Annotated in this window: 84 protein-coding genes, 8 tRNA genes, 1 pseudogene and 1 riboswitch; of the genes and pseudogenes, 75 read left to right on the top strand and 18 right to left on the bottom strand. The window is 39.6% G+C overall.

The window, feature by feature from the left end; genetic code table 11:
- Positions 1–127 precede the first annotated feature (127 nt).
- On the bottom strand, positions 128–1,765 hold the full coding sequence (locus LKD20_RS05015) for an L-lactate permease (protein ID WP_227721066.1): 1,638 nt from the start codon (positions 1,763–1,765) through the stop codon (positions 128–130).
- Positions 1,766–2,071: 306 nt separating this feature from the next.
- Complete coding sequence (locus LKD20_RS05020) at positions 2,072–3,211, bottom strand: Ldh family oxidoreductase (RefSeq protein WP_005385319.1); 1,140 nt, start codon at positions 3,209–3,211, stop codon at positions 2,072–2,074.
- A 580-nt stretch (positions 3,212–3,791) separates the two neighbouring features.
- Between LKD20_RS05020 and LKD20_RS05025 the strand changes: the two genes are divergently transcribed.
- From LKD20_RS05025 to cysK, 14 genes are all read left to right on the top strand, one after another.
- The gene (locus tag LKD20_RS05025) at positions 3,792–5,798 is read left to right on the top strand and encodes a molybdopterin-containing oxidoreductase family protein (protein ID WP_227721067.1); all 2,007 of its coding nucleotides are present in this window, start codon (positions 3,792–3,794) and stop codon (positions 5,796–5,798) included.
- A 129-nt stretch (positions 5,799–5,927) separates the two neighbouring features.
- Positions 5,928–7,259 carry a branched-chain amino acid transport system II carrier protein gene (gene brnQ, locus LKD20_RS05030; RefSeq protein WP_119207057.1) on the top strand — a complete coding sequence of 444 codons (1,332 nt, stop codon included), beginning with the start codon at positions 5,928–5,930 and terminating at the stop codon, positions 7,257–7,259.
- A gap of 144 nt (positions 7,260–7,403) precedes the next feature.
- Entirely contained in the window at positions 7,404–8,477 is a 1,074-nt protein-coding gene (locus LKD20_RS05035; protein ID WP_060924408.1) for an iron-containing alcohol dehydrogenase family protein, read from the top strand.
- Between the two features lie 44 nt (positions 8,478–8,521).
- The gene (locus tag LKD20_RS05040; protein WP_005385326.1) at positions 8,522–8,758 is read left to right on the top strand and encodes a DUF1653 domain-containing protein; all 237 of its coding nucleotides are present in this window, start codon (positions 8,522–8,524) and stop codon (positions 8,756–8,758) included.
- An 8-nt stretch (positions 8,759–8,766) separates the two neighbouring features.
- Positions 8,767–9,543 (top strand): HAD family hydrolase, encoded by a 777-nt coding sequence (locus LKD20_RS05045; RefSeq protein ID WP_227721068.1) that lies wholly within the window; start codon positions 8,767–8,769, stop codon positions 9,541–9,543.
- A 226-nt stretch (positions 9,544–9,769) separates the two neighbouring features.
- Complete coding sequence (locus LKD20_RS05050) at positions 9,770–10,411, top strand: peptidylprolyl isomerase (RefSeq protein ID WP_105089769.1); 642 nt, start codon at positions 9,770–9,772, stop codon at positions 10,409–10,411.
- Positions 10,401–10,682, top strand: coding sequence for a GIY-YIG nuclease family protein (locus tag LKD20_RS05055; protein ID WP_227721069.1), 282 nt, complete (start codon positions 10,401–10,403; stop codon positions 10,680–10,682). The genes LKD20_RS05050 and LKD20_RS05055 overlap by 11 nt, the downstream gene beginning before the upstream one ends.
- A 52-nt stretch (positions 10,683–10,734) precedes the next feature.
- Positions 10,735–11,193: a YwiB family protein gene (locus tag LKD20_RS05060; protein ID WP_227721070.1), complete on the top strand. Its 459-nt coding sequence runs from the start codon at positions 10,735–10,737 to the stop codon at positions 11,191–11,193.
- Positions 11,159–12,892 (top strand): arginine--tRNA ligase, encoded by a 1,734-nt coding sequence (argS, locus tag LKD20_RS05065; protein WP_227721071.1) that lies wholly within the window; start codon positions 11,159–11,161, stop codon positions 12,890–12,892. The genes LKD20_RS05060 and argS overlap by 35 nt, the downstream gene beginning before the upstream one ends.
- A 15-nt stretch (positions 12,893–12,907) precedes the next feature.
- Positions 12,908–14,518 (top strand): CTP synthase, encoded by a 1,611-nt coding sequence (gene pyrG / locus LKD20_RS05070; RefSeq protein ID WP_227721072.1) that lies wholly within the window; start codon positions 12,908–12,910, stop codon positions 14,516–14,518.
- A 9-nt stretch (positions 14,519–14,527) separates the two neighbouring features.
- The gene (locus LKD20_RS05075) at positions 14,528–14,740 is read left to right on the top strand and encodes a hypothetical protein (RefSeq protein WP_227721073.1); all 213 of its coding nucleotides are present in this window, start codon (positions 14,528–14,530) and stop codon (positions 14,738–14,740) included.
- A gap of 187 nt (positions 14,741–14,927) precedes the next feature.
- Complete coding sequence (gene ahpC, locus LKD20_RS05080) at positions 14,928–15,491, top strand: alkyl hydroperoxide reductase subunit C (RefSeq protein WP_105089763.1); 564 nt, start codon at positions 14,928–14,930, stop codon at positions 15,489–15,491.
- A gap of 487 nt (positions 15,492–15,978) precedes the next feature.
- Entirely contained in the window at positions 15,979–16,428 is a 450-nt protein-coding gene (locus LKD20_RS05085; RefSeq protein ID WP_004698292.1) for an RrF2 family transcriptional regulator, read from the top strand.
- 15 nt (positions 16,429–16,443) lie between these two features.
- Positions 16,444–17,379: a cysteine synthase A gene (gene cysK / locus LKD20_RS05090; RefSeq protein WP_227721074.1), complete on the top strand. Its 936-nt coding sequence runs from the start codon at positions 16,444–16,446 to the stop codon at positions 17,377–17,379.
- 151 nt (positions 17,380–17,530) lie between these two features.
- Here the strand turns inward: cysK and LKD20_RS05095 are convergent, their stop codons facing one another.
- Positions 17,531–21,208 carry a subtype B tannase gene (locus LKD20_RS05095; RefSeq protein ID WP_227721075.1) on the bottom strand — a complete coding sequence of 1,226 codons (3,678 nt, stop codon included), beginning with the start codon at positions 21,206–21,208 and terminating at the stop codon, positions 17,531–17,533.
- Between the two features lie 291 nt (positions 21,209–21,499).
- On the opposite strand from LKD20_RS05095, the gene LKD20_RS05100 reads away from it, so the two are divergent.
- Together LKD20_RS05100 and LKD20_RS05105 are read left to right on the top strand one after the other, a co-directional pair.
- Positions 21,500–22,084 (top strand): hypothetical protein, encoded by a 585-nt coding sequence (locus tag LKD20_RS05100; RefSeq protein WP_227721076.1) that lies wholly within the window; start codon positions 21,500–21,502, stop codon positions 22,082–22,084.
- An 8-nt stretch (positions 22,085–22,092) separates the two neighbouring features.
- Complete coding sequence (locus LKD20_RS05105; RefSeq protein WP_227721077.1) at positions 22,093–22,671, top strand: hypothetical protein; 579 nt, start codon at positions 22,093–22,095, stop codon at positions 22,669–22,671.
- Positions 22,672–22,830: 159 nt separating this feature from the next.
- On the opposite strand, the gene LKD20_RS05110 is transcribed toward LKD20_RS05105, so the two are convergent.
- The 4 genes from LKD20_RS05110 to dapF form a co-directional block, all read right to left on the bottom strand.
- Complete coding sequence (locus LKD20_RS05110; protein WP_227721078.1) at positions 22,831–24,813, bottom strand: PTS fructose transporter subunit IIABC; 1,983 nt, start codon at positions 24,811–24,813, stop codon at positions 22,831–22,833.
- A 33-nt stretch (positions 24,814–24,846) separates the two neighbouring features.
- Complete coding sequence (gene pfkB, locus LKD20_RS05115; RefSeq protein WP_227721079.1) at positions 24,847–25,761, bottom strand: 1-phosphofructokinase; 915 nt, start codon at positions 25,759–25,761, stop codon at positions 24,847–24,849.
- 108 nt (positions 25,762–25,869) lie between these two features.
- The gene (locus LKD20_RS05120) at positions 25,870–27,207 is read right to left on the bottom strand and encodes a Na+/H+ antiporter NhaC family protein (protein ID WP_227721080.1); all 1,338 of its coding nucleotides are present in this window, start codon (positions 27,205–27,207) and stop codon (positions 25,870–25,872) included.
- 61 nt (positions 27,208–27,268) lie between these two features.
- Positions 27,269–28,102, bottom strand: a complete 834-nt coding sequence (gene dapF, locus LKD20_RS05125) for a diaminopimelate epimerase (RefSeq protein ID WP_105089757.1) — start codon at positions 28,100–28,102, stop codon at positions 27,269–27,271.
- A 338-nt stretch (positions 28,103–28,440) separates the two neighbouring features.
- On the opposite strand from dapF, the gene ptsP reads away from it, so the two are divergent.
- Together ptsP and LKD20_RS05135 are read left to right on the top strand one after the other, a co-directional pair.
- Positions 28,441–30,168 carry a phosphoenolpyruvate--protein phosphotransferase gene (gene ptsP / locus LKD20_RS05130; protein WP_227721081.1) on the top strand — a complete coding sequence of 576 codons (1,728 nt, stop codon included), beginning with the start codon at positions 28,441–28,443 and terminating at the stop codon, positions 30,166–30,168.
- Between the two features lie 118 nt (positions 30,169–30,286).
- On the top strand, positions 30,287–30,547 hold the full coding sequence (locus tag LKD20_RS05135) for an HPr family phosphocarrier protein (protein ID WP_005385362.1): 261 nt from the start codon (positions 30,287–30,289) through the stop codon (positions 30,545–30,547).
- A gap of 200 nt (positions 30,548–30,747) precedes the next feature.
- On the opposite strand, the gene LKD20_RS05140 is transcribed toward LKD20_RS05135, so the two are convergent.
- Positions 30,748–31,026, bottom strand: coding sequence for a metal-sensing transcriptional repressor (locus LKD20_RS05140; protein ID WP_004695033.1), 279 nt, complete (start codon positions 31,024–31,026; stop codon positions 30,748–30,750).
- A gap of 372 nt (positions 31,027–31,398) precedes the next feature.
- Between LKD20_RS05140 and LKD20_RS05145 the strand changes: the two genes are divergently transcribed.
- From LKD20_RS05145 to LKD20_RS05190, 10 genes are all read left to right on the top strand, one after another.
- Positions 31,399–32,205 carry a transglycosylase domain-containing protein gene (locus tag LKD20_RS05145; RefSeq protein ID WP_105089754.1) on the top strand — a complete coding sequence of 269 codons (807 nt, stop codon included), beginning with the start codon at positions 31,399–31,401 and terminating at the stop codon, positions 32,203–32,205.
- A gap of 264 nt (positions 32,206–32,469) precedes the next feature.
- Complete coding sequence (locus LKD20_RS05150; protein WP_005381291.1) at positions 32,470–33,681, top strand: argininosuccinate synthase; 1,212 nt, start codon at positions 32,470–32,472, stop codon at positions 33,679–33,681.
- Positions 33,681–35,108 (top strand): argininosuccinate lyase, encoded by a 1,428-nt coding sequence (gene argH / locus LKD20_RS05155; protein WP_227721082.1) that lies wholly within the window; start codon positions 33,681–33,683, stop codon positions 35,106–35,108. Before LKD20_RS05150 ends, argH begins: the two co-directional genes overlap by 1 nt.
- 617 nt (positions 35,109–35,725) lie before the next feature.
- A complete protein-coding gene (gene potE / locus LKD20_RS05160) occupies positions 35,726–37,057 on the top strand; it encodes a putrescine-ornithine antiporter (protein ID WP_227721083.1) in 1,332 nt (443 codons plus the stop codon).
- Between the two features lie 447 nt (positions 37,058–37,504).
- Positions 37,505–37,691: riboswitch (cobalamin riboswitch) on the top strand.
- A gap of 148 nt (positions 37,692–37,839) precedes the next feature.
- Positions 37,840–38,778, top strand: coding sequence for a nickel ABC transporter permease (gene nikB / locus LKD20_RS05165; protein ID WP_105089751.1), 939 nt, complete (start codon positions 37,840–37,842; stop codon positions 38,776–38,778).
- Entirely contained in the window at positions 38,778–39,599 is an 822-nt protein-coding gene (nikC, locus tag LKD20_RS05170) for a nickel transporter permease (protein WP_227721084.1), read from the top strand. The genes nikB and nikC overlap by 1 nt, the downstream gene beginning before the upstream one ends.
- A 149-nt stretch (positions 39,600–39,748) precedes the next feature.
- The gene (locus tag LKD20_RS05175; protein WP_227721085.1) at positions 39,749–41,317 is read left to right on the top strand and encodes an ABC transporter substrate-binding protein; all 1,569 of its coding nucleotides are present in this window, start codon (positions 39,749–39,751) and stop codon (positions 41,315–41,317) included.
- A gap of 12 nt (positions 41,318–41,329) precedes the next feature.
- Complete coding sequence (locus tag LKD20_RS05180; protein ID WP_227721086.1) at positions 41,330–42,127, top strand: ABC transporter ATP-binding protein; 798 nt, start codon at positions 41,330–41,332, stop codon at positions 42,125–42,127.
- Positions 42,120–42,932 carry an ABC transporter ATP-binding protein gene (locus LKD20_RS05185; RefSeq protein ID WP_156719994.1) on the top strand — a complete coding sequence of 271 codons (813 nt, stop codon included), beginning with the start codon at positions 42,120–42,122 and terminating at the stop codon, positions 42,930–42,932. Before LKD20_RS05180 ends, LKD20_RS05185 begins: the two co-directional genes overlap by 8 nt.
- A 244-nt stretch (positions 42,933–43,176) precedes the next feature.
- Positions 43,177–44,730, top strand: a complete 1,554-nt coding sequence (locus LKD20_RS05190) for an ABC transporter substrate-binding protein (RefSeq protein WP_227721087.1) — start codon at positions 43,177–43,179, stop codon at positions 44,728–44,730.
- Between the two features lie 156 nt (positions 44,731–44,886).
- Here the strand turns inward: LKD20_RS05190 and LKD20_RS05195 are convergent, their stop codons facing one another.
- Positions 44,887–45,822, bottom strand: coding sequence for a YiiG family protein (locus LKD20_RS05195; RefSeq protein WP_129823431.1), 936 nt, complete (start codon positions 45,820–45,822; stop codon positions 44,887–44,889).
- A gap of 277 nt (positions 45,823–46,099) precedes the next feature.
- Between LKD20_RS05195 and LKD20_RS05200 the strand changes: the two genes are divergently transcribed.
- The 9 genes from LKD20_RS05200 (at position 46,100) to LKD20_RS05240 (ending at position 55,100) form a co-directional block, all read left to right on the top strand.
- The gene (locus LKD20_RS05200) at positions 46,100–47,482 is read left to right on the top strand and encodes a Sau3AI family type II restriction endonuclease (protein WP_227721088.1); all 1,383 of its coding nucleotides are present in this window, start codon (positions 46,100–46,102) and stop codon (positions 47,480–47,482) included.
- An 84-nt stretch (positions 47,483–47,566) separates the two neighbouring features.
- Entirely contained in the window at positions 47,567–48,862 is a 1,296-nt protein-coding gene (dcm, locus tag LKD20_RS05205; protein ID WP_227721089.1) for a DNA (cytosine-5-)-methyltransferase, read from the top strand.
- A gap of 134 nt (positions 48,863–48,996) precedes the next feature.
- Positions 48,997–50,805: a DUF262 domain-containing protein gene (locus LKD20_RS05210; RefSeq protein WP_227721090.1), complete on the top strand. Its 1,809-nt coding sequence runs from the start codon at positions 48,997–48,999 to the stop codon at positions 50,803–50,805.
- A gap of 41 nt (positions 50,806–50,846) precedes the next feature.
- Positions 50,847–51,392, top strand: a complete 546-nt coding sequence (locus tag LKD20_RS05215; RefSeq protein ID WP_227721091.1) for a hypothetical protein — start codon at positions 50,847–50,849, stop codon at positions 51,390–51,392.
- A gap of 211 nt (positions 51,393–51,603) precedes the next feature.
- A complete protein-coding gene (locus LKD20_RS05220) occupies positions 51,604–52,422 on the top strand; it encodes a sulfurtransferase (RefSeq protein WP_227721092.1) in 819 nt (272 codons plus the stop codon).
- A gap of 13 nt (positions 52,423–52,435) precedes the next feature.
- The gene (locus tag LKD20_RS05225) at positions 52,436–52,660 is read left to right on the top strand and encodes a DUF5379 domain-containing protein (RefSeq protein ID WP_227721093.1); all 225 of its coding nucleotides are present in this window, start codon (positions 52,436–52,438) and stop codon (positions 52,658–52,660) included.
- 149 nt (positions 52,661–52,809) lie between these two features.
- Entirely contained in the window at positions 52,810–53,565 is a 756-nt protein-coding gene (locus LKD20_RS05230; RefSeq protein WP_227721094.1) for an exodeoxyribonuclease III, read from the top strand.
- Positions 53,566–53,633: 68 nt separating this feature from the next.
- Positions 53,634–54,323: a 7-cyano-7-deazaguanine synthase QueC gene (gene queC, locus LKD20_RS05235; RefSeq protein WP_227721095.1), complete on the top strand. Its 690-nt coding sequence runs from the start codon at positions 53,634–53,636 to the stop codon at positions 54,321–54,323.
- A gap of 285 nt (positions 54,324–54,608) precedes the next feature.
- The gene (locus LKD20_RS05240; protein WP_105094215.1) at positions 54,609–55,100 is read left to right on the top strand and encodes a QueT transporter family protein; all 492 of its coding nucleotides are present in this window, start codon (positions 54,609–54,611) and stop codon (positions 55,098–55,100) included.
- Positions 55,101–55,185: 85 nt separating this feature from the next.
- Here LKD20_RS05240 and LKD20_RS05245 read toward each other — a convergent pair whose 3' ends face one another.
- From LKD20_RS05245 to ispE, 4 genes are all read right to left on the bottom strand, one after another.
- A complete protein-coding gene (locus LKD20_RS05245; RefSeq protein ID WP_105084953.1) occupies positions 55,186–56,442 on the bottom strand; it encodes a Glu/Leu/Phe/Val family dehydrogenase in 1,257 nt (418 codons plus the stop codon).
- Between the two features lie 274 nt (positions 56,443–56,716).
- Complete coding sequence (locus tag LKD20_RS05250) at positions 56,717–58,177, bottom strand: alanine/glycine:cation symporter family protein (RefSeq protein WP_227721096.1); 1,461 nt, start codon at positions 58,175–58,177, stop codon at positions 56,717–56,719.
- Positions 58,178–58,343: 166 nt separating this feature from the next.
- Positions 58,344–59,036, bottom strand: coding sequence for a GntR family transcriptional regulator (locus tag LKD20_RS05255; RefSeq protein ID WP_105084951.1), 693 nt, complete (start codon positions 59,034–59,036; stop codon positions 58,344–58,346).
- Positions 59,033–59,929 (bottom strand): 4-(cytidine 5'-diphospho)-2-C-methyl-D-erythritol kinase, encoded by an 897-nt coding sequence (gene ispE / locus LKD20_RS05260; RefSeq protein ID WP_227721097.1) that lies wholly within the window; start codon positions 59,927–59,929, stop codon positions 59,033–59,035. Before ispE ends, LKD20_RS05255 begins: the two co-directional genes overlap by 4 nt.
- 205 nt (positions 59,930–60,134) lie before the next feature.
- Between ispE and LKD20_RS05265 the strand changes: the two genes are divergently transcribed.
- The 17 genes from LKD20_RS05265 to LKD20_RS05345 all read left to right on the top strand — a co-directional run bounded on the left by LKD20_RS05265 (position 60,135) and on the right by LKD20_RS05345 (position 74,527).
- Positions 60,135–61,064 carry a YitT family protein gene (locus LKD20_RS05265; protein ID WP_227721098.1) on the top strand — a complete coding sequence of 310 codons (930 nt, stop codon included), beginning with the start codon at positions 60,135–60,137 and terminating at the stop codon, positions 61,062–61,064.
- A gap of 123 nt (positions 61,065–61,187) precedes the next feature.
- On the top strand, positions 61,188–62,825 hold the full coding sequence (locus tag LKD20_RS05270; protein ID WP_227721099.1) for a phosphoglucomutase: 1,638 nt from the start codon (positions 61,188–61,190) through the stop codon (positions 62,823–62,825).
- A gap of 134 nt (positions 62,826–62,959) precedes the next feature.
- Positions 62,960–63,235, top strand: a complete 276-nt coding sequence (locus LKD20_RS05275; RefSeq protein WP_039968964.1) for an ACT domain-containing protein — start codon at positions 62,960–62,962, stop codon at positions 63,233–63,235.
- An 8-nt stretch (positions 63,236–63,243) separates the two neighbouring features.
- On the top strand, positions 63,244–64,602 hold the full coding sequence (locus LKD20_RS05280) for a PFL family protein (protein WP_227721100.1): 1,359 nt from the start codon (positions 63,244–63,246) through the stop codon (positions 64,600–64,602).
- Between the two features lie 32 nt (positions 64,603–64,634).
- Positions 64,635–65,786 carry a glycosyltransferase family 4 protein gene (locus tag LKD20_RS05285; protein ID WP_227721101.1) on the top strand — a complete coding sequence of 384 codons (1,152 nt, stop codon included), beginning with the start codon at positions 64,635–64,637 and terminating at the stop codon, positions 65,784–65,786.
- A 55-nt stretch (positions 65,787–65,841) separates the two neighbouring features.
- Complete coding sequence (gene wecB / locus LKD20_RS05290) at positions 65,842–66,984, top strand: non-hydrolyzing UDP-N-acetylglucosamine 2-epimerase (RefSeq protein ID WP_227721102.1); 1,143 nt, start codon at positions 65,842–65,844, stop codon at positions 66,982–66,984.
- 1 nt (position 66,985) lies between these two features.
- Positions 66,986–67,180, top strand: coding sequence for an AtpZ/AtpI family protein (locus tag LKD20_RS05295; protein WP_227721103.1), 195 nt, complete (start codon positions 66,986–66,988; stop codon positions 67,178–67,180).
- Between the two features lie 10 nt (positions 67,181–67,190).
- Positions 67,191–67,559 (top strand): hypothetical protein, encoded by a 369-nt coding sequence (locus tag LKD20_RS05300; protein WP_005385424.1) that lies wholly within the window; start codon positions 67,191–67,193, stop codon positions 67,557–67,559.
- A 174-nt stretch (positions 67,560–67,733) separates the two neighbouring features.
- Positions 67,734–68,432 carry a F0F1 ATP synthase subunit A gene (atpB, locus tag LKD20_RS05305; RefSeq protein WP_005385425.1) on the top strand — a complete coding sequence of 233 codons (699 nt, stop codon included), beginning with the start codon at positions 67,734–67,736 and terminating at the stop codon, positions 68,430–68,432.
- A gap of 23 nt (positions 68,433–68,455) precedes the next feature.
- Positions 68,456–68,683: a F0F1 ATP synthase subunit C gene (gene atpE / locus LKD20_RS05310; protein WP_004695064.1), complete on the top strand. Its 228-nt coding sequence runs from the start codon at positions 68,456–68,458 to the stop codon at positions 68,681–68,683.
- 18 nt (positions 68,684–68,701) lie between these two features.
- Complete coding sequence (atpF, locus tag LKD20_RS05315) at positions 68,702–69,199, top strand: F0F1 ATP synthase subunit B (RefSeq protein ID WP_105089726.1); 498 nt, start codon at positions 68,702–68,704, stop codon at positions 69,197–69,199.
- 4 nt (positions 69,200–69,203) lie between these two features.
- A complete protein-coding gene (gene atpH / locus LKD20_RS05320; RefSeq protein ID WP_105089725.1) occupies positions 69,204–69,755 on the top strand; it encodes an ATP synthase F1 subunit delta in 552 nt (183 codons plus the stop codon).
- Between the two features lie 16 nt (positions 69,756–69,771).
- Positions 69,772–71,310, top strand: a complete 1,539-nt coding sequence (gene atpA, locus LKD20_RS05325) for a F0F1 ATP synthase subunit alpha (RefSeq protein ID WP_105089724.1) — start codon at positions 69,772–69,774, stop codon at positions 71,308–71,310.
- Between the two features lie 3 nt (positions 71,311–71,313).
- Complete coding sequence (gene atpG, locus LKD20_RS05330; RefSeq protein WP_060924366.1) at positions 71,314–72,168, top strand: ATP synthase F1 subunit gamma; 855 nt, start codon at positions 71,314–71,316, stop codon at positions 72,166–72,168.
- An 18-nt stretch (positions 72,169–72,186) separates the two neighbouring features.
- A complete protein-coding gene (atpD, locus tag LKD20_RS05335) occupies positions 72,187–73,611 on the top strand; it encodes a F0F1 ATP synthase subunit beta (RefSeq protein ID WP_227721105.1) in 1,425 nt (474 codons plus the stop codon).
- A 3-nt stretch (positions 73,612–73,614) separates the two neighbouring features.
- Positions 73,615–74,022, top strand: a complete 408-nt coding sequence (gene atpC / locus LKD20_RS05340) for an ATP synthase F1 subunit epsilon (RefSeq protein WP_105089723.1) — start codon at positions 73,615–73,617, stop codon at positions 74,020–74,022.
- A 148-nt stretch (positions 74,023–74,170) separates the two neighbouring features.
- Entirely contained in the window at positions 74,171–74,527 is a 357-nt protein-coding gene (locus tag LKD20_RS05345) for a hypothetical protein (RefSeq protein WP_227721106.1), read from the top strand.
- 70 nt (positions 74,528–74,597) lie between these two features.
- Here LKD20_RS05345 and LKD20_RS05350 read toward each other — a convergent pair whose 3' ends face one another.
- From LKD20_RS05350 to LKD20_RS05365, 4 genes are all read right to left on the bottom strand, one after another.
- On the bottom strand, positions 74,598–75,506 hold the full coding sequence (locus LKD20_RS05350; RefSeq protein WP_156720012.1) for a hypothetical protein: 909 nt from the start codon (positions 75,504–75,506) through the stop codon (positions 74,598–74,600).
- 107 nt (positions 75,507–75,613) lie between these two features.
- Positions 75,614–75,689: transfer RNA gene (locus LKD20_RS05355), tRNA-Val, on the bottom strand.
- 3 nt (positions 75,690–75,692) lie between these two features.
- Positions 75,693–75,767, bottom strand: a tRNA-Glu gene (locus LKD20_RS05360).
- 4 nt (positions 75,768–75,771) lie between these two features.
- Positions 75,772–75,847: transfer RNA gene (locus tag LKD20_RS05365), tRNA-Asn, on the bottom strand.
- Positions 75,848–76,589: 742 nt separating this feature from the next.
- On the opposite strand from LKD20_RS05365, the gene LKD20_RS05370 reads away from it, so the two are divergent.
- The 4 genes from LKD20_RS05370 to LKD20_RS05385 all read left to right on the top strand — a co-directional run bounded on the left by LKD20_RS05370 (position 76,590) and on the right by LKD20_RS05385 (position 80,695).
- On the top strand, positions 76,590–77,432 hold the full coding sequence (locus LKD20_RS05370; protein WP_009660830.1) for a fumarate hydratase: 843 nt from the start codon (positions 76,590–76,592) through the stop codon (positions 77,430–77,432).
- A gap of 19 nt (positions 77,433–77,451) precedes the next feature.
- Complete coding sequence (locus LKD20_RS05375) at positions 77,452–78,012, top strand: Fe-S-containing hydro-lyase (protein ID WP_005385442.1); 561 nt, start codon at positions 77,452–77,454, stop codon at positions 78,010–78,012.
- A gap of 265 nt (positions 78,013–78,277) precedes the next feature.
- The gene (locus LKD20_RS05380; protein WP_227721107.1) at positions 78,278–78,829 is read left to right on the top strand and encodes a TIGR01440 family protein; all 552 of its coding nucleotides are present in this window, start codon (positions 78,278–78,280) and stop codon (positions 78,827–78,829) included.
- Positions 78,830–78,838: 9 nt separating this feature from the next.
- The gene (locus LKD20_RS05385; protein WP_227721108.1) at positions 78,839–80,695 is read left to right on the top strand and encodes an LPO_1073/Vpar_1526 family protein; all 1,857 of its coding nucleotides are present in this window, start codon (positions 78,839–78,841) and stop codon (positions 80,693–80,695) included.
- A 148-nt stretch (positions 80,696–80,843) separates the two neighbouring features.
- Here the strand turns inward: LKD20_RS05385 and LKD20_RS05390 are convergent, their stop codons facing one another.
- Positions 80,844–81,569: a Crp/Fnr family transcriptional regulator gene (locus LKD20_RS05390; protein ID WP_024066937.1), complete on the bottom strand. Its 726-nt coding sequence runs from the start codon at positions 81,567–81,569 to the stop codon at positions 80,844–80,846.
- 274 nt (positions 81,570–81,843) lie between these two features.
- Between LKD20_RS05390 and hcp the strand changes: the two genes are divergently transcribed.
- From hcp to LKD20_RS05480, 17 genes and pseudogenes are all read left to right on the top strand, one after another.
- Positions 81,844–83,409, top strand: coding sequence for a hydroxylamine reductase (gene hcp / locus LKD20_RS05395; RefSeq protein WP_005377073.1), 1,566 nt, complete (start codon positions 81,844–81,846; stop codon positions 83,407–83,409).
- Positions 83,410–83,989: 580 nt separating this feature from the next.
- A complete protein-coding gene (sdaAB, locus tag LKD20_RS05400) occupies positions 83,990–84,652 on the top strand; it encodes an L-serine ammonia-lyase, iron-sulfur-dependent subunit beta (protein WP_005385446.1) in 663 nt (220 codons plus the stop codon).
- Positions 84,653–84,663: 11 nt separating this feature from the next.
- Positions 84,664–85,536: an L-serine ammonia-lyase, iron-sulfur-dependent, subunit alpha gene (gene sdaAA, locus LKD20_RS05405; protein WP_005385447.1), complete on the top strand. Its 873-nt coding sequence runs from the start codon at positions 84,664–84,666 to the stop codon at positions 85,534–85,536.
- Positions 85,537–85,604: 68 nt separating this feature from the next.
- A complete protein-coding gene (locus LKD20_RS05410) occupies positions 85,605–87,023 on the top strand; it encodes a CCA tRNA nucleotidyltransferase (RefSeq protein WP_005385449.1) in 1,419 nt (472 codons plus the stop codon).
- Complete coding sequence (locus LKD20_RS05415; RefSeq protein WP_227721109.1) at positions 87,023–88,990, top strand: penicillin-binding transpeptidase domain-containing protein; 1,968 nt, start codon at positions 87,023–87,025, stop codon at positions 88,988–88,990. Before LKD20_RS05410 ends, LKD20_RS05415 begins: the two co-directional genes overlap by 1 nt.
- A 118-nt stretch (positions 88,991–89,108) precedes the next feature.
- The gene (locus LKD20_RS05420) at positions 89,109–89,936 is read left to right on the top strand and encodes a bifunctional 5,10-methylenetetrahydrofolate dehydrogenase/5,10-methenyltetrahydrofolate cyclohydrolase (RefSeq protein WP_009350992.1); all 828 of its coding nucleotides are present in this window, start codon (positions 89,109–89,111) and stop codon (positions 89,934–89,936) included.
- Positions 89,929–90,270, top strand: coding sequence for a hydrogenase maturation nickel metallochaperone HypA (hypA, locus tag LKD20_RS05425; protein ID WP_005385455.1), 342 nt, complete (start codon positions 89,929–89,931; stop codon positions 90,268–90,270). Before LKD20_RS05420 ends, hypA begins: the two co-directional genes overlap by 8 nt.
- Before the next feature lie 15 nt (positions 90,271–90,285).
- Positions 90,286–90,939, top strand: a complete 654-nt coding sequence (hypB, locus tag LKD20_RS05430; protein ID WP_227721110.1) for a hydrogenase nickel incorporation protein HypB — start codon at positions 90,286–90,288, stop codon at positions 90,937–90,939.
- Positions 90,936–92,351: a hypothetical protein gene (locus tag LKD20_RS05435; protein WP_227721111.1), complete on the top strand. Its 1,416-nt coding sequence runs from the start codon at positions 90,936–90,938 to the stop codon at positions 92,349–92,351. The genes hypB and LKD20_RS05435 overlap by 4 nt, the downstream gene beginning before the upstream one ends.
- Before the next feature lie 28 nt (positions 92,352–92,379).
- Complete coding sequence (gene brxF, locus LKD20_RS05440; protein ID WP_005385460.1) at positions 92,380–92,844, top strand: BREX-3 system P-loop-containing protein BrxF; 465 nt, start codon at positions 92,380–92,382, stop codon at positions 92,842–92,844.
- A 74-nt stretch (positions 92,845–92,918) separates the two neighbouring features.
- Positions 92,919–93,568 (top strand): annotated as a pseudogene (locus LKD20_RS09645) (undecaprenyl-diphosphate phosphatase).
- Between the two features lie 185 nt (positions 93,569–93,753).
- Positions 93,754–93,829 (top strand) — tRNA-Thr (locus LKD20_RS05455).
- 10 nt (positions 93,830–93,839) lie between these two features.
- Positions 93,840–93,924, top strand: a tRNA-Tyr gene (locus LKD20_RS05460).
- A gap of 5 nt (positions 93,925–93,929) precedes the next feature.
- Positions 93,930–94,005 (top strand) — tRNA-Met (locus LKD20_RS05465).
- A 32-nt stretch (positions 94,006–94,037) separates the two neighbouring features.
- Positions 94,038–94,113 (top strand) — tRNA-Thr (locus tag LKD20_RS05470).
- 5 nt (positions 94,114–94,118) lie between these two features.
- Positions 94,119–94,195: transfer RNA gene (locus LKD20_RS05475), tRNA-Met, on the top strand.
- 242 nt (positions 94,196–94,437) lie between these two features.
- Positions 94,438–94,733 (top strand): GTP-binding protein (locus LKD20_RS05480; RefSeq protein ID WP_205095615.1); only part of this gene is annotated, 296 nt, incomplete at its 3' end.

Below are 94,733 nucleotides of genomic sequence, written 5' to 3' on the forward strand. Positions count from 1 at the left end.
GGGTGATTTGCATAACTATGACAAATTATCTTTCAATGATTGGGATTAAAGTACCAACACGTTTTGTCCTATAACCCAATAAAAAAGAACAGCTCATTAAGAGCTGTTCTTTTTATGTTACCAAATCTTAGAAGAAGAAGTGGTGAATTTCATGGATGAAATGTTGACCGAAGAAGGAGATACAACCATGCATAATGATGAAGATCAAGAAGTATTTGAATGCGCTGTTCATGATAACGCTTGCTTCGATTTCATGTTCTAAGTTGTGAGCTTCTTCAGAACCAATTTCTTTGTGGTTTTCTAGGTATGCTTTCAAAGCAGGACCTACGGCACCAATAGAAATCGCGATGGATTGAGGGGACAACATTTTGCCGATACCAGCTGCACCGGAGTTAACTGCTGCCAACCAGAAGCCAAGGTCTTCGAAGTTTGTAGGATCTAAACCTTGAGCTGCAGCGATTTGAAGTGGGCCAAACAATACGTTGGAGTTTGTACCGGAACCAGTTAAGAAGGCACCCAACGCACCTACGATAGGAGCGAATAGAGGATACAAGGAACCTGTACCAGCAACCATTGCTTTCGCAATATCTGCAGTCATACCAGAGTAAGTCATCAATTTAGCTGTCATAACAACTGTGATGATTGTAAGGTATGTGAATTTCAAGTTTTTAACTGTGGAACCCAATGTACCGAAGATTTCGCCAGCTTTTGCTTTTTGGATGAAACCACCAACAATACCAGCGATGAAGATCATGATACCAGGAGTTGCAATCCATACGAATGTGTAAGGTTTTGCACCAGGACCTTGGTAAATAGGTACAGATGTTTTAATGGACGCAAGAGGACCGTTAATTGCAGGGAACAATTTGGAAGTTAATAACAATAATACGAAGATCAAGATGAATGGCATTGCAGCTACAAGGCCTTCGCCACCGGAAACTTTAGGAACTTCGCCAGTTTGTTTAACTGCGTATTCAGGATCATTAGGAGGCATAATTTTTGCACAGATAATGATAACTGCCATGATAACGATGGATGCAGAGATTACGGATAATTCTGGACCCATTACAGCGTTGATTACAGTTTCAGGAACAGCTAATGCTAAACCGGAAAGTAATGTAACAAGGAATACGCCTTTTAACGCTTTAACACCGCCACCAATAATCATAACAACGAAGAATGGTGCGATAAGGTTAAGTAAGAATAATTGTACGGAAATGAATGTACCTAAATGGCTTGGATCAAGGCTTGTTAAGGATGCCAATGTAGTTGTTGGAATACCGATGGAGCCGAATGTTGTAGGTACGGAGTTAGCAACGAGACATGCGATGATAGATTTTAGTGGGTCAAAACCTACTGCAACCATCATAGCAGCTGGAATTGCAACGGCAGTACCAAAGCCAGCCATACCTTCCATGAAGGCACCAAAGCCCCATGCAAGTAACAATGCAAGTACACGAGTATCAGATGTTACAGAGGAAAGCATTGTTTTAATAGTTTCCATTGCTTTCGTATGTACTACCAAGTTATAAACGAAGATAGCAGCTGTAATAACTAATAGGATTGGCCAGATTGCCAAAGCGGCACCTTCAAGGGCACCAGTGACCATAATGAATGGGTCAGATTGGAATGCTGTAATAGCGATGATGAAAGAACCGATTGCAGCAACACTTGTTGCTTGCCATGCAGGTAATTTCAAGATGGATAACGCTACGATCAACCAAATGATTGGAGATAGCGCTAATAGAACGGTGATAGCACTCATTTCTAAAATCATCCTTTCAAGAAAAATAAAAATATATGCTTAACAGGACGATGTAGCTTAATCAATTTAATTGATGAGTAAATCGCTATTGTATTAAGTTGTAAAAGTTCAGTTAAAATAAAAGCTTACAATAAAATAACAGATAAACTTATCATAAAAATTAATATATCTCTTAAAATTTTTTAACCTCATGGTTTTGAGGTTAATGAGATTAAAAAAATATAAGAGAGGGGACATAAACAGTGTTTATGTCCCCTTCTTTACTGACTACATGTCCACGTTAGGGCCTTTGTAAGGTCTTAGGTATTAGTAGTTACCTTTGAACATTGTAGCAGGAGCTTCTGGTACATAATCGCCGAAGTAGGATTTGAAGTCTAAACCTAATTCATTGCAAAGGTCTTGAACTTCAAGCATTGTACCGTTAAGTACAGGGATGCCTTCAGCTTTAACTTTAGCAACAGATTCATGTTCTTTTTCGCCATGAGTGTAGATACGGTCTTGACCTTGAGCTTTAGGAGCTTCACGTAATTCTTGTAAGAATTGGGAGAAGTGTTTTTTGATTTCAGCTGGGTCACCGAAGAATTCAGGGTTGATAGCCATGAAGCCGTGGCAGATGTTGGATTTACCGCCAACCATACATTTGTTGGAAGTACCGCCTTGAGACAAGATGGAGGAGAATAATTCAGCAATCATGCCGTTACCATAACCTTTGTGGCCGCCAAGAACTTCTGTAGCACCACCTAAAGGAAGGATACCGCCGCCTTCATGACGGGAGATGTTGCCCAATACTTCAGCTGCATCAGTGGAAGGAACGCCGTCTTTGTTAACAGCCCAACCATCTGGAGTAGCTTTGCCCATTTTGTTGTACATTTCAAGTTTACCACGAGTTACTACTGTAGTGGAGCAATCGAAGAAGAAGTCAACAGGATCAGCAGGTACAGTCCAAGCGATAGGGTTGGAACCAAGCATAGCTTTACGAGCATATACAGGAACCATGATTGCTTCGGAGTTTGTACAAGAGAAACCGATTAAGCCTTGGTCGGAAGCCATTTTAGCATAGTAACCAGCGATACCATAGTGGTTGGAGTTACGTACGGATACGATACCAACACCGGATTTTTTAGCTTTTTCGATAGCCATTTCCATAGCCATGTGACCCAACAATTGGCCCATGCCGTCATGACCGTCGATAACTGCGGAAATTGGAGTTTCTTTTACGATTTCAGGTTTTGCGTCGATTTTGATCAAGCCATTAGTGATACCTTTGTGGTAACGAACCATACGTTGCATACCATGGCTTTGAATACCGAACAAGTCGGAAGTCAAAAGTACGTCTTGGATGATGTCAGCTTCTTTTTCGGAGAAACCGAATTTTTGGAAAGCGTCCATGCTTAATTTTTTCAATGTTTCATAAGGGAATAACACAGTGTTTTTTGCGTCTGCCATCGTTAAAACCTCTTTTCAGAAAATATGTACCTGATATAGCAACTCCAAATTTAGATATCATGAAATTAAGATGATTTCTTATGAGCTCTATATCCTCTCAAATGACAATGTCAGTATAGCACAGAAAGATGTGAGATTGAATAGTCTTACAGTCTGAAACACATTACTAAATACGCATACGTACCGGTGATGTTTGTCACATATTCCTAGGGCAGTTACTGAAACAACTGATTATACCTAAAACTATATGGTTATGACTTTTAGTTATGATTGCATAATTTTTTTATAGATTTGCAGTATTTTTATAGAGCTTATTAGTATATCTGTTTAGGCTTTGAGTAAGAATGAGAATGGATAAATATCGATAAAACTTGAAATGTTCAGTATTATATATAAAAAATATTGATGAGTATATTAACGTATTGTGATAACTGAATGTATTGTTATGCAATATATGCAGTATTCTTAATCTTTACAAAGTTAGAAAATGTATTAAAGGTTACACTTATACAAAGGATGCTGTAATATAATATAAATATACATCATATAGTTTATATAATTGATAAGCGAGGTGCTTATTTTGAAAGAATACAAATCAGTATGTCCGTATGACTGTCCAGATGCATGTGGTCTAATCGTATCGGTAGAGAATAATAGAGTAGTATCTGTTCGTGGTAACAAAGATCATGCTTTTACAAGAGGTACATTATGCCCTAAGATGGCGCATTATGAACGAGTAGTTCATTCTCCGTTGCGTTTACAGTACCCAATGAAACGGGTTGGCAAGAAAGGTATTGGAGAAGATCAATATGTGCGTATCAGCTGGGATGAGGCATTAGATATCATTGTTAATAATTTTAAAGATACCATTAGTACTTATGGTAGTGAAAGTATTTTACGCTACTCCTATGCCGGCACTATGGGAGTTATTCAAAGCCCAGCAGCAGATTACTTTTTCCGCTGTATTGGGGCGACAGATCAAGACCGTGGGATTTGCTCTCCCGCTAAGCAGGCAGGTTTCCGCGCTGTTTACGGTGATACATTAGCCATTAAACCGCAAGAGGCACAACATAGCGATTTAATTGTTTTATGGGGCATTAATGCGACTGCTACCGATGTTCATATCTTACATGATGTAAATATAGCCAAAAAGAATGGCGCTCGAGTTTGGATTATAGATACTCATAAAACATATACCTTTAATCAAGCTCATGAACATATTTACGTAAAACCTGGTAGTGATGTCGCCTTAGCGTTAGGTATGCTTCATATTATTCATCGAGATGGATTAGCAGATATAGATTTTATTAAGAAACATGTACAAGGTTATGATGAGCTTGTAAACGATGTGTTGCTTGATTTTACACCGGAAAAAGCATCTGAGCTTTGTGGCGTTTCCGTAGAGCGTATGACCGAGTTTGCTCATGCATACGCTAACGCTAAGGCTCCATTTATACGTCTTGGCAGTGGGTTGTCACGCTATGGGAATGGTGCTATGAACTGTCGTGCTATTAATGCATTACCTGCTGTAGTTGGAGCTTGGCAACATTTAGGCGGTGGCTTATTATCGAGTGCTAGTGGTAGTAAGTTTGTGGGCAAAGAAGTGATGCAACAGGCTCATGTGGATGCACCAGCAAAGCGATTGATGCCTATGATTAAACTAGGTGAAATGCTTACAAACCCATCAGGTACAGCTGTGCATAGTCTCTATGTATTCTCTAGTAATCCGGCTATAACAGCACCTGATCAAAATGTAGTGCGAAAAGGCTTGATGAGAGATGATTTATTTACGGTTGTTCATGAACGATTCTTTACCGACACATGTAAATATGCGGATATTATTTTACCGGCCACTACATCTGTAGAACATGATGATATATATAACTCTTATGGGCACTATACCATCGGAACTGGCTATAAATTAATCGATCCTGTTGGTGAATCTCGATCCAATTGGCAAGTGATTTCTGAGCTAGCTAAACGAATGGGGCTTCAAGATGAATTCTTTAACCTTAGTGAACGGGAGTTAATAGAACAAATTGTTCGTACATCTAGTCGTATATCTGAGGTCGATCAAGATGTAATCTTACAAGGTGAACCTGTAGAGATGACATTGCCTGAAAATTATAAATTAGATTTTAAAACGCCATCTGGAAAAATAGAGCTATATAATGCAAATAATGTGGAACCATTAATTCGTTATTTGCCGCCATATGGAGATAATGCACCATTCTGGCTCATCATAGGGAACGATATTCGTATTTTAGATTCTAGCTTCTGTGAACTCGAGTTTGATGATCCTGAGCTTATGAAACTTCGTATCAACCCTGAAGATGCAAAGGTATATAACATTAATGATAGGGATGAAGTGGAAATCTATAATAATCATGGTAGTGTAAAAATTAGAGCTTACTATGATGAAGAGGTACAACGAGGTACATTAGTAACACTTGGTGTGTGGTGGCAATCACAATCTAGTGATCCAAATGTAGCTATCAATGCGCTTACAGCAGATAGACCTACGGATCAAGGTTGGGGTAGCACATTCTATGATGTGCAAGTTCACATTAAAAAGGCGGATGTTTAATTTCCTTTACTTATAGGAATAATATTATGCTGATATATCATAACAAGGATATTTTTATTGCATACATATCCTCATTAGGATTATAATAGTAATATTATTTTTATATATAACCTGAAGGGGGTTACGTTTATGAATGGTAATGATAAATTATCTGCCCGTGCCTATTGGGCTATAGGCATGATGTTATTCGCCCTATTCTTTGGGGCAGGGAACTTGATCTTCCCAGCGGCCTTAGGTCAACATTCTGGTGATAACGTAGGTTGGGCTTTGCTCGGCTTCGTATTAACAGGTGTAGGCCTTCCACTATTAGGTGTTGCAGCGATGGGGTACTCCTCCTGTAAAGATGTTGAAGAGTTAGCGAGCCGTGTTCATCCGATTTATGGCTTGTTGTACACAATTTCTCTTTACTTGAGTATCGGTCCAATGTTTGCGACGCCACGTACTGGTACTGTAGCTTATGAAATTGCAATTAAACCTTTCACAGAAGGTTTAAGCATGAATATGGAACCAATTTTCTTGGCATTATTCTTTGGTGTTTCTTTGTGGTTATCCATTAGTCCACAAAAGCTTGTTAATCGTATCGGTAATATTTTGACACCAGCATTACTACTTGTAATTCTGTTGTTAATTATTAAATCCTTTATGACTCCGCTAGGCGGCTATGCAGTGCCACAACCAGCTTATGGTGATGCACCTACAGCTGTGTTGCAAGGTTTCTTGGACGGCTATAATACGATGGATGCGTTGGCTTCCGTAGTATTTGCTATTCTTGTAATCGACTTTGTACGTCTTAGCGGCGCTACATCTCGTGCGGTTATTACAAAAACAGTAATGGAAGTAGGCGCTATTGCTGTAGGTCTTCTCGGTATTGTTTATGTATTTATCGCTAACATTGGTGCTACTAGTGTTGAACGCTTTGGTTTGTTTGATACAGGTGCTCCTGTGTTGTCCGTAAGTGCTAACTACTTGTTCGGTGAATTCGGTCAAATTATCTTGGCTATCATCGTTCTTCTAGCTTGCTTGTCTACAAGTATCGGTCTTATCACTTCTTGTGGTACGTACTTCCACAAGTTGACACCGAAGATTAGCTATAAATTATATGTAGTAATCTTCTCCGTAGCAGCATTTGGTCTTAGCATGTTCGGTTTGAAAACAATCATCAGTGCAGCGATTCCAGTGTTGATGCTCTTGTATCCGTTAACGATTGTAATCATCTTGTTGGCACTTCTTCACAATGTGTTCGGTGGTCGTCGTTGCGTATACGCATGGACAATGGCTTTCACAATGATCTCTGCTCTTATGACTGGTCTTGAAACGGCAGGTATTGCACCTGCTGCATTGGAACAGCTCTTTACTCAATACATTCCATTCCAGGCTGCTGGGATGGGCTGGGTGAGCTTTGCGGTATTAGGCTTCGTTGTAGGTCTTATCCATAAAGGTCTTGTGTCCGAAAATAAATAATATCATTAATGGTTCTATACTTTCGTTTTGGGTGAAAGTATAGAACCTTTTTAGTGTCTTAAGGGTTGTCATATAAAATTGATTTTGTGAGTAGAAGTTTCTATAATAAGAAATATAGATAATGAAAGAAGGAAGGAAGATTTTATGCGTAGTACTCATTGTTTACCTAGTTATAGTTTTGGCGGTCATGAGGTGTTTGACGCTATTCCCAAATTTACAAAATTATATGGTAAGTCTGTAGCTATCATCGGTGGTGAGACAGCTCTTTCTAAAGCTTTGCCACACATTCGTCCAGTGCTTGATAAAGCAGGGATTAAAGTGCTAGATATTATTCACTTTGGTGGAGAGTGTACTTTCGCTCGAGGTAAGGAAATTGCACAAATGGCTTCTGTAAAAGATGCGGACTTTATGTTTGCTGTTGGTGGCGGTAAGGCCATGGATACGGTAAAAGTAGTAGCTCTAGAGTTAGATGATAAACCATTCTTTACAATTCCGACCATTGCCTCTACTTGTGCTGCAACGTCAGAAGTAGCAGCTGTATACACTGCAGAGCATACTTTTGATGACGTAGCCTTTGTAAATCATCCTCCTGTGCACTGCTTTATTGATGCTGATATTCTCGTAGAAGCACCAAGCCGTTACTTGTGGGCGGGAATGGGAGATACTATTGCAAAACACTATGAAACTCATCTTTCTGCTCGCAATCGTGAGCAAGATTATAATACTCAGTTAGGCCTTACTCTAGCTTCTATGTGTAGTGAACCAATTTTAGCACATGGTATACAAGCCTATAAAGACAGTCAAGCTAAAAAACGTAGTGATGCATTTGATACCATTGCTATGACTGTTATCTTTACTACCGGTATTGTATCGGGTTGTGTTCCTATGGCATATAATAGTAATATGGCTCATGCTGTATGTTATGGCTGTGTTACTAATAAAGAAACAGAAGAAAACCATTTGCATGGTGAAATGGTAGCATATGGCTTACTTATTTTGTTAACCGTTGACCAACAAATGGATGAATTACAACGGTGGTTGCCAATATACCGCGAATTAGGTTGGCCTACTAAACTTTCACAGTTAGGTCTTACTGCATCGCATATTCCTCAAATTGTTGAAAAGGCTACATCTGTTCATGATATTGATGTATCTCCGTACAAAATTACTGCAGATATGTTGACTAAGGCTATTCAATATATGGAATCTCTTGATTAATATAATTTGTAACCGTTTGTGTATGTTATGTGATGAGGTTATAAATGCGAAAAATTGTAAAGGGTGGCTTATATCGTCATTTTAAAGGCATGTACTATTATGTGTTAGATGTTGCAACTCATTCGGAAACGAGTGAACAGTTCGTAGTGTATCAAAAATTATATGATCAACGTGACTTATATGTACGACCACTAGATATGTTTTTGAGTGATGTGGATCAAGAAAAATATCCTGATGTAGAACAAAAAGAACGGTTTAAGCTAATGAGCGGACGTGATTAGGAGGGCCTGTGGAACAGAAGTTTTTCTTTTTCGATATCGATAATACATTAGCTGTATGGCCAGAAGGTAAAATCCCTGACAGTGCTCAATATAGCTTAGATGAATTAAAACGCCGTGGCCATCGGGTAGCACTAGCGACAGGCCGTATCCAAGTAGATGCAAAGCGCTTTGCGGAACAAGCGGGGCTTACAGATTTTGTAGCAGATGGCGGTCATAGTGTGACCGTTAATAATGAATTAGTATCCATGATAGGTATGGATCGTGATGCGTGTATAAAGTATTTGGAGTACCTAGAATCCCACAATATTCCTTGGGCTGTAACAGATCGGAATAAATTAGGACGAATTACGCCGTATAAAGAAATTTTAGATTGGCATCCGAATTGGGATGTATTTAAAACGACAGTAGACCCTAATTTTGACTTTCATAGTGTAGAAGAATTTTACAAGATTTATGTGTTCTTCAAAGAAGGGGAAGAAGAGGAGAAAGAAATTGAGCATATGACACACAAGCTCATCCGTTATGGCGATGGCTGTGTTTTATATGAACCAATGGAAAAAGCCTTAGGCATTCGCAATATGCTGGATTATTTTGGCATGAAGCCTAATCAAGCTGTTGTCTTTGGCGATGGGTATAACGACTTATCTATGTTTAGACCGGAATGGCTTAACATTGCTATGGGGAATGCACGACCTGAATTAAAAGAAAAAGCTGATTATATCACTACTGCCTGTGATAAGGACGGCATCTATAATGCGTGTAAGCATTTCAAGTGGATTGATTGAGTTCTAATGTCCTCATTGTAGACTAAAAAATTGAACAATTTGATGGTAAATAATAACTAATATATAACTGAAAGTATAAGGTTATATAAATTGGTAAATTTAATAATTATTTAAACCAAATTTTCTCTAAAACATGATATACTAAAAAAGAGCCGCTCACGGGTTGAGCGGCTTTTCTATGTGAATTTTACATACATGTTAGTATAAACAATATATTGGGGGAACTATGAACTGGAAACGCTTGGCTTTATGCGCAATGTTGGGGATTACAATGCTTGGTACAGCAGCTTGTGGCACAAAAAGTGGGGAGCAACCACAAGGTAATACTGTAAAGGCAGAATCTGTAACCATGCCTAATTTCTCTAATGCGCCAATTGCTGATGAGTATGCTATTTTTGATACAAATTATGGTCAATTCAAAGTTCGTTTGCTAGGCTCTAAAGCGCCTATTACTGTAAAAAACTTTGATTACCTAGTGAAAAAAGGTTTCTATAATGGTGTTACATTCCATCGCGTTATCGAAGGCTTTATGATTCAAGGCGGAGATCCAGATGGTACAGGTGCTGGCGGTCCAGGCTATACAATTCCTGATGAGTTCTCCAATGATTTACACTTCAATAAAATGGGCGTTCTTGCCATGGCAAACCGTGGCCCTAATACAGGTGGCTCTCAGTTCTTTATTACATTGGGACCTACAGATTGGTTAGATAACAAACACACTATCTTTGGTACCGTAGTACAAGGTATGGATGTAGTTGAAAAAATTGGCAAAGTAAAAACTGGTCGCAATGATAAACCAGTAGAGCCAGTAATCATCAATACTATTACGTTGGAACCGATTACTGATGATGCAAAAAATGGCAAATAAGGAGGCCAAGTCTGAAGAGCGACACTATGTGTATTTAGTGCGTTGTGCAGATGATTCTTTGTATTGTGGGTGGACTACCGATCTTAAGCGCCGTATGGAGGCTCATAATGGACATGTTCCAGGCGGTGCGAAATATACTCGCGGGCGACGTCCTGTTACGTTGGTATATTCTGAAAGCTTTCACAATAAACAGGATGCACAACGTAGAGAATATGCCATAAAACAGATGACAAAGACTAAGAAATTGCAACTCATTGAGGGTGCAAAATAGTCCTTGATTATGGTATAATATGATGATTAATTACTGCCATGGAGGTTACGAAATGAAGCGGGTTCTAGTGTCCGTAAAAAGTGTACAACGAGATATGGACGGCAAGGATACCGTAGTGGAGCTGATTTCCCCTGGTACGTCACATAAAAAGGGTAATACACAGTATGTGCGTTACGAAGAATCTAGTGTGACGGGCATGGATGGGGTTAAGACGACCATTAAAATCCATGATGACTCTATTGTATTGCTTCGAACAGGGGCTGTGAATATGCGTCATCAATATGTCCGTGGTGAAGAGCGCGAATCCGTGTATGAAACACCGTATGGTGATTTACACATGGCCGTGAACACTCATGAATTAACAGTAGACTTTCACGAAGGCGTAGGTCATGTTCATTTAGGATATGACATTTCCGTCGAAGGTGAATGGCAATTTTATAATCAGTTAGATATAGACGTGCGGGAGGATACAGAGCATGGAAATGAAGGAAATCCTGAAATCGGGGATTGAACAGGCATTACAAGATACGATTAACAGCGGTGGCTTACCAGCTGGGGAATATCCAGAAATCGTTCTCGAAGTGCCACCTCAAAAAGAATTCGGTGATTTTTCTACAAATATCGCTATGCAATCCGCTCGTGTAGCTCGTCAAAACCCTCGTGCTATTGCAGAGGCTTTGATTAGCCATATGAATTTTGATTGGCTCGAACGCGCTGAGGTTGCTGGTGCAGGTTTCATCAACTTCTTCTTGAAATCTGATATGGTATACGATACGTTGAAAGCTATTTTAAATGCTGGCGATCAGTATGGTGTTCAACCATTGCGTGCACGCGATACGATTCAAGTAGAGTACGTAAGTGCGAACCCAACAGGTCCGTTACATGTCGGCCATGGTCGTGGTGCTGCGTATGGTAGTGCACTTGTAAACTTGTTGCGTGCAGCAGGTTACAATGTACAATCCGAGTACTACATCAATGATGCGGGTAACCAAATCGATAATATGGCTATCTCCATTGAATACCGTTTCCAAGAGTTGCAAGGTGCTACATTAGTGTTCCCACCTAAACGCAACGAAGATGGTTCCATGCCTGAATTCGATATTCCAGAAGGGGCTCTCGTATTCCCTGAAAATGGTTACCGTGGTCCTGATATCATTGAGACTGCAAAAGCTATTGCAGAACGAGAAGGCTTCGATAAATTAAATGCAATGAACGAAGCTGATCGTGTAGCATTGTTTAAAGAAGAGGGCTTAAAAGAAAAATTAGCTCGCTTAGAGGAAACATTAAGCAATTTCCGTGTTACTTTCGATAATTGGTTCTCTGAACGTACTGTTCATGAAGCTGATGAAATTCATCACTCCGTAGAGGCCTTAAAGGCTCTTGGTAAAGTGTATGAAAAAGACGGTGCTTTGTGGTTGAAATCCACTGACTATGGCGACGATAAAGACCGCGTAGTTATCCGTGATAATGGAGTTCCTACATATTTGGCGGCGGATATCGCATATCACCGCAATAAATATGATCGTGGCTTCAAAGAAATGATCGATATTTGGGGCGCTGACCATCATGGTTATGTATGCCGTGTAAAAGCTGCTATGGCTGCTTTTGGTTATGACCCAGATAAATTAACAGTATTGTTATTACAAATGGTAGCATTGTTCCGTGATGGACAACTCGTTAAATTATCCAAACGTAGCGGCGACAGCGTTACATTAGATGAATTGATTGAAGAGGTTGGCGTAGATGCATCTCGTTACTTCTTCTTGATGCGTTCTCTAGATAGCCAACTTGATTTCGATATTAACTTGGCTAAATCTCGCAGCAATGATAACCCAGTGTATTATATCCAATATGCTCATGCTCGTATTCACAGCATTTACAACCAAGTGCGTGAAGCTGGCATCGCATTTGGCGATTATAGTGAAACTGATTTCACAACGCTTACAAGCGAAATGGAATTAGAATTAATTAAGAAATTAGCTGAATATCCAGAAGAGGTAGTTCAATCTGCCGAACATCGTGCACCACATCGTATTGCTCGTTACTTATACGATTTGGCAAGCATGTTCCATTCCTTCTACCGTCAAGGTCGTATCATTGGCGTAGATCCAGCGTTGCAACAAGCTCGTCTAGGATTAATCACAGCGATTGCCCTTGTACTTCGTCAAGGCTTGGGTATTTTAGGTATTTCCGCTCCGGAAAAAATGTAATAGGTGGGAGGCATCATGGCAACTAAGTATATTTTCGTAACTGGCGGCGTTGTTTCTTCTCTTGGTAAAGGGATTACAGCAGCATCCTTGGGTCGCTTGCTCAAAAACCGCGGTTTCAATGTAACGATTCAAAAATTTGACCCATACATTAATATCGACCCTGGTACGATGAGCCCTTACCAACATGGTGAAGTATTCGTAACAGATGACGGTGCTGAAACTGACCTTGATTTGGGCCACTATGAACGCTTCATCGATATTAACCTTAGCAAACGTTCCAACATTACAGCTGGTAAAGTGTACTGGTCTGTAATTAATAAAGAACGTAAAGGTGATTACTTGGGCAGCACTGTACAAGTAATTCCACACATTACAAACGAAATCAAACAAAACGTATACCGCGTAGGTAAAGAGGATAATGCTGATGTAGTTATCACTGAAATCGGCGGTACTGTAGGTGATATTGAAAGCTTGCCATTTATGGAAGCTATCCGCCAAGTGAAAAAAGAAGTAGGCCGTAACGATGTACTTTATATTCACGTAACATTGGTTCCTTACATCAATGCTGCAGGGGAATTAAAAACTAAACCTACACAACATAGTGTAAAAGAATTGCGCAGCATTGGTATTCAACCAGATATCTTGGTATGCCGTAGCGAAAAACACATTTCTGATGAAATGAAAGAAAAACTTGCTTTGTTCTGCGACGTAGAACCAGAAGCAGTTATTGAAAACCAAACTTGCAGCTCTATCTATGAAGTGCCATTGATGATGCAAGACCAAGGTCTTGATGACATTGTTATCAAAAAATTGGGTCTTGAAGAACGCCCTTGCGATATGACTGAATGGAAAGAAATGGTTCATAAAATCTTGAATCCAAGCAAAGACATTACAGTTGCCATCGTTGGTAAATATGTAGCATTGCATGATGCGTATTTATCCGTAGTGGAAGCATTAGATCATGCAGGTATCGCTACAGGTACTAAAGTTAACCTTCGCTGGATTGACTCTGAAGAACTTGATGATACATCTGTAGACCCTAAAGAAGTATATGAAGGTGTTGATGGTATCGTTGTACCTGGTGGTTTCGGTTCTCGTGGTGTAGAAGGTAAAATCCGTACAATCCAATACGCTCGTGAAAACAATGTTCCATTCCTCGGTTTATGCCTTGGTATGCAATCTGCTGTAATGGAATTTGCTCGTAACGTATGCGGTATGGAAGGTGCTACATCTAGCGAATTCGACGAAAACGCTAAATATAAAGTAATCGACTTGATGAGTGATCAAGTTGATGTAGATAAAAAAGGCGGTACAATGCGTCTTGGTATCTATCCATGTAAAGTGGAAGCCGGTACAAAAACTCATGAAGCTTATGGTAAAGATTTGATTTATGAACGTCATCGTCATCGTTATGAGTTCAACAATGAATATCGTCAACAATTGACTGATGCTGGCCTTGTTATCTCCGGTACATCTCCAGATGGTCGTTTAGTGGAAAGTATCGAAGTGAAGAACCATCCATTCTTTATTGGTACACAAGCTCACCCAGAACTTAAATCCCGTCCAAATAATGCGCATCCATTATTCCGTGGCTTCGTGGACGCAATTTTGGAACTTAAAAAATAGAGAACAAAAATGGGATCCATTTTATCTATTATAGGTATCTTTATATTAGCTGCTCTCAAACTAGAGCAGTTTGTATATGGTAAATCAGGTAAAGAACAATCTACGACGGGGCATATAGCACGCCGAGGTGTTGCTAATCTAGCAGGACTAATAGCCTTTGATCATGCTATAAGTAGTAAATCTGTTGTAGTACGTAAAAAGAAGAAAGATGCTCAGAAATGAGCATCTTTCTTCTTTTTTTATTTATATCGAAAAAAGCTGGAAAAATATATCGATAAATCTAAAAATAACACTTGCAATATTGAATGATATTTGTTATTATATAGACAAAGATAGATATAGATTTGGTGATAAGTACACCGATAATAATATAACTGTTACATTTGAACTCAATGAAGGAGGACATAACATGTCTATTATTGGTAAAAAACTTCCTGAATTTACTCTAGATGCTTTCAAAAAACCTGAATTAGTAAAAGTTAGTACTGCAGATGTATTGGGCAAATGGTCCATCTTCGTATTCTATCCAGCAGACTTCACATTCGTTTGCCCTACAGAATTAGAAGACGTACAAAACTCTTATGCAGAGTTGAAAGAACTAGGTTGCGAAGTTTACTCCGTATCTTGTGACTCTGAATTCGTTCACAAAGCATGGTCCGATGCTTCTCCAAGCATTAATAAAATCGAGTACTACATGTTAGCGGATAAAAAACATGAATTAGCTGACTTCTTCGATGTATTCCAAGAAGAATCCGCTATGGCTTACCGTGGTACATTCGTAGTAGATCCTGAAGGTTTCGTTCGCACAGCTGAAATCCATGACATGGGTATCGGCCGTTCTGCTGAAGAATTGGTTCGTAAAGTACAAGCGGCTCAATTCGTAGCAAAACACGGTGACCAAGTGTGCCCTGCACGTTGGAAACCAGGTAAAGACACATTGAAACCAGGTCTTGATCTCGTAGGTAAAATCTAATTTAGAAATAACCTAAAACGCTAGAATAATCTAGACAACTCCTCAAATGACAAAACGGGCGCGCATCGTTTTCCTGACGATACGGTAAGTCCCAATACCAGATGAACCCTCTCCAATTCATCATGGTAAACCTCATATAACAAACTACAAACTATACGCAAAAGGACTGGCCTTCGGGCTGGTCCTTTTGTGTTATATACCTATTTTTATATACTTAGAATTGTGTATTGATTTTAATCTATTTAGAGGTAATAGATTAGAAAAAGCTTTTCTAGAAATAAAATAAAATATTGTATAAAGCTTGTATTTTAAAGGTTTTTCAATATCCCTTTATGAAAGTAGGAAATAAGTTCTTGCATTTTTGAATTTAGTAGTCTATAATGAAATTAATTCCTAGTGATACACAAGGTTTTATAAATAAAGTAGGATAAGTGCTTTATAACATGGGGTGTGTTAGCACTAACTTTTACAAAGAGAGGCAAGATATATGAGGATTTCCACAAAAGGTCGCTATGCATTGATGGTTCTCATCGATTTAGCAGAGCAGGGTCAAGATAAACCGGTTTCCTTGCGATCCGTTGCAGAACGACAAGGTATATCTGAGAAATACCTTGAGGGGATTGTGGCTCGTTTGGGTGCCGCTAACCTAGTGGATAGTATTCGTGGCAAATACGGAGGCTATCGCTTATCTAAAAGCCCTAAAGAGTACACTATTATTGAAATTTTGCTTGCCACGGAAGAGTCCATGGCTATCATCTCTACTCTTGATGAAGGGGTGAGTACTGATACAGTAATTAACGAACGTACTGTTGGTTTCTGGGCAGGATTACAAAACTATATTCATGATTATTTAGAGAACGTAACTCTTCAAGATGTAATTGATGGAACTTACGCTAAGCTTGATACAAAATATGATAATTGGGATGGTTCTATTTAATAAGGAGTAACTATTATGTCTAATATTGCAAAATCTTTCGTCGAATTAATTGGTAAAACACCTTTATTGGCAGCTACACGTTTTGGTAAAAAATACGGTGCAGATGCTAATATCTTCGCTAAATTGGAATACTTCAACCCAGGTGGTTCTGTAAAAGACCGTATCGCTGCTGCTATCATTCAAGCGGCTGTTGAATCTGGTGAATTACAACCAGGTGGTACAATCGTAGAAGCAACATCTGGTAACACTGGTATCGGTTTGTCCGCTGTTGGTGCTGCTCTTGGTTATAAAGTAGTTATCGTAATGCCAGAAACAATGTCCATCGAACGTCGCAAATTGATGCTCGGTTATGGTGCTCAACTTGTATTGACTGATGGTTCTCTTGGTATGAAAGGTGCCATTGCAAAAGCTAAAGAAATCGTAACAGCTACTGCTGGTGCCATCGAAGCAGGCCAATTCGTAAACCAAGCAAACCCAGCAATTCACTACAAAACAACTGGTCCTGAAATCTGGCAAGATACTGATGGTACAGTAGACATCTATGTAGCTGGTGTTGGTACAGGTGGTACTTTGACTGGTGCAGGTCGTTATTTAAAAGAACAAAACCCTGGCGTAAAAGTTGTAGCTGTTGAACCAACTGATTCCCCAGTATTGTCCAATGGTAAACCAGGCCCTCATAAAATCCAAGGCTTAGGTGCTGGCTTTATTCCAGATACTTTAGATACTTCTATCTATGATGAAGTAATCCAAGTAACTAATGATGATGCATTTGCTACATCTCAAGCATTTGGTCATACAGAAGGTATCCTAGTTGGTATCTCCTCTGGTGCTGCTCTTTGGGCTGCTCAAGAATTGGCTAAACGCCCTGAAAATAAAGGTAAAAACATTGTAGTAATTCTTCCTGATACAGGTGAACGCTACTTGTCTACAGCTTTATTCCCTGAAGTGTAATAGCATATGATTGGTGAAAGTAGATAAATTGCTTTCCTCATATAAGGAAGCCCCTCGTTAGAGGGGTTTTTCTTGTTTACTTATAATTTTCTATAAGAAAAAGGAGCTACTAGGTAGCTCCTTTCTTGTTATGGTATGTATTTAATTTTGATTATCTACCGTTTTTAACGATATTGTCCATCCAGTTGAATAATTCATCTAAATCGTAATCGCCAGAATGATCTACACCAAATGGTGTTGACATATCTACGTTGTACCCAAGATTTTGAGCACGTGCACCTACGATCAATGGAATAGCAACGGATGTATTGCTGTCAGCTGTACCATAGCGGATACGATAGTAGTGTGCATTTGTCGCTGCTGGAGAACCGAGATAGTTCATTGGGTTCATCATAGTAACGATTTTCGCATTTTCTACGTATACATCTTGGTTAGGTGTTGTATCGTGTAATGAAGCAGTAATTGTAAAGTGATTATTATCTGTAGTACTTGTACCGAATAGACTATTTTCGCCAGAGTCATTAGAACGAGAGTCGAATGCACCTGGTGCTTTAGAACGGCTTACAAATTGGTTGTAAGCTTCCCAGTTAATGTCTTTGATTGCACCTGTTTTGCCATCTCGCACAAGGTATGTATGTTTAGATAAATCAGTACCTTTAGCTTGTGCTTTATTAGCCGCATCAATGATGAACGCTTTCACATAATTTTTGAAAGTACCATTGCCATTCTTATCTAGTTTCAACACACGACCCATAGCATCACGCAATTGTAAATTGTTTACGTATTCAGGGAAGTGTTCACTAAGTAAGTTGGAGTATGCTACATCATCAGCATTCAAGTTCACACGTTGCATTGTGCGTTGTGGAGGTGCTGTGTTACCACCTACATTGGCTTGAGGCAATTCACCTTGGCCCATTGTTACTTTATTGAAAGATGTAATACCTTTATAGCTCCATTCATACGCCATATCAGCCGCATCAAGGTTTGTAATAGGTGCATAGGCAGAAACTGCATATACATTGGTAGCTGCTGTAGCAGCACCTAATGCTTGTAAATATGGTTGGAAGTCGGAGTTATTACCAGTAGCACCTTGTAACAAGGATACGGCACCACCAGCACTTGTACCATTTGTGATAATGCGGTTTGCATTACCTGGCATTGTGGAGTCGTTAGCATGTAAGTATGCTGTGGCAGCTTGTAAGTCAACGATTACAGCTGGAGCTTTACCGATGAAGTTGCCATCGGATGCTTTGTTTGTACGACCACGTGTAGCTGGGGAAGCTACTACATAACCACGAGATAATGCGTAAAGAACACTGTTAGGTTTGCCATTCTCAACTTTAGGTGTCATAGCTTGGCTTGGCATGTAACCACCTACTGCATTTGGCATGAAGATAGGGGCTGTTTGTGTATTGTAACCATTTACAGTGCCATTATTAAAGTATTCTTCTGGTACATAGATATTCATGTACTGTTGATCGATATCGATAGGATTAGCCACGTAAGGGATATATTCGAAGGCACGATATTTGATTTCCTTATTATCTACAGTAGTAGACATGGACTCATAATTTTTCGCATCGAATGCAAGGCTAATTTTTGCAGAAGAATCAGCTTGTAATGGTGGTTCCATTGGTTGAGATAAAATATTTTTCTCTTCTGTTACAGCAGAACCCTTTGTGGAAGCTTCATTTCGAGCATCTACATAGGATTGAGGTAACTTGCTTTCTTGAGCCTTGGCAGTAGCCTCTGCTTCGGCTTTAGCTTTTGCCGTAGCCTCAGCTTCAGCCTTAGCTTTTGCTTCAGCCTCGGCTTGAGCTTTAGCAGCAGCTTCGGCTTTAGCTTTTGCTTCTGCTTCTGCCTCAGCTTGAGCCTTAGCAGCAGCTTCAGCTTCTTCTTTTGCTAATTGTTCGGCAGCTAAACGTTCTTGCTCTTCTTTGATAGCAGCTTGTCTTGCCATTTCTGCTTGTTGAGCAGCAATACGATCTTGTTCAGCCTTTAAAGCAGCTTGGCGTTGAGCTTCAGCTTGCTCAGCAGCGATACGATCTTGCTCAGCCTTTAAAGCAGCTTGGCGTTGAGCCTCAGCTTGTTCAGCAGCGATACGCTCTTGTTCCGCTTTTAGAGCCGCTTGGCGCTCAGCTTCAGCTTTAGCAGCAGCTTCTGCACGTTGACGAGCAGCTTCTTCCGCAGCGATACGTTCTTGTTCCGCTTTTAAAGCTGCTTGACGTTGGGCTTCAGCCTGTTGAGCAGCGATACGTTCTTGCTCAGCCTTTAGAGCCGCTTGACGTTGAGCTTCGGCTTGCTCCGCAGCAATACGTTCTTGCTCAGCTTGTAAAGCAGCTTGACGTTGAGCTTCAGCTTGCTCAGCAGCAATACGATCTTGTTCCGCTTTTAAAGCAGCTTGACGTTGAGCTTCAGCTTGCTCAGCAGCGATACGATCTTGTTCCGCTTTTAAAGCTGCTTGACGTTGAGCCTCAGCTTGCTCAGCAGCGATACGATCTTGCTCAGCTTTTAAAGCAGCTTGACGTTGAGCCTCAGCTTGTTGAGCTGCTAAGCGTTGCTGTTCAGCTTGGATAGCCGCTTGGCGTTGAGCTTCAGCTTGCTCAGCAGCGATACGCTCTTGCTCAGCTTTTAAAGCAGCCTGGCGTTGAGCTTCAGCCTGTTGAGCCGCTAACCGTTGTTGTTCCGCTTGTTGTTGCGCTGCAATACGGCGTTGTTCTTCTTGGATACGAAGACGTTCTTGTTCTGCTGCTTGACGTTGAGCTTCTGCGATACGAGCTTGTTCAGCTTGCTCAGCAGCAATACGTTCTTGCTCAGCTCTTAGAGCTGCTTGGCGTTGAGCCTCAGCTTGTTGAGCAGCCAAACGTTGTTGTTCCGCTTGCATAGCAGCTTGACGTTGAGCTTCAGCTTGTTGAGCTGCTAAACGTTGTTGTTCGGCTTGTTGTTGTGCTAAGCGTTGCTGTTCTGTCTGCATAGCCATTTGACGTTGTTGCTCTGCTAGAATAGCCGCTTGGCGTTGAGCTTCAGCTTGCTTTTGCGCAACCATTTGCTGATCAACTTGATTTGCACCTGATTGTTGTGCTGCTTCTTCGGCTGCTAGTTGAGCTAATCGTTCACGCTCTGCACGTTGAATATCTCGAATAGTTAATCTTTGTTTGGCTACAACGGCTTTAGTTTGAGTTGTATTAGCAATCACTAAAGGTGTTGTAGATTCTTGTTGGACCATTACAGGCGTACGTACCACTTGCGTCGTTTGTACTTGTTGTTTGCCATCAACTTGTTTTTGTACTGTAACAGGTTCTGTTTTACGTTGTACATTCATCAAGCTGTGCATAGCCAATGTTGGTTCCATTACAGAATTAGTTTGTTTATTAACAACATATTGTGGCTGTGAAACGGCTCTTTGTTGATCTGATAAAGCTTTTGCTATATCGTTTACCGGTACTGGACGTACACGGGGAATTAAAGGTGTTACCTTTGGAGCCGCTTGTGTGGTAGCACTTGGTTGCATAACTTGTTGTGCTTGTGTAGGAACCATTTGAGGTGGTGCTACGCGAACCGGAGCCATTGGTTGTGCCTGTACAGGTCTTACGGCTGCTTGTTGTGGTGCAACAACTATTGGTTGTGTAGTTGAAGGGGTAGGCTGAGTAGCCATAGGTCGCACGACTGGGGTTGCTACATTTGTAGTACCTTGCGTCGTTGATTCAGTGGTAGTGTTCGAACCTACCAAATCATTCATGTTGAGGGTAGGGGCTGCGTGGGCAACACCACCCAACGCTGCAGCTGCAAAAAATGCAGCGGTAACCTTACGTTTCCTAGATGATTTCATGAATTACTCTCCGAACTAGATTTCAAATAATAATTTATAATTTTAAAATTTATTTATATTTATATAGTTTAACATAAATCGATATATTTGTACAATTTATGAAAATATAGATGAATACTGGATGGGTGTAAAGAAGATGAGATTAGGAAAATATAAATAAATTTAAAGTGCATAGAATATTACATATTGCTTCTAATGATTTGAAGTAGTTTTTTATTATATGTACATATTTCCATAAAATATGATATGCTTTTGGTAATTTAATTGACTTTTAATTATAAAGGAGAGAGTATGTTTAGAAAATTTTTGCTAGCCTGTACGGTATTAGCTACTTTCACTATACAGACACAAGCCATATCGATTAATGAGTTAAATAGTTCACCTCAGTTTAAAAAGGTATATCAAAAAACCGATTCCTATCAAGGTACTTATCCAAAGGATAGGCTAATAAACTATTTAAACACTTACTCTGTAGAATCACTAGAATACGCAGCACCACATTATAAAATAAAAGGTACTTTTTATACAGTTTATACATATACTCGTGGTACATTTATTACTGAATATGAAGTAACGGCCACATATAATACTAATTATTCACTAGGTTCTTTAATACACGCTAGTCAAGTGGTACAGCCATCCCCATCTATGTATGCGGTTATAAAGGCAGCACAAGATGATTCTGGCATACAGATTGATTTACGAGAGGTGAAGCGATTTAATGGGGATGGTACTGAGGTTAGTAGTACAGTTCCTTTAGTGCACCAATTACGACCTTTGGATCGTAGTCGTTCCGATCGAGATCTTTTTGCTATAGCAGATGCCATGTTTGTCGTTGCATATCAGCAGCATTTTGATGATATTGTCGTGAAATGAGGTGCCATATGAAACGTTTCTTATTTTTTATGGCCATCTTATGCGTATGGTGTGTGTTTTTTAATTCTGTGAAAGCCGTTTCTAATGTGGAATTACAAGATACGAGTCGTTTTGAACATATTATATCTAAAGGTGATACTGGTGGTGGAGATGGTAAATACATTGAGTTGAGTACAGTCAAAGATGTGTCCACAAGTACCAGTACCAAAAGTATAGAGACTAAGATTTATGTTGTATTGCCTTCGTCTAATTTGATTCGAGAATACACAATTCATTATGACTATAACTTAAATTATTCTTTTGCGAATTTAGTCGTAAGAATGCCAGAGTTTAAACAACAATTTCCGGATTTCTATTTAGGTGAAATATGGAATATAAAAATGGATGATTCTGGAATTGTTGGTACTGTTAAGGCTCAACAGGAATACACGTTGCATGGTGAAAGAAAACCTACACAACCAGGTTATAAAGGATATGAGCATGTAACCTTCTTAACACCTACAGACTTTGATTTTGAAAGCTATCACGTTGCAAATCGTGTTTTCAAGAAAGTATTTGGCGTATTTTATGATGATGTAATCCAATAATTTATAGTGCTTAATCTTATAAGTTATAATGATGTAATCCGATAGTGTTACATAAGAAAAGGACTAGAACTCTAGGAGTTCTAGTCCTTTTACTATATGTACTTATTTAGCCTATGTACGTTTTTGCTATATGTACTAGTATTATACTAGCTTTCACCATTATTTTTTTAGGCTCGGTTTTAATAGTGCCAAGATGATACAAGCCACAACGGAGCCAATTGCAATGGATGCAAGGTAAAGAAGTGGGTTACCGATTGTTGAAACTACGAAGATACCGCCGTGTGGAGCGCGGAGTGTGCATTCGAAGAACATGGACAACGCACCAGCTGTACCAGCACCGATGATGCAAGCTGGCAATACGCGAACTGGATCGGCAGCTGCAAATGGGATAGCGCCTTCTGTGATGAAGGAAAGACCCATGATGTAGTTTGTGATACCAGATTTACGTTCAGCCTCTGTGAATCGGCTAGGGAAGAATGTAGTACAAAGAGCGATTGCCAATGGTGGAACCATACCGCCTGCCATTACAGCCGCCATAATACCATATTCACCAGTCGCAAGAGCACCTGTACCGATAACGTAAGCAGCCTTATTTACAGGACCACCCATATCAACGGACATCATAGCACCAAAGATGAGGCCTAACAATACGCGGCTAGTAGTGCCCATAGATTGTAAGGAGTCCATTAACCAGTGGTTAAGTGCAGATACAGGAGGGTTGATTACGAAGGTAATAGCGAGACCGATGAACAATACACCGAGTACAGGATAGAAGAGAACTGGTTTTGTACCTTCTAATGCTTGAGGCAAACCAGATACTAATTTCTTAACTAATAATACTAAATAACCTGCTGCAAAGCCGGCAATCAATGCACCAAGGAAACCAGAGCCACCTTGGTTAGCTAATAAGCCACCAACGAAACCAGCTACAAGACCTGGGCGGTCAGCAATACTCATAGCGATGTAACCAGCTAATACTGGTAACATGAAGCCGAAGGATGCACCGCCAATTTGCATTAAGAAGCCAGATAAAGGTGTACCGGAACCGAAGTTTTTAGGGTTTGCAGGATCAAATGTATCGAATAAGAATGCAAGGGCAATCAAGATACCGCCACCGATAACGAATGGCAACATGTGAGATACACCGTTCATCAAGTGTTTGTAGATTTGACGGCCTACACTGTCAGATGCGCTAGCAGCGATTTCAGCGGATTCACGGTCAGCAGCAGATGCGTGGTATACAGGTGCTGTACCAGCTGTAGCTTCACGCAATAATTCCTCTGCTTTGTTGATGCCGTTAGCTACCTTTGTTTGAATCATAGGCTTGCCATCAAAGCGAGCCATTTCTACTTGGCGGTCAGAAGCGACGATGATACATTTTGCATGTTCAATTTCTTCTGCTGTAAGCGCATCTTTTACGCCAGATGCACCGTTCTTTTCTACTTTTAAGGAAATGCCCATTTCTTTAGCTTTGCGCTCTAAGGACTCAGCAGCCATGTAGGTGTGCGCGATGCCTGTAGGACACCCCGTAACGGCTAATACTTCATAGTGAGGGTTATCTACAGAAATCTTAGGAGCCACCTTTTCGATAGCTTCTGTAGCTTTTTCTTCAATAGTATCAGTGATGCTTGGTGCTTCTTGAGTTTCAGGTTGTTTAATAAAGCCTTCTACAGATGGATCAAAGTTGCCGTCTTCTTTAGCCGTGATAAGCTCTAAGAAGCGGTCTACAGTACCTGCTTGAATTAAAGCGTTTTTGAAGTCTGGGTCAATGACCATAGTTGCTAGTTTACTCAATACCTCTACATGGGTATCGGCAGCGCCTTCTGGAGCAGCAATCATGAAGAATAAGCGAGATGGCTGACCGTCGAGTGCTTCGAAATCAACACCATTAGGCACGACCATAGCGGCAAGGCCGGCTTCTTTTACACCTGTAGATTTAGCATGTGGTGTAGCAATACCATCGCCAAGGCCTGTAGAACCAGATTCTTCACGAGCGAAAACAGCTTTTAAGTATTCTGCTTTATCAGATAAGTTGCCGCCTTTTTCCATTAATTCACCTAAGGTGTAAATGGCATCGGCCTTACTTACTGGATCTGCATTCAGCAGAATGGATTGAGGTTTTAATAAATCAGTGATTTTCATATGTGTACTCCTTGATGCACATAAAATAGAAAACTAGTTAACTCGTACTTGTGAAAGTAGTGCTTCTACTTCTGCTAGCGTAGCGAGATTTTCAGAGTAAGCGGAGGCAGAGCCACTGGAGATACCCCAGTAGAGCGCCTCTTGTAGGTCGCCTGTCTTTTCAAAGCCTGTAATAAAGCCAGCTACCATGGAATCGCCGGCGCCTACGGAGTTTACGAGTGTACCCTTAGGGGCAGGACCTGTATATACAGTGCCGTCAGCAGCTACTAAGATAGCTCCATCACCAGCCATGGAGATGAGCACATGTTGTGCGCCTTTCTCTTGTAATGCCTTAGCTGCCTCTACTAGGTCATCCTTTGTGGAAAGGGTACGACCAAAGATTTCGCTAAGCTCGTGATTGTTAGGTTTAATTAAGAACGGTTTATAAGGTAAGACCCGTGTAAGCAAATCTTTTGTAGCATCTACTACAATGCGAATATTTTTATGTTGTAAGCGCTCCATAATGAGTTCGTACATATCGCTTGGTAAGCTAGAAGGAATACTGCCTGCAAGGATCAATGTATCCTGCTCAGTTAATGCATCGAGCTGTGTATAGAGGGCTTCTAGTTCGTCGTCTGTGATGATAGGGCCACGGCCGTTAATTTCTGTTTCTTCGTCAGAGGCTTTCACCTTAACATTGATGCGCGTTAAACCTTCGCGGAGACGGATGAAATCCTCTTTCACACCGAATTGGTTCAGTTGTGTTACGATTTCTTCCCCTGTGAAACCGGCGATGAAACCGAGTGCCGTTGTATCCATGCCTAGGTTGTTGAGCACGATGGATACATTGATACCCTTGCCGCCACCGAGAACGTACTCTTGGGTGGTGCGATTAATGGTGCCCGTCTTGAGTTGATCAAGACGAACAATATAATCTAGGGCTGGATTAAAGGTAATGGTGTAAATCATACAAATTCCCCTTTAAGATAAATTTAATTAGCCTATGATTGGTTAATCTTGTAATTAGTGTAAATTTGATTGATTTTGTAATTAGCGTAAATTCGATTGATTTTATAATTAACGTATAATTGGTTGATCTTGATTCCGTAGTCGTAACCAGTATAGGAGCGGTACGAGGTATAGGAAGAAGGCGAATGGTACATAGCCAGCTGTACTAGTACCCATCATAACTACAGGTACATAAGCAGCGATGTTCCATGGTTGTAATGGAGCAATGAGAATGCCGCTGTTTTCAAAGTCGAGCATCACATCTTCATCTTGAATGCCTCGTTGTGCGTAGGTAATGCGCATAATAGAGTGGGTCATCACTACTGCAATAGCTTGACTACAACCTACAGCACCTGTTAAAAAGGCAAGACCTACGTTTGCAGCAAATACATCGCTTCGTGTTTTTGCTCGCTCTAATAGTTGTCGAATATCGTTCCAGAAGCCAACCCCTTCGAGCATGCCAGAAATGGCAGTTGCCATAAAAATAGAAAGGGTAGGGATGAACATCGTTTGTAAGCCACCGCCGTGAATGATATCTGCTAGTGGATTATAATGTGGTAGTTCAAAGCCTGTTAAGGTATACCAGCCTAAATCAGAAAGGGTAGCGCCCTGATTGGTATAAGCCAAAATTGCCGCTGCTAATGCACTAAGGCCGATAGGCCAACGGATAGATACTTTCAAAGGTAACAGACCAATGACGATGATCACAGGAATCCACAAGGTCCAATCGATGTTGAACACAAAGTGGATCGTATCAGACAGTAAGCTATTTGCATAGTTGAGCGGGAACCACTGCGATAGTATTAGGTAGAGCACTGTAGAAATAACAAGTGCTGGTAGACCATCCTTAAACATAATAGGAATGTTGGTCGATACCTTTGTATGCGTTAAGGCTGCTACGAGAGAGGCGCTAGATGATAAAGGACCGTTCCGATCACCAAAGTACGCACCAGCAATGATGGCACCTGCTACGATGTTTTCTGGAATATTACCAGCTTTTGCCATCGTAATGAGTACAATACCTATGGTACCTACAGTGCCAAGGGCAGTTCCTAACAGCATGCTCACTAGTGCTGTTAATAAAAAAGCACAAGCGATAAAGATAGAAGGATCAATCAAGTCGATGCCTGTGGCAATAATCATAGGGATAATACCTGCCGCTTGCCACATGGCGATGAGCCAACCGATGAGCAGGAATATTTGCATTACCACAATGGATGTTTTAGCACCTGTCCATGATAGGTTTAGTAGTTCTTTTGGTTGGTACCCTTTGCGGTAGAACACATAAGCCATAATGCACCATACTACAATCAAGGCGTAACCGATGGCAATGCTATTGGCTACGGCGATGATGATAACGAGTATGGATAGGAGTAAGCCTAAGAGGGGCTCTGTATTTTTCGGCATCAGTGAACGGCCTTGTTGATACTTTAGAAACGCATTTAATATGAGTTGTAACCACTTCATCTTAATCGATAGGAAGTTCTGTTTCGAAGACTTCCTCAGCAGGGCCTGTCATGAGCACCGTGCCATCCTCCAAGTATGAAATATGCAATGTTCCTAAGTAAAGTTCTACGTCTACTTCGCGACCTGTTAAGCCTTTTTCGAAGGACATAACGGCAGAGGCACAAGAGCCTGTACCACATGCTAGTGTAGCGCCAGCACCGCGTTCCCATGTGCGAACCTTGATGTGTTTGTCGTTTACTACTTCAATGTAGTTAACATTTGTATTGGATGGGAATGCATCGTGTTTTTCAAGGATTGGACCTTGTGTCGTAACAGGGGCGTTTGTAATATCTTCTACGTAAACCTCTGTATGCGGTACACCGAGCAATACAGAGCTCACTGTTACAGTTTCGCCATTTACATCAATGTCTACGTCGATGACCTTATCCATGTCTACATTCATAGGTACATCTTTACTGTTAAAGAATGGCTTGCCCATGTCTACTGTTACTAGTGTAACCACACCATTTTCGATGGTTAAGGTTGGCTTCATAACACCTGCTAATGTTTCGATGGTGAAAGTTTCTTTTGTAATTTCTCCGTGTTCGTAAGCGTATTTGGCAAAGCATCGAATACCATTGCCGCACATTTCAGCTTCACTGCCATCGGAGTTGATGATGCGCATGCGCACATCACATGTGTCAGATGGTACAACAATGACTAAACCATCAGCACCAATGCCTGTACGGCGATCGCAAAGGCGAATGGCTAAATCAGTATAGTCCTTGTTAGCACCTTGAGGGTCGGCAAAGAGGATAAAATCATTGCCAAGACCATGCATTTTTGTTAATTTCATAAAGTCTCCTATCAATAAGTAAGACTTTCACCATGAAGCCCGTGAAAGTCTCATATGTATATTATTATATATTCTATATTATTATATCATAAATGGCTTTCAATTATGGGGTGTAACTTTATAAAATTAAAGTAAAAATAAGCAAAAAATGACCTCCTTTTAAAGTACTTGTTATAGTACGTATTAAGACGGTTGAGAAATATGAACATGAGGTAAAAATTAACCCACGTGGGACAACCTGAAAGGCGGATATATAGGGCTCTATTACTTTATTGTTTACCGTAGAAATGATAAAATAAAGAGTAATGTAGTTTATCGTAATAGAAAGAGGAACACACATGCGAATTCAAGGGATTTCTGGATCTCGTGGCGTTGCAGTAGGCAATGTATATAGATATATTCAAGAGGAAATTGTCATTCCTGATTACACTGTAGCAGAGGATCAGGTAGAAGCGGAAATTGGTAAGTTTGCTGCTGCTATGGCATCTACCTTAAAGCAATTGGATACAATCCGTCAAAAGGCTTTGAAAGAAATGGGCCCTGAAGAGGCGGCTATTTTTGAAGCACATATGCAAATTGCTCAAGACCCATCTTTATCTGATGGTATTAAATCCCTCGTTGAGTCTAGCCATACTAACGTTGTAGCGGCTACAGCTCAAACCATTGAAACCTTTGCCAATATCTTCCTCGGTATGGAAGATCCATACATGCGCGAACGGGGTGCAGATATCAAAGATATCGGTGATCGTTTGATGCGCAATATGTTAGGTATGAACCCTCGTGGCTTATCCCATATTTCTGGGGAGGTTATATTGGTGGCTCATGATTTGGCGCCATCCGATACGGCATCTCTAGATAAAAATGTTGTAAAAGGCATTGTAACAGCTGCTGGTGGCCCTACATCTCATGCGGCTATCATGGCACGTACATTGGAAATTCCTGCCGTTATGGGCGTTGGTGATATTGAAGGCTTTGTTGATGGCGAGAAAGCCGTTGTACTTGGTACAGATGGTATTGTCGAAACAAATCCATCTGATGCGGATTGGGCTGAATATACAAATCAAGCTACTGCTTACCAAGAGGAATTAAAACGCCTACGCGAATCTGCCAATCTTGAAGCTAAGACTACAGATGGTCATCATGTAGAATTATTTGGCAATATCGGTAAGTCTAAAGATGCTAAACATGCTCTTACAATGGGCGCACAAGGTATCGGCTTATACCGTACAGAATTCTTGTACATGGAAAACGATGAATTGCCAGCAGAAGATGTACAGTTCGAAGAATATAAAAAGGTTGCAGAAGATATGCAGGGACAGCCTGTTATCATTCGTACCATGGATATCGGTGGTGACAAGGAGTTGAAATGCCTTGATTTGCCAACGGAAATGAATCCATTCCTTGGTTACCGTGCCATTCGTATTTCCTTGAACCGCCCAGATATCTTCAAAGTACAATTGCGTGCGTTATTGCGCGCTAGTGCCTTTGGTGATATTCATATCATGTACCCTATGATCGCTTCCGTAGAAGAAGTGAAACAAGCGAATGCTATGCTTGAAGAATGTAAGGCAGAACTTACAGCTGAAGGCAAAGAATTCAATAAGGATATTAAGGTTGGTATTATGATTGAAGTACCAGCAGCTGCTGTTATTTCTCCGATCTTGGCAAAATACGTAGACTTCTTCAGTATTGGTACCAACGATTTGTGTCAATATACATTGGCAGTAGATCGTATGAACGAATCTATTGGCGCTCTATATCAACCATTGCATCCAGGCGTATTACGTCTTATCAAACATGTTATCGATGCGAGCCATGAACAAGGTAAATTTACAGGCATGTGTGGTGAACTCGCTAGTGATCCTGTGGCTACCATGATCTTATTAGGCTTGGGTCTTGATGAATTCTCCATGACAGCATCTTCTATACCACTTATTAAGAAAATCTTGCGCTCTGTTTCTAAAGCAGAATGTGAAGATGTGGCTAATAAAGCACTTTCCATGGATACAGCAGAAGAAATTACAGACTATGCTAAATCTGTACTAGCTGAAAAAGGCTTACTATAATTCTGTTGTATAGCAAATAACTTTCAATATACTTGAATTGAAAGGCTTGAAATTGATACAATATATCTATTAGAACGTATGGGATAGGCACAGCCTATCAAGATAGAAAGAGGTTATCATGAAAGAATTAACAGTAGAAATTACTAACGAATCTGGTTTACATGCTCGTCCTGCTACAGCTTTCACACAATTGGCTGCTAAATATGCTTCCAAATTGACAATCGCTGCTAACGGCAAAACAGCTGATGCTAAATCCATCTTAACTGTATTGACTTTGGGCGCTACAAAAGGTACATCCGTTACATTGACAGCTGACGGTGCTGACGAAGACGATGCACTTGCTGCATTAAGCGAATTCTTAACAACTAACCACGACTAATACAATGTGGTAATACAAAGGACTCTACGAATGTAGAGTCCTTTTTTGTTGATCTATATGTTTTATGTATATGATTTTTGTATATGTTTTATGTTTTGGTTGATTTGATTAAATGTTACCTTTAATTTAATATGGCGAATTTACAAAACTATTAGCGTGTAGTTTCAAGTAAAAAAAGAAGAGGCGGTTTAGCCTCTTCTTTATTTTCCCATGTTTGCAAAGCGCTCTACAGCCTTTGTAAAGTCGCTAATGGTTTTTTCTACGTCACCGTGTTCGATACCATCTCGTACGCAGTGGTTGATATGCCCTTCAAGGACTACTTGACCTACTTTATGTAGTGCAGACTTAGCTGCATTAATTTGGCTCAACACATCTTCGCATGGAATGTCTTCTTCAATCATTCGATCAATAGCTTGCACTTGACCAAGGATTTTACGCAATCGACGATGTAGATTTTCTGAATCCATACATTGTTTCATAATACTCCTCCAATGGGCATGTTTTTTATCATCCTTATTATTATACTCCATGTAAAGTTTGTAATACAACTTAATAAGTATACCTAATATGCATTAAATCTACATATATAGATTTATATTGTATATGGATGTATGTGAATATCTGTATTCAAAGGTACATTTAAATATATACTTTTAAAATAGCATGGCATGTATTTTATATTATACACATCTATTTAGACCTTGTAATATATATCTTCTTCTTAATTGATGTGATACAATACATTTAATACACAATGTGTTTGTATATGTATATAAGGTACTGTAATGCATATAGAATTTAAATTTGTCTATAGGTATATACTACGGGCCTTTATGAAATAGGTGAAAGCAATGAAAGTGTTTCGCTACCTTCGGAACCTAGTGGTATTTGTGTTAGTTATGATACTGGCCGTGTTTATATATGATGGATACCATAGGGTTCAAGGTACAGATCGTGAAAGTAACGCGCATACAACTGTTGAAAAACGCATAGAACAAGGTGAAGATACCCTTAGTCGCACAGATCGTATTATACGATTATTTACCTTTAAAGAAAAGGTAGAGACGGCACTGAACCAACGTGTTTCTAAAGAACATTGGGTAAAGGGAGATGTCATTCCAGAATATACAAAGAATGCACTCATCGCCATAGAGGATAAGCGATATTATAAGCATGGTGCTATAGATGTACTTGGTATCATTCGCGCCTTTTATACGAATACCATCGCTGGTGAAACTGTAGAGGGCGGCAGCACCATAACACAACAAGTCGTAAAAAATCTTTTCCTTTCATCAAAACGCATCATGAGCCGTAAGATAGAAGAAGCGATCTTGGCGAGTGAAATGGAACATTACTACACGAAGGAAGAAATTCTCACCATGTATTTAAATACCGTATATTATGGTCATAATTACTACGGTATCTACGAAGCAGCACATGGCTACTTTGGGACAAGCCCGAGCCGATTGACATTAGGTCAAAGCGCTATGCTCGCAGCCTTGCCTAACGCACCATCTTACTTAGATCCTTATACGAATTATAAAGGAGCTAAGGCACGACAAAAACTGGTGCTCGAACAAATGGTAGACCAAGGTATGATTACACAAGCTGAAGCTGATTATGCATACAAACAAGACTTGGGCCTTGTGGACGAATAATTAAATAAGTATAGTAACATCTCTGTTAGTTGATTGGTAATTGGCTAACAGAGATTTTTTTATGATAAATAGTTACGTTCCGAAATATATTATTAAATTGAATAAAAATAATACTTGCATTTATAATTATACAGGTGTATACTATTTTTTGTCAGAAAGAGGGAATGACCATTGAGCTAGATGCCACGGTGCTTTCACAATTATCTGATATAATATTGATTATATGAGTTAAAATACATAGTAAGTTTTTTATGAGGTGTTATCATGGGTAAAGCAAATAAAGTAGTACTCGCATATTCTGGTGGTTTAGACACATCCGTTATCATTCCTTGGTTAAAAGAAAATTATGGCGCAGAAGTTATCGCCGTATGCGTAGACTTGGGTCAACCTGAGGATTATGATGCAGTTGAGAAAAAAGCAATCAAATCTGGTGCTTCTAAAGCGTACATTGTGGACGCTAAAGAAGAGTTCGTAAAAGATTATGTGTGGCCAACAGTAAAAGCTGGTGCGGTTTATGAAGGTAAATATTTATTAGGTACATCTTTCGCTAGACCTTTGATTGGTAAAATCCTTGTAGATATTGCTAAAAAAGAAGGCGCTGATGCAATTGCTCACGGTGCGACTGGTAAAGGTAATGACCAAGTTCGTTTCGAACTCGCTATCAAAGCGTTGGCTCCTAACATGAAAATCATTGCTCCTTGGAGAGAATGGGATTTAAAATCTAGAACAGACTGCATGGAATATGCTGCTAAACACGATATCCCAGTTGTAGCTACAAAATCCCATCCATATTCTATGGACCAAAACGTATGGCATTTGTCCCATGAAGGCGGCGATCTTGAAAATCCAGCAAATGCTCCTAAAGATGATGTGTACTTGGTAACACATACTCCTGAACAAGCTCCAGATGAAGCTGGTTATGTAACTGTATCCTTCAAAGATGGCGTACCTGTAGCAGTAGATGGTCAAGAAGGTACTCCATTACAATTGTTAGAAAAACTCAACGAAATTGGCGCACATTATGGTGTAGGCGTTGTAGATATCGTTGAAAATAGATTGGTAGGTATGAAATCTCGTGGTGTTTATGAAAACCCAGGCGGTTCCATCATCATGTATGCTCACAGAGAACTTGAATACCTTTGCCTCGATAGAGCTACATACCACTACAAAGAACTCATTGCTAATAAGTACGCTGAACTCGTATACGATGGCATGTGGTTCGCACCATTGATGAACGCTTTACAAGCATTCGTTGATGAAACTCAAAAAACTGTAACTGGTGAAGTAAAACTTAAATTGTACAAAGGCAACATTATCTCTGCTGGTGCAACTTCTCCATATTCCTTGTACAGCGAAGATTTCGTAACATTCGAAGAAGACGATGTATATAACCAAGCTGATGCGGCTGGTTTCATCAACTTGTTCGGTTTACCTCTTAAAATTAATGCATTGATGAAAGAAAAGGCAGGTAAATAATGGCTAAATTGTGGGGCGGGCGTTTCACAAAAGGCACTGATAAAGCGGTAGAGGATTTTACATCCTCTATCGCTTTTGATGCGCGGATGTACGCCGAAGATATTGCAGGCAGTAAAGCACATGCTACAATGCTGGCAAAACAAAATATTATCTCCGACGCAGATCGGGACGCTATTGTTGAGGGCTTAACAAAGATAAAAGGCCAAATCGATAAAGGGGAGTTCCCATTCTCCGTGGCTCTTGAAGATATTCATATGAATATTGAAAAACGCTTAACTGATGACATTGGCGAAGCAGGTGGTCGTTTACATACAGGCCGTAGCCGTAATGACCAATGCGCAGTTGATTTACATATGTACGTTCGTAAAGCCGTAGTAGAAATGGGCGAGCTTATCGTAGATATGCAAAAAGCTCTCATAGAAACGGCTGAAAAATACAGCGATGTTATCATGCCTGGCTATACGCATTTACAACGGGCTCAACCTGTATTGTTTGGTCATCATATGATGGCATACTTCTCTATGCTAGAGCGCGACTTTGACCGTTTGTTGATGGTCTTCAAACACGCAGACATCATGCCACTTGGTGCAGGGGCCTTAGCTGGTTCTACGTACGGTATTGATCAAACCTATACGCAAAAGCTACTCGGCTTCTCTCGTATTTACGAAAATAGTATGGATGCCGTATCTGACCGTGACTATGTAGTTGAATTCTTGTCCTTTGCATCTCTTGTGATGATGCATTTGAGCCGTCTTAGCGAAGAATTGATTTTGTGGTCTACCAATGAGTTTAACTTCATTGAACTTGATGATGCTCATTGCACAGGCTCTAGCATTATGCCACAAAAGAAAAATCCTGACGTATGTGAACTCGTTCGTGGTAAAACAGGTCGTACCTATGGCCACTTGTTAGGTTTATTAACTACATTAAAAGGCTTGCCACTTACATATAATAAAGATATGCAAGAGGATAAAGAGGGCATTTTTGATGCTATCGATACAGTACACTTTGCATTGTCCATTAATGCGGCTATGGTCCGTGGTATGAAGGTCAATGGGGCGCATATGAAAGCTGTCCTCGATGATGACTTCTCTAATGCTACAGATATGGCCGATTACCTTGCGAAAAAAGGCGTTCCATTCCGTGAAGCTCATGAAATCGTAGGTAATGCTGTACATCATTGCATTGAAAAAGGTTGTGTATTGCTTGATTTATCCGTTGAGGACTTCAAAGCTATCTCACATCATTTTGATGCAGATATCCTTGATGCCATTTCCATCGAAGCTTGCGTAGCTGGTCGTAATAACTATTCTGGTACTGCTCCAGAATGTGTGGAAAGACAACGTAGCAATGGTAAAGCTGTTATCGCTGGAGAAGAAAAACAAATTGCTCAGTGGAAAGCAATTGTAGAATCTGTGCAAGCATAATTGCTTTAGTAAGCCTAATGTTTTGATTTAGGGCTACATCCTGTACAAGAGTAACATTCAAAGTAATAGTTACTCTTGTGACATTGAAAATTTAAGATCGATATACATATAAGTCTTATGTTAAAGTGCTTTATATTAACCTTTAAGCTTATGTGTATATCGATTTTTTATTTGAATGATAGATAATTTCTAGAAAAGAGTTATTCTAATTGATAAATTACTATTAAAATGGTGTAAATTTATGTACGCATACAGTGGACTGCGCAAAAACAATAGTCTTGTACTAGGACACTATAACCATGATAGATAGTAAAAATCACATATATACACAGAATAAAATGGGGTAAAAATACACCCTGTCATTGTTAAAATGAGTTCTGTTCGTTTTAGATGATAAATTAACTATAATTTATTCAATTCGTGTAATAATGCTTGTCCGCCAATAAAGTACTTTCATTTTGGGTTCATAGGTGTTATTATTTAATTCGTAATAAGAATAACAACGGTAAATTCACATTCAAGCCCATCACAGCACGAACTGAATTTACTTAGCGGTATATTATATTTAAGTGAATTATGGACGAGAAAAAATTCACCTTTTGAAAGGGGATTGATACATGAAAACCACCGCTAAAAAAATGTCTGTATTCCAGCTAACCACAATGGTAGCAGCCAATATGCTAGGAGCTGGGATCATTATGTTACCAACTAATTTGGCTCAAGTTGGTACTATTTCAGTTTTATCTTGGCTCGTAACAGCTGTGGGTGCGCTTCTGTTAGCGTATATTTTTGCTCAAGCGGGTATGTTCTCTCAGATTAGAGGGGGCATGGGCGGTTATGCAGAACACCGCTTCGGTAAAACTGGACATTTTATGGCGAGCTATGCTTACAGCATATCTCTCATCATTGCTAATATCGCCATCGCGGTATCTGCCGTAGGTTATGGCGCAGCTTTCTTTGGTGTTGACCTTAATGCAACACAAACAAGCCAAGTAACAATTGTGCTTTTGTGGTTTGCAGCGATTTTGAACTTCCGTGGTAATCGCTTCACAGGTCGACTCAGCAACATGACTATTTGGGGCTCTATTGTGCCGGTTTTATTAATTGGTACAATCGGCTGGTATTGGTTTGATCCGTCTATTTATTGGGCGGCTTGGAACCCAAATGATCTTCCGTTTTACGATGCAGTAAAACAATCCATTTCCCTCACTTTGTGGGGCTTCCTAGGATTTGAGTCCGCAGCGGCTAATGCAGATGCTGTTGAGAATCCAAAGAAAAACGTACCTATCGCTACTGTGGCAGGTACATTAGCAGTGGCAGTGGTTTACATCTTGTCCACGAATGTTATGGCAGGTATCGTGCCTAACATTGACTTGTTAAATTCTAATGCACCATTTGGTTTGACATTTGTATACATGTTTAATGATACAATTGCAGACATCGTTATGGCTGCAATGGTTATTTCTTGCTTTGGCGCTTTGCTTTGCTGGCAATTCACATTGTCTCGCGTATTCAAAAGCGCAGCGGAAAATGGTTACTTCCCTAAAGTATTTGCTCGTGTAAATAGCAAAGATGCTCCTGTTCGTGGCGTATTCATTTTACTCGCTGTTGAAACATTACTTACATTGTTCACTGCTAGCGACTCCTTACGTGAGCAATTTGAAATCTTAGTAAACTTAGCGGTTGTAACTAACGTAGTACCGTATGTATTGTGCATCTTGGCAGTACCTACAATGATGCGTATGGCTGGTGTAGCTGAAAGCCGTATTAAACGTTCCAACTACGTGTTCGGCGCAGGCGTTATCTACTGTTTATATGCAATTTACGCATGTGGCTTTGATGCTATGGTAGGTAGTGCAGTAGCGGTAAGCATCGGTTTCGTGATCTATGTTTTGCGTAAAGCGTGGACTACACGCAAAGCGCACCGCTTACAACAAAGTATCGATTAACTGAATATCTCTCGTCTTATTAGAGGCTGTTACTAGGTAATAGCCTCTTTTTTGTATGTAATTTAAATCGTTACATGTATTTTAAACCGTTGTATGTATTTTAACCGTATATGGGGTTCAGCTTTTTGGGTAGACTTATCCTTTGATCGTTGAGTTACTGGATACGTATTAGGAGGAGATTAATAAATGCTTATTTTATATAAAGAAATATTATATGGCCCTTTATTATCACATTTTTTAATATATATACATCTATATACAGTCTATGCTTGAAAAATTATATATATAAAGGTATTTTTAGGGGTTTATACATAAAATTGACAATTATCACTAATCGATATTTTTTATTAGTATAAAAATTATATTGATTTTATTGAATATAATGATACCCCTAAGGGGTATGCGTATTGTAAACATAATATTAATATAGTATATTTATAATCGATAAAAATGAATAAACTAATGAGTGTCGGTATTACCGAGCGTAAAAGAGGAAAATGGGTGGAAATCCCATACTATGCAAATAGCTGTAATGAGGAGCAAGGTTTCATTATAGGGTCACTAGGAGACTGGGAAGGCCGAAATGTTGCGATGAATCATGAGTCAGAAAGCCTGCTCTAGATGGCATGGCATGTATATGCCGTGTTTAATTTAGGTTAGTCAGGTGGACTAACCTTTTTTGTTGTTTTCCTATATGCACCTCTGCTATATCGGGTGAAATAAGCATATTAGTTGTTCATTTAGATTATTGTAGTATTTAGAGAGTATAGGAGGAGGCGCCTATGGGCAAACGCTTTGCTAAACAGCTAGGTCAATTCATTGTTACACTGTTTGGCATTACTTTTTTAACATTTTGTCTCACTTATTTAGCACCAGGCGATCCAGTAACGATGTTACTAGAAACGGCAGATACAATTGTATCTCAGGAGCTTATCGATGAAACTCGAGCTCAGCTTGGGTTAGATAAACCGTTTATAGTGCAATATGCAAACTGGGTTGTGAATGCTGCACAAGGTGACTTAGGGATGAGTTACTCTGCTAAAAAGCCTGTTGTAGATCGTATGTTGGAGGCTTTGCCAGGGACAGTTATGTTGGCAGGTACATCATTAGTATTTACATTGCTCTATGCATTGCCGGCAGGGATTATAAGCGCCTTAAATCGAAACAAATGGATCGACTATCTGTTGCGCGTTGCTTCCTTTGTAGGCGTGTCTATGCCATCATTCTGGTTAGGCCTTGTACTGATTTATATCTTTGGCCTTAAATTAGGACTTGTTCCTATTGCATCTTCTCGTGTAACTCCTATCGGTGTAATTCTACCAGCCGTTACATTAGCTGTTGTAGTCGGGTCCAAGTACATGCGCCAAGTTCGTCTCGTTATTCTTGAAGAAATGCAAAAGGATTATGTTATCGGCGCACGTGCTCGTGGTGTGAGTGAGATGAAAATTTTATTCGGTCATATTTTGCCTAATGCAGTATTACCACTCATCACTATACTAGGCGTTGTTATCGGTTGGTTATTAGGCGGTGTTGCAGTTATTGAAATGGTATTCTCCTGGCCTGGCCTTGGAAATATGGCAGTATATGCCATTACTATGCGCGACTATCCATTGATCGAAGGTTTTGTGTTGTGGGTTGCCTTAGCATATATGTGTATTAACGCATTAGTTGATGCGTCATATATCCTATTAGACCCTAGATTGAAAAGGGAGAGAGCATAATGGCAGAATTTATTCAAAAACATAAATTGTTCTCTTTCTATAGCGCCTTGATGATTGCGGTAGTTCTCATAGCTATATTTGCACCATGGCTTGCTCCGGGTGATGCTTTTAGCTCAAATCTGAGTCAAGCATTACAAGCGCCAAGTAGTCAACATTGGTTTGGTACAGATAAGCTTGGTCGTGATGTATTGTCTCGCATCATTTATGGTACACAGTTATCCTTGTTTATGGGTGTCAGTATCGTTGTTATCATGGTAAGCATTGGTACTATTATCGGTGCCGTAGCTGGTTATTTCGGTGGTAAAATCGAAATGGTCCTCATGCGTTTTGCAGATATTATGTTATCCTTCCCAGGCGTTGTGTTAGCCATTGCTATTGCTGGTATTTTGGGTGGTAGCATTGTGAATACGATTATAGCGCTATCTGTAGTTGGTTGGGCAAAATATGCTCGTCTTGTACGGTCTATGACGTTGAAAGTTCGCGGTGAAGAGTATGTAACGGCGGCTGTCATGATGGGGGCCTCTACAACGACTATTCTAAGACGTCATATCATTCCCAATATCCTTCCTCTTGTTGTTACAACAGGGGCACTTGATATTGGGGCTATCATGATTGAAGTAGCAGGTCTTTCCTTCCTTGGCTTTGGTGCTCAACCACCAACACCAGAATGGGGTCTTATGCTTAATGAAGGACGCCAATATTTGCAAACGAGCCCTTGGCTCATGGCATTCCCTGGTATGTCCATCCTTATCGTAGTTGCTATCTTTAACCTTTGGTCTGATTCCTTACGGGACGTAGTGGATCCTAAGAACCAAGGTTAGTTACGTGTGATGCTTATTTATAGCTTGTGTTGTGAAAGTTGTTATATAAATAGGCGGTAATAAGGTTTTTCCATTATGACTATTGTAGATTGTAGTGGTCATGATGTGTATGTTTTATGTTTATATGTAATGGTACAAGGAGATTTTACATGAAAAAATCTTGGAAAAAAGCCCTCTTAGCAGGTCTTAGCATTGTAATGATGGGTTCCTTCATTGCTGGTTGCGGCTCTGATAATAATGGTGCTGCTAATAAGGATGTTTTAAAAGTTGGTGTAACTAACTTCGCATCCACATTAGAACCTACAGAAAACTTCTTCGCATGGGTTGTCATGCGCTATGGTGTAGGCGAAACATTGGCTAAGTTTGACGAACAAATGAAACCTCAACCATGGATTGCATCTAAATGGGAAGTATCCCCAGACCATAAAACGTGGACTTTCACAATCAATGATAAGGTGAAATTCTCTAATGGTAAAAAAGTTGATGCTGCAGCAGTTAAAGCATCTATCGAACGGGCTTTTGAAAAATCCAATCGTGCAAAAACATTCTTCGAATATGACTCTATGGAAGCTAATGGTCAACAATTAGTTATTCATACAACAAAAGAATATCCTAATATGCCTGGCCTTTTAGCGGATCCGTTATTCCTAATCGTTGATGTACAATCTGAAAAAGATGGCCGTAACTTTGCGAAGGAAGGTCCTATTGGTACAGGTCCATACGTAGTTAAATCTTTCACAAAAGAACGTGCTGAGATGGCTGCTAACGAAAACTATTGGGATGGTACAGTACCATTTAAAACTGTAGAAATTCCTTCCATCGACGATCCTAATACGCGTGCTATGAGCTTGCAATCTGGTGATGTTGATATGGCGGTTAACATCGGTGCTGGTGAAATGGGCTTATTCCAAAATAACGATAAGTTCAAGGTTGATGAAATCGCATCTCTTCGCGTAGTATTGGCTCGTATCAACCAAAAAGGTGTTCTTGGTGATGACAAAGTTCGTGCAGCTGTAATTTCCGCAACAGATCGCAAAAACTATGCCGATGTATTGCTAAAAGGCACATTCATTCCTGGTTCCGCACCAATTCCACCATCCATGGACTATGGCTTCAAAGATTTGAAAGATCCTAATGCGTATAATCCTGAACGTTCTAAACAATTATTAGCAGAAGATGGCTGGAAAGATACTGATGGGGACGGCATCCTTGATAAAGATGGCAAACCATTAACATTCAACTTCGTAGTATATAACTCTCGTGCAGAATTACCACTTTATGCAGAAGCTGTTCAAGCAGACCTTAAAAAAGTGGGTATCGACATGAAAATCAAAACAGTTGACTATAACTTGATTGATAAAATGGGTCAAGATGGCGACTATGATATGCTTATCTCCAACATCGTAACTGCTAATACAGGCGATCCAATCTGGTTCTTAGCTAACTACTGGCATACTAATGTGGATGGTTCCAACCCTCAAAACGGTTCTGGTTACTCCAATCCACAAGTTGACCAATTATTAGATGCTGCTGAAACTGAATTTGATCCTGCAAAACGTCGTGACTATGCAATTCAAATTCAACAATTATTGATGAATGATGGTGCTGCATTATTCTTAGGTTACCCTAAAACTAATATCGTTACTGGTTCTTACTTGAAAGGTGCTGTTATGTACCCAAGTGACTACTACTGGATTACTAATAAAATTACAAAATAATAAGGAGCTATAATGGCAGAAAACATACTAACTGTAGAGAACCTTAACATCGCGTACCAAGGTGTGCCTGCTGTTATGGATGTAAACTTTACCTTGGAACGCGGTAAGGTATTGACCATTGTAGGGGAATCTGGATCCGGTAAAACTACCGTGATCCGGGCCCTCATGGGTTTATTGCCTATAGGTGGTGAGGTCACAGATGGTACAATGCTCTTTAATGGTCAAGACCTTCGCACCCTATCTAAGTCAGAGTGGAGAGCTATCCGTGGTAAAGACATGGCCATGATTTTCCAAGATAGTGGTAGTGCTTTAGACCCAATAGTTCGCATAGGTAAACAGTTTAGAGAATTATTCAAATCTCATATAGAAATTACCAATGATGAATGTGATCGACGAGCAATTGAGTTATTAGAATCTGTGTCTCTTCCTAATGGAGCAGATATATTGCGCCGTTATCCTCATGAGTTATCCGGTGGTCAACGCCAACGTGTGGGTATTGCTATGGCATTAGCAATGGATCCTGCGTTATTAATTGGTGATGAACCTACATCTGCTTTAGATGTAACAACACAATCACAAGTTGTTATGCAAATGCTAGAACTTGCTAAAGAGCATAATTCTGCTATCGTAATGGTTACGCATAACCTTGGTGTAGCGGCCTATATGTCCGACTATATTATTGTTATGAAAAAGGGTCGTGTTGTTGATGCTGGCACACCGCAAGATATTTTGGAAAACCCATCTAACGAATATACGAAGCAATTAAAAGATGCTGTACCAACATTGGAAGGAGGTCGTTACATTGACTAACTACGCTGTAGAATTAAAAAATGTATGTAAACGATTCCCACTTCCTACTGGTGGTGAGCTCGAAGCATGTAAGAGTATTAATATCACCTTAGAAAAAGGCGAGTCCCTTGGGATTGTAGGGGAATCTGGCTCTGGTAAAACGACTTTGGTTCGTATGATTATGAAGATGCTGCCTATTACGGAAGGCGAGATTTATGTAGATGGTGTAGAGATTCAACATATGAACTCTGAGCAAACGAAAGAATACCGCAAGAAAATTCAAATGGTATTCCAAGATCCATCTGCGGCCTTCAATCCTCGTATGAAGGTAAAGGATATTATCCTTGAACCGTTATACAATTTTGGGCTTCTAGAAAAAGGAAAAGAAGAACAAATCGCAGGTGACTATCTTGAAATGGTAGACCTACCTCGCGAGTTCATGCATCGTTATCCTCATGAAATGTCTGGCGGCCAACGTCAACGTGTGGCCATTGCTCGTGCCATTGTACTTGAACCAGAAATTCTTGTTCTAGATGAGGCAACAAGTGCTCTAGACGTGTCTGTACAAGACTCCATCGCCTATTTACTAGCGCGTTTACAAAAGAAGAAAAATTTAACATATCTATTTATCGCTCATGATATTGCGTTCATTCGTACTATGTGTCATAAGGTAGTGGTTATGTATAAAGGTGCTATCGTTGAAGAGCTAGATGCATTCCATTTAGCAGATGCAAAACATCCTTATACAAAGGTTCTATTGAGCTCTATCTTTGAAATTGGCAAAGATCATAAGCCACTTACCTTAGAAGAAGCTGGGAAAGCGTAAATTTTGATTATATAAAATAGCAGTTAGCCATTTGGTTAACTGCTATTTTTATATTATCTATTATTTATTATGCGGATAATTTTTTCCTCTACATAAATATATCGAAAATTATCTCAAAAATGATTGTGTTAACACTAGATATATAGTATAGTTGACTAAGTATTATACCCCTATGGGTATAATTAAAATATGCTCATATGAAGTGGTATACATATAGATATATAGGGAAAGGATAGGTATGTGAATGAAAGGATTACGTAAGGCATTACTGATTGGTATGACCCTTGGTGTGACAGTACTTGGCACTGTAGGCTGTATGAATCAATTATCCAATTCATCTAATGATATATTAAAAGTAGGGGCCATTAGCTTTGCTGGTACCTTAGAACCAACAGAAAACTATTTTAGTTGGGCTGTTGTACGATATGGTGTTGGTGAAACACTCATAAAATTTGATGACCATATGAATGCTACACCATGGTTGGCAACATCATGGAAACAAAGTGATGATAAGCTGACTTGGACTTTCACCATCAACGATAAGGTTAAGTTCTCTAACGGTAATGCTCTTACTGCTGAGGCCGTAAAGGCATCTTTGGAACGAACCTTTGCGAAGAGTAAACGGGCAAAATCATTCTTTAATTACACTGAAATGACGGCTAATGGTCAAGAGCTCACAATTAAGACCGATAAGCCTTATTATAATTTGCCAAACTTGTTGGGAGATCCATTATTCCTTGTTATGGATGTAACTGCTGAGGCAAATGGTCGTGATATTGCGAAGGAAGGTCCTATTGGTACTGGTCCTTATGTAGTGACATCATTTACAAAAGAGCGTGCTGAGCTCGCAAGGAATGATAACTATTGGGATGGCAAGCCAGGCTTTGCTAAGGTTGAAATTCCATCTATTAACGATGCCAATACACGAGCTATGGCATTGCAAGCGGGTGATGTAGATATGGCCGTTAGCATTGGACCTGGCGAATATGGTATCTTCCAAAACGATAAGAAATTTACTATTTATGAAGAATCATCCTTACGTGATGTATTCGTTCGGATGAGCCAAAAAGGCAAGCTTAAGAATGCTAATCTTCGAGCGGCCCTCATTGCCGGAGCGGATCGTGAGTCCTATGCAAAGAACCTTATGAAGGATACCTTTATTGCCGGTAAGGCTCCATTGCCACCGTCCATTGATTATGGATTCAATCAATTGCGGGATCCTAATAAATATAATGTAGAGCGCGCTAAAGAATTACTTAAACGTGAAGGTTATATTGATACAAATGGTGATGGGATTGTAGATAAAGATGGTGAAAACCTAGTGCTTGATTTCTATGCCTATACATCTCGTCCTGAATTGCCATTATATGCAGAGGCATTACAAGCGGACTACAAAAAAATCGGTGTAGATTTACAAATTAAAATCATAGACTATGCTGTGATTGATACATTGGCGCAATCTGGGGATTACGATATGCTCATCTCTAGTGTAGTTACTGCTAATACGGGCCAACCTGTATGGTTCTTGAAACAATACTGGGGGACCGGTGCTGAGGCAAATGGTTCTGGATTCTCCAATCCACGTTTCGATGAATTGTTAGCTCTTGGTGAAAGTGCCAACGATCCATTAGTGCGTCGTAATGCGTTGATCAATGCACAACAATTGATGCTAGATGATTCGATAGCACTCTTCCTTGGATATCCTAAGATTAATATTGTAGGGAATAACAATATCGATGGTATTAAGATATCTCCATCTGAATACTATATCATTACGAAAGACTTAAAACGGAAATAATTTTATTATATAAACCTATAGTAATGAAACTTGTTTATATAATTTAAAGTAGTTGTAGACATATCAAAAGAGGACTAGCCATGTGATCTGCACCCCAAAAATTGTGTCCAATTTTGGGGGTGCAGTTCAATGAACTAGTCCTCTTTGTGTAGTTAGTTATTTTTTCTTTTGCTCTGTTGCATCAAGTTCTGCCATATTTACGACATTTGCTTTACCAACCATTTTGTTATATTTTATAAAAAGTTGTGTATATGCTTCGCCGTAGGAAGAATTGATGATGATATAGTTGCGAGCCTCTGCGACAAATTCTTTTACGGAGTCTTGATACTCGCGAACCGCATTTTGTGTTTCTGATGTTGTACCAGGTTGTAATTTGTTGATGCGTTGCGTGATTTGTTGTAAGTTTGCTTCAACCTTTTGGGTATCTGTATTTCCATCTGGATCGATAAGATCGATTGTTTGGGCAGTCATGAGATTTAACTCGATGAAGTTAACTGCATTTTCACGTTTTTCACCTTGATATTCAGTCATGCGTTCTGTATAGAGCTCATTATTACGATTATCTAAGGCTAAATCTAAAGCGTTGTATGTAGCGTAGAATTGTTCAGCTAGAGGTACATACTGTGCCGCTAACTCATCGCTACCTTTGAAATTATCTTTTTCAAAACGACGTTCTACATAGTAGGCTTGCAATTGATCCGCAACAGGAATCAATTGATCTAGCACTGCTAATACATCATTAGTTGATTGGTTTACATCTTCGTATGGAGTAGGGCTATCTTGCTTTGCAGCCTCTAATGCTGTTTTAAGATCTTTGTATTTAGGTAATGTAATCGTCGTGTTATGGGACCCATTACGTAACTCTTCAAGAGTTGGTTGTAATTGATTTGCATAGGCTACACTGTACGCGTTATATGAGTCTAATGCGACGATATAAGGTCGGATAGCGTTGATCTTGTCGTCAACGGTTGATCGATATAAAATTGTCGTTGTATTGGATGACAAGAGTGTATACACCCCGTAGATCCCACCACCGATAATAGCGACGCCAAGTATAACGGCTGCTATTAACTTGATGTACCCCTTTTTCAACTGCGCACGCTCCTTGAAAATACACTAACTCTTTTTGGATCCATTTGGGCGGACTACGCCCCTAAGAGTAATTAGTTATATTATATCATAAACTTAGGTCCCAAAAAAGACGTATAGAGCGGAGAATCATAAGGAATAGATGAAATTATGTTATGTGAACATGTATTAATATTTGTAATTCGCTATTTATAGATGAATATACTCTGTGAAAGTTAAATTAGTATATTTCTTAATACCTTTGATATAATTTATGTATATATGACGGGAGGAGATTCTAATGGGCACTGATAAGGTTTATAACTCTATTGAAGAAGTATTAGATGTAGCTGAATCTGCAGAGGGTAAAACGGTTGGTGAGTTTGATATAAATAATCGCCTGGATAGTAGGGGAAACAAGGGCGGTATAGGTCAGGTTTTAGAAGAAGGCTTATTTAAAATGGCCGTTAATAGCAGAGCAGAAGCAGACTTTGTTGATTTAGGTTTAGAGCTAAAAGTTACTGCTATAAAAGAAAATAAAAAGAATGACTTCTCTGCAAAAGAACGGTTAGTTTTAAATATTATTAACTATGAAGAGGATTACAAAGACTCTTTTGAAGAATCATCATTTTGGCAAAAAAATAAGAATTTATTGGTTATATTTTACTTATATAAAGACGAATTAGATAAAAAGGATTTTCCTATCATAAAGTCTGTTTTACATAATTTTGATCCTGTAGATTTAGAAATTATAAAGCAAGATTGGCAGACTATTATAGATAAGATTAAAGCTGGTGAGGCCCATAATATTTCGGAAGGCGATACGATGTATTTGGCTGCGTGTACTAAAGGGGCTAATGCTAAGTCTATAAGAAAACAACCATTTTCTAATATACCAGCTAAACAACGTGCATTTTCTCTTAAAAGTTCTTACATGTCTGCCTTTGCTCGCCGTGTTATTGATAGACAATTAATACCATCACTATTTAATGTTGATGAACTTAAAAGTAAGACTACATTACAATTATTACAAGAACGATTCGCTCCATATATTGGTAAACGAGTATCTGAAATTGCAAAACTCGTAGATATTCCCGTAACTAAAAATAAGGCTTTTAATGCCAATCTTATTAGTGCGGTTTTGGGTGTAAAAGGGACTAAGTTAGAATCACTTAGAGAGTTTAGTAAAGCAAATATTAAGTTTAAAACTATACGGCTTGAGCCTACTGGAATCCCTAAGGAACACATGTCCTTTGAACAAATAGACTTTCATCGTTGGGTTAACGATGCATGGGAAGACTCTCAGCTTTATGAAAAATTTGAGTATACAAAATATCTATTTGTAGTATTTCAATATGATGAGACTGAGAAGGAAAATAAAAATAGAGAACCTTATTTAAAAGGAATTATGCTGTGGAATATGCCAGAGGTTGTAATTGAGCATGAGCTCAAAGATTTTTGGAAAGCAACAAAAGCTATTTTGGAAGAAGGTGTCCAACTTACCCCTGTACGTAATGGTGTGTCAAATAACTTGCCAGGTGCTAGCTTTAATGGTGTTTGTCATATTCGTCCTAAGGCCAGAGATGGCAAAGATCAAGTAGAGCTACCAGATGGACAACATATAACAAAGCAATGCTATTGGTTAAATAGAGAATACATAGCAGAGATTGTGAAAGATATATAGTAGAAAATCAATTTGATCTTGATCTTTTATGGAAATTCTGCTATAATAGTGATCTATGAAGGTGTTTGATTAAGGGGTAAAGTAATGAAAATATTCTCCATGTTTGATGGTGTAGGTGGGTTTATAGTAGGGTTAGAGAATTCTTCTAAAGATGCTTTCCAAACGTTGTACTCTAACCAATATGAGCCATCTCGTAAGACTCAAGATGCCTATGAAGTAGGTTTATATAGATTTCCTGATATGGAACATATTCCAACCGATGTAGCTTTAATTCCTAATGAAAAGTTTGAGGAAATGAAAGCTAATGGCGTAGATATGATTGTTGGGGGCTTTCCTTGCCAAGATTATTCGGTTGCACGTAGTAAGAAGAATGAACTTGGTATCGAAGGGAAAAAAGGGGTTTTATTCTGGGAAATTATCCGTGCTACAGAGGTCATTAAACCTAAGTATTTAGTGTTAGAAAATGTTGACCGCTTGTTGAAAGCTCCGTCTAACCAACGTGGCCGTGATTTTGCAATTATGTTAGCCGCTTTTAACCAATTAGGTTATTCTGTGGAATGGCGTGTTATCAATGCTGCTGATTATGGTCGCGCACAACGAAGACGTCGTGTGTTCTTCTTTGTATTTAGAAATGACACAAAGTGGGGAAAACGACTACATACTAAATACGAAGCCACATTACCTACTGATGCCGATTTAGATACTCGTTTAGCTTGTTATACACCTTATATCTTTGAAGATGGGCTTTTTGCTCGTCAATTCCCTGTTAAAGGTGAAGCAGTTAAGAAACGTATTAATACAAATAAGCTTGATGAAGATATTGCTGAAGTTTCTGCAAACTTTTCAGATGGTAAAATGTGGAACTCTGGCCTCATGACAAATGGATACTATTATACGATTGAAACTGAACCAAAAGGTGATGAAGAACCAATACCTATGAAAGATATTGTGGTTCCACCTGAATTGGTGCCAGAAGAGTATTATATTGATGGTGAAAAATTAGAGAAGTTTAAATATCTTCGTGGTCCTAAGAAAATTACACGGACTGCAGCTAATGGACATACTTATACTTTCTCTGAAGGCGGTATGAGTGAATATGACTCTCTTGATTTACCAGGTCGTACAATGCTTACATCTGAAGGTAGTGTTAATCGATCTACACATCTTTTGAAAATTGATGGTAAATATCGACTTATTACACCAATTGAAGCTGAGCGTTTACAAGATTTCCCTGATGACTGGACTCGTTATAAACGTAATGCAAAAGGTGAAGTAGTAGAGGTGTCTGATCGTATGCGTATGTTCTTCATGGGGAATGCACTTGTGACGGGCATCGTTAAACGTATAGGTGATGAGCTTCAAAAGATTGATGCAATATAAATCCATTTATACTTATAAAAAAGGCTCATTAGAGCCTTTTTTTATTTTCGAAGAAGTAATCATAAAAATCTGATATAATTATATGAGAAGAAGATGAAATCTAGTGATTGTAGTTTACTTAAAGGAGTTATATCATGCAGTTTCTAAGCATCAATCATATTTTATATCAACACTATTATTATGCAGTTCCTGATTATCAACGTGATTATGAATGGACAAATGCACAAAACTCTACATTGATAGAAGATATTTTTACTATTTTAGAAAATCCGACTAATAATTCTGATCATTTTTTTGGTGCTTTAGTAACTGTTCCCTATGATGAAAATAACGCGATTAATTCGAGTGTGAACTTTAAAGATTTTAATATACCTATTACTCAAATAAAACATGTTGTTGATGGGCAACAGCGTCTAACGTCATTTTCTATACTATTAAATGTTTTAAAAGATTTAATAGAGTCTGATCCTACTGTAGCAGACCAAGCAAAGAATTTTTATTGTCAACATCAATTGCATAATTTTTTGTTTGGACGAAATACTTCGGTTAGTAGCCCTACATTATGTGCACCAAAATTGGTTTTAAATGCTAATACTGGATGTTGTTATAACCATTTAATTGATAATAGATATTCTGATGGAAATAAAATATACCGTGGGGCAAAAAGGTTAATTACTGCCTTTAAAACTTATAAAGATGAAATAATAAAAAAACGTGATGAGTTAGTTCAATGTAATGCCTTTCAGAATAATGAAAGCTTTTATGCCAAATTATTTGATATAATTACTAATCGTTTGACGTTTGTGGAGATAAACTGTAGTGCTGCTGCAGATGCGTTTCAAGTATTTGATTCATTAAATGGTAAAGGTTTGGATTTAACTGCTGCAGATAGAATCAAAAATATTTTTATTTCCTGGGCTCCGGTTGGGGAAGGTGCTCAAAAATGGGACGCTTTAGTAAGTGCAGTTGGTGAAGATTTTTTATCTGCCTTTTTTGTAAGTTCATTTTTCTATACATCAGGTAAGCGTGTTTCAAAGAATAAATTGCCAGATGAATTTAGAAAAGCATATCAAGCTTCTGCTACAAATAATTTCCTGTATTTTTATAATGATATTCTTACTTTAGCAGATTTATACTCAAATTTGCGAACGATGAAAACATCTAATGCTATAGTTAATGATGTATTAAAAGACTTTAAATCATTAAAGGTTGAACAAGTTTATGTTCTTTTATTTGCTACAGTTAGAACGTATGGCGCAGCTATTATTGAATCACCAATTTATCTAGAATTTATTAAAACTCTATTAACCTTAATTGTAAGGATGCAGGTTTGTGATAAAAGTATGAATAAGTTGGACCATTTATTTTCTCAATGTATCGATTCTATGAAAAATAGATCTGAAGGCTTAACTTTCACTATAGATAAATTGAAAGAGTATATTAGAAATAATGCTCCAGACAATCTGTTTGTCACAGCTTTTGAGGGGTTCTCACCAAGTGATAATAAAGTCTCTGAAGTTTATTTGCGACATATCGAGAATCATTTAAGGAAACAGGCAGGGCGCCGTGAGTCTTTAAGTCGAGATTTGACTGTTGAACATATTATCCCTCAAAAATTGACTGATATTGCTGCTTGGTACGCACCTATGGATATACCGCCAAGAGAGATTCTAGATAGTTTTACTGAAAGTGTTGTAGAAAATATTGGGAATAAGCTCTTACTCTATGCAGATGATAATACTTCGGCAAGTAACAATTTTTATCAAGAAAAGGTAAATGTTTATAATAATGGTAAAAATGGACAGACTCAAGGTACACCTATTAAGACTTTTGAACTAGTCAAAATTTTGTTACAAGAATACCCAAATAACTTTAATCATTTAGAAGTACAAAAAAGAGCTAAGGAACTTGCAAAAATTGCTAAAGAAATATGGAAAGTTTAAGACTAAAATAGTAAATAAGGTTTTATTGGGGACTGATTGAAATGTACAAAATTATTGTTAAAATGATTCTTCTAGTATGTCCATTAATATTTTTTTCTAATTACAGTTTTGCTATTTCACTTTCTGAATTACAAACAGTCTCTCAATTCGTAAATGTTGGTTCAAAAAATGATGGTGATGCTTATTTAAATGTAGATTCTATTCAAAGTATAAGGTATAATCCTCCTTATTACTCTTTGAAGTACACGACATACTATGTTAACTATAATCAAGGCTATATTTTAGAAACTGAAGAGATTTCCAATTATGATTATAATTACTCATATGAAATGCTGTTTAAAAATAATAAGTTTGGTAGTATTAAAACTTTTGACGCCTTTAAGACTGAAGTTGTTAGGCTAAAATATCAAAACTCTGGAATTGAAGGTGGACATAGAATAAAGAAAGTATATAATTTAGATGGAATTCTAATAGAAGATTTAAGCAGTAGTTTTTATGGCTATGAATCAAAACAAATTAAGTTTTTAACTATAGGTTATGATCTTGCAGCTGAAGCTTTTTATAAGGCTTATCAGCTAAGATTTTAGTATAATTTTAGTTTTCATTACTAATTTGAAATAGTGGAACCTATTTTATAGGTTTCACTATTTTTGTATATCTAGCTGATGCAAGAACAGTAATTTATTAAAACGTAGCATTAGAATTATATAATATAGACTGTCCATAGAACTATAAACGTTATATAATAATATTATCAGATTTGTATTTTTCGATATAATTATATGAAAGGAGTACAACATGTCAAATTTTATCACTCCTAAAGAATTATTAGCTTGTCTCGATGAGGTCATCATTTTAGATGCTCGTGGTTATCAAGATTATAAACAAGGCCATATTAAGGGGGCTTTTCCTGTAGATTTAAATAAGGATTTAACAGGTCCTGTAGGTGAGCATGGCGGTCGTCATCCATTACCAGATATGGAGCAGTTGGCTCATACGTTCGAGTCTTATGGTATTACTCGCAATTCCAAGGTCGTTGTGTATGATTCTTGGCTCTTTTTGGCGGGCCGCCTGTGGTGGACTTTGCGCTATATGGGGGTATCTGATGTACGCGTATTGTCCGGTGGCATTGAACGTTGGGTCAAGGAAGGTCATCTTTTAACTAAAGAGCCGACTCCATTACCTACAGAACCTTCCGTTTTTAACTATGAATTGCAAACTCACATGGTTATGAGTCGTGATGAGGTTCTCAAGGCTAGTGAAAGCGGCGATCATGTTATCATCGATGCTCGTGCACCATTCCGATATGATGGATCTCAAGTGGATACGATGGATGGTATGACAGGACATATTCCTGGTGCTGTTAATCATTTTTATGAAAGTGGTTATACCGTAGATGGCCCTAAATCTGTAAAAGATTTAGAAGCCGAGTACTATAATGAAATCTACCAAAATAGACCTGTTGTGACTTACTGTGGCTCAGGGGTAACCGCTTGTAATGCGCTGTTAACTATGAGCGAAGTAGGGCTTGAATCGGCTTTATATGTTGGTAGCTCTAGTGATTGGGTAACCTATGACGGTTTCCCACTTAAGACTGGTGTAGAAACATTACGATAATACAGGAGGGCAAATGAAAATTTTAAAACATCTACTAACCCTTGTTGCATTTGGTTATTTGTGTTATCACATCTATACCTTCGGGCCCGGTATGTTTAATGTTGCGGTGTTGGTAATTCTTGTTTTATCTTCCATAGCTAATTATTTCCGTGAAAAACGTGAAAGTGATCTTAAAGCAAACGAAAACGCTCGAAAGGCTCGTGCGGAAGCAAGACATGCAAAGAAACACAAACAATAGTAATGTACAACTTTCTGGCTGAACTGTATAACATACTATAATTGCTAGTATAAATAAGAATATTTTTGAAATATAAGGAAAATGTTGAAATAGAGGCTTTCACAAACTATATTAGTATGTAAAAGCACTATTAGAATAAGGAGTAAGCATTGAAATTAATTTCTTGGAATGTAAACGGCCTTCGTGCCGCTGTAACAAAAGGATTTATGGAATCCTTTAACGAACTAGATGCGGATATTTTCTGTTTACAAGAAACAAAATTGCAACCTGATCAAATCTCTTTGGAATTGCCAGGCTATGAGCAATATTGGAATAGCGCTGTGAAAAAAGGCTACAGTGGTACCGCTGTATTTACGCGCATTAAACCGTTGTCTGTAACTAATGGTATCGGCATTGAAGAACACGATCAAGAAGGTCGCGTTATTACTGCTGAATATGAAAACTTCTATTTAGTATGCTGCTATACGCCAAATAGCCAACGTGAATTGGCTCGTCTTGAGTATCGTATGGCTTGGGAAGACGCATTCCGCAATTATTTGCTTGAATTAGATAAGAAAAAACCAGTCATTCTCTGTGGTGATCTCAACGTAGCGCATCAAGAAATTGACCTTAAAAATCCTAAGACGAACCGTAAAAATGCTGGTTTCTCCGATGAAGAACGGGCTAAAATGACAGAACTCTTAGGTGCTGGTTTCACAGATACATTCCGTCATCTTTATCCAGATGCTATTGAAGAATACAGCTGGTGGTCTTATATGGGTAAGGCTCGTGAACGAAATACGGGATGGAGAATTGACTATTTCATCACCTCTAAACGTCTTGACGACAAAATTCAAGAAGCTAAAATTCACCAACAAATCTTTGGCTCTGATCACTGCCCAGTAGAATTAGATATCGATTTATAATATATTGAAAGTATAATCTACAGCCTCATCTTAGGATGGGGCTGTTATAATAGGTGAAAGGAGACCTTATGGCTCAAAAACAAAAGGCTGTTGTCTTATTCAGCGGTGGGGTAGATAGTACTACATGTTTAGCGCTAGCTATTGAAAGATTTGGCAAAGACAATGTAGTGCCTTTATCTATTCAATACGGTCAAAAACATAGTAAAGAACTAGAGGCTGCTGCATCTATTCTCGCTTATTATGGAATTGAAGGTAAAACGATGGATGTCACTAAATTGTTTGCCTTCAGCAATTGCTCTTTATTGACCCAATCCACAGAGGCAATACCTCAAGGTTCATACAAGGAACAACAAGAAACAGAAGGGGAAGGTACGGTTAGCACCTATGTGCCATTTAGAAATGGTCTATTCCTATCTGCGGCGGCTTCCTTAGCCTTATCTCTAGACTGCGGCTATATTTACTACGGCGCCCATAGCGATGATGCGGCGGGCAATGCATACCCAGACTGTACAGAACACTTCTACAAATCCATGGGCGACGCCATCTTCGAAGGATCCGGCAAAGAATGCTCCTTAGAAGCTCCATTCATCAACCATAATAAAGCAGACGTCGTAAAAGAAGGCCTACGACTCGGCGTACCATACCACCTAACATGGTCCTGCTACGAAGGTGGCGACAAACCATGTGGACACTGCGGTACCTGCATCGACAGACAAGCTGCCTTTCGCGCCAACGGCGTCGAAGACCCAGCTCTGTAGGCAGGTCGAGGCCCTCGGCCGATGATCGGTTCGCCAGTGGAGCGATGAGGAAAGGTATCTCCTGCCACCCCGTCCTTGCCAATATTACACCGATAGTAGTTACTGTAATAGGCCGCTTTCAACGTTCCTCGACTTGAAAATATTGAAAATATATGATATTATAAGCGCACAACTAAATAAGACAGTTTGAAACCATCCTGTCTCTAAACAAAACTACGGAAATTCATAAGCATTTATAGCATGGTAGTTTTGCCATGCTTTTTTTATTTTGAGGAGGTGAGTGTTATGATTACTACACGTAAATTGACTATTTCTGCCATGGTTGTGGCATTGTACATCGTTGTACTATATTTAACGCAAAGCATTTCTTTCGGAGCGTACCAAATTCGTATAGCAACATCATTATATGCACTTGCTTATGCCTTTCCGTTTTTGGTAATTCCAATGGGGATTGGTAACCTCATTTCTAACTTCCTATTCGGTGGTCTTGGTATCCTCGATATGATGGGAGGCTTTGGCGTTGGTATTTTAACAACAGGTATAATCGTAGGTATGCGTAAGCTTGGCCTTAGCGCTTGGTGGGCGATTCTACCAATTATCTTTGTTCCAGCATTATGTGTACCGTTATGGCTCAGCCCATTACTTGGCCTTCCATACTGGCCATTGGTATTGAACCTCATCGTAGGTCAAACAATTCCAGCAGTGCTTGGCTCTGTTTTGGTGAAAGCATTGATCAGCCGTCCTAGCATGGCTGCTTTATTAGGTGCTTTCAAATAAAAAAGTACATAGGTAAATAAAAAGGCGTAAGCTCGATGTGAGCTTACGCCTTTTTTATGGCTAAATGTTATGGAGGTTGAAAGTATTAGCAGTTGTAGCCGCGCCATTTAGTTTCTACTACGAGACGTTCAAGGGCAACCATGTACGCTGCTTGACGAGGAGGTACATTGTATTTATGTTGCATTTCCCAAACTGCTTCAAAGCTATTTTGCATATTTTTAGTTAAGCGTTCATTAACTTCTTCCTCAGTCCAGTAGAAGCTAGCTTTATTTTGGACCCATTCATAGTAGGATACAACTACGCCGCCGCCGTTAGCAAGAACGTCAGGGATGATGTCGATACCTTTTTCATAGAAGTATTTATCTGCATCATTAGTGGTAGGGCCATTAGCACCTTCCAAGATGATTTTAGCTTGGATGTTTTCCATGTTATCTTTGTTCAATTGGTTTTCAAGAGCTGCCATGTACAATACATCAACTGGTTGAGCCAATAAATCTTGAGCGCCAATTGTAGTCATACCTGGTTCGCTGTAACCTTCAAGGGAACGACCATGGGAGTTAGCATATTCGTATGCTTTTTCCACATCAATACCGTTAGGGTTGTAGATGTTAACGCTTACGTCGCCGATAGCAACAACTTTAGCGCCTGCTTGAGCCATAAGGCGAGCACCTACGGAACCTACGTTACCGAAGCCTTGAACTGCTACAGTAAGGTTTTTGATGTCTAAGTTTTTCTTAGCGAGGTAACTTTGTAAAGCGATGAGACAGCCGCGACCAGTTGCTTCATTACGACCTAAGGAGCCGCCTACTTCGATAGGTTTACCAGTAACGATACCAGGGCTCCATTCGCCTTTTAATGTGCTGTATTCGTCAGCAATCCAGCTCATGATTTGCGCATTAGTATTTACGTCTGGTGCAGGAACGTCAGTATTAACGCCAATGATTGGAGCAATACGACGTACAAAGTTACGAGTTAAGCGTTCTAATTCGCGAGGATTCAAAGTTTTAGGATCAACTTTGATACCGCCTTTACCGCCACCGTAAGGAATGTTAGCGATAGCGTTTTTGATAGTCATCCAAGCTGCCAGTGCACGAACTTCGTTTTCATCGGAGTCCGGATGGAAGCGAAGACCGCCTTTAGCACTGCCACGTAATGTGGAGTGTTGACAACGATAGCCTTCGTATACACGAACTTCACCATTGTCTAGTTGAAGAGGTACTGCTACCTTTAATTCGCGTTCTGGATGACGCAATACTTCGTATTCGCTACGAGTATAGCCAAGTTTTTCTGCGGCTACGTCTAATGTGTTTAACATGTTTTCATATGGGTTATATGTGCTCATAATTACCTCCTGAATATCAGAGTACATAAAATGTTGTTAGTTTTACACATATTGTATTCGACGTTGTATACAGAATACCCTCTATGATTTTACAACTATATTCTATAGTTTTTAATGCTTGAAAAGTGTATAGAATATAGATGTTTACTGTGATAATAGTCACTCCTGGAGTTGGAGGTAAATTGTAGTTTTTACAGTATAAATGGATACTTTTACAAAAAATAAAAAGAGACCGATGAAAGATACTTTCACCGATCTCATAAGAGAATATATTTTATTTTTCCATTGTATCTTCCACTGGAGTAGGAGGTACAGAAGAGTCTGTAGTTTGACCGTCACCCCACCATACGATACCGTATGTATGATTAAGAACAGAACGATTAAATACAGGGCTTTCGATGCCTGCCTTGCGTTGTTTGATATAGTCATCAAGAGCAAGACCTGCAGTACGTCCCATACGTACGATGGAACTAATATTAGTTAATACTAAGAAGGCCATGAATAAATCGGCTAAATTCCATACTAGATCAAGAGAGGCGATGGAGCCTACAAATGTCATGATGATTACACCGATACGGAATAAATGAAGATAGAATCTCTTTTCTGTTAAGTGGCTAATATTAATTTCACCATAGTAATAGTTACCGATTAAGGAACTGAAGGAGAACATTACGATAAAGATTGCTACCGCTGTTGGAGCCCAAGAACCAAGTTGTTGTTCTAGATTATGTTGTACTAGCGCAACACCAGTTAAACCTGTTGTGCTATAGTCGCCAACCATGAGTACAATGAATGCTGAAGCTGTACAAATGATGAAAGTATCAAGGAATACACCAAATGCTTGTACAAGACCTTGTTCAACAGGATGGTTAACAGCCGCAGTAGCCGCTGCATTAGGCACAGAACCTTCACCGGCTTCGTTGGAGAATAGACCACGCTTAATACCATTCATTACAGTGGCACCTAATAAGCCACCACCTGCTGCTACTGGTTCAAAGGCTGAGCTAATAATAGTATAAATAACATGTGGGAATTGGGTGATGTTCATAATGACCACGAATAATGCAGTAGCAATATATAGTACAGCCATGATAGGAACGATGATTTCAGATGCTTTTGCAACGCGATGAATACCACCAAAAATAATGAGGCCAAGAAGTATTGCTACAACGGCACCGGTGTAGGATACATCAAAGTTAAATACTTGAAGAGAGGCAGCTAATGTGTTCGCTTGTACTGAGTTATAAATCCAACCGTATGTAATACTGATTAGAATAGCAAATAAAACAGATAATGCTTTGTTGTTTAAACCATAGCGAATGTAGTATGCTGGGCCGCCGTAAAAGCCACCTTTAGCAACAGGTTCTTTGTAGATTTGTGCCAATGTAGATTCGATGAAACCTGTAGCAGCACCAATAAGAGCGATAACCCACATCCAGAAAATAGCACCAGGACCACCAAGTACAACGGCAATGGCGATACCTGCGATATTACCAACACCTACACGAGATGCGGTGCTAACACAGAACGCTTGGAATGAGGATACATGATTTTTTTCAGTAGAACTACCTGCACCATTGACTACGAGACGAATCATTTCTTTAATCATACGAATTTGTACAAAATTCGTTGTCATAGTAAAGAATAGACCTGCGCCGATGAGGATAAAAATGATGAAATAACTCCATAAATAACCATTAATGGTAGAAATAGCATCATTGAGCATTGCTTCCATAAAAACGCTCCTTTCTTATAAAAAGAATTCATATAATTATTAATGATATTGTATCAATTTCTATAGACTCTGTAAAACAAAAATCCCTCACAAGCGTGAAGGATTTTATTAATAATTTATAATTTATAATTGTATAGCCACCAAGATGAGCAACTAGCATGTTTCTTTAAGATTTAGTGAAATCCTGAGATTCTTCCATACCTTGTAGTAAGGTTTGTTCAGAATGTTCCATATGAATTCTAGCAAGTTTTCGAGCTTGTGTAGCGTTATGTGAAGCGATAGCTTCTACTAATTGGCGATGTTCTTCCCAAGTTTTTCTAAGGCGGCCTGGTTGGTTCATAGAAAAGCTGCGGAAACGATAGGTTTGCTCGCGCAAGTTGTGAACGATGTCCGCTAGTCGTTCATTGCGAGAGGCTCGGTATAGAACTTCGTGAAATTCCACGTCCGCTGCTACGACGGATTCCATATCTTTGTTTTCCATATGGTCGCCAATTTCTACAAGCATTCGTTCTAAGGTTTCGATTTCTTCTTCCGTAATGCGCTCCGCTGCAAGGCCTGCAGCAAGCTCTTCGAGAGCAGATCGAATTTCAAATACTTGAGTAATATCCTTTAACGATATATTGGCCACGTATGTGCCACGGCGAGGAACCATGACAACAAAACCTTCGAGCTCAAGCTTACGAATGGCTTCGCGAATTGGTGTACGGCTCACACCGAGTTCTTCAGCTAGAGGAATTTCCATAAGGCGTTCGCCTGGTTTTAACACGCCGTCTTGAATGGCTTGACGTAATGTTTCACTTACGACTTCGCGTAGAGGTTTATACGCATCTAAGCGTATTGGTTGTAACCGTTTTGTCATGGTAAGTCCTCCTGTGTACATGTTTTTGTAATGAGCGATAGCCAATCATGGCCTGCTGCTTTGATTTCTTCTTGTAGTTGTAATGCTTCCATTGGTTTATCCAGCAATACCACCATTGTAGGACCACTACCAGTCATGATGGTTGGATAGCCGCGGCTAGCGAAGAATTCTTTACAAATGACAAGTTCTTCGTGGTCAGGGAAGAGTAGTTCTTCAAATGTATTAGCACTAGCAAGGAATGCTGATTTTAAGTCATTGTTTTCTAGGTGTCGTTGGACTGTATCGATAGTTTGTTTTGTTGCTACGGACTTGCCTGTGAAGCGACCATAAGCAGCTGCAGTTGATACAGAAACCTTTGGTTTTACTAGCAATAGCCAATGTGGATCTGGAGATTTTCCGTACGTTAATAATTCACCACGCCCCGTGCCCCGTGCTGTACCACCTTGCAATAGGAATGGCACATCGGATCCAAGAGTAGCACCGATTTGTAAAAGTTCCTCTTGGGTGAGTCGTAAGTCCCAGAATCGATTGAGACCTACTAACATAGCAGCCGCATCAGCACTACCACCGCCAAGACCGGCTTGAATAGGTACCCGTTTTAATAGGTGAATGGCAGCTCCCGCTTTGCAGCCTGTATAGGCTTGGATTGCCCGTAATGCTTTAAGGGCAAGATTCTCTTCGCCGTAAGTAACTAATTTTTGCATATACTCAGGCAATTCTGGAGCGCCGCCGGAGAATACTACGGAATGATGCTTAGCAAAATAAATGGAATCGCTAAGGCGAATAGATTGGAAGATGGAGTCGATATCGTGGTAGCCATCTTCACGCTTGCCTGTAATAGCAAGACCAATATTAATTTTACTGCAACCGAGTTGCTCAAAACTTTTACTCATAATAGCCTCGTTTATAACGTACATAATATATGCAGTATATATGTTTATTTTATACTCTTATAAAGTGATTGAAAATAACCATTAAGTGGTTTATGATGAATTTGTATACGCATATTGTTTTATTACTAAATGTATTGTAAATAGCGTATGTTTTAGTTAGTTCATTATAGAATATTTATAGTGAAATGGCAATTTGGAGGAAGCTATGTTCGCTAAGTATAGAAGTGTTATCTATGAAAGCCTTATGGTCATTCTTGGATGTGCCATATTTGGTGCCGGCCTTGATGCCTTTGTATTGCCACACAAATTGGTGAGTACTGGTATTAGTGGGGTAGGCTTGATTTTGTATTATTTAACGGGCTTATCTGTTGGTTCTTGGAATATGATTTTAAATATTCCTATATTCTGGGCTGCTTGGAAGTGGCTGGGCACCCGTGTTGTTATCAAAACCTTGTATGGCACATTGATGCTGTCTTGGATGGTTGATTTATTTAACTTCTTGCAATATGACATGATTATTAAGGATCCTTTGTTGAGTTCCATGATGGCTGGTATTACTACTGGTGTAGGTCTTGGCATTGTATACCGCGTAGGCGGTAACACAGGTGGGCTTGATCCTATTGCACTCATTGTACGCAAATATTATGGACTTCAAATGGGGTCCATTAATAGTGCCATAAACTGTGCTATCCTTGTTGCTGCAATTGGTGTTGTTGGCCTTGAAGCCGTAGCGGTCACACTTATTAGTGTCTATGTGTATACCATCATTACGAATAAGGTGGTTATCGGCTTTAATCAGCGGAAGGTTGCTTTCATCATTACCTATCGTACTGATGAGGTCTGTGAATGCATCATCAATAAGGTTGGTCGTGGCGCAACTATCATTAATGGCATTGGTGCTTATACGCGGACGCCGAAGCAAATCGTTATGGTAGCCGTTAATCTCTTGCAAGTAAATAAATTAAAAGAGGTTATTCAAGAGGCGGATCCAAATGTGTTTATCTTAATAACTGATGCGCAAGAGGTCATTGGGCAAGGCTTTACACAACCGATTATCCCTACTGAAGTGTGTGAACAGTTAAAAGATAAGAGTACCACACAAGAGGATAATACACAGACTATACATAATCGCTAAGTAAAGCAAAATGTAAAATCAGAAAAGTAAAATTCAAAATGTAAGCATTAGTCATCTCATATTAATTATGTGTAAATATAATATTTTATGAATGACATATACATTTGAGATTAGGAGGTTCCTATGGCTCATAAATTAGCAGGTACGCCTGTACAAGAACAAGATATTATAGATGTACAAACTCTGGTAGATGCCTATTTTGACAATGCACCAGATGTAACTGATCCGACACAACTCGTATCCTTCGGTACATCAGGCCACCGTGGTACCTCTTTAAATGGTACCTTTACGGATTTACACGTAGCGGCTATTACACAGGCAATCTGTGATGGTCGTGGTCAATTTGGTGCGACAGGGCCCATTTTTGTGGGCCAAGATACACATGCCTTATCTCAGCCTGCATTAGTAACAGTGCTTGAGGTACTTGCTGGTAATGGTGTGACTGCCATGGTTGATGCGGATATGGACTTTGTTCCAACACCATCTGTGTCTCGTGCAATCATTCGATATAATGAAAGTCACGATAAAAAAGCAGATGGTATCGTTATTACACCATCTCACAATCCTCCAGATAATGGGGGCATTAAGTATAATGCTACCAACGGTGGCCCTGCAGATACGTTGATTACAAAATGGATTGAAACCCGCGCCAATGAGTACGTTCGTGCTTATTGTGAATTAGAAGGGTTTAAACGCATTAGCATAGATAATATTGAACCAGATCAACAAGTGCCTTATGACTATAAGGGCTTATATGTGGAAGAGTTATCTTCCATCATCAATATGGAAGCAATTCAAAGTGCGAAGCCTAAAGTTCTTGTCAATGCATTAGGTGGTAGTGGCCTTGGTTATTGGCGTGCTATTAAAGAACGATATAATCTCAATATGGATATTATCAATGATGAATACGATCCAACCTTTAGCTTTATGACCTATGACCATGATGGCAAGGTGCGTATGGATTGTTCTTCTGAATATGCGATGGCGGATGTAACTAAACAAATTGGCAATTATGATCTCGCTGTTGGTAATGACCCTGATTATGATCGCTACGGTATCGTTACTGCAGAGGGACTTGCTTCTCCTAATGCGTTCCTTACGGTTGCTGCAGATTATTTGTTTACAACCCGTGGTTGGACAGATAAAGGGGTAGGTAAAACCGTTGTTTGTACCACTATGATTGATAAATGGGCGGCTGTTAAAGACATTCCGGTTTATGAGGTTCCGGTAGGCTTTAAATATTTTAGCTCTTTATTATTTGATGGTGAGATTGGTATCGGCGGTGAAGAATCTGCAGGCGCATCGTTCCTTAAAAAGGACGGCACCGTATGGACTACCGATAAAGACGGCATGGTAATGGCGCTTCTAGCAATGGAAATGTATGCCGTTATGGGCGCAACTGTTGATCGCCTCTACAATAATATTGTTGAAGGTTGTGGTGACCCACGATTTGGTCGCATTGATGCGGCTTGTACAAAGGCAGCAAAGGCTAAGTTGAAACAGTTGAATGCAAGTTCCATTACAGCTACAGAGGTAGATGGAGACGCTATTACTAATATACGCACTACATCCTTATACAAGGATATGCCCATCGATGGGGTTCGCGTAGAAACTGAAACAGGTTGGTTTGTAGCGCGTCCGTCCGGTACAGAGGATTTGTATAAAATTTATGGTGAAAGCTATAAAGGGGATAAAGGTTTAGTCGCGTTATTGACAGCAGGAGAGGCTATCGTAACGGCTGCATTATCCGACGAAGTGTAAAATACTATTTTTACATGAAAACTCATGAAGATTTCACCGTAGAAAAGTAATAAATGTGATATAATATATTAATATAGTTTATTGAATACCCTATATGGGGCAAATAGTTTGTAGTGCTCAGAAAAGGTGATGTTATGAAATTAGTTGTTACCGTTGTCGGCGTTGACCGCGTTGGTATCATTGCAGGGGTTAGTACTGTACTTGCTAACCACGGCGTAAACATTATGTCTATAAATCAAACCATTCTTGATGGCGTTTTCAATATGATTATGATGTGTGAAACAAAGTCTGAAGATGTGAAAGATTTGACATCTATTCAAGATGCTTTGAATGCACTCGGTAAAGAACTTGGTGTTGAAATCCGTGCACAACATGCTGATATTTTCTTAAGCATGCACCGTGTAGGATAGGAGGCACTATGTTATCTATCGACAATATTTTAGAAACGAATCAGATGATTCATGATAACAAGCTTGACGTACGTACCATTACAATGGGTATTAGCTTGCTTGAATGTGCATCTAGCTCTGGTAAAGAGTTGTGTGATCGCATTTATGATCGCATTACGAAAGAAGCAGAGCACCTTGTGTCTACTGGTGAGGATATTGAGCGCGAGTTTGGTATTCCTATCATTAACAAACGTATTTCTGTAACACCGATCTCATTAGTGGCTGGTGGTAGTGATTTAACATCCTATGTTCCAATTGCAGAAGCGATGGATCGCGCTGCAAAAACAGTAGGTGTAAACTTTATCGGCGGTTTCTCTGCTCTTGTAACAAAAGGTGCTACACGGGCTGACCGCATTTTGATTGATTCCATCCCAGAAGCGCTGGCAACTACAGATATCGTATGTAGCTCTGTAGGTGTGGGCTCTACTAAAACGGGTATCAACATGGACGCAGTTCGCGACATGGGTATCATCGTTAAGAAAACGGCAGAACTTACAAAGGATAATGATGCTCTTGGTTGTGCTAAGCTTGTTATTTTCTGTAATCCTGTAGAGGATAATCCATTCATGGCCGGTGCCTTCTTCGGTGTAACTGAAGGGGATAGCGCTATTTCTGTAGGCGTATCTGGTCCAGGCGTTGTAAAACACGCACTAGAATCTGTACGTGGTCAATCCTTTGACGTTGTAGCAGAAACGATTAAACGCACTGCTTTTAAAATTACTCGTGTAGGCCAATTGGTAGCACAAGAGGCATCTCGCCGTCTTGGCAAACCATTCGGTATCATTGACTTGTCCTTGGCACCAACACCAGCTGTAGGTGACTCGGTAGCTCACGTTCTTGAAGAAATGGGCTTATCCTCTTGTGGTTGTCACGGTACTACAGCAGCACTTGCATTGCTTAATGATGCAGTGAAAAAAGGTGGCCTTATGGCATCTTCTCACGTAGGCGGTCTCAGTGGTGCATTTATTCCAGTATCTGAAGATGCGGGTATGATTGATGCTGTATCTTGTGGCAGTTTATCCCTCGATAAATTAGAGGCTATGACATGCGTATGTTCTGTGGGCCTTGACATGATTGCTATTCCTGGTGACACAACAGCAGATACAATTTCTGCAATCATTGCTGATGAATCTGCTATTGGTATGATTAATAATAAGACAACTGCGGTTCGTGTAATTCCTGTACCTGGTAAAACAGTAGGTGAGGTTGTTGAGTTTGGTGGCTTGTTAGGCTATGCTCCAATCATTGAAGTAAGCCCATATAGTGCAGCTGAGTTCATCGCACGTGGTGGTCGTATTCCTGCACCTATTCGTAGCTTAACGAACTAATATTGTTTTAACCCAGTTGTTGGAGGTGTCTTATGAGTGATTATGTGCTCGATTATGTATGGGCCTTTGCTCTGGCGCTCGTCATAACCTTTGCACTTACCCCTTTGGTGAAACGCTTTGCCGTTGCTGTTGGGGCAATAGATAAACCTGATGCCCGCAAGGTACATCATGGTGCTATTCCACGACTTGGTGGGTTAGCAATCTTCCTCGGTTATATAGGATCGGTCCTCTTTAATGGATCTATCCCACATGACCATAAACTATTTGGCTTTGTGCTTGGTACCGTTATCCTTGTGCTTGTCGGCATATGGGATGATATTAAACAAATTGAGCCAAAGACTAAGTTGATGGGCCAAATCATAGCGGCAGCTATTTTGGTAGCTTACGATATTCGCGTAGACTTCATCAACCTTCCTTGGGGTGGTGTGGTATACCTTAAATATTGGTCTGCTCCATTGACTATTTTCTGGATTGTAGGCTTTACGAATATCGTAAACCTTATCGATGGACTTGATGGCTTGGCAGCAGGCATTTCCTTTATTGCTTGTATTGCTGTTTGTGCTATGACATTACAACTTGGTCAAACAGACCTTGCCTGTATTTCATTGGCACTAGCAGGTGCAACAGTAGGGTTCTTGCGGTATAACTTTAACCCAGCGAAAATCTTCATGGGTGATACGGGCTCTATGCTCCTTGGTTATACATTAGCCGCTATTTCTGTAATGGGGGCTGTTAAAACGGCGGCTACTATTGCATTAGTGGTACCAGCTATCGTGCTAGGCTTACCAATTCTCGATACATTGTTTGCTATCGTGCGCCGTAAAATCAGCGGTCGTCCGATTTTCAAGCCTGATAAAGGCCATGTGCATCATCGTTTGTTAGCACAGGGCTTATCTCAAAAACAAGCGGTGCTAATGATGTATGCTGTAACGGCTCTCTTTGGTGGCGTATCCGTCATCGTAGCAGAGGTCAATGCTTGGATTGGTATCGCATTAGTACTCGTTATCTTCTTAGGTAGTATTTATGTGGCTCGTCGCCTTGGTGTTATTACTCACAGTGATGCGGCAGGTCATCCACTACCACGTCCTACAATTGAACGCAGCGACTCAGATGAAACTATTTCCTTTGATCGTGAAGAATTGGCAAAAGCTTTAGAGGAATCTGAAGATTCCCATAAGAAATAACCATGTGGGGCGCTTGGCGCCCCATTTTTTCTATCCTACTATGTTGGAGGCAACTATGTTAAAAGTTATGACAATCTTTGGTACAAGACCTGAGGCTATCAAGATGGCTCCTCTTGTAAAAGCATTAGAAGCAGCACCGGATATGGAACCGATTGTAACCGTTACGGCACAACATCGCGATATGCTCGATCAAGTACTAAACTTGTTTAATATTACCCCTGATTACGACTTGAATATTATGAGCCAAGGTCAAACATTGTACGATGTAACAAACCGTGCGTTGATGGGCCTTAAAGATGTATTAGAAGAAGCTAAACCTGATGTGGTTCTTGTACATGGTGATACTACAACTACCTTTGCAGGTGCTTTGGCGTCCTTCTATCAAGAAATTCCTGTAGGCCATGTAGAAGCAGGCCTTCGCACTGGTGATATTTACTCTCCATTCCCAGAAGAGATGAACCGCAAGTTGACTGGTTCTATTGCGACATATCATTTTGCACCAACAGCTAGTTCTGAAAGTAATCTAAAAAAAGAAAATATAAATGCAGACCATTTGTATGTAACAGGCAATACGGTTATTGATGCCCTTGATACAACAGTACAAGAAAACTATGTGTTTGATGATGCTGCTATCAATGCATTAGATCCTGAAAAACGTACAGTGCTTGTTACGACACATCGCCGTGAAAACTTGGGTGAGCCTATGCGCCATGTATACCAAGCTATTCGTAATTTGCTTGATGAATTTAAAGATATTCAAGTGGTCTTCCCTGTACATAAGAATCCTAAGGTTCGCCAAGTTGTACAAGAAGAACTCGGTTCTGTAGAACGTGTTACATTGATTGACCCGCTTGATTACGAACCATTTGCTAATTTGATGGCTAAATCCTATTTGATTCTTACTGATTCTGGTGGGATTCAAGAGGAAGCACCAGCTCTTGGTAAACCAGTTCTCGTATTGCGTGATACTACAGAACGCCCAGAAGCTGTTGAAGCTGGTACTGTGCGCCTTGTAGGTACTGACAAAGACGCTGTACATGCAGCAGCTCATGAATTGTTGAGCAATGCAGAGGCTTATAAATTGATGTCTAATTCCGTTAACCCATATGGTGACGGCAAAGCATCTGAACGCATCATCCAAGCGTTGCGCCATGAATTTTTAGGCGATCCTAATCGTCCTGAACGTTTTGGTAAATAATATGGATAAGGACCTTGTGAAAGCCCTCGCCATGGCAACATCGGCGGGGCTCACACTCGTTTTCTGTATAGGTGGCTTTATTGGGATTGGATATATACTAGATGGTTGGTTTAGAACTGAACCATTATGTATGGTTATATTTGGTCTTATTGGAGCTATAATAGGCTTTTATATGTTATATAAACAAGTTAAGTAGTGAGGTATATATGAATCAATATATTAAATTCATAGTGCGTGTGCTACTAACTTGTTTTTTTATTGCCTTTTTAGGCGGTATAATACAAGTTTTATGTGGCTTAGAAGTGTATCTATGGGGATGGCTTTGGGGCATTTTTATAATGGTACTCTACTTGCTTAGCTTGGCTTTGCATGGACAATCTATTGTGTCAGGAGACCCTTATAAAGCCGTACGTAAAGCTCGCAGGCAGATGATATGGCGTCTTATGTTAGTAGGCTCTTTGGTCGTCTTAGGATTAAAAATACCTGGTGTTGAAGCTGTTAGCATGTTTATAGGTATTGCACTCATACAACCGGCATTATATGTGGTGTATTGGTGGCTTAGTCGGCATTTCTGACCCCGTAAGTAGCAGTAAGAATGATAAGTGTATACCGATAATGCATTATACACAATGTGATTATGAGTAATTGGAATTGTTTACCTTGTAAGTGTTGATTATATATCTATAACGATGTATGATGATACATATATAATATATTTATATTAATTGTAAATATATAAGGTTTTTATTATGACTATGGAAGGGGTTGAGAACGTGGAATTACATGCGGGACACCATGAGGTCGTGCAGTGGTTGGGGTTAACATTTAATATTGATACCTTGATTGCTACATGGGTTACTATGGCTATTGTAATACTGGTAACAGTATTGGCCACCCGAGGACGTAAATTGGTGCCTGTAGGCTTGCAAAATATAGTGGAAGCTATATTAGAAGGCTTAGAGGGGCAGCTAGCTCCGAACTTGGGTCGTCATTGGCCGATGGTAAGTTCCTTGTTATTTACGTTTTTCTTATTTATTTTTGTAGGGAACGAACTGGGTTTAATGCCAACGTTTAAGGCTTTAACATCACCAACATCCGATATTAATACTACAATTGCATTAGCTCTATGTAGCACATTAGTGGTATGGGTTATGGGGATTAAAGTTAAAGGCTTATCCTATTTCAATCATTTTGTACAACCTTATAAGGCTTTGCTAATCCTTAATATTTTTGAGGAAATTGCAAAACCAGTTACACTTGCTTTCCGTCTATTCGGCAATATCGTAGCTGGTGAAATTTTGTTAGAAGTATTGTATAACTTGCCTTGGTTTGTACCTGTACCATGGGTTTGGATTGCTTTTAGTTTATTTATCGGTATTATTCAAGCCTTTATTTTCACAGTTCTTACTGCCTCCTACTTGGGGATGGCTCTTAGTGAGGAACATTAATTATTTTATATGGAGGATATATTATGGAAGCTCAAGGTTTATTCGCATTAGCAGCAGCAATCGCAGTAGGTTGTGGTGCCATTGGTGCAGGTATCGGTGATGGTCTTGTATCTAGCAAAGTAATCGAAGGTATTACACGCCAACCAGAATTACGTGGTCAATTGATGTCTACAATGTTCGTAGCGATTGGTTTGATCGAAGCGATGCCTATCATCGGTGTAGTAGTAGCATTTATTTTGTTATTCAGATAATAACGAGGAGGAATAACCTTGGTTGACTTAAGCCTTGGAACGATTCTTGCTCAAATGTTGAACTTTTTTATATTAGTTTGGCTATTGGCTCGTTTTGCATATAAACCATTATTGGCTATGATGACAGAACGTAAAGAACGAATTGCTAAAGACTTAGAAGCTGCAGAAAAAGCTCGTGCAGAAGCAGAGGAATTTAAAGCTGATTATGCAGCTCAAATTTCTAATGCTCGTGTAGAGGCACAAAAAATTGTTGAAAAAGCAATTCAAGAAGCAGAAAATACAACACGTGAACAATTAGCAACAGCTCGCGAGCAAATTGAACAAGAAAAAAATCGTGCTCGTCAAGATATTGCCATTGAACGTGATCGTGCTATGAACAGCTTGCGCAATGAAGTTGTTTCCTTATCTGTAGCTATGGCTGGTAAAGTTGTTGCTAAAGATATGAACAGCGAAACTAATACGAAATTGATCGAAGACGCTATTCGTCAACTTGATAGTAAAACGATAGGGTTGTGATACGATGAGCATAGAAATTGTAGCAGATAAATACAGTTCAGCTATGTTTGAATTAGCTCAAGAACAAAATAAGTTGGATCTCATGGAGGAGCAATTAGGCTATGTAGCATCTGTAATGGATGAGCAACCTGAATTAAGCTCATTCCTTGAAAATCCAACTGTTACAGAAGATGCAAAGATTAAGCTGATTGGTAAAATTTTTGAATCTAGTCTCGATAAGGTTGCTTTGCATTTTATTTATGTGATGATTAAACGTGGTCGTGATCGCTATATAAAGCAGACTATTGCGGCATTTATTAAGAAATCACGCGAAGCTCGTGGTATTCTAGAAGCAACTGTCACTGTAGCAGAACCAATCACAGCTGATATAGAAGCATCTGTACAAGCTAAATTACGAGAGGTAACGGGCAAAGATGTTATTCTATCCGTGCGTCAAGATCCTTCCATTATGGGTGGTATTATCATTCAAGTAGGGGATAAACGCATTGATGGCTCTGTATCTCGTCGCTTGCAAGAATTAGAAAAATCTTTATTAAGAACGAACTCTATTAGATAGGGGTGAATGGGTATATATGAAAATGAAGCCTGAAGAAATCACTGCTATAATTAAACAGCAGATTCAGGACTATGATGTTGACCTCAATGTCGATGACGTGGGTACTGTTCTCGACGTAGGGGATGGCATCGCCCATATTTATGGTCTTGAAAGAGCCATGGCCGGTGAGTTGTTAGAGTTACCACACGGCGTATATGGCTTGGTTTTGAACTTAGAATTAGATAATGTTGGTGCCGTACTATTGGGTGATGACTTCTTGATTAAAGAAGGTGACCAAGTACGCCGTACTGGCAAAATTATGGACGTACCAGTAGGTGATGCACTTATTGGTCGTGTAGTAAATCCGTTGGGTCAGCCTATCGATGGTAAGGGTGCTATTCAAGCGACAGAACGTCGTCCTGTAGAACATCCAGCTCCTGGTATTGCAGATCGTCAATCTGTAAATGAACCTTTGCAAACTGGTTTAAAAGCCATTGATGCGATGGTACCAATCGGTCGTGGCCAACGTGAGCTTATCATTGGTGACCGTGGTACTGGTAAAACTGCAATCGCTCTTGATACAATCATCAACCAAAAAGGTAAAGATGTTATTTGTATCTATGTAGCTATTGGTCAAAAAGAATCTACCGTAGCTCGTGTAGTACAAAAATTAGAAGAAACAGGTGCGTTGGATTATACAATCGTCGTTTCTGCTAGTGCTTCTACAGGTGCTCCATTACAATACATTGCTCCGTATGCAGGTGTTGCTATGGGTGAATACTTCATGTACAAAGGCAAACATGTACTTTGCGTATATGATGACTTAACTAAGCAAGCAGCTGCTTACCGTGCTATGTCTCTATTATTACGCCGTCCACCAGGGCGTGAAGCGTATCCAGGCGACGTATTCTACTTACACAGTCGTTTATTAGAACGTGCTGCTAAACTTTCACCAGAACTTGGCGGTGGTTCTATTACAGCGTTGCCAATCATTGAAACACAAGCCGGTGACGTATCTGCATACATCCCAACAAACGTAATTTCCATTACTGATGGTCAAATTTTCTTAGGGACAGATATGTTCTACTCTGGTATCCGTCCAGCTGTTGACGTAGGTTTGTCCGTATCCCGTGTAGGTGGTAGCGCTCAAACTAAAGCGATGAAACAAGTAGCAGGCCAATTGCGTTTGGACCTTGCTCAATATCGTGAATTGGCAGCCTTCGCACAGTTCGGTTCCGATCTTGATGCGGCTACTAAAGCACAATTAGACCGCGGTGAACGTTTGACTGAAATGTTAAAGCAAGGTCAATATGAACCTATGAGCGTAGCAGAAATGGTTATCAACCTTTACGCTGGTACAAAAGGTTATTTAGCTAATATTCAAGTAGATGATGTATTATCATTTGAAGCTGAACTTTTACGTTTTATAAAAGCTAACTATCCTGAAATTATCACGAATATTGAAACGTCTAAGAAAATTGATGAAGATACTGAAAATCTATTGAAGCAAGCAATCCCAGAATGTGTAGAAGCATTTGGTTCTACGCATACATTAGTGTCTCATAAGGAGGCGTAATGTATGGCTAGTGCACAAGATTTGCGGAAACGCATAAAAAGTGTTACCAATACGCAACAAATTACAAAAGCGATGAAGATGGTTGCTTCAGCTCGTCTTCGTAGGGCACAAACAAAAGCGGAATCTACACGTCCTTACGCAGAAAAAATTGGGCAAATCTTGCGTCATATGTCTAATAGTGATTTAGAAGGCTTTAGCAGTCCTTTACTAGAGGTACGTCCTATAAAGCGTACGTGCTATATAGTAATAGGTGCTGATAAGGGCCTTGCAGGGGCATTCTCGTCTAATGTATTGAAATTTGCTATGGAGCAATTGCATGGCAAATCTTCCGATACATATCGTGTTATCACGGCTGGTAAAAAGCCAAGAGACAGCATGAAATCCAGAGGAATTCATATCGATAAGTCCTATGCGGGCTTCTCTGATAAACCTTCCTATGAACATGCGCGTGCCATTATGCATGAAGCACTTTCACTATACGAACGTCATGAAGTTGACGAAGTCATCATGATCTATACACGTTTTGTAAATTCTATGACGCAAATTGCACAGGCTGAGCGCTTGTTGCCAATAGAGCAACCACAAGATGAGGTAAAAGGGGAAGAATATGACTTTATGCCTTCCGCTGTATCTGTCTTGGAGGCGTTGCTACCAAAATATTTAGAAATTACTGTTTATAATGGATTGTTGCAATCTGCAGCAAGTGAACTTGGTGCTCGCATGACAGCCATGACATCTGCTACAGACAATGCAGGGGAACTCATTGATTCCTTGGGGCTTGAATATAACAAGTTACGTCAATCTAGCATTACAAACGAAATTTCTGAAATCGTTGGTGGCGCTAATGCCTTGCAATAAATAAGGAGACATCTGTCGATGAGTAATAATATTGGTAAAGTTGTGCAGGTTATCGGCCCAGTTGTAGACGTGCGCTTCGATGCTGGTCATTTGCCAAGCATCTACAACGCCATCAACATCTACCATGACCATAAGGCACATGATAGACAAAAAATTGTAGTAGAGGTTATGCAACACTTAGGTGATGATACTGTACGTTGCGTTGCAATGAGCTCTACTGACGGTATGACCCGTAATATGGATGCTGAAGATACTGGTGCTGCAATTGCCGTTCCTGTAGGTGAAGGTGTATTGGGTCGTATCTTTAACGTATTAGGTGAAACGGTAGACCATGATCCAGCTCCAGTTGTAGCTGACGAAAAATGGCCTATTCATCGTCCTGCACCTAAATTTGATGACCTTTCTCCAGATACACAAATCTTGGAAACAGGTATTAAGGTTGTTGACCTTATCGCTCCATACGTAAAAGGTGGTAAAATTGGCCTCTTCGGTGGTGCCGGCGTAGGTAAAACCGTATTAATCATGGAATTGATTCACAATGTTGCTACAGAGCACGGTGGTTACTCCGTATTCTCCGGCGTAGGCGAACGTACTCGTGAAGGTAACGACTTGTGGAATGAAATGAAAGAATCCGGCGTTATCAATAAAACAGCCCTCGTATATGGCCAAATGAATGAGCCACCTGGGGCTCGTATGCGCGTAGGTCTTACAGGCCTTACAATGGCTGAGTATTTCCGTGATGTGAAAAAACAAGACGTGCTCTTGTTTATCGATAATATCTTCCGCTTTATTCAAGCGGGTTCCGAAGTATCTGCCCTCTTAGGTCGTATGCCATCTGCCGTAGGTTACCAACCTACATTGGCTAACGACGTAGGTGCATTACAAGAACGTATTACATCTACAAAAGAAGGTTCCATTACTTCTGTACAAGCTGTATATGTACCAGCCGATGACTTGACTGACCCTGCTCCAGCAGCGACATTCGCTCACTTGGATGCAACAACAGTATTGTCTCGTTCCATTGCGGAACTCGGTATTTATCCAGCGGTAGATCCACTCGATTCTACAAGCCGTATCTTGGACCCACATGTACTTGGTGAAGAACACTATGCGGTAGCTCGTGGCGTACAAGAAGTATTGCAAAAATATCGCGATCTTCAAGATATTATCGCAATCCTCGGCATGGAAGAATTGTCTGACGAAGATAAATTGACTGTATCTCGCGCTCGTAAGATTCAACGTTTCTTGAGTCAACCATTCTTCGTAGCCGAAGTATTTACAGGTTCTCCTGGTAAATACGTACCATTGTCCGAAACATTGAGAGGCTTTAAAGAAATCCTTGATGGTAAACATGATGATTTACCTGAAGGTGCATTCTATATGGTTGGTACCATTGATGAAGCCGTTCAAAAAGCAAAGGAAATGCAAGAGAAGGGGGAATAATCCATGGCGGAACCTATGTCCCTACAGATCATCACACCTGATGCGATTGTCTTTGAAGGCAAGTCTACATTCTTTGTAGGCAAAGCCATCGATGGTCAATTTGGTGTTTTGCCAAATCATGCACCTATGATTATCGCATTAGATTTAGCGCCATTACGCATAGATCAACCAGATGGAACATCTCGTGAACTTGCCGTATTTGGTGGCTTCTGTGAAATTGAACATAATAAGGTGAGTATTGTAACCCCAGATTGCCAAGATCCATCATCTATTGATGTGGAACGTGCTCGTCGAGCTAAAGAGCGTGCAGAAGGTCGGTTATCCAATCCTACACCAGATATCGATGTAGAACGTGCAGAAGCTGCATTGCAACGTGCATTATTGCGCTTGCATGTAACTAAACAACTATAAAGTAAAAGGCTAGCCATAGGGCTAGCCTTTTTCTATAGAATTTCATTTTGTTTATAGGAAACACTCATCTAATATTAAGGTCATCTACTTATACTAAAATTTGTCATTTAAATTTAATGACTTATTGTGTTAATTTGGAGGTTTTCTAATGAACGTATCAAAAAAATCTTTCATTGCTTTTGCTGTATTAGCATGCTGTTTTGGTGCATCTACACTAGGAACACATGTAGACGCATCTTATGGTTATAAATATACTGACTCGGTTCGCCCACCAGTAGAAACTCCTACAAATGATGCTTTTAGAGCTAACATGGTTAAACAAAATGAAGCTAATAATGCTAAATATGCTGCGGCTACTAATACAAGTACAGCAAGTCCAAAAGATGATGATTCAATTTATTACGTAAGCGATTTATCTGATTCCTTCCGTAGTTCATTTACTGCACTTTTAAGAAATGCTGGTTTTACAGAGCATCAACTTAGATTAATCGGCTTGATTCACTAAGTTATGTATCATTAATAGGTGAATACAAAAAGACCGTTAAGCAATTGCTTAACGGTCTTTTTATTGTCTCTTATAATACGCTAACACCTTTTAAGGAGTAAGCAGTATTTCTAGGTTGTTCTACTTGGAAGTCAAGTACAACAGGAGATTCAGAGTTGATGCCAGGTGCTTGATAGCGGTCACGGTCTGTTGGAATGCGTTTGTATGGTAATTTATCAAGTAATACAGTCATAACTTTGTTCCATACAGCCTTATGTGTTGGCATTGTTAAGGAATCATCAGTTTGATTGAATCCACTGCGTACAGTGTGAATTACTTGATCATTCACATCGTAATAATATAAAAGTGCATTTACCTTTGCGGCGATATACATTTCACGATCATCATTATTATATGCATATGGGCTATTAACACCATTGATTTGTACATATACGTCTTGTAATGGTACAGGCATAATAACGATTTCAGAATTTTGTGCAGCTGCAATTTGTGCAAGGTCAACAGCTCTAATTTCAGCTGTTGGCGTATTAGTACTTACGATTGCTGTATCATAGTATGGATACTTAAGCGTATTAGATAGACGGTCTGTCATGTAACGACCTAATTGGGCTGTGTTTTCGTTGCGCAATTTTGCAGGTACAACAATTGTAACTTTGCGACTAGGGAAATTATCTAAGTGACCATCATAATTAGAATTAGAAGTATTGATAGTCGCTTTTTCAGGTGTTCCAACAATTGGTGTTGAAACAGGTGTGTTTGCAACCTTCAAAATAGGTTGACCATTATTATCGGCTTGTAATGTAGGGGTAGTCGTATCTACATTGGATGGCATAGAGTTAATGACTACCGGTTGAGCGGTATTTGATGTTAACTGGCTCATATTAATAGTGGCAGCACTTGCTGTAGCGAGTGTAGATGCCAATAGTACACCTAGTACTGTAAGTAGCGAACGTTTATAGCGTCCGAATGTATAAAACATAGTTCCTCCTCTAAATAAGACTCTTTAAAATTCACAAACAAAACAACTGGTACTATTATATCACATATACAAAAAAAAGAAGCAAGCTTTATGCTTGCTTCTATGTTTGGTGGACGATGACAGGATCGAACTGCCGACATCCTGCTTGTAAGGCAGGCGCTCTCCCAGCTGAGCTAATCGTCCATATGGTGACCCGTCCGGGAATCGAACCCGGGATACCGCCGTGAAAGGGCGGTGTCTTAACCGCTTGACCAACGGGCCAGAATGGCTCCTCGAGTAGGACTCGAACCTACGACCGATCGGTTAACAGCCGATTGCTCTACCAACTGAGCTATCGAGGAATGGTACGATTGTTATTATATGTTAGATTAATTATAAAAGCAAGCGTTTTTTTTAAAATTACTATAAATCAAAAGACGTTAACTATGACTAAAACACATAACGTTATACAAAAAATCAATTATTAAAAATTTTGATAAGTAAGTCATTAAAATTAATATAATCTATATAAATGAATAAACACAGATAAATACTGTGTTTATAGAGATATCTTGAGGGATATTTTACTAAGAGTTAGCAATATAAGTATATTGAATATAATCGGTATACATATGCATTACAAAAAAGTTTAAACCTTTTATTTGAAAAATAATATCAAGTAGTCTGAAAGTGTATTTATCATCTTAGATATACTCTGCATTTATACGGTGATTTCAACCTAATTTTGGCCTCTAAAAGTGGATTAATATATAGGGTATAAAAATTCTTTCAACCTATGATTAACTATGACTTTTATCACATTGGGAATATAGTTTTTATAGTCGAAAATATGATGAAAAAGAACTATTGAAATACCGAAATATATACAGCAATATTCATGAAAATAATTCTCAAAACATGAAAAAGCATTGAGAAAACTGTATAGTTAAGCCGTTGAAAGCATGTATGTTGTGTGTTACGATTGATGCATAGAGTTAATCTCGATGTGTATGAGAAACATATGTCTTATACACTTGAGAGTTAAAAGTTATCTCACGGTAATTTAGAATTAATATTCAACTATGTTCCTGAGGAGGGATTATCTTGCGCGAGATTCAAGTATCTGAAATCACAAAAACAGTCCGTCAAATGTGTATGGACGCAGCTTACCACTTGCCAAAAGACATCTATGAAGGCTTGAAAAAAGGCCGTGAAACAGAAGAGTCTCCAGTTGGTTGCATCGTTCTCGATCAAATCATCAAAAATGCAGAAATTGCTGATGCTGAAGATCGTCCATACTGCCAAGATACTGGTATGACATTGGTATTCGTAGAAGTAGGTCAAGATGTTCATTTCGTTGGTGGCGATCTTAAAGAAGCTATCAATGAAGGTGTTGCTCAAGGTTATGTAGAAGGTTACCTTCGTAAATCCGTTGTAGCAGAACCATTGTTCAACCGTAAAAACACTCAAAACAACACACCTGCAATCATCTACATCGATATCGTTCCTGGCGATAAAGTAGAAATCAACGTAGAACTTAAAGGCTTCGGTTCTGAAAATAAATCTGACGTAGCTATGTTGGTACCTGCAGATGGCGTTGAAGGCGTTAAAAATGCAGTTCTTGAAATCGTAAAACATGCTGGCCCTAACCCATGCCCTCCAATCGTACTTGGCGTTGGTATTGGTGGTACTATGGACCAAGCAGCTGTTATGTCCAAAAAAGCTTTGCTTCGCGATATTAGCACTCCTCACAAAGATCCTGAGTATGCAAAATTGGAAGAAGAAATTTTGGAAATGGTTAACAAAACTGGTATCGGTCCACAATTGGGCGGCACAACAACTTGTATCGGTGTAAACATCGAATGGGGTGCAACTCATATCGCCGGCCTTCCTGTTGCTGTTACTATTATGTGTCATGCTGCTCGTCATAAACACGTAGTACTTTAATCGGTAGGAGGTAATTACAATGGCTGAAACAATTCGCATTAATACTGAAGAATATAATGAAGAGTTTTCCCGTAAATTAAAAGTTGGTGATAGCGTTCTTATCACTGGCAAAATTTACTCCGCTCGTGACGCTGCTCATAAAGTTATGACTGAAGCTTTAGCACGTGGCGAAAAATTACCAATCGATTGGACTAACAAATTCGTTTACTACCTTGGCCCAACACCTGCAAAACCTGGTGACCCAATTGGTTCCGCTGGTCCTACAACTTCTGGTCGTATGGATGCTTATACACCAACAATGCTTGATCAAGGTATCAAAGGCATGATCGGTAAAGGTTCCCGTAAACCAGCAGTAGTTGAATCCATGAAGAAAAATGGTTGCACATACTTCGCAGCAGTTGGTGGCGCTGCAGCATTGATTGCAAAATCCATCAAAAAATACGAAGTACTTGCTTATGGTGAACTTGGTCCAGAAGCTTTGGCTGAATTGACAGTTGAAGATTTCCCTTGCATCGTAGTTGGCGATACTGAAGGTAACAACTTCTACGAACAAGGCCAAAAACCTTATAGAAAAATCTAATATCACCGTTGAGTGATTGAAAGAGGCTTGCTAATGCAAGCCTCTTTTTTTCTATAGATATTCAATAACTATCACTGTACATGTATATATTTAATGATTATTACATTGTTTATTAGTATGATAGTAATATATGAAATTACTTTTATAGTTTATATATTATTATGTTAGATTCACCTTTGCTTAGTAGAGTAAAGTCTACCGATTCTGTCCATTTTGTGATAATATACATATAGATTTATACATTCAAAGTGAGTGAGGCGATATCATGACTTCTGTAGAAACTATTCGTCAGTCAGTGCGTACAGCGATGGCTGAATTACTAGATTTGGCAAAGGTTCGAGAAGGTCAATTATTCGTGGTGGGTTGTTCCACTAGCGAAGTTATGGGTAAGAAAATTGGCACTGATTCCCACATTGATGTGGCTCAGATCCTATTTGATGAAATATATAAAGCTGTTAAAGCTAAAGGTCTTAATTTGGCCGTTCAATGCTGTGAACATATTAATCGAGCTCTTGTTATGGAACGTAGTGCAGTAACATGGGAGGAAGAGGTTAATGTAGTACCTCAACGTCATGCAGGTGGAGCCATGGCTGTTACTGCCTATGAACGTTTTGACGATCCAGTGATGGTTGAATTTATTAAAGCTGATGCAGGTATCGACATCGGGGACACTTTCATAGGTATGCATATGAAACATGTTACTGTACCAGTGCGCCTCAGTATTAAAGAAATTGGGGATGCCCATGTAACTGCTTGTCGTGTTCGACCTAAGAGCATTGGTGGTGAACGTGCTGCATATAATGAAGCGTTGATGTAGGGGGATAGTATGTCAAACGTAATACCATATTTTGTATTAGCTGTTGTAGCGCTTGGATTTTTTGCCATTTGTTACGCCGTTTTTAATCGTAATGATAGTGAAAGCCAAGCTAAAGATGAGCATCGTGATAGATCTGTTACTAAGTTTGATGGCGAACATCATAGAGAAAAGTCCGCTAATGAATCTAGGGTAGGCGATGTAACTGTTACACATGAAGGTGGAACCAATGTGTATACGGCCTCTGTGTTAGAGGATAATGAAGATTATAATGCTTCTGAATCTATGGTAACTCATGAAGATACATCTTATAACCGACGAGATGGCAATCAATTACATGTGGAAGACTCCGGAACAGGATATTCCTTGGCCTTAGGTCACCATGCAGGCGAGACTGAGACTAAATCAAGTCAAGCTGATTTAAAAGGACAAGAACCTATTCAAGATACATCTGTTTCTGCTGAATCTATTCCGCATGAAACTGTTCCAGAGAATTCTGATTCTCTAGAGAATCCAGAATATAATTCGACAGAACATGGTATGGATGAAACTATTGTAATGCCTGCAGTTTCTGATGTGGGCCTCTCCAATGGTGAGCATCATGCCACTCCATTGATGGATAAGACTATTGTTCTTGATGCTGTTACAGATGAACTACGCAATCGAGCTAATTCTGTAGAGGATACGATTGCTATGGGCGAATCTGTAGAGGCTCTTGAAGCTGATGAAGCAGAAAATATTGAGGCTACACAAATGATTGGTGGTGTCGATGAGATTAAAACAGCAGAAGGCCCATCTGTATTGGATGAAACGCGCTTGTTTGATGCTTCAGAAATAGAGGCTCAATTGTCAGCCGCTAGTATGGTTGAAGAAGAGGTACCAACAGGGCAATGGGCTAAAGCGGCACATGAAGATAAATGTATTGAATTGGCAATCGCGCCATTTATTCATGCCTTCGGCGTGTTGCATGGAGATACACAACATTATGTGGAATCTATTACAAGAGATGCATTAACAGCTCTTAATATTACAAAGTTAGCTGAAGTCAACGCACTTCTTGATAATATTGTTATTCAAGAAGCATTGATGAGTATGCAAAAGGCTTATGCTGCGACGAATACAGAGTGGATGAAATCCGCCGCCTTAGGTGCGTTCTTAGATGTAGTACAATCACCTAAGTCTAGTACTCCGTACCTTGTAGCCTTTGATGCGTTACGTGTATTGCCACACTTGACATTAGGTCATTTTCAAGTCATGGCATTGACACTATTGCTACAATACTCTAGAAACTCTAATAATTATGGATTAATTCATTTCCAACATTATGTAGAGAAATATATTGAGCCATTTATTTCTGATTTACCTCAAAATAATTCTTTCTACCGTCAATTAGATTACTTACGCTGTACACAAGAGGAACGTGAACCGATTACATTAGCCCAAGTATTATCCAATTCTTATCCATTCGTGTTCAATTATCGTGGTTTCTCCAAGGAGGAACTCTTCCGTGCTACCGATGGTCATGGTGTGGATCCGCGCTATGTAGTGCGTAGCTTGAATTCCAATCTATATAAATTGGCTTTGGTTGATGAGTCTTTAGCACCACGATTCTTTAGACAAACTCGCATTTCCGATTCTATGGTACAACGAGATCTCATCGCTCTTATGAAGAGTAAACCGACTGCTTTCAGAGGTCAAGAAGCACGTGATATTATGGATGATATTTCTCCAGTTCTCTTAGATTTAGCAGATGTATTTGATCATACGCCTATGTCTAAAATCAGTTTAACATTACTTGGCCTATATTTAGGTCGTGCTCATGTGAAAGCTACGATTGGTGAAGAATTCGATTTATCTCATTGGTTCTAATGTGTAAAATTAATTGCTAAGAACTAATATTAAAGAATTAATACTAAAGAAATAATAACTGTATACTAAAAGGTCTCCCTAGATTATATAGGGAGACCTTTTTACGTTTATTGTATATTATTAGTTTTATTATAGGTTAAAAGATATGCTAGAAGCTATTAAAACCGAATTCTTCGATTCCTTCCACGTCTTTTAGTGTTACTGTACGGCCTGTAATATCGATAATGCCTTCATCTCTTAGGCGCCCGAGTTCGCGGCTAAGTGCTGTGCGAGATACATTGAGTACCTCTGCCATTTGCTCACGGTTATGTGGCAAATGGATTGTTGTAGACTGCTGACGTTTATAAATGTCTGTTAAGTACGCGAAAATCTTCTCGCGCATACCTTTCAAGGTAAGATAATGAACCTTTCTTGTAAGGAGAATAGCTTTTTCAGACAAGTCCTCCAATAGGTTGGACAAGATTTTTGTTTGGCATTGTTGGCAATCAGGCAATGTATCAATAAATGTTTCAAGAGGAATGAACATAATTTTACTAACCTTTGTAGCTTTAATCGTAGCAGGCCATAATGGTTGTTTACTAAATAGTAATGCTTCACCAAAAATATCAGACTGTTCAAGGTTAGCCATAATAACGCGTTGGCCCATAACATTTTCACGTGTCAGTAACGCACTGCCTTCGAGAATAACGCCAATGCCTTCCATAGGATCCCCAGAGAGGGCAATAAAATCATTTTTTTTATAGCTATGCACAATAACTTTCGCATTATTTAAATAACTGCGTAGTTCAGGTTCGCCCAACTTATTAAATAAAGGGCATTTAATTAGGTTAGGTAGATATTGGTTGATAATGTCATTTGAAAGTATTTGCTTCATGGTCGCCTCCGATGTGACGAAGTCTATAGTAAATTAAATTGATTATTGTATAATAATAGTATAAGGTCAAATGACCTACCTGTTCCGAAAGGGGAGCCAGGTAAAAATTTTGAAAAAGTTTTTTATTTGTTGCTCAAGCTACAGAAATTGTATCACCTTTACGTTATACTTTCAAATGTAATCAATCAGACACCTGATAATTCATCAGTGTAATGTATAGGTTTTATATTATCTAGCTTGAATGCGAGGAAGTCTCGCAAAGGAGGATTTTTAAATGAGCATGTTCTGTTATCAATGCGAACAATCTGCAGCACCAGGCGGCTGTACTGTACAAGGTGTATGTGGTAAAACTGCACCAGTTGCTAACTTACAAGACGAATTAACTGCTGCTTTAGTTGGTTTAGCACGCGCTTTAGACGTAAAAGGCCAAACTAAAGAAGGCGTTGACTATTTAATGCGTGGTTTGTTCATGTGTGTAACAAACGTAAACTTCTCTGAAGACCGCGTTCAAGAATTCATCGACGAAGTAAACGCTTATCATGCAAAAATCGATAGCGCAGCTCAAAACTTCGATTGGGAACAATTGTGGAAAGGTGAAGAAGATATCGTATCCCTTCGTTCCACATTATTGTTAGGTATGCGTGGTATGGCTGCTTATGCATGGCATGCTGCACGCCTTGGTTTCCATGATCCTGAAGTTGATGCTTGGTTCATCAAAGGCATGGTAGAATTCGCTAAAGACCACAGTGCTGAAGAATGGTTGAACTTGTTGATGGAATTCGGTCAAATCAACTTGAAATGCATGGCTATTCTTGATAAAGCTAACACTGAAACATATGGTACTCCAGTACCAACTACAGTACCTTTGACTGTAGAACCAGGTCCTTTCATTGTTGTAACTGGTCATGACCTTCACGACTTGAATCAATTGTTGGAACAAACTGATGGTAAAGGTGTAAACATCTATACTCACGGTGAAATGTTACCTTGCCACGCTTATCCTGAATTGAAAAAACATCCTCAATTGAAAGGTAACTTCGGTACTGCATGGCAAAATCAACAAAAAGAATTCGTTGACGTTCCTGGCGCATTCTTGTTCACTACAAACTGCATTATGCCGCCAAAAGAAAACTACAGAGCTAATATCTTCACTACAGATATGGTAGGTTTCGACGGCTGTGCACACGTAGAAGAAAAAGCTGATGGCACTAAAGACTTCTCCGCTGTTATTGAACGCGCAATCGAATTGGGCGGCTACAAAGAAGCTCAAGAATTCACTGGTATCAACGGTGGTCACGAAGTAACTACTGGTTTCGGTCACGGTACAGTATTGGGTATTGCTGATAAAGTAATCGACGCTGTAAAAGCTGGCGCAATCAAACACTTCTTCTTAGTTGGTGGTTGTGACGGTGCTAAAGTAGGCCGTAACTACTACACAGAATTCGTAAAACAAACTCCAGATGATACTGTAGTATTGACATTGGCTTGTGGTAAATTCCGCTTCAACGACCTTAACATCGGTGAAATCGGTGGTATCCCTCGTATCCTTGATATGGGTCAATGTAACGATGCTTACTCCGCTATTCAAGTAGCAGTAGCTTTGGCTGGTGCATTTGAATGTGACGTAAACGACTTGCCATTAACATTGGTATTGTCCTGGTACGAACAAAAAGCAGTATGTATCTTGTTAACATTGTTGGCATTGGGTATCCGCAACATCTACATCGGACCTTCCTTGCCTAAATTCTTCTCCAGCAATGTATTGAACATTTTGGTAGAAAAATTCCAATTACATCCAATTACAACTCCAGAAGCTGACATGAAAGCTATCTTGGGCTAATAGGATCCATTAACTTATTAACTACAGTCCTACTTCCCCTCTCTTTTATGATTTAGGACTGTTGTTATAAATAACGCACCTTAGGTTCGCCTAAGGTGCGTTTTTTACTATTTTGTGAAAGCTATCTGTTAGTGGCTGTATATTGATGGGGCCCAGTTTCGTATCTACAACTTAGTTAAAAAGGAAAGACTATACTTCTTTGCTCCTCGTGACCTGATGTCGCTGCATAAGTATAGTCTTTCCTTTTTATAACTGTAGATAAGAAGGCGTCCCATCAATATACTAATTCTTAAATAGCTTTCACCAAAATAGTACTTGGAGAGGGATGCGGTTTGCACTCAATAGGTTATGCCCATTAGCAGAAAGGTTCGTGGAAAATAAGTTCCATCAATATACAAACTTATAAAATAGTGTTTTTCAAAATAGTAACGTAGAGTGGGGATGTCGATGTATACGTATAGTCCTCTGTAGAAGTACATTTATGCCCCTAATGTGCATATAGACAGTAATCAATATCGATTGTTATACTATAGGTAAAGTAAGATTTTTTCACATTGTTGATGTGTATATAGAGGCGTGTATGAATAGTATTTTTGATATTATAGGGCCTGTTATGATTGGCCCGTCTAGTTCGCATACAGCTGGTGCTGCGCGGCTAGGTAAGATGGCGCGGTGTATTTTCCGTTCCACACCTAAAAAGGTAGATTTAACCTTATATGGATCTTTTGCGAAGACCTATAAAGGTCATGGTACAGACCGTGCTTTGATTGGCGGTTTATTGGGGTTCAAAGAGGATGATACGAATATTCGTGTTGCTCATAAATTAGCTGAGAAAGAGGGGATGGAGTACAACTTTATTGAGTCTCCTCTCGATGTAGGCCATCCTAATGTAGTTCGTTTTGATATGTACGATGAACATAATCGCCATATGACTGTTATTGGTCGTTCTCTTGGTGGTGGTCAAATTATGATTACCGAAGTAGATGGCAATGATATGTCTATTACTGGCGATGAGTTTACCCTTGTCGTATTTCATGAGGATAGACCTGGTGCCATTTCTCTTGTGAGCCAAGCATTGAGTGAGTCCGATATTAATATTGCTACCATGCGTGTATTCCGTAAGGGTAAGCACAAGGATGCAGTGATGGTCATTACTACCGATACAGTAGTAAATCCTATTACCGTTCAGTTTATGCGCGAGTGTCCAGGCATTCAAGATGTGATGACCTTTGAAGCGTTATAGGAGGGCGAATGATGAGTTATGCATACGATACAATTGCAGATATTATTCGCTTAGCTGAGGAAAATAACATTTCCTTTGGTGAAGTAGTACTGCGTTATGAATTAGAAAATTATGACCGCAGTGAAGAAGCGGTTATTCGTGAAATAGAGCATCGTTTAGACATCTTTGAAGGTTCTATTCAAGATGGTATAGACTATGCAGAAAAAACAGCGTCTGGTATGTCCGGTGGCCAGGCAGCACAGCTTAATGGACAAACACCAAGATTTATGAGTGATATTGCGTACAAAGCTATGACCTATGCTATTGCTGTTAATGAAGCAAATGCAAAGATGTTCCGCATTGTTGCGTGCCCTACGGCTGGATCTTGTGGTGTTATGCCTGGTGCGGTGAAAGCAGTAGCGGACCATTACAAGCTAGATAGAGCAACTATGGTAAAGGGCTTCTTGGCTGCCTCTGGCATTGGCAATGTCGTAGCGAATCGCGCTTGTGTGGCCGGTGCCGTTGGCGGTTGCCAAGCAGAAATTGGTACGGCCGCTTGTATGGCTGCCGGTGCTATTGTAGAAATGATGGGTGGTACGCCTCGTCAAGTAGGACATGCTATCGCATTGTGCATGAAAAACTTATTGGGCCTTGCCTGTGATCCAGTAGCAGGGCTTGTAGAGGTACCGTGCGTTAAACGTAATGGTTTCTATGCAGTTCATGCCATTACTGCATCTGAATTGGCTTTGATGAATATTGAAAGTCAAATTCCACCAGATGAAGTTATTGAAGCAATGAATAATATCGGTCGCGCTATGCCAGCAGCATTGCGTGAAACAAGTGATGGCGGCCTTGCGGTAACACCGACGGGTACAGCTATTGCAGAACGAGTGCAATCCTTATAGGATTGCACTTTTTTCATGCTTTCATTTGTAGTAAAATAAAGTTTAGACTAGTTCAGAAAGGAGTGTGCATGATGGAACAAGCCAATCGAATATTGACTGTATTAGAAGAAGCAGGTTATGAAGCCTATATCATTGGCGGAGCAGTGCGTGATATTTTGATGCATCAAAAGCCTCATGACTTTGATATTGTGACGTCTGCACGCCCTGATACGGTAATTGAAGTCCTACGCGGTCAAGATATTCAAACGACAGACTTAGTAGGAAAATCTTTTGGTGTAGTAGTAGCTACACTAGAAGGAAAGCAATATGAAATTGCAACGTATCGCACTGAACGATATGGAGCGGATAGTCATCGACCAGAAGAAATCGCTTATGCCGATACCTTGGAGGAAGACGTGTTGCGTCGCGACTTTACGGTCAATGGCATGGCGATGAATCGTTTTGGTGAGGTCATAGACCTAGTAGGGGGACGTCGAGATATCAAGCATAAGACATTGCGAACCATTGGCAATGCACAGCAACGCTTCGAAGAAGACGCATTGCGATTATTTAGAGCATGCCGCTTTGTGGCAAAGCTAGATTTCTTACCTACCGAAGACTTATTAGAAGCTATGCCAAAGGCATTTTATCGTGTGCCTGGGTTATCTCTTGAGAGAGTCCGTAGTGAACTGGACCGACTCATGTTAGAGCCCGCTGTGGCTAAGGGCCTTGATGTATTAGTACAATCTCGCTTGGCCGAGTGCTCTTGTCGCGTTGTAGAAAATGGCGTGGCTCGTGAAGTGCCTATTTTACCAGAGCTATACCATCTTGTGAATTTACCACAAGAAAAAGACTTTCACGAATTTGATGGTTGGTATCATACATTAGCCGTTGTATCTCATACAGAACCAGATTTAACATTACGTTGGGGTGCACTGTTACACGATGTAGCAAAGGGGATGCCTACGGTGCGTGCTGTGGTGAATGGTCGCCTCACAGATCGTGGTCATGATACATTAGGGGCTGAAATGACAGAAACATTACTTACTCGTTTAGGTTACCCTAAGAGTTTTGTGCGCCGTGTAGCTTGGATTGTAAAAAATCATATGCGCTTTCACTATTTTGTACAAAATGGGGAAGCTAATGAGAAGAAGTGGATCCGTAAAGAGGCTCGCAGCGGTGAGTTTCGAGATAGTCAAATTATGCGAATTGCATGGGAACAATTATCTAAGGTTTGTGCTGCCGATGTATTAGGCTGTGGGAAGCCTTATGCATCGACGGATGGCACCTTAGCCTTTGGTGAATGTATGGCAGATCTTAGCCTAGAGATGCCTATCCATACAAAGGATTTAAATTATGACGAACGAGTTATTAAGCTTGCAGGGAAAAAAGTGGGGGAAGGATTGCAGTATTTATTAGGTCAGGTTCAAAATGGGGTGATTCCCAATGAACCAGATGCATTATATGATGCATTAGACCATAAGTTACGCCGTCCAGTGGAGAAATGATGAAGTTATTAAATAAAGCGTTATTACGTATGAGTGATTGGAGTCGCACTACGTGGTGCCTTGCCATACTCATGACCGTTGCCTTCGTCCTTATCGGGCGTTTAGCACAGTTACAGGTCTTTGATACCTTTGACCTAGAGAAGAAAAACTTATTACAAGTTCAAGTAGATAGAAAATTACAATCGCCGCGCGGTACAATCTATGACCGTAATGGCAAGCCTTTGGCGATGAGTGTAGTTACAAAATCTTTATATGCGGATCCGAAGATGATTAAACAGTCTCCTCAAGAGATTGCGGATCTCATTTCACCGTATGTAACGATGTCAAAAGAGAATATTGTGAAAGCTTTGCAAGAGGATACCGCCTTTGTCTGGTTGAATCGTATGATGGATGCAGATAAATCAAAAGCGGTACAACAAGTTATTAAGGATAATAATATTGCAGGCCTCAATTTTGTTGAAGAATCTAAGCGCTATTATCCAAATGGTGTCTTAGCGGCACAAGTATTAGGCTTTGTCGGCACTGATGATAAAGGTCTTGATGGTCTAGAAATGGTTCTTGATGACGAATTAAAGGGGGGCGTACAACAAGAAATTGTAGCTACTGATAATAAAGGGAATGCCATCTTTGGTTCCGTACTATCTAAATTTTTACCAGATAAGGGTAAAAGTGTAACCTTAACCATCGATGCAACAATTCAATTTATTGCAGAACGCGCTCTTGATAAGGCAATGGTTGATACAGGAGCTAAGCATGCCAGCGTTATCGTTATGGATCCAAAGAACGGTGAAATATTAGCGATGGCCAATCGTCCAAGTTATGATCCTAATAACTACAACCAAAGTGGTGAAGAGGCTTTCAAAAATATTGCGGTTACCAATTTATATGAACCAGGTTCTACATTCAAACCTATCATTGCATCTGCAGCTCTTGCAGCAGGCAAATGGAAGTTAGACACTGTGTATAACGATAAAGGGGCCTTCGCTGCCAATGGACATATTATTAGAAACTGGAATGGTGAGGGATATGGTCCTGTTCGTTTGCTAGATATTTTGAAGTACTCTATTAATACTGGTATGGCTGAAATTGGTACATTAACAGGGGCAGATATTCTCTCGAAATATGTACGTGATTATGGCTTTGGTTCTGAAACAGGTATTGAATTGCCTGGTGAAGGAGCAGGTATTTTGTATAATCCAGAGGATATGAGTAAGCTAGACGTTGCTACTATGTCCATCGGTCAAGGTATTGCGGTTACACCATTACAAATGGTTCGCGCCTTTGGTGCCCTTTCTAATGGTGGGGCTATGATGAAACCACATATCATCAAGTCTTATAGTAACTCTCAAGGCGATGTAACAAGTACGACTGAAACATCTGTTGTGGGACAACCAGTTCCGGAGGAAACCGCTAAAACCATTGTAGATATTCTAGAAAAAGAAGTATCTGAAGGTGGCGGTACAAAAGCGATGGTAGAAGGTTATCACTTCGGCGGTAAAACTGGTACGGCGCAAAAACTAGATACCAAACATGGCGGTTATCTCGATGGACAATACATTGCGTCCTTTATTGGTTTTGGCCCTGTAGAGGATCCAAAATTTGTAGTTCTTGTCGTTATTGATGACCCACAAAAGGGTTCTTTTTATGGTAGTCAAATTGCAGCCCCTGTATTTAAGGACATCGTATCTCAGCTTGTACGGTATTACCAAATGAGTCCGTATGTTAAAGAAAGTACACCAGTAGCTGTTAAAGCTGCTAATACACTACCTGAACCAAAACCGGGAAGTGATGGTTCTGTTACATTGCCTAACTTTACTGGTTTTACCTATGGTGAAGTGCGTGATTGGTTACATAAGGCGGGACTTGCCTTTAAACCGGATGGAACTGGTACGGCTACATCTCAAGATGAAAGTAGCGGTACAACTGTTCAGGCTGGTACAGCAATTACTGTTCATTTCCGTAGATAAAACGAATTCGGTCATAATTAGAAATTATAGACAGTTCGTTATATAATAGAATAAGAGACTTAGGTGCCTCTCTGGAGGCACCTTATTTTATAGATAGTTTGAATGAATGGAGATACACATGATCGAATTACGCGGTAAAGCAGTAGCAGATGCTCACAAGGCGATTTTACAAGAAAAAGTTGCAGCAGTAGGCGACTCTGTAATTACTATGGCAGTATTACTCGTTGGTGAAGACCATGGGGCTCATATGTATGCTACATTTATGGAAAAGACAGCTAAGAACTTTGGCTATGGCTTTGTATTAAAGGAATTACCTGAAACGGCTACACAGGATGAAGTAGTTACAGCATTGCAAGAATTAAATAATGATGCGGCTGTTCATGGAATTTTACCGTTAATGCCGATGCCTAAACACATTGATACAGAGGCTCTTATTGATATGCTAGATCCTAAAAAAGATATCGATGGTTTAACTACGTACAATATTGGCCTTGTAACTGCAGGTAAAGGTGGTTTTGCCCCTTGTACAGCTAAGGCGTGCATGGCAATTTTGAATCACTACGATATTCCTGTAGAGGGGAAACATGTGGTAGTAATCGGTCGTAGCCAAGTTATTGGCAAACCAGTAGCTCTTATGACCCTTGGTGCACATGGTACTGTTACAATGTGCCATTCTAGAACTCCTGATTTGGCAGAGCAAGTAAAACGAGGCGATATCGTTATTGCTGCAGCGGGTCGTGCTCATATGATTACAGCAGATATGATTAAGCCAGGTGCTGTTGTTATCGATGTAGGCATTAATGAACTAGAAGGTAAGACGGTAGGCGATGTTGATTATGAAGCGGTAAAAGATATTGCGTCTGCAATTACTCCAGTACCTGGTGGTGTAGGCTCTGTAACGACTACTATGATGCTTGAAGCTGTATATGAGGCATACCATGCATGAGATGTCTATAGCAGAAGGCATACTTGATGTAGCCCTCGATACGTTACGCCAACACGATGCATCTGTGATTCATTCTGTTCAACTCGATTTGGGTCTTATGAGTGGCGTGGAACCAGATTCGCTTCTTTTCTGTTGGGAAGCCGTTACAAAGGGGACTGCAGCAGAAGGTTCTCGTATAGAAATTAACACGATTCCTATTGAAGGAAAGTGCTTGGATTGTGATAAAACATTTCCTGTAGAAAATTATAAGTTTATCTGTCCGTATTGTGACAGTCATTTCGTACAAACCATTGGTGGCCGCGAACTACAAGTGACCTCCATGGATATCGATTGATAGAAAGGTTAGGACATGCAAGTTCAAGTTAAAACTAATGTATTGGCAAAAAATGATGCCATTGCAGAGTCTTTACAACAGTTGTTTAAGGAAAAAAAAATTTTTGTATTTAATCTATTAGGTTCTCCAGGGGCTGGTAAAACATCTCTGTTAGAGGCAACTTTACATGATTTGAAAAAAGATTACCGCCTTGCTGTTATTGAAGGTGATTTATTTACTGCTAAGGATGCGGAACGGATTCATGAATTAGGAGTTCCTGTTATTCAAATCAATACAGTGGGAGGTTGCCATCTTGATGCACAAATGATTCAAGATGCACTAGGTGATTTAAATCTTGATGAACTGGATATGATCATTATCGAGAATGTAGGTAACCTTGTATGCCCTGCAGAATTTGAGATTGGTGAAAGTATGAAGGTAACTGTATTATCTGTTACTGAAGGTGAGGATAAGCCTCTTAAATACCCATTAATCTTTAAAGAGTCAAAGGCTATCCTCATTAATAAGATAGATTTATTGCCCTATGTACCTTTCAAAAAAGATAAGGCCATACAAGATATACGTAATTTGAATCCAACAGGAGAGATTTTTGAAGTAAGTTGCACGGCCCATAATGGACTAGAGCCATGGTTGACATGGTTGCGTGCACAATTGGAGAGTAATCGATGAATCATTCTATTAAGAGCCGTATCGTAGCGGCACTTCTAGTAGGCTTATCTGCTACATCGGTAGGGTATGCAGCAGAGCCGGCTATTTCGACTGTGAAACAAACTGCGGTGGAATCTACAGAGAGTGCAAATGATGTTGCACATATGGATAATAAGACAACTGTAGAAGCAGCGGGAACTGATGCGGCTGAGTCTGTTGCATATATAGATAATGCACCGATTAAAGCTGTTAAAATCGATACAAAGATAAAAAAGGAAAGCACTAAAACAGGATGGCTAGCTGAACAAATGGCGGTTACCGAGTTTGGTGATTCCATACAGTTTTGGCAAGCAGCTAGCGAAAATGAAGGTCCGTTGCCTAGTGTAACGCAAAATAACTTGGCTGATATTGGTAAGTCTTATACGGCTAATAATTTGCCAGCTTTAGGGTCTGAAGATGATTATGCTATTGATGGGTATCGCCTAGGAGATCAGTTTGTAGCGCCTAAAGATGTAGAAAAAACAGTGGTTCGTGATAACTTTACGACGTACTATATGAAAGACTTGGAGGTGACCGTTTATACGGGACCTGCTCAAGAGCGTTTAGTAAATAATCAATTACGCGGTCAAGGTGCTACTTATTTCTTTGAACCGAATACTATTACTAATATTCATAGTACGAAAAAAGGCGTCCACACTGTACGCGATATTGGTGTTGGTAGTACGCGCATGGAATTGGTATTTGCCTATGGTAGCCCTATTGCGATGTGGCGTGATTTGAAAAATGAAAGTTATATCTTCCTTTATGAAGGTCATTCCGAAAATTCATTGTCTCAAAAAAAGGAATTTAATGGTTCGGTAGAGAATACAAATAATAATAGCCAACAACAATCTATGCTAGGTCAACAGAAAGAATATATTGCTTTCACCATCAAACAAAGCAATGTAGAATCTGTTGATATGATTAGTGGTCAAGTATGGCCAAGATTTGGATTGCCTAAAGCGCCAGTATACGATTTCGAAGCGGGTAAGTTGACTGCTGATGATTTTGTATTGCGTGGCTATAAATTGAATGATCATTTTGTTAATGATCCAAATAATGACTGGAAACATCAAGGTATGTTGTTTGGTTCCACCTTTATTGGATATAACGAATATGGTGTAAGTGTTGATAAAAAAAATCTTATCAATCGTGTATTGTTGAACATTTACACACCTACCCGTCGTGGCATTGCGATGGGCGATACTAAGTATCTATTGCTCTTTGTGTATGGTATGCCAACTCGTATCGTTGAATCTACAACAAATGCGGGCACGTCTACCGTATATGAATATAAAAATCCAGCGGCAAGCGATTCATATTTACAGTTTGCCCTAGATGATAAAAAACAATATATCAAATCCGTTATGTTATCTGACCGTCCAGTTAAGTAGGATTGGTCACAGCGAGGAGGCAAGGGATATGGTTACTGTTCAAGATGTAAGAGAACGTTGGGAAAAAATTCAAGGTGATGATGAACGCATATTGTTTATCGTTGGTGGTCCTGGTTCTGGTAAAAGTTTGCTAATTCGTGAATTGTCTGAGCAAAAAGGTTGGAAGTACTTAGAAGCGAAACAACTTATTGAAGAAGAATTTTTGTTAGTACCTCGTGATGAAAGACCACAATTGGCAGAAGAAGTAATTCGCCGTGCATTAAGTCGTAGTGATACAGAAGTGGTGCTCATCGATGGTATTAATGTGTTGTTTGCACCGATTTTAAATTTAAATCCTCTTGAACTATTAAAGACTATTAGTAAAACATATCCGATTGTTGTAGGTTGGCGTGGTCATCTCGAAGGTGATCAATTATACTTAGAACACAATAATGATCCAAAACATGCGGTTGTAACAGTTACAAAACCTGAACGTGTTATGGTTATTGATTAATTAAAGCTATATTGATTACTGAGGGCATTATATATTGCCATGCGTTATGACCACATATATAGGTAGGTGATATCATGGAACAATATATAATTGCCCTCATTTTGGGTATTATAGAAGGTATAACCGAATGCATTCCTGTATCTAGTACAGGTCATATGATTATTATTGGGCATATGCTTAATTTTGAAGGCGCCCATGCCGATGTATTTGAAGTGTTTATTCAAATTGGCGCCATTCTTGCTATATATACACATTATAGACGGACCTTTAATAGCTTTTTAAAACGGTAGAATTGGATTAAAACTCGTGGCGTATCTCTATTACATATTGGGGCAGGTGTGCTACCTGTATTAACAGCGGGCTATCTTTTACAATATATTATTAAAGGGTATCTATTTGGGCCAATTCCTGTCATAGTAGGTCTGGTGCGACCATTGCTGGGGGCATGTTGATTGGATGCACTCGTAGAGCTGCTGCTGATTTTTCTTTTATCATGGCTGTACCTGTTATGATCATTGTTTGTGTATATGATTTGTTACGGGTAATTCATTTACTAAATCTAAATGATATTATTATGTTTGCCATTGGCACATTAGTATCGTATATAGTAGGGTATATTACTGTAAAAGTATTTTTATGGTATTTAAATCGCTCTTCATTATCCTCCTTTGGATATTATAGAATTATTGTTGCTATACTAGCGATTATCTACCTTTATCTATGATTGCCGATGAGGAAAAAATGAAGTTTAAAAAGTTTAGAAAAAATACTTGCATAGGGTATCGTTTCATGTTATTATGATTAAGCACTAAGGGATACCGCAGTGAACAAGAAAAACTTCAAAAAAGTTTTTAAAAAGTTCTTGACACTTAGTGAGGCAGATGATAAAATACATCTTGTCGTAATGATGCTGGCGTAGCTCAATTGGTAGAGCAGCTGACTTGTAATCAGCAGGTTGTGGGTTCAATTCCTATCGCCAGCTCCATTTTATTTTTGGAGGGATTCCCGAGCGGCCAAAGGGAGCAGACTGTAAATCTGCCGTCTTCGACTTCGAAGGTTCGAATCCTTCTCCCTCCACCATTTATAGCGGGGTGGAGCAGTTGGTAGCTCGTCGGGCTCATAACCCGAAGGTCGCAGGTTCAAGTCCTGTCCCCGCAACCACAAAAATTCACAGTGAAATGATCGTTCATTGTGCTGGTGTAGCTCAGTCGGCAGAGCGTATCCTTGGTAAGGATAAGGTCACCGGTTCAATCCCGGTCACTAGCTCCATACATGGCGGCATAGCTCAGTTGGCTAGAGCAATCGGTTCATACCCGGTGTGTCCGCGGTTCAAATCCGTGTGCCGCCACCATTAAACCTCACATTGGTGAGGATTTTTTATTTTCCCCATAAAATAATAATTGAAGCTGATAAGTGTAGAAATTACATTTATCAGCTTTTTTGTTTACTATCGTAATTGTATTTCTAGAAGCTTTTGTATATATGGTATAATAATGTGTAGGGGAATCTTATATTCCATTGATAAATTAGGGTTAATATATTATATTAATACTAGAATGTAATTTGTTTTTTGTGAAGGAGGATACATTCCTAATGGCAAAAGAAAAATTTGAACGTACGAAACCGCATGTTAATATCGGTACAATCGGTCACGTTGACCATGGTAAAACTACTTTGACAGCTGCAATCACTAAAGTATTGGCTGAAAAAGGCCAAGCTGAATTCCAAGATTACAGCAACATCGATAAAGCTCCAGAAGAACGTGAACGTGGTATCACAATCAACACTGCACACGTTGAGTATGAAACTGCTAACCGTCACTATGCACACGTTGACTGCCCAGGCCATGCTGACTATGTTAAAAACATGATCACTGGTGCGGCTCAAAT

Source organism: Veillonella fallax (genome assembly GCF_020687175.1).
Taxonomy (GTDB): Bacteria; Bacillota; Negativicutes; order Veillonellales; family Veillonellaceae; genus Veillonella; species Veillonella fallax.

Bases quoted from the DNA above. Each gene is read 5' to 3' on its own strand.
- LKD20_RS05015 (WP_227721066.1), bottom strand. From the start codon at position 1,765: ATGAGTGCTATCACCGTTCTATTAGCGCTATCTCCAATCATTTGGTTG.
- LKD20_RS05020 (WP_005385319.1), bottom strand. From the start codon at position 3,211: ATGGCAGACGCAAAAAACACTGTGTTATTCCCTTATGAAACATTGAAA.
- brnQ (WP_119207057.1), top strand. From the start codon at position 5,928: ATGAATGGTAATGATAAATTATCTGCCCGTGCCTATTGGGCTATAGGC.
- LKD20_RS05035 (WP_060924408.1), top strand. From the start codon at position 7,404: ATGCGTAGTACTCATTGTTTACCTAGTTATAGTTTTGGCGGTCATGAG.
- LKD20_RS05040 (WP_005385326.1), top strand. From the start codon at position 8,522: ATGCGAAAAATTGTAAAGGGTGGCTTATATCGTCATTTTAAAGGCATG.
- LKD20_RS05050 (WP_105089769.1), top strand. From the start codon at position 9,770: ATGAACTGGAAACGCTTGGCTTTATGCGCAATGTTGGGGATTACAATG.
- LKD20_RS05055 (WP_227721069.1), top strand. From the start codon at position 10,401: ATGGCAAATAAGGAGGCCAAGTCTGAAGAGCGACACTATGTGTATTTA.
- LKD20_RS05060 (WP_227721070.1), top strand. From the start codon at position 10,735: ATGAAGCGGGTTCTAGTGTCCGTAAAAAGTGTACAACGAGATATGGAC.
- argS (WP_227721071.1), top strand. From the start codon at position 11,159: ATGGAAATGAAGGAAATCCTGAAATCGGGGATTGAACAGGCATTACAA.
- pyrG (WP_227721072.1), top strand. From the start codon at position 12,908: ATGGCAACTAAGTATATTTTCGTAACTGGCGGCGTTGTTTCTTCTCTT.
- LKD20_RS05075 (WP_227721073.1), top strand. From the start codon at position 14,528: ATGGGATCCATTTTATCTATTATAGGTATCTTTATATTAGCTGCTCTC.
- ahpC (WP_105089763.1), top strand. From the start codon at position 14,928: ATGTCTATTATTGGTAAAAAACTTCCTGAATTTACTCTAGATGCTTTC.
- LKD20_RS05085 (WP_004698292.1), top strand. From the start codon at position 15,979: ATGAGGATTTCCACAAAAGGTCGCTATGCATTGATGGTTCTCATCGAT.
- cysK (WP_227721074.1), top strand. From the start codon at position 16,444: ATGTCTAATATTGCAAAATCTTTCGTCGAATTAATTGGTAAAACACCT.
- LKD20_RS05095 (WP_227721075.1), bottom strand. From the start codon at position 21,208: ATGAAATCATCTAGGAAACGTAAGGTTACCGCTGCATTTTTTGCAGCT.
- LKD20_RS05100 (WP_227721076.1), top strand. From the start codon at position 21,500: ATGTTTAGAAAATTTTTGCTAGCCTGTACGGTATTAGCTACTTTCACT.
- LKD20_RS05105 (WP_227721077.1), top strand. From the start codon at position 22,093: ATGAAACGTTTCTTATTTTTTATGGCCATCTTATGCGTATGGTGTGTG.
- LKD20_RS05110 (WP_227721078.1), bottom strand. From the start codon at position 24,813: ATGAAAATCACTGATTTATTAAAACCTCAATCCATTCTGCTGAATGCA.
- pfkB (WP_227721079.1), bottom strand. From the start codon at position 25,761: ATGATTTACACCATTACCTTTAATCCAGCCCTAGATTATATTGTTCGT.
- LKD20_RS05120 (WP_227721080.1), bottom strand. From the start codon at position 27,207: ATGCCGAAAAATACAGAGCCCCTCTTAGGCTTACTCCTATCCATACTC.
- dapF (WP_105089757.1), bottom strand. From the start codon at position 28,102: ATGAAATTAACAAAAATGCATGGTCTTGGCAATGATTTTATCCTCTTT.
- ptsP (WP_227721081.1), top strand. From the start codon at position 28,441: ATGCGAATTCAAGGGATTTCTGGATCTCGTGGCGTTGCAGTAGGCAAT.
- LKD20_RS05135 (WP_005385362.1), top strand. From the start codon at position 30,287: ATGAAAGAATTAACAGTAGAAATTACTAACGAATCTGGTTTACATGCT.
- LKD20_RS05140 (WP_004695033.1), bottom strand. From the start codon at position 31,026: ATGAAACAATGTATGGATTCAGAAAATCTACATCGTCGATTGCGTAAA.
- LKD20_RS05145 (WP_105089754.1), top strand. From the start codon at position 31,399: ATGAAAGTGTTTCGCTACCTTCGGAACCTAGTGGTATTTGTGTTAGTT.
- LKD20_RS05150 (WP_005381291.1), top strand. From the start codon at position 32,470: ATGGGTAAAGCAAATAAAGTAGTACTCGCATATTCTGGTGGTTTAGAC.
- argH (WP_227721082.1), top strand. From the start codon at position 33,681: ATGGCTAAATTGTGGGGCGGGCGTTTCACAAAAGGCACTGATAAAGCG.
- potE (WP_227721083.1), top strand. From the start codon at position 35,726: ATGAAAACCACCGCTAAAAAAATGTCTGTATTCCAGCTAACCACAATG.
- nikB (WP_105089751.1), top strand. From the start codon at position 37,840: ATGGGCAAACGCTTTGCTAAACAGCTAGGTCAATTCATTGTTACACTG.
- nikC (WP_227721084.1), top strand. From the start codon at position 38,778: ATGGCAGAATTTATTCAAAAACATAAATTGTTCTCTTTCTATAGCGCC.
- LKD20_RS05175 (WP_227721085.1), top strand. From the start codon at position 39,749: ATGAAAAAATCTTGGAAAAAAGCCCTCTTAGCAGGTCTTAGCATTGTA.
- LKD20_RS05180 (WP_227721086.1), top strand. From the start codon at position 41,330: ATGGCAGAAAACATACTAACTGTAGAGAACCTTAACATCGCGTACCAA.
- LKD20_RS05190 (WP_227721087.1), top strand. From the start codon at position 43,177: ATGAAAGGATTACGTAAGGCATTACTGATTGGTATGACCCTTGGTGTG.
- LKD20_RS05200 (WP_227721088.1), top strand. From the start codon at position 46,100: ATGGGCACTGATAAGGTTTATAACTCTATTGAAGAAGTATTAGATGTA.
- dcm (WP_227721089.1), top strand. From the start codon at position 47,567: ATGAAAATATTCTCCATGTTTGATGGTGTAGGTGGGTTTATAGTAGGG.
- LKD20_RS05210 (WP_227721090.1), top strand. From the start codon at position 48,997: ATGCAGTTTCTAAGCATCAATCATATTTTATATCAACACTATTATTAT.
- LKD20_RS05215 (WP_227721091.1), top strand. From the start codon at position 50,847: ATGTACAAAATTATTGTTAAAATGATTCTTCTAGTATGTCCATTAATA.
- LKD20_RS05220 (WP_227721092.1), top strand. From the start codon at position 51,604: ATGTCAAATTTTATCACTCCTAAAGAATTATTAGCTTGTCTCGATGAG.
- LKD20_RS05225 (WP_227721093.1), top strand. From the start codon at position 52,436: ATGAAAATTTTAAAACATCTACTAACCCTTGTTGCATTTGGTTATTTG.
- queC (WP_227721095.1), top strand. From the start codon at position 53,634: ATGGCTCAAAAACAAAAGGCTGTTGTCTTATTCAGCGGTGGGGTAGAT.
- LKD20_RS05240 (WP_105094215.1), top strand. From the start codon at position 54,609: ATGATTACTACACGTAAATTGACTATTTCTGCCATGGTTGTGGCATTG.
- LKD20_RS05245 (WP_105084953.1), bottom strand. From the start codon at position 56,442: ATGAGCACATATAACCCATATGAAAACATGTTAAACACATTAGACGTA.
- LKD20_RS05250 (WP_227721096.1), bottom strand. From the start codon at position 58,177: ATGGAAGCAATGCTCAATGATGCTATTTCTACCATTAATGGTTATTTA.
- LKD20_RS05255 (WP_105084951.1), bottom strand. From the start codon at position 59,036: ATGACAAAACGGTTACAACCAATACGCTTAGATGCGTATAAACCTCTA.
- ispE (WP_227721097.1), bottom strand. From the start codon at position 59,929: ATGAGTAAAAGTTTTGAGCAACTCGGTTGCAGTAAAATTAATATTGGT.
- LKD20_RS05265 (WP_227721098.1), top strand. From the start codon at position 60,135: ATGTTCGCTAAGTATAGAAGTGTTATCTATGAAAGCCTTATGGTCATT.
- LKD20_RS05270 (WP_227721099.1), top strand. From the start codon at position 61,188: ATGGCTCATAAATTAGCAGGTACGCCTGTACAAGAACAAGATATTATA.
- LKD20_RS05275 (WP_039968964.1), top strand. From the start codon at position 62,960: ATGAAATTAGTTGTTACCGTTGTCGGCGTTGACCGCGTTGGTATCATT.
- LKD20_RS05280 (WP_227721100.1), top strand. From the start codon at position 63,244: ATGTTATCTATCGACAATATTTTAGAAACGAATCAGATGATTCATGAT.
- LKD20_RS05285 (WP_227721101.1), top strand. From the start codon at position 64,635: ATGAGTGATTATGTGCTCGATTATGTATGGGCCTTTGCTCTGGCGCTC.
- wecB (WP_227721102.1), top strand. From the start codon at position 65,842: ATGTTAAAAGTTATGACAATCTTTGGTACAAGACCTGAGGCTATCAAG.
- LKD20_RS05295 (WP_227721103.1), top strand. From the start codon at position 66,986: ATGGATAAGGACCTTGTGAAAGCCCTCGCCATGGCAACATCGGCGGGG.
- LKD20_RS05300 (WP_005385424.1), top strand. From the start codon at position 67,191: ATGAATCAATATATTAAATTCATAGTGCGTGTGCTACTAACTTGTTTT.
- atpB (WP_005385425.1), top strand. From the start codon at position 67,734: ATGACTATGGAAGGGGTTGAGAACGTGGAATTACATGCGGGACACCAT.
- atpE (WP_004695064.1), top strand. From the start codon at position 68,456: ATGGAAGCTCAAGGTTTATTCGCATTAGCAGCAGCAATCGCAGTAGGT.
- atpH (WP_105089725.1), top strand. From the start codon at position 69,204: ATGAGCATAGAAATTGTAGCAGATAAATACAGTTCAGCTATGTTTGAA.
- atpA (WP_105089724.1), top strand. From the start codon at position 69,772: ATGAAAATGAAGCCTGAAGAAATCACTGCTATAATTAAACAGCAGATT.
- atpG (WP_060924366.1), top strand. From the start codon at position 71,314: ATGGCTAGTGCACAAGATTTGCGGAAACGCATAAAAAGTGTTACCAAT.
- atpD (WP_227721105.1), top strand. From the start codon at position 72,187: ATGAGTAATAATATTGGTAAAGTTGTGCAGGTTATCGGCCCAGTTGTA.
- atpC (WP_105089723.1), top strand. From the start codon at position 73,615: ATGGCGGAACCTATGTCCCTACAGATCATCACACCTGATGCGATTGTC.
- LKD20_RS05345 (WP_227721106.1), top strand. From the start codon at position 74,171: ATGAACGTATCAAAAAAATCTTTCATTGCTTTTGCTGTATTAGCATGC.
- LKD20_RS05350 (WP_156720012.1), bottom strand. From the start codon at position 75,506: ATGTTTTATACATTCGGACGCTATAAACGTTCGCTACTTACAGTACTA.
- LKD20_RS05375 (WP_005385442.1), top strand. From the start codon at position 77,452: ATGGCTGAAACAATTCGCATTAATACTGAAGAATATAATGAAGAGTTT.
- LKD20_RS05380 (WP_227721107.1), top strand. From the start codon at position 78,278: ATGACTTCTGTAGAAACTATTCGTCAGTCAGTGCGTACAGCGATGGCT.
- LKD20_RS05385 (WP_227721108.1), top strand. From the start codon at position 78,839: ATGTCAAACGTAATACCATATTTTGTATTAGCTGTTGTAGCGCTTGGA.
- LKD20_RS05390 (WP_024066937.1), bottom strand. From the start codon at position 81,569: ATGAAGCAAATACTTTCAAATGACATTATCAACCAATATCTACCTAAC.
- hcp (WP_005377073.1), top strand. From the start codon at position 81,844: ATGAGCATGTTCTGTTATCAATGCGAACAATCTGCAGCACCAGGCGGC.
- sdaAB (WP_005385446.1), top strand. From the start codon at position 83,990: ATGAATAGTATTTTTGATATTATAGGGCCTGTTATGATTGGCCCGTCT.
- sdaAA (WP_005385447.1), top strand. From the start codon at position 84,664: ATGAGTTATGCATACGATACAATTGCAGATATTATTCGCTTAGCTGAG.
- LKD20_RS05410 (WP_005385449.1), top strand. From the start codon at position 85,605: ATGATGGAACAAGCCAATCGAATATTGACTGTATTAGAAGAAGCAGGT.
- LKD20_RS05415 (WP_227721109.1), top strand. From the start codon at position 87,023: ATGAAGTTATTAAATAAAGCGTTATTACGTATGAGTGATTGGAGTCGC.
- LKD20_RS05420 (WP_009350992.1), top strand. From the start codon at position 89,109: ATGATCGAATTACGCGGTAAAGCAGTAGCAGATGCTCACAAGGCGATT.
- hypA (WP_005385455.1), top strand. From the start codon at position 89,929: ATGCATGAGATGTCTATAGCAGAAGGCATACTTGATGTAGCCCTCGAT.
- hypB (WP_227721110.1), top strand. From the start codon at position 90,286: ATGCAAGTTCAAGTTAAAACTAATGTATTGGCAAAAAATGATGCCATT.
- LKD20_RS05435 (WP_227721111.1), top strand. From the start codon at position 90,936: ATGAATCATTCTATTAAGAGCCGTATCGTAGCGGCACTTCTAGTAGGC.
- brxF (WP_005385460.1), top strand. From the start codon at position 92,380: ATGGTTACTGTTCAAGATGTAAGAGAACGTTGGGAAAAAATTCAAGGT.